Annotated in this window: 93 protein-coding genes and 2 pseudogenes (2 of these 95 cut by a window edge); 20 read left to right on the top strand and 75 right to left on the bottom strand. The window is 38.3% G+C overall.

All coding sequences use genetic code 11. The features are described 5' to 3' along the window. Positions 1 to 34, top strand: the 3' end of a protein-coding gene (locus PGN18_RS12320) for a TIGR01777 family oxidoreductase (protein ID WP_335319796.1). 869 nt of this gene lie to the left of the window's left edge; 34 of the gene's 903 nt are visible here — the last part of the coding sequence; its start codon lies beyond the left edge, outside the window; it ends in the stop codon at positions 32 to 34. Between the two features lie 153 nt (positions 35 to 187). After that, positions 188 to 1,489: a cryptochrome/photolyase family protein gene (locus PGN18_RS12315; RefSeq protein WP_335319795.1), complete on the top strand. Its 1,302-nt coding sequence runs from the start codon at positions 188 to 190 to the stop codon at positions 1,487 to 1,489. On the opposite strand, the gene PGN18_RS12310 is transcribed toward PGN18_RS12315, so the two are convergent. The 8 genes from PGN18_RS12310 to PGN18_RS12275 form a co-directional block, all read right to left on the bottom strand. Then, positions 1,479 to 2,387, bottom strand: coding sequence for an FKBP-type peptidyl-prolyl cis-trans isomerase (locus PGN18_RS12310; RefSeq protein WP_335319794.1), 909 nt, complete (start codon positions 2,385 to 2,387; stop codon positions 1,479 to 1,481). The genes PGN18_RS12315 and PGN18_RS12310 overlap by 11 nt on opposite strands. 3 nt (positions 2,388 to 2,390) lie before the next feature. Further along, positions 2,391 to 2,879: an FKBP-type peptidyl-prolyl cis-trans isomerase gene (locus tag PGN18_RS12305; RefSeq protein WP_335319793.1), complete on the bottom strand. Its 489-nt coding sequence runs from the start codon at positions 2,877 to 2,879 to the stop codon at positions 2,391 to 2,393. A gap of 374 nt (positions 2,880 to 3,253) precedes the next feature. Further along, positions 3,254 to 3,700 (bottom strand): FKBP-type peptidyl-prolyl cis-trans isomerase, encoded by a 447-nt coding sequence (locus tag PGN18_RS12300; RefSeq protein ID WP_335319792.1) that lies wholly within the window; start codon positions 3,698 to 3,700, stop codon positions 3,254 to 3,256. 340 nt (positions 3,701 to 4,040) lie between these two features. After that, positions 4,041 to 5,834, bottom strand: coding sequence for an acyl-CoA dehydrogenase family protein (locus PGN18_RS12295; protein ID WP_335319791.1), 1,794 nt, complete (start codon positions 5,832 to 5,834; stop codon positions 4,041 to 4,043). A 164-nt stretch (positions 5,835 to 5,998) separates the two neighbouring features. Next, the gene (locus PGN18_RS12290) at positions 5,999 to 6,352 is read right to left on the bottom strand and encodes a four helix bundle protein (RefSeq protein WP_335319790.1); all 354 of its coding nucleotides are present in this window, start codon (positions 6,350 to 6,352) and stop codon (positions 5,999 to 6,001) included. A 108-nt stretch (positions 6,353 to 6,460) separates the two neighbouring features. Continuing rightward, complete coding sequence (locus PGN18_RS12285) at positions 6,461 to 7,636, bottom strand: acetyl-CoA C-acyltransferase (protein ID WP_335319789.1); 1,176 nt, start codon at positions 7,634 to 7,636, stop codon at positions 6,461 to 6,463. Positions 7,637 to 7,772: 136 nt separating this feature from the next. Next, positions 7,773 to 10,178, bottom strand: coding sequence for a 3-hydroxyacyl-CoA dehydrogenase/enoyl-CoA hydratase family protein (locus PGN18_RS12280; RefSeq protein ID WP_335319788.1), 2,406 nt, complete (start codon positions 10,176 to 10,178; stop codon positions 7,773 to 7,775). Positions 10,179 to 10,255: 77 nt separating this feature from the next. Further along, a complete protein-coding gene (locus PGN18_RS12275) occupies positions 10,256 to 10,690 on the bottom strand; it encodes a MarR family winged helix-turn-helix transcriptional regulator (protein WP_335319787.1) in 435 nt (144 codons plus the stop codon). Positions 10,691 to 10,800: 110 nt separating this feature from the next. Between PGN18_RS12275 and PGN18_RS12270 the strand changes: the two genes are divergently transcribed. Then, positions 10,801 to 11,778 carry a hypothetical protein gene (locus PGN18_RS12270; RefSeq protein ID WP_335319786.1) on the top strand — a complete coding sequence of 326 codons (978 nt, stop codon included), beginning with the start codon at positions 10,801 to 10,803 and terminating at the stop codon, positions 11,776 to 11,778. A 359-nt stretch (positions 11,779 to 12,137) separates the two neighbouring features. Here PGN18_RS12270 and PGN18_RS12265 read toward each other — a convergent pair whose 3' ends face one another. From PGN18_RS12265 to PGN18_RS12255, 3 genes are all read right to left on the bottom strand, one after another. Next, a complete protein-coding gene (locus PGN18_RS12265; protein WP_335319785.1) occupies positions 12,138 to 13,457 on the bottom strand; it encodes an OmpA family protein in 1,320 nt (439 codons plus the stop codon). 340 nt (positions 13,458 to 13,797) lie between these two features. Beyond that, positions 13,798 to 15,519 (bottom strand): gamma-glutamyltransferase, encoded by a 1,722-nt coding sequence (gene ggt, locus PGN18_RS12260; protein ID WP_335319784.1) that lies wholly within the window; start codon positions 15,517 to 15,519, stop codon positions 13,798 to 13,800. Continuing rightward, complete coding sequence (locus PGN18_RS12255; protein ID WP_335319783.1) at positions 15,491 to 17,266, bottom strand: AMP-dependent synthetase/ligase; 1,776 nt, start codon at positions 17,264 to 17,266, stop codon at positions 15,491 to 15,493. Before PGN18_RS12255 ends, ggt begins: the two co-directional genes overlap by 29 nt. A gap of 257 nt (positions 17,267 to 17,523) precedes the next feature. On the opposite strand from PGN18_RS12255, the gene PGN18_RS12250 reads away from it, so the two are divergent. After that, entirely contained in the window at positions 17,524 to 17,988 is a 465-nt protein-coding gene (locus PGN18_RS12250) for a hypothetical protein (RefSeq protein WP_335319782.1), read from the top strand. Between the two features lie 144 nt (positions 17,989 to 18,132). On the opposite strand, the gene PGN18_RS12245 is transcribed toward PGN18_RS12250, so the two are convergent. Beyond that, entirely contained in the window at positions 18,133 to 19,911 is a 1,779-nt protein-coding gene (locus PGN18_RS12245; protein ID WP_335319781.1) for a M61 family metallopeptidase, read from the bottom strand. Between the two features lie 418 nt (positions 19,912 to 20,329). Here PGN18_RS12245 and PGN18_RS12240 point away from each other — a divergent pair, with 418 nt between their 5' ends. The 7 genes from PGN18_RS12240 (at position 20,330) to htpG (ending at position 30,280) form a co-directional block, all read left to right on the top strand. After that, positions 20,330 to 21,427 carry an efflux RND transporter periplasmic adaptor subunit gene (locus tag PGN18_RS12240; protein WP_335319780.1) on the top strand — a complete coding sequence of 366 codons (1,098 nt, stop codon included), beginning with the start codon at positions 20,330 to 20,332 and terminating at the stop codon, positions 21,425 to 21,427. A gap of 2 nt (positions 21,428 to 21,429) precedes the next feature. Beyond that, positions 21,430 to 24,540, top strand: coding sequence for an efflux RND transporter permease subunit (locus PGN18_RS12235; RefSeq protein ID WP_335319779.1), 3,111 nt, complete (start codon positions 21,430 to 21,432; stop codon positions 24,538 to 24,540). A 1-nt stretch (position 24,541) separates the two neighbouring features. Next, complete coding sequence (locus PGN18_RS12230; RefSeq protein WP_335319778.1) at positions 24,542 to 25,852, top strand: TolC family protein; 1,311 nt, start codon at positions 24,542 to 24,544, stop codon at positions 25,850 to 25,852. Positions 25,853 to 26,012: 160 nt separating this feature from the next. Next, positions 26,013 to 26,876 carry an N-acetylglucosamine kinase gene (locus PGN18_RS12225; RefSeq protein ID WP_335319777.1) on the top strand — a complete coding sequence of 288 codons (864 nt, stop codon included), beginning with the start codon at positions 26,013 to 26,015 and terminating at the stop codon, positions 26,874 to 26,876. Between the two features lie 107 nt (positions 26,877 to 26,983). Next, positions 26,984 to 27,376, top strand: coding sequence for a response regulator (locus tag PGN18_RS12220; RefSeq protein WP_090498477.1), 393 nt, complete (start codon positions 26,984 to 26,986; stop codon positions 27,374 to 27,376). A gap of 106 nt (positions 27,377 to 27,482) precedes the next feature. After that, the gene (locus PGN18_RS12215) at positions 27,483 to 28,217 is read left to right on the top strand and encodes a DUF4241 domain-containing protein (RefSeq protein WP_335319776.1); all 735 of its coding nucleotides are present in this window, start codon (positions 27,483 to 27,485) and stop codon (positions 28,215 to 28,217) included. A gap of 176 nt (positions 28,218 to 28,393) precedes the next feature. Next, entirely contained in the window at positions 28,394 to 30,280 is a 1,887-nt protein-coding gene (htpG, locus tag PGN18_RS12210) for a molecular chaperone HtpG (RefSeq protein WP_442955352.1), read from the top strand. Positions 30,281 to 30,417: 137 nt separating this feature from the next. On the opposite strand, the gene PGN18_RS12205 is transcribed toward htpG, so the two are convergent. Together PGN18_RS12205 and PGN18_RS12200 are read right to left on the bottom strand one after the other, a co-directional pair. Then, positions 30,418 to 30,915, bottom strand: coding sequence for a type I restriction enzyme HsdR N-terminal domain-containing protein (locus PGN18_RS12205; protein WP_335319775.1), 498 nt, complete (start codon positions 30,913 to 30,915; stop codon positions 30,418 to 30,420). Positions 30,916 to 30,936: 21 nt separating this feature from the next. Continuing rightward, entirely contained in the window at positions 30,937 to 31,308 is a 372-nt protein-coding gene (locus PGN18_RS12200; RefSeq protein WP_335319774.1) for a hypothetical protein, read from the bottom strand. 372 nt (positions 31,309 to 31,680) lie between these two features. Between PGN18_RS12200 and PGN18_RS12195 the strand changes: the two genes are divergently transcribed. Beyond that, complete coding sequence (locus tag PGN18_RS12195) at positions 31,681 to 32,427, top strand: LytR/AlgR family response regulator transcription factor (RefSeq protein WP_335319773.1); 747 nt, start codon at positions 31,681 to 31,683, stop codon at positions 32,425 to 32,427. 10 nt (positions 32,428 to 32,437) lie between these two features. Here PGN18_RS12195 and PGN18_RS12190 read toward each other — a convergent pair whose 3' ends face one another. Then, the gene (locus PGN18_RS12190) at positions 32,438 to 32,578 is read right to left on the bottom strand and encodes a hypothetical protein (RefSeq protein ID WP_335319772.1); all 141 of its coding nucleotides are present in this window, start codon (positions 32,576 to 32,578) and stop codon (positions 32,438 to 32,440) included. Positions 32,579 to 32,724: 146 nt separating this feature from the next. Here PGN18_RS12190 and PGN18_RS12185 point away from each other — a divergent pair, with 146 nt between their 5' ends. Next, positions 32,725 to 33,840, top strand: coding sequence for a sensor histidine kinase (locus tag PGN18_RS12185; protein ID WP_335319771.1), 1,116 nt, complete (start codon positions 32,725 to 32,727; stop codon positions 33,838 to 33,840). On the opposite strand, the gene PGN18_RS12180 is transcribed toward PGN18_RS12185, so the two are convergent. From PGN18_RS12180 to PGN18_RS12165, 4 genes are all read right to left on the bottom strand, one after another. Further along, on the bottom strand, positions 33,837 to 36,635 hold the full coding sequence (locus tag PGN18_RS12180; protein ID WP_335319770.1) for a lantibiotic dehydratase: 2,799 nt from the start codon (positions 36,633 to 36,635) through the stop codon (positions 33,837 to 33,839). The genes PGN18_RS12185 and PGN18_RS12180 overlap by 4 nt on opposite strands. 329 nt (positions 36,636 to 36,964) lie before the next feature. Then, positions 36,965 to 38,965: an OmpA family protein gene (locus tag PGN18_RS12175; protein ID WP_335319769.1), complete on the bottom strand. Its 2,001-nt coding sequence runs from the start codon at positions 38,963 to 38,965 to the stop codon at positions 36,965 to 36,967. Between the two features lie 71 nt (positions 38,966 to 39,036). Beyond that, positions 39,037 to 40,038 carry a PorP/SprF family type IX secretion system membrane protein gene (locus PGN18_RS12170; protein ID WP_335319768.1) on the bottom strand — a complete coding sequence of 334 codons (1,002 nt, stop codon included), beginning with the start codon at positions 40,036 to 40,038 and terminating at the stop codon, positions 39,037 to 39,039. A gap of 37 nt (positions 40,039 to 40,075) precedes the next feature. Further along, positions 40,076 to 52,729, bottom strand: a complete 12,654-nt coding sequence (locus tag PGN18_RS12165; protein WP_335319767.1) for an Ig-like domain-containing protein — start codon at positions 52,727 to 52,729, stop codon at positions 40,076 to 40,078. Between the two features lie 243 nt (positions 52,730 to 52,972). On the opposite strand from PGN18_RS12165, the gene PGN18_RS12160 reads away from it, so the two are divergent. Further along, positions 52,973 to 55,564: a hypothetical protein gene (locus PGN18_RS12160; RefSeq protein WP_335319766.1), complete on the top strand. Its 2,592-nt coding sequence runs from the start codon at positions 52,973 to 52,975 to the stop codon at positions 55,562 to 55,564. Between the two features lie 368 nt (positions 55,565 to 55,932). On the opposite strand, the gene PGN18_RS12155 is transcribed toward PGN18_RS12160, so the two are convergent. From PGN18_RS12155 to PGN18_RS12025, 27 genes are all read right to left on the bottom strand, one after another. Beyond that, positions 55,933 to 56,772, bottom strand: a complete 840-nt coding sequence (locus tag PGN18_RS12155; protein ID WP_335319765.1) for an OmpA/MotB family protein — start codon at positions 56,770 to 56,772, stop codon at positions 55,933 to 55,935. Between the two features lie 95 nt (positions 56,773 to 56,867). Further along, positions 56,868 to 57,533: a DUF2461 domain-containing protein gene (locus PGN18_RS12150; RefSeq protein WP_335319764.1), complete on the bottom strand. Its 666-nt coding sequence runs from the start codon at positions 57,531 to 57,533 to the stop codon at positions 56,868 to 56,870. A gap of 115 nt (positions 57,534 to 57,648) precedes the next feature. Then, the gene (locus tag PGN18_RS12145; RefSeq protein WP_335319763.1) at positions 57,649 to 58,047 is read right to left on the bottom strand and encodes a DUF983 domain-containing protein; all 399 of its coding nucleotides are present in this window, start codon (positions 58,045 to 58,047) and stop codon (positions 57,649 to 57,651) included. A 4-nt stretch (positions 58,048 to 58,051) separates the two neighbouring features. Beyond that, the gene (locus PGN18_RS12140; RefSeq protein WP_205058132.1) at positions 58,052 to 58,324 is read right to left on the bottom strand and encodes a hypothetical protein; all 273 of its coding nucleotides are present in this window, start codon (positions 58,322 to 58,324) and stop codon (positions 58,052 to 58,054) included. A 92-nt stretch (positions 58,325 to 58,416) separates the two neighbouring features. Next, positions 58,417 to 58,749: a hypothetical protein gene (locus PGN18_RS12135; protein ID WP_335319762.1), complete on the bottom strand. Its 333-nt coding sequence runs from the start codon at positions 58,747 to 58,749 to the stop codon at positions 58,417 to 58,419. Positions 58,750 to 58,813: 64 nt separating this feature from the next. Continuing rightward, positions 58,814 to 59,623 carry a DUF4302 domain-containing protein gene (locus tag PGN18_RS12130; RefSeq protein WP_335319761.1) on the bottom strand — a complete coding sequence of 270 codons (810 nt, stop codon included), beginning with the start codon at positions 59,621 to 59,623 and terminating at the stop codon, positions 58,814 to 58,816. A gap of 10 nt (positions 59,624 to 59,633) precedes the next feature. Next, positions 59,634 to 60,527 (bottom strand): zinc-binding metallopeptidase, encoded by an 894-nt coding sequence (locus PGN18_RS12125; protein WP_335319760.1) that lies wholly within the window; start codon positions 60,525 to 60,527, stop codon positions 59,634 to 59,636. Between the two features lie 2 nt (positions 60,528 to 60,529). Then, positions 60,530 to 62,113 (bottom strand): RagB/SusD family nutrient uptake outer membrane protein, encoded by a 1,584-nt coding sequence (locus PGN18_RS12120; RefSeq protein ID WP_335319759.1) that lies wholly within the window; start codon positions 62,111 to 62,113, stop codon positions 60,530 to 60,532. A 15-nt stretch (positions 62,114 to 62,128) separates the two neighbouring features. Next, the gene (locus PGN18_RS12115; protein ID WP_335319758.1) at positions 62,129 to 65,695 is read right to left on the bottom strand and encodes a SusC/RagA family TonB-linked outer membrane protein; all 3,567 of its coding nucleotides are present in this window, start codon (positions 65,693 to 65,695) and stop codon (positions 62,129 to 62,131) included. 339 nt (positions 65,696 to 66,034) lie between these two features. Then, positions 66,035 to 67,195 carry a FecR family protein gene (locus PGN18_RS12110; RefSeq protein ID WP_335319757.1) on the bottom strand — a complete coding sequence of 387 codons (1,161 nt, stop codon included), beginning with the start codon at positions 67,193 to 67,195 and terminating at the stop codon, positions 66,035 to 66,037. A gap of 61 nt (positions 67,196 to 67,256) precedes the next feature. Beyond that, complete coding sequence (locus PGN18_RS12105) at positions 67,257 to 67,856, bottom strand: RNA polymerase sigma-70 factor (protein ID WP_335319756.1); 600 nt, start codon at positions 67,854 to 67,856, stop codon at positions 67,257 to 67,259. Positions 67,857 to 68,075: 219 nt separating this feature from the next. Next, positions 68,076 to 68,645, bottom strand: coding sequence for a DUF420 domain-containing protein (locus tag PGN18_RS12100; RefSeq protein WP_335319755.1), 570 nt, complete (start codon positions 68,643 to 68,645; stop codon positions 68,076 to 68,078). Positions 68,646 to 68,705: 60 nt separating this feature from the next. Continuing rightward, complete coding sequence (locus PGN18_RS12095; RefSeq protein WP_335319754.1) at positions 68,706 to 69,401, bottom strand: SCO family protein; 696 nt, start codon at positions 69,399 to 69,401, stop codon at positions 68,706 to 68,708. Further along, positions 69,401 to 69,754, bottom strand: a complete 354-nt coding sequence (locus PGN18_RS12090) for a cytochrome C oxidase subunit IV family protein (RefSeq protein ID WP_335319753.1) — start codon at positions 69,752 to 69,754, stop codon at positions 69,401 to 69,403. Before PGN18_RS12090 ends, PGN18_RS12095 begins: the two co-directional genes overlap by 1 nt. A 24-nt stretch (positions 69,755 to 69,778) precedes the next feature. Continuing rightward, positions 69,779 to 70,492, bottom strand: a complete 714-nt coding sequence (locus PGN18_RS12085; RefSeq protein WP_205058123.1) for a cytochrome c oxidase subunit 3 — start codon at positions 70,490 to 70,492, stop codon at positions 69,779 to 69,781. Between the two features lie 31 nt (positions 70,493 to 70,523). Further along, positions 70,524 to 71,090 carry a cytochrome c oxidase subunit 3 gene (locus tag PGN18_RS12080; RefSeq protein WP_335319752.1) on the bottom strand — a complete coding sequence of 189 codons (567 nt, stop codon included), beginning with the start codon at positions 71,088 to 71,090 and terminating at the stop codon, positions 70,524 to 70,526. Between the two features lie 15 nt (positions 71,091 to 71,105). Further along, entirely contained in the window at positions 71,106 to 72,014 is a 909-nt protein-coding gene (cyoE, locus tag PGN18_RS12075; RefSeq protein ID WP_335319751.1) for a heme o synthase, read from the bottom strand. A gap of 12 nt (positions 72,015 to 72,026) precedes the next feature. Then, positions 72,027 to 73,085 carry a COX15/CtaA family protein gene (locus PGN18_RS12070; RefSeq protein ID WP_335319750.1) on the bottom strand — a complete coding sequence of 353 codons (1,059 nt, stop codon included), beginning with the start codon at positions 73,083 to 73,085 and terminating at the stop codon, positions 72,027 to 72,029. Between the two features lie 81 nt (positions 73,086 to 73,166). Further along, entirely contained in the window at positions 73,167 to 75,047 is a 1,881-nt protein-coding gene (locus tag PGN18_RS12065; protein WP_335319749.1) for a cytochrome c oxidase subunit I, read from the bottom strand. Positions 75,048 to 75,070: 23 nt separating this feature from the next. After that, positions 75,071 to 76,303, bottom strand: a complete 1,233-nt coding sequence (locus tag PGN18_RS12060; RefSeq protein ID WP_335319748.1) for a cytochrome c oxidase subunit II — start codon at positions 76,301 to 76,303, stop codon at positions 75,071 to 75,073. Positions 76,304 to 76,372: 69 nt separating this feature from the next. After that, positions 76,373 to 77,596, bottom strand: a complete 1,224-nt coding sequence (locus PGN18_RS12055; RefSeq protein ID WP_335319747.1) for a quinol:cytochrome C oxidoreductase — start codon at positions 77,594 to 77,596, stop codon at positions 76,373 to 76,375. Positions 77,597 to 77,610: 14 nt separating this feature from the next. Then, positions 77,611 to 78,216, bottom strand: coding sequence for a c-type cytochrome (locus PGN18_RS12050; protein WP_335319746.1), 606 nt, complete (start codon positions 78,214 to 78,216; stop codon positions 77,611 to 77,613). Next, the gene (locus tag PGN18_RS12045; protein ID WP_293790258.1) at positions 78,188 to 78,724 is read right to left on the bottom strand and encodes a DUF3341 domain-containing protein; all 537 of its coding nucleotides are present in this window, start codon (positions 78,722 to 78,724) and stop codon (positions 78,188 to 78,190) included. Before PGN18_RS12045 ends, PGN18_RS12050 begins: the two co-directional genes overlap by 29 nt. Positions 78,725 to 78,726: 2 nt before the next feature. Next, entirely contained in the window at positions 78,727 to 80,199 is a 1,473-nt protein-coding gene (gene nrfD, locus PGN18_RS12040; RefSeq protein WP_205058115.1) for an NrfD/PsrC family molybdoenzyme membrane anchor subunit, read from the bottom strand. Between the two features lie 26 nt (positions 80,200 to 80,225). After that, entirely contained in the window at positions 80,226 to 83,264 is a 3,039-nt protein-coding gene (locus PGN18_RS12035; RefSeq protein ID WP_335319745.1) for a TAT-variant-translocated molybdopterin oxidoreductase, read from the bottom strand. A gap of 49 nt (positions 83,265 to 83,313) precedes the next feature. Continuing rightward, complete coding sequence (locus tag PGN18_RS12030; RefSeq protein WP_335319744.1) at positions 83,314 to 84,615, bottom strand: c-type cytochrome; 1,302 nt, start codon at positions 84,613 to 84,615, stop codon at positions 83,314 to 83,316. A gap of 254 nt (positions 84,616 to 84,869) precedes the next feature. Further along, a complete protein-coding gene (locus PGN18_RS12025; protein WP_335319743.1) occupies positions 84,870 to 85,850 on the bottom strand; it encodes a deoxyhypusine synthase family protein in 981 nt (326 codons plus the stop codon). 633 nt (positions 85,851 to 86,483) lie between these two features. Between PGN18_RS12025 and PGN18_RS12020 the strand changes: the two genes are divergently transcribed. From PGN18_RS12020 to PGN18_RS12010, 3 genes and pseudogenes are all read left to right on the top strand, one after another. Then, positions 86,484 to 86,648, top strand: coding sequence for a hypothetical protein (locus tag PGN18_RS12020; protein WP_335319742.1), 165 nt, complete (start codon positions 86,484 to 86,486; stop codon positions 86,646 to 86,648). A gap of 15 nt (positions 86,649 to 86,663) precedes the next feature. Next, positions 86,664 to 87,785, top strand: a pseudogene (locus PGN18_RS12015) (esterase-like activity of phytase family protein); the annotation flags it as partial. A 129-nt stretch (positions 87,786 to 87,914) separates the two neighbouring features. Continuing rightward, positions 87,915 to 89,045 carry a BamA/TamA family outer membrane protein gene (locus tag PGN18_RS12010; RefSeq protein WP_335319741.1) on the top strand — a complete coding sequence of 377 codons (1,131 nt, stop codon included), beginning with the start codon at positions 87,915 to 87,917 and terminating at the stop codon, positions 89,043 to 89,045. A gap of 226 nt (positions 89,046 to 89,271) precedes the next feature. On the opposite strand, the gene PGN18_RS12005 is transcribed toward PGN18_RS12010, so the two are convergent. From PGN18_RS12005 to PGN18_RS11990, 4 genes are all read right to left on the bottom strand, one after another. Continuing rightward, positions 89,272 to 89,442 carry a hypothetical protein gene (locus PGN18_RS12005; protein ID WP_335319740.1) on the bottom strand — a complete coding sequence of 57 codons (171 nt, stop codon included), beginning with the start codon at positions 89,440 to 89,442 and terminating at the stop codon, positions 89,272 to 89,274. A 453-nt stretch (positions 89,443 to 89,895) separates the two neighbouring features. Then, positions 89,896 to 90,576 (bottom strand): hypothetical protein, encoded by a 681-nt coding sequence (locus PGN18_RS12000; protein ID WP_335319739.1) that lies wholly within the window; start codon positions 90,574 to 90,576, stop codon positions 89,896 to 89,898. Between the two features lie 158 nt (positions 90,577 to 90,734). Next, positions 90,735 to 91,175 carry a hypothetical protein gene (locus PGN18_RS11995; protein ID WP_335319738.1) on the bottom strand — a complete coding sequence of 147 codons (441 nt, stop codon included), beginning with the start codon at positions 91,173 to 91,175 and terminating at the stop codon, positions 90,735 to 90,737. Positions 91,176 to 91,197: 22 nt separating this feature from the next. After that, on the bottom strand, positions 91,198 to 91,362 hold the full coding sequence (locus PGN18_RS11990) for a hypothetical protein (protein ID WP_335319737.1): 165 nt from the start codon (positions 91,360 to 91,362) through the stop codon (positions 91,198 to 91,200). Between the two features lie 40 nt (positions 91,363 to 91,402). Between PGN18_RS11990 and PGN18_RS11985 the strand changes: the two genes are divergently transcribed. Beyond that, entirely contained in the window at positions 91,403 to 91,615 is a 213-nt protein-coding gene (locus PGN18_RS11985; RefSeq protein ID WP_335319736.1) for a hypothetical protein, read from the top strand. A gap of 96 nt (positions 91,616 to 91,711) precedes the next feature. On the opposite strand, the gene PGN18_RS11980 is transcribed toward PGN18_RS11985, so the two are convergent. The 19 genes and pseudogenes from PGN18_RS11980 to PGN18_RS11890 form a co-directional block, all read right to left on the bottom strand. Further along, a complete protein-coding gene (locus PGN18_RS11980; RefSeq protein ID WP_335319735.1) occupies positions 91,712 to 92,173 on the bottom strand; it encodes a hypothetical protein in 462 nt (153 codons plus the stop codon). A 284-nt stretch (positions 92,174 to 92,457) separates the two neighbouring features. Then, positions 92,458 to 92,730: a hypothetical protein gene (locus PGN18_RS11975; protein WP_335319734.1), complete on the bottom strand. Its 273-nt coding sequence runs from the start codon at positions 92,728 to 92,730 to the stop codon at positions 92,458 to 92,460. After that, the gene (locus tag PGN18_RS11970; RefSeq protein WP_335319733.1) at positions 92,730 to 92,864 is read right to left on the bottom strand and encodes a hypothetical protein; all 135 of its coding nucleotides are present in this window, start codon (positions 92,862 to 92,864) and stop codon (positions 92,730 to 92,732) included. Before PGN18_RS11970 ends, PGN18_RS11975 begins: the two co-directional genes overlap by 1 nt. A 57-nt stretch (positions 92,865 to 92,921) precedes the next feature. Further along, complete coding sequence (locus PGN18_RS11965) at positions 92,922 to 93,176, bottom strand: hypothetical protein (RefSeq protein ID WP_335319732.1); 255 nt, start codon at positions 93,174 to 93,176, stop codon at positions 92,922 to 92,924. Then, positions 93,115 to 93,279: a hypothetical protein gene (locus PGN18_RS11960; protein WP_335319731.1), complete on the bottom strand. Its 165-nt coding sequence runs from the start codon at positions 93,277 to 93,279 to the stop codon at positions 93,115 to 93,117. The genes PGN18_RS11965 and PGN18_RS11960 overlap by 62 nt, the downstream gene beginning before the upstream one ends. A 409-nt stretch (positions 93,280 to 93,688) precedes the next feature. Further along, a complete protein-coding gene (locus tag PGN18_RS11955) occupies positions 93,689 to 93,946 on the bottom strand; it encodes a hypothetical protein (protein WP_335319730.1) in 258 nt (85 codons plus the stop codon). 663 nt (positions 93,947 to 94,609) lie between these two features. Then, positions 94,610 to 94,894, bottom strand: a complete 285-nt coding sequence (locus PGN18_RS11950) for a hypothetical protein (RefSeq protein ID WP_335319729.1) — start codon at positions 94,892 to 94,894, stop codon at positions 94,610 to 94,612. Between the two features lie 5 nt (positions 94,895 to 94,899). Further along, on the bottom strand, positions 94,900 to 95,334 hold the full coding sequence (locus tag PGN18_RS11945; protein WP_335319728.1) for a DUF4258 domain-containing protein: 435 nt from the start codon (positions 95,332 to 95,334) through the stop codon (positions 94,900 to 94,902). 216 nt (positions 95,335 to 95,550) lie between these two features. Then, positions 95,551 to 95,691: pseudogene (locus PGN18_RS22415) on the bottom strand (RHS repeat domain-containing protein); the annotation flags it as partial. Between the two features lie 211 nt (positions 95,692 to 95,902). Further along, positions 95,903 to 96,136: an RHS repeat domain-containing protein gene (locus PGN18_RS11935; protein WP_335319833.1), complete on the bottom strand. Its 234-nt coding sequence runs from the start codon at positions 96,134 to 96,136 to the stop codon at positions 95,903 to 95,905. A gap of 172 nt (positions 96,137 to 96,308) precedes the next feature. Continuing rightward, a complete protein-coding gene (locus tag PGN18_RS11930; RefSeq protein ID WP_335319726.1) occupies positions 96,309 to 96,623 on the bottom strand; it encodes a hypothetical protein in 315 nt (104 codons plus the stop codon). A gap of 92 nt (positions 96,624 to 96,715) precedes the next feature. Next, a complete protein-coding gene (locus tag PGN18_RS11925) occupies positions 96,716 to 97,219 on the bottom strand; it encodes a hypothetical protein (RefSeq protein WP_335319725.1) in 504 nt (167 codons plus the stop codon). Then, positions 97,186 to 97,509 (bottom strand): hypothetical protein, encoded by a 324-nt coding sequence (locus tag PGN18_RS11920; protein ID WP_335319724.1) that lies wholly within the window; start codon positions 97,507 to 97,509, stop codon positions 97,186 to 97,188. Before PGN18_RS11920 ends, PGN18_RS11925 begins: the two co-directional genes overlap by 34 nt. A gap of 375 nt (positions 97,510 to 97,884) precedes the next feature. Further along, positions 97,885 to 98,328 (bottom strand): DUF4279 domain-containing protein, encoded by a 444-nt coding sequence (locus tag PGN18_RS11915; protein ID WP_335319723.1) that lies wholly within the window; start codon positions 98,326 to 98,328, stop codon positions 97,885 to 97,887. A gap of 3 nt (positions 98,329 to 98,331) precedes the next feature. Further along, a complete protein-coding gene (locus PGN18_RS11910; protein ID WP_335319722.1) occupies positions 98,332 to 101,766 on the bottom strand; it encodes a DUF6443 domain-containing protein in 3,435 nt (1,144 codons plus the stop codon). Between the two features lie 51 nt (positions 101,767 to 101,817). Then, positions 101,818 to 105,564, bottom strand: coding sequence for a hypothetical protein (locus tag PGN18_RS11905; protein WP_335319721.1), 3,747 nt, complete (start codon positions 105,562 to 105,564; stop codon positions 101,818 to 101,820). Positions 105,565 to 105,588: 24 nt separating this feature from the next. Then, positions 105,589 to 106,407, bottom strand: coding sequence for a hypothetical protein (locus PGN18_RS11900; protein ID WP_335319720.1), 819 nt, complete (start codon positions 106,405 to 106,407; stop codon positions 105,589 to 105,591). Positions 106,408 to 107,328: 921 nt separating this feature from the next. Further along, positions 107,329 to 107,997: a DUF1345 domain-containing protein gene (locus tag PGN18_RS11895; RefSeq protein ID WP_335319719.1), complete on the bottom strand. Its 669-nt coding sequence runs from the start codon at positions 107,995 to 107,997 to the stop codon at positions 107,329 to 107,331. 6 nt (positions 107,998 to 108,003) lie between these two features. Beyond that, positions 108,004 to 108,786 (bottom strand): O-methyltransferase, encoded by a 783-nt coding sequence (locus PGN18_RS11890; RefSeq protein ID WP_335319718.1) that lies wholly within the window; start codon positions 108,784 to 108,786, stop codon positions 108,004 to 108,006. Positions 108,787 to 108,830: 44 nt separating this feature from the next. Between PGN18_RS11890 and PGN18_RS11885 the strand changes: the two genes are divergently transcribed. Both PGN18_RS11885 and PGN18_RS11880 read left to right on the top strand, forming a co-directional pair. Next, the gene (locus PGN18_RS11885) at positions 108,831 to 109,700 is read left to right on the top strand and encodes a transglutaminase-like domain-containing protein (protein WP_335319717.1); all 870 of its coding nucleotides are present in this window, start codon (positions 108,831 to 108,833) and stop codon (positions 109,698 to 109,700) included. Between the two features lie 54 nt (positions 109,701 to 109,754). After that, complete coding sequence (locus PGN18_RS11880; RefSeq protein ID WP_335319716.1) at positions 109,755 to 110,840, top strand: glycoside hydrolase family 18 protein; 1,086 nt, start codon at positions 109,755 to 109,757, stop codon at positions 110,838 to 110,840. 39 nt (positions 110,841 to 110,879) lie between these two features. Here the strand turns inward: PGN18_RS11880 and PGN18_RS11875 are convergent, their stop codons facing one another. The 6 genes from PGN18_RS11875 to PGN18_RS11850 all read right to left on the bottom strand — a co-directional run. After that, the gene (locus PGN18_RS11875) at positions 110,880 to 111,089 is read right to left on the bottom strand and encodes a hypothetical protein (protein ID WP_335319715.1); all 210 of its coding nucleotides are present in this window, start codon (positions 111,087 to 111,089) and stop codon (positions 110,880 to 110,882) included. Continuing rightward, a complete protein-coding gene (locus tag PGN18_RS11870; RefSeq protein WP_335319714.1) occupies positions 111,089 to 111,226 on the bottom strand; it encodes a hypothetical protein in 138 nt (45 codons plus the stop codon). The genes PGN18_RS11875 and PGN18_RS11870 overlap by 1 nt, the downstream gene beginning before the upstream one ends. Before the next feature lie 532 nt (positions 111,227 to 111,758). Continuing rightward, positions 111,759 to 112,670 (bottom strand): alpha/beta hydrolase, encoded by a 912-nt coding sequence (locus tag PGN18_RS11865; RefSeq protein ID WP_335319713.1) that lies wholly within the window; start codon positions 112,668 to 112,670, stop codon positions 111,759 to 111,761. 2 nt (positions 112,671 to 112,672) lie between these two features. Then, positions 112,673 to 113,218, bottom strand: coding sequence for a hypothetical protein (locus PGN18_RS11860; RefSeq protein WP_335319712.1), 546 nt, complete (start codon positions 113,216 to 113,218; stop codon positions 112,673 to 112,675). Between the two features lie 45 nt (positions 113,219 to 113,263). Further along, positions 113,264 to 114,338, bottom strand: a protein-coding gene (gene prfB / locus PGN18_RS11855; protein WP_335319711.1) for a peptide chain release factor 2 whose coding sequence is annotated in 2 segments (ribosomal slippage) — positions 113,264 to 114,277 and positions 114,279 to 114,338 — 1,074 coding nt in all. Because the reading frame shifts where the segments join, the coding sequence is not laid out codon by codon here. 152 nt (positions 114,339 to 114,490) lie between these two features. After that, positions 114,491 to 115,343, bottom strand: partial view of an amidohydrolase gene (locus tag PGN18_RS11850; protein WP_335319710.1) — the 3' portion only. The gene runs 452 nt beyond the window's last position; the window shows 853 of its 1,305 coding nt (coding positions 453–1,305); its start codon lies off the right edge, out of view; its stop codon occupies positions 114,491 to 114,493.

Here is a 115,343-nt window from a genome sequence, read left to right as displayed (position 1 = left end):
TTTGGATGATGCCTTGAACGCATTGTATAATTAGGTTAGTTGACTATGATTGTTCAAATTGATTAATTGTTTTATTGTTAACTGTAAATCGCCAATTGAAAACTATAATATTGGTTAATCCGTTAATATGCCAAGCGCCCATCTCTAAACGCTTAGACATCCAGATTCTAATAATAACCTATAATAAATGACTCCAATATCCATTTTTTGGTTCCGCCGCGATTTACGTTTAGCAGATAATGCCGCTTTATATCATGCCCTAAAAAGCGACTATCCGGTTTTGCCACTTTTTATTTTTGATAAAAATATACTGAAAAAACTACCAAAGGATGATGCACGCGTAACATTCATTTATGAAACCATTGAAGGGTTAAAAGAAGAACTTCAGCAGCAAGGATCGGATTTACTGGTAAAATATGGTACACCAGAGAAAGTATGGCCCGAGATTTTAAATGAATACCCTGTTAAAGAAGTATACACCAATCACGATTATGAACCCTATGCCCGCGAACGTGATGATAATATGGCCGAGTTTTTAACCAGTGAAGAAATTGTGTTTAAAACTTATAAAGACCAGGTTATTTTCGAAAAAAACGAAATTTTAAAGGCAGATAAAACACCCTACACCGTTTTTACCCCCTTTTATAAACAGTGGCATGCCAAACTGAGCGATTTTTATATAAAGGCTTATCCTACTAAAAAGTATTTCAAAAATCTGCTACAAACCAGGCATCTGCCAATTCCAGGTTTAAAAGAAATGGGCTTTGAAAAGAGTAAGCTGGATTTTCCTAAAATAAATTACAAAAACAAGCTGGACAATTATGCAAAAGAACGCGATTTCCCCGCACTTGATGGCACCACACATATTGGTCTGCATTTGCGTTTTGGAACCTTAAGCATAAGGAAAGCTGTTAAAGATGCATTGGAAGCAAAATCGAATGTCTGGCTTTCGGAACTGGCCTGGCGGGAATTTTACATGACTATAATTTGGCATTTCCCTTACTCTGCTTTCGATTCGTTTAAAAAGCAATACGATAAAATTAAATGGCGCAACAACGAAGATGAGTTTAAGGCCTGGCGTGAGGGCAATACCGGCTATCCGATTGTTGATGCAGGGATGCGCCAGCTGAACCAAACCGGATGGATGCACAACCGCGTACGAATGATTGTAGGTAGTTTTCTAAGCAAACATTTATTGATTGACTGGCGCTGGGGAGAAGCCTACTTTGCCGAGAAGTTATTGGATTATGAAATGGCAAGTAATCTTGGCGGCTGGCAATGGGCTGCAGGATCAGGAAACGATGCAGCACCTTATTTTAGAGTATTTAACCCCGAACTGCAGACCAAAAGATTTGACCCTAAACTGGAATATATTAAAAAATGGGTACCAGAATTTGGCACAAAAAAATATGCCCAACCAATAGTTGAGCATAGTTTTGCAAGGGAAAGGGTTTTAAAAGTTTTTAAAGAGGCTTTAGCTAATTCGTAACACCCACTATTTCAATGTCAAAATCTAATACTGCATTAGCAGGAATTGTACCACTGCCTGAAGTTCCATAGGCAAGATCAGAAGGAATAAACATTCTAAATTTGGTTCCAACTTTAAATTTTGGGATCATGATTTGCCAAGCACGGATTAGTCCAGTGAGCGTCGATGAATAACCGGTAGCATTTGAATCGAAAGATGTGCCATCTAAAGTGCGCCCAGTATATTTAATATTTACAGTACTCTCAATCCCATTAACTGGATCGCCAGTACCTACTGTATTAACTATATAATAAATCCTACTTGGGTCCTTGGTTGCAGTTAAAGCCTTAGCGGTTAAATAACTTTGAATCTTCGCATCATCCAATAACGACTGCTTATGGTAAGGATATGTTTTAATTATAAAATCAAGATTTTCATTCGAAGGGATTGGGCCTACACCATTTCTCCCAAAGGCCAAATATGATGGCAACAAAATCCTAGCGGTACCTCCTGGCTTCAATTTAAGTACAGCTGTTCTTAATGCAGGTATGTTATAAGTAGTACTTGTTGATAAAGAGGATTGAAAGAAGCTATTTAAATAGCCAACGTAAGTACCTAAATTACCATTTGAGGGAGATTGTAGATAAGTTGTTCCGCTCGACAAAGATTTAACAGTTACATCATACAATACTGAATCAGAATTCAAGAAAAGCGCACCATCAGTTGGGTTTGTAACTTGATAATAAAATCCTGTTTTAGCAGAATCAGGTATCATTTGTGTTAAATTATTCTTTGATATATATGTCTTTATAGCTGCATCATCTACAGTTTGCGCAGTATCATATTCCTTTTTACACGAGCTAAAAATAATTGTAGCCAGTAAAATTGCGAATAGGCCAAGTTTAGTAAATTTGTTCATTTATTATTGTACGTCTGTAAGTGTTATCGTAAAATCGAGTACTGAATTAGCAGGAACCGAAGATGATGGCGATCGTGTTCCATAAGCATAATATGATGGGATAATTAACCGGATCTTTCCTCCCATTTGTATTTTTTGAATCCCAAACTGCCATCCTAAAATAACATTTCCGAGTTTAAAGGTGGATGGGTTTCCTTTGGTACTATCGAAAATAGTACCATTTAATAGTCTTCCCTCATAGTCAGCAGAAATCACTGTAGCTGTTAAATAACTTACGCTTCCTGATCCTGGAGCAATAATCTGATAAAAAATACCGCTGGCGTCTTTTGTGGCCGGGATGTTATTGGTTTTCACAAACGCAGCAATAGCAGTCGTATCTGCTTTAAATTGTGGCGTGGGATCGTAAGCATCATCAACTGGCACATTTTTCTTACAGGCCGCTAGGCAACCCGCAAAGAAGACTATGATTATAAAATATTTAAACTTTACCATTATCCGCAAAAATAAGCTTTTAATGTGGTTGCAACAATTTTTAACCTATTTTAACAATTTTAGTACTGAAGGTACAAGCAAAAGAGCCAGTCACATTAAATTAATATCATCTATTGGTAGCTTAAACTAGGATCTTAATTTAAAGAATCCGTCACCCTGAATTTATTTCAGGGTCTCTTTACTAAAGATGCTGACCAAGGAGTAGCTACAAGGCCATTAAAAATACTACTCCTTGGTTGTAAAATGAATTCAGCATGACGAATTTATCCGATAAAGGCATTTATTAAACAACTTGTAATTAAATAATTATTAAGTTAAATTAATATGTTAAGATAATGAAATACCAATGAAGATATCTGTTTATCGCATTCCGCTTATTGTACGTTTGATAGCTGGATGTTAAAATCCAGTACAGAATTCCCGGGGATGGGACCTACAGAACTACTGCCATAGCCTAAACCCGGTGGAACAATTAATCTGATTTCACCACCTTTCTGGATTTTAGGAATACCGATACGCCAGCCTTGAATCAGTTCTGCCAGATTAAAGGTTTGTTCTTTGCCACCGCCATTATCAAATACGTTTCCATTTAACAACCTGCCCTCATATTTAATGGTGATTTTGGTGTTGCCCGGATAAGTGAACGAACCCGAACCAGGTTTAATGATCTGATAATATAAACCGGAATCGTCTTTAACGGCATTAATATTATTTTTTTTGATAAAATCTGTAATCTGTTTTTCGGGATCTTCGTCTTTTTTACAAGATGAAATTACAGCTACACTTAAAAATAATAGGGTGAGTAATCTAAATTTAATCATACGCGAAAATATGATTTTAATCCCGTAAAGATATCTTTATGTTTTTTAAATCTCTGTCATGCTGAGGCACGAAGCATCTTTTATATGATTAGCAGATTCTTTGTAAACTCTATTAACGGCGAAGTGATTTCTAAAAATACTAATTCTTATCATAAAAGATTGCTTCGTCGTACCTCCTCGCAATGACGGTTTTTTTTTTAGACTATGTCTAAAATAGTGAGATAGAGTATTTGCAAACTAACAGGATACATATCTCTTGCCATAGGCTGCAAATAAAAAAAGGTTTAAGGTTCAGGTTATGTACCCAAGCCTTAAACCCTACGCCTTTCAGCCTTCTACCTTAGAAGATATATTTATTTGCTTCTATTAGCTGCTGTGCAACTCTTTGACGGGCGTCTTTAACATTAAACGGTTCCACTTTTGTAAAGCGGCGTAAGCCTACCTGCATCATACGAAGTTCATCGCCTTCTGCAAAAGCCCAAAGTGCTTCTTTGCCTGCTTTGGCTATGCCATCTACAGCCTCTACCAAATAAATCCGCAATAAATCCAGTTGGCCTGCACATGCTTCTTCACCGCGTGTATGTACTAGTTTTTCTGTTCTCAGTAAAGCCGATTCAAGTACATAAACGTAACTGGCCATATCGGCAATGTTCATTAAAATTTCCTGTTCTTTGCTCAAGGTCATCATCAATTTTTGAACCGCAGCACCAGCCACCATTAATGTTGCTTTTTTCAAATTAGAAAGCACTTTTTTCTCTGCAGCAAATAAGGTGGTATCTTCTTCACCAAAATCAGGGATGCTCATCAGCTCGGCGGCAACTGCTGTAGCAGGAGTCATTAAGTCAAGCTCACCTTTCATGGCGCGTTTTAGCATCATATCAACCGTCAACAAGCGGTTAATTTCGTTTGTACCTTCAAAAATCCGGTTGATACGGGCATCACGGTAGGCCCTATCCATTGGTGCATCGGCACTAAAACCCATACCACCATAAATCTGCACACCTTCATCTACCGTATAATCTAAGGCTTCAGAACCCCATACTTTTAAAATGGCACATTCCACCGCAAATTGTTCAACAGACTTTAACCTTGCTTTGCCAGATTCCATTCCAGCTGCAACCAATTGATCATAGGTATCATCAATATTTTGCCCTGCGCGATAGTTTGCGGCATCAACAGCATAAAGCTTGGATGCGATTTCGGCAATTTTAAAACGGATGGCACCATATTTCGAAATCGGGCGGCCAAACTGAATCCGCTCGTTCGAATAATTAATGGCTGTATTTAAAGTTGCTTTTGATGCTCCTATAGCCGCAGCAGACAATTTGATACGGCCAATGTTTAGAATATTTACCGCGATTTTAAAACCGTTTTCACGTTCACTTAACATATTCTCAACAGGCACCGGGCAATCGTTGAAGAAAACCTGGCGGGTTGAAGAACCTTTGATACCCATTTTATGTTCTTCCGGATTCATGGTAATACCACCGAAATCTTTCTCTACAATAAATGCAGTTAAGTTTTTATCATCGTCTATTTTAGCAAAAACGATAAAAATATCGGCAAAACCACCATTGGTGATCCACATTTTCTGGCCATTGATGATGTAGTGTTTACCATCATCACTCAATTTAGCCTTTGTTTTACCTGAGTTTGCATCCGAACCGGAATTTGGTTCAGTTAAACAATAAGCCGCCTTCCACTCACCCGAACCCAGTTTAGGAATATATTTTGCTTTTTGCTCCTCGTTACCATAGTACAAAATGGGTAATGTACCAATTCCGGTATGAGCAGAAAGTGCAACGGCAAAAGAGTGGCCTGCACCTACCACATCTGCAACCAACATCGAAGTATTAAAATTTTTGCCAAAACCACCATATTCTTCAGGTACCGAAACACCAAGGATGCCCAGTTCACCAGCTTTGGTTAACAATGTTGGCATCAGTTCAGGATCTTCCTGCTTATCGATTTTATCTAAATTGGGATAAACCTCGGCCGCTAGAAAATCGCGACAGGTTTGTGCAATCATCTGCTGCTCTTCGTCAAATTCCTCAGGGATAAATACTTCCTGATAAGTGGTATCTTTAATTAAGAACTCACCACCTTTAATTGTCTTTTTTTCAGTTGTTTCCATTGCTTTAGTATCTAATAGCGAGTATTAAGTATCAAGTTAATCCTTGAAACTGAATATCACTAAGTTTTACAATTAGATTGCGATTACCAGGTATAATGACAAAGCTCAAACCTGACATCGCTTTAATATTTTATTTTATTAATTTCATTATTCAATCTTAACACCTAAACCTTGAGACTTCTGTCCAGAGAATACAGCATTTTTTGAATTTCAGTCGTTTTTTCTATTAGACTGGCTGATAATTCATCATTTAGCAATTCCAGTCGATTCGAAATAATTAGCTGTGTTTCCAATTCAAATGCTGAGCCCTGGCTTATAGTCAAAAAATATTTGAATTGAGCTCCGCTACCTCTCCCAGAGCCTTCTGCAATATTCGAAGGAATTGAAACTGAACACCTCTTCATTTGTGAGATCAACCCAAATTTTTCGTCACTTGGCAAAAACGAGGTCGCTTTGTAAACTTCAACTGCCAGGTCAATTGATTTTCGCCATACTTTTAGTTCTTTAAAATTATGCATGATGCTTTGGTATTAAGTTATAAATACAAATATGCTTGGGATGATTTTATAATTTAAAAACCTATTATTCAATCTCGATACTTGATACTTATATCTTGATACTATTTCCTACAATAATTCAAAAATTCCTGCCGCACCTTGCCCTGTTCCTACGCACATGGTTACCATTCCGTATTTTTTGTTCTGTCTTTTCAGTTCGTTCATGATCTGCACAGACAGTTTTGCCCCAGTACAACCCAGTGGATGTCCTAATGCAATTGCGCCTCCGTTTACGTTAATCACATCGGGGTTTAAATCTAATGTTCTGATTACCGCCAGCGATTGCGAAGCAAAAGCTTCATTCAGTTCAATCAAATCGATGTCTTCCTTTTTTAAACCGGCTTGTTTCAATGCTTTTGGAATCGCCTCAATAGGACCAATTCCCATAATGCGTGGTGGAACACCAGCAATGCCGTAACTGACCAACCTGGCAATCGGCTCGGCATTTAATTCTTTCATTTTTTTTTCAGACACCACCAACACAAAAGCAGCTCCATCTGATGTTTGTGATGAGTTACCGGCAGTTACACTACCAACCGCATCGAATACAGGTTTCAGTTTAGCCAACTTTTCCAGCGTTGTATCTGCACGTGGTCCCTCGTCGGTATCAACCACATAAGAACGGGTTTTCTTTTTAAGGTTGTCATCCAGATAGTTTTCATTTACCGTTATCGGCAGGATCCCATCTTTTAAATGACCGTTTTTTATAGCGTGAATAGCTTTTTCATGAGATTTTAAAGAAAAGGCATCCTGATCTTCACGGCTCACATTATATTCTTTTGCAACGGCTTCGGCAGTTAAGCCCATGCCCCAATACCAGTCGGGATTGTTTTTTGCCACCTCTGCATTTGGCACCAGTTTCCAGCCGCCAAAAGGCATTCCACTCATGACCTCTACCCCGCCTGCGATGATACAATCGGCCATGCCAGCTTTAATTTTAGCAACTGCAGTAGCAATGGTATCTAAACCCGATGCACAGTAACGGTTTACGGTAACACCCGGCACTTTATCAGTGTCCAGACCCATTAGCGAAATCATACGACCAATGTTTAGGCCTTGCTCTGCTTCTGGCGTAGCATTACCCACAATTACATCATCAATCTGTTCTTTATCTAAATTCGGAACTGATGCTACCAAAGCCCTGATTACTTCTGCGGCTAAATCATCGGCTCTTGTAAAACGGAATACGCCACGGGGCGCTTTACCCACTGCTGTACGATATCCGGCTATAATATATGCTTCCATTATTTAAGTATCTAGTAGCTAGAATCAAGTATTAAGACTTAATTCGTTCATGATTATTTAATTTGTTACTTATGATGAGTAATTTCTTTCGACAGTAGCATCTTGATACTTGATACTCCTATCTAAAAACTCACTTTTAATTCCTCAATGGTTTACCTTTTGTAATGATGCTCTGAATCCGCTCTAACGACTTCCGCTCTCCCGCAAGTGATAAAAACGCCTCTCTTTCCAGATCCAATAAATATTGTTCCGTTACTTCTGTTGGTGCAGATAAATCACCACCACACATGACGTAGCCTAATTTTTCAGAGATTTTTTTATCATGTTCAGAGATGAAATGCCCTGCGTACATACTATTTGCACCGGCATAAACAATTCCCAATCCTTGCTTTCCTAATACTTTAATATCGTTCCGTTGTACGGGTTTCGTATAACCAGCATTGGCAAGTTCAATCGCTTTAGCTTTTGCATCAGCCAATAAACGGTTGCGGTTCATTGAGATCGAGAATTTATCTTTTTGCAGATAACCCAGTTCGTAAGCTTCGTAACCTGAAGTGGAGACTTTGGCCATACCAATGGTTAAGAAACGGTCTTTCAGCGCATTCTGCACAATCTGGTCGTCTTTAAATTCATCAGAAGCACGCAAAGCAAACTCTTTAGTACCACCACCACCAGGAATTACCCCTACCCCAAATTCAACCAGCCCCATATAGGTTTCGGCAGAAAGCTGAACATGATCGGCATGTAAACTGAATTCGCAACCACCACCCAAGGTTAAATTATGTGGGGCTACCACAACCGGAATGGAAGAATAACGGATCCGCATTGAGGTATTTTGAAACATTTTGATCGCCATGTTTAATTCATCCCACTCCTGCTCTACCGCCATCATAAAAATCATCCCTACGTTAGCACCGGCAGAAAAATTTGCACCGTCATTACCAATTACCAAACCACGATAATCTTTCTCCGCCATATCGATAGCTTTATTGATTCCCGAAATTACATCACCGCCAATGGTATTCATTTTGGTATGGAATTCTACATTCAGAATGCCATCGCCCAGATCAATAATAGAGACACCTGAGTTTTTCCAAACGGTTTTATTTTCGCGAAGGTTATCCAGAATGATAAACTCATCTGTTCCAGGTAAAGCTTTATAACTTTTAGAAGGGATATCATAATATTTTTTAACACCGTTCTCAACTTTATAAAATGAAGTATTTCCGGCATCCAGCATTTCCTGCACCCAGGCTGCAGCTTTATGGCCATATTGCTCCATTCCTTCTAAGCCTTCTTTTACGCCAACAGCATCCCATAATTCGAATGGACCAAGTTCCCAGCCAAAACCTGCCCGCATGGCATCGTCAATACGATACAGTTCATCAGAAATTTCGGGAATCCTGTCTGATACATATTCAAATAAACCAAAAGAAGAATGGCGGAACAATTCCCCTGCCTTATCTTTTCCTTTGACAAAAATCTTCATCCGCTCACGAAGGTTTTCTACGGGCTTGGTCATTTCCAAAGTCGTTGACTTTACCTTTTGCTGAGGCTTATATTCCAGGGTTTTTAAATCAAGTGCAAGAATTTCAGTTTTGCCGTCAGCAGTTTTGGTCTTTTTATAGAAGCCCTGTTTGGTTTTATCCCCAAGCCACTTATTTTCTTCCATTTTTTGCACATATGCGGGAAGTTTAAACAAATCGTGTGCTTTATCATCAGGGCAGTTATCATATAGTCCTTTAGCCACTTTGATCATGGTATCCAAACCTACCACGTCAGAAGTACGGAAAGTGGCCGATTTAGGCCTGCCCAATGCCGGCCCTGTAAACTTATCGACCTCTTCTACCGTTAAATCCAGTTTCTCAACCAAATGCAGGAGCGCCATAATCGAATAAACGCCTACCCTATTGGCAATAAATGCTGGGGTATCTTTACACAGAACGGTTGTTTTTCCTAAAAATTTGTCACCATACTGCATTAGAAAATCAACAATTTCTGGCTGCGTATGTGGTGTAGGAATAATTTCCAGTAATTTTAAATAACGCGGTGGATTGAAAAAGTGTGTTCCACAGAAATGTGATTTAAAATCTTCACTTCTTCCTTCAGCCATCAAATGGATAGGAATACCAGAAGTATTTGATGTAATTAAAGTGCCTGGTTTACGGAATTGCTCTACCTGTTCAAAAACCTTTTTCTTGATATCAAGATTTTCAACAACCACTTCAATCACCCAGTCGTAACCGGCAATTTTCGGCATATCATCGTCGAAGTTTCCGGTCTTGATCTTATTTAACGCTTTTTTAGTGTAAATTGGCGATGGATTTGTTTTTACAGCCGTTTGCAAAGCTGTATTTACAATCCGGTTTTTTACAGCCGGGTTATCCAACGCTAATCCTTTTGACTGTTCCTCGGGGCTGAGTTCTTTCGGGGCGATATCCAGTAACAATACCTCAACCCCTATATTGGCGAAGTGACATGCAATACGCGACCCCATAATACCTGACCCTAAAACTGCAACTTTATTAATGCTTCGTTTCATTATTTATTTGCTTTTCATTAGTCTGACAGTAATGCTTTGTGAAAATTACTATCAAACAGGTTTGATTACTATATTGATTAATCTACAGTATAGGCTACTGTAATATCATTTAATTTAATAAGCAGGTTAATAAAAGTCTCTTTTTCTTTTTTTGAGAAATGCTCATCGAGATATTCGTTAAATTTCCGAACCACCCCCTTAGCCAACTGTTTTTTCGCTTTACCAAAATCAGTCAGAAAAACTTTTACTGAACGTTTATCGCCTACTGATGTTTCCCGGAAAATGAGGTTAGCCTCTTCCATGTTATTCAACATACGCGATAAACTGGTTGCTTTAACGCCAAGCAAGCCTGCTAAATTTGAGACTGCAGTTCCCTCAACATCATCTATATTAATAAGCATGTAACCAATGGCCTGGGTAATTCCGAAACTGGACGCCATCTGATTATACTTATTAAACATATTTTGCCAGGCAAACTTTACATGGTAATCTATGGTTTGTTGTTGTTTCATTTTCACAAATTTATTATGCTTGCATAACAAAGCTAATGAATGTATTTTGTTAATGCAATAGAAAAATTCAAAATATTTGTCAAATTTTCCTTATCATAGTCATACACAAAATGAAAACGCGTATTATGTTTAAAGTAAAACAAATAATCTTGTTTAGTTTCTTTATTTTATGGGCTGCCATTTGCCAAAGCCAGGTTTCCTATTTCGGAGAATCCCTGTTAAACAGTCAAAAACTAGAGGTTTTCAAAAAAACAACTACCTTATTTACTTTCCAGTATGCTGACTATGGCGAACTGAAAAAATTTGATCAGGCCATCAAACAAAACTGGACCATTACACCGTATAAAATTATTAAACCCGAAGAGCTGGCCCGTTATGATACGCTTGCCAATTATTCTGTTTTTTATTTTGACACTTATACCGAGAAAACAGATAGCACAACCAACGTAAATATTATTTATGCACTGAAATTGTTAACCCCATCGAAAAAACCCAAGATAAAGCAAGAAAGCATATTGGCAACGATTGCCATTTTTACTGATCCGAATACCAATCTGCTAGTTAAAATGCAGGATCAACTATATGGTACCAAAAGAAGCATAAAAAATAATATTTTATCCCATTTATATAACAAGTCTATTTTCTTTAATTGGTCGCCCGGCTTTTTAACGGGTTATCTGAAACAGATTAATGATGGATTGCTTGCAAATCAAAATTGTAATATAGATTATCAATTTTACAATAAGATACGCTTACCAGAACTGACAAAGGAAATACTTTATGTACCTGAATATATTAAGGAAGTTTTTTCTTCAAGATTAACACTTTTACCTCCTTCAGGTATAATTGCTGAGCCTTATAATTACAAACTCAAATTCGTATCGTATCAAACGCTGGATAGTTTAATCCTGAATAAAGCTGTTCCCGTTAAATATGTAGTTTATACGCAACGGTCTAACGATAAAATAATAAGCGTATATGATAGCAAGGATGATAAACTTATTTATCAACGCTTTTATCCGCAATCGCCGAATTTTGAAATGAATGATTTAAGCGAGATTAAGAAAGTGATTGTATCGCTTAAATAAGTTTAGTTCAATGATCTAAGGTCGATTAACACTTATACGTTTTGATCCATTTAACCTTTTTTCCACCGTAATCGTCATGCTGAACTTCCGCCCGGCCGGTCGGACGGGTGTTTCAGCATCCTTTTTATTAGAAAGACCCTGAAATAAATTCAAGGTGACGACTTTGTTTAGGGATCTTCATTTCGTTCAGAATCCTTTTGCACTAAGTTAGCTTAAGAAAAATCCTTCACTGTATTCAGGACAATAATTCGCATTTATAACCATTAACCAAATCATTTAGCGACCATATATAAAACCCCTATAAAACTAAAAAAGTCCCGATTTTCATCAGGACTTTTTATTAATATAATTAAAACAGACTAATAAAGCGTAAACTCTACACGACGGTTTTGTTGACGACCAGCTGCTGTTTTATTAGAGGCAATTGGTTGACCCATGCCGTAACCTGTAGCTTCAATACGTGAAGCATTTGCACCTTGCGAAACCAAATAGGCCTTAACAGATTCTGCTCTTTCTTTTGATAAACGTAAGTTTAGTTCTTTTGAACCTGTATTATCTGTATGACCAGCTAATTTTAAGCTAAAATTTTTCTGGATCAATAATGCTGCAACTCTATTTAGTGAGGCGTAAGATTTAGAACGGATGGTTGCTTTACCTAAATCGAACTCTAAGTTTTTAATTGCTTCATTAACTACTTTACGGTCTTCTTCTGTTATGATTACTTTTTCTACAACCTTTTCTGGTGTTTTTAATGGACAACCGGCACCATCAACAACAGTACCCGCTGGTGTATCCGGACATTTATCCAATTTATCTGCAACACCGTCACCATCTGTATCTTTCAACACATCATTTAGTTCTGAACGTAGCTTTGCATTATCAGCTTTTTGAGCATTCAATTCAGATCTCAAACCTTCTGCAGTTTGTTTTGCTTTTAGCGCTTCATCATAAGTTAAGGCTACCGGATTGTGGAAAGCCAATTGTTTTCCGCTACCTAAAGCAAATTCTAAACCGGCATAAGCATAGTTATATTTATCGTTTCCGCCCTTATAATAACCATCCAAGTTATCGCCATCAACAAAGTTGATGGTCCAACCTAAATCGAAATTAACCGCATCAGAAATTTTAAACTTAGCACCTAAACCTACTGGAATGATCAATTCATGGATGTTATCGCCGCTACCAAATGTTGATGTTCCCGCTGCTGTTGTGATGGTTGGTTTATAAGCTGCAATACCCGCTCCGGCAGAAGCGTAAAGCTGCAAAGCATTTTCTTTTTTAAACATATCAATATTGAACATGTTTACCACCGCATTTAAACTTCCAGAATAAGATAAGTCTGTCTCAAAAGATCTTACCGGAGAGTTGTTTACCAAACCACTTTCATAGGGCTCGCTATTATCGCCCTTTAATTTACCTCGAACTCCATCTAAACGAAGGGAGAAGTAAGGTGTAAATTGTTTTTTAATGTAAAGGCCATAACCTAAACTTGATTTGTTGTTACTGAAATCATTTTTTCCCCCTAGTGGTGATAGTGGCGTTAGCACACCAGCGTTAACACCAATAGACCATGTTCTTAATGTAGTTGAGGCTGCCGGATTTTCCTGAGCTGAAGCAACTGACCCGATTAATAGACCAGCAAGGGCAATTGGTAGGGTTTTTGATAATTGTAGTTTCATAATTTTCTGTTTAACGTTGAATAGCGTCTCACAATCTTTACAATTGCCATACCAAAAACGCAGGCAGATAAAATAATTTTATCAACTTATTAACAGTGGTTATTTCTACAACAGATGTCTAAACAAAAACCTTTTAGCCCATTACTGGTATAACATCAAACTATTTGCAACTATCAATTTATTGTGAAAACGTTCCAGTTCAAGCGTTAATACGCTCAAGAAAGCAATTATGAAAACGCAATTGATCATTTGGTGTTTAACAACATAATAACTTAATCATGAGATACTTAACGCGGACCCGATTTAACGCAATGATCAATCAAGCATAGTGTAGAAATGGCTACCAGCCAATGGCTTTATCATCACCCCTTGGGTCGGCACCTCCCTGATAATTCCCCCATTTTGTTCTTAAAATCGCATCAACTCGACCGATTGGGCCTCTTTGTAATATTTGATAGCCTTTTGCCTTTAACTTTTCCGTTGATGAGCTATCAATCGCATCTTTTTCTACATACACTTCATCTGGCAACCATTGGTGATGAAACTTTTTAGCGGCTACAGCTGATTGCATAGACATATCAAAATCAATCACATTAATGATGGTTTGGAATACAGAAGTGATAATGGTTGAGCCACCCGGTGTACCTACCACCATAAATAATTTTCCATCTTTTTCTACAATGCTAGGTGTCATAGAACTTAACATTCGTTTATTTGGGGCTATGGCATTGGCTTCGCCACCAACTAAACCGTACATATTTGGTGCACCTGGTTTAACCGAAAAGTCGTCCATTTCATTGTTTAGCAAAAAACCAGCACCTTTTACGGCCACCAACGATCCGTAAGAACCATTTAAAGTAGTGGTAATGGAAACAGCATTTCCATCGCGGTCTACAATAGAGAAATGTGTGGTTTCTTCATGTTCGGTCCCTTTTATTTCACCAGCCAAAACAGCACTGCTTGGAGTTGCGGCGGCCCAGCTGAAGTTTGCCATCCGTTTTTTATTGTAGGCCGCATTTAATAATTGCTGTTGCGGAACAGTGTAAAAATCAGGATCTCCTAAATGTGTTGCACGATCAGCATACACTCTTCTTTCAGCTTCTACCATCACCTGCACAGTTGAATCGGCATTATGCCCCCATTTTTTTAGTGGATAAGGTTCTACTGACTGAAGCAATTGGATCAAGGCAATACCTCCGCTGGAAGTTGGCGGCATGGTAATAACTTTATAACCTCTATAATTACCTGTTATAGGTTTACGCCAAATGGCATGATAATTTTTTAAATCTGCTTTTGTAATCAGCCCATTCCCGCGTTGCATTTCGGCTACAATCGAATCAGCTACAGCTCCTTCGTAAAAACCTGATCTGCCTTTCTCCTGGATCAGTTTTAAGGTGCTTGCCAATTCCTTTTGAACCAACACATCATTTTCCTGCCAGGTGCTTTCCAAATTCACGAAAGCCGTCCCGTTTGGATTAAACTCCATAAATTTTCTATGCAAACCGTTCAATTCACCAGCTTGCCTTTTGGTCATTTTGAAACCAAGTTCTGCCAGATCAATTGCAGGCTGCAGTACCTGTGCCCAGGAAAGCTTACCATATTTTTTATGTGCCTCTACCATACCATCTACTGATCCGGGTACACCTGCAGCTAAATGACCATAAAGGCTTTTATCCACGATTGGATTACCGGCAACATCCAGATACATATCTCTATTGGCCGCAGCTGCCGCTTTTTCTCTGAAATCCAAGGCATTTATTTCGCCTTTTGCACTGCGGTAAACCATAAAACCGCCTCCACCAATATTGCCGGCATTAGGATAAACCACTGCCAGGGCAAACTGAACTGCAACAGCTGCGTCAACCGCATTTCCTCCTTTTTTCAAAATATCTATGCCTACCTGCGATGCTTCTGGGTGGGCGGAAACCACCATGCCGTTTTTATACTCACCACTGTTATTTTTACCCAACTGCCCGGTTACACAACCAACCAATGGTAGCACAACAATTAGGCATATTATTGATTTTTTGATATTATTGATGGGCTTTATAGTTTTCTGCATCCCGATAGATTTTTTCGATTATTTCATTGTTTTTTTCGGTGATCACTTTTCTTTTCAAACTTAATTTTGGCGTAAGCTCGCCACCATCTATGCTCCACTCTTTAGGTAACAGCGCAAATCTCTTTACCTGCTCCCATTTCCCAAAACCTACATTTGCCGTTTCGATAACTTCGTTATATTTAGTAAGTACCTGCTCATTGTCAATCATCTCTTCATTTGAGTTGAAAGTAAGCCCTTTTCTACCTGCCCAGTTTCTTAAGGTTTCGAAATTTGGAACAATCAGTGCAGAAGGGAATTTTCTATTTTCGCCCAAAACCATAATCTGTTCAATAAAAATCGATTCTTTATATTTATTCTCCAGCATTTGTGGAGCAACATATTTACCACCTGCTGTTTTAAACATCTCTTTTTTACGATCAGTGATTTTTAAAAAGCGGCCGTCAACCAATTCACCGATATCTCCGGTATGAAACCATCCTTCCTGATCTACTGCTTCCTGGGTTAAGTCGGGCCGTTTATAGTAACCCTTCATTACCTGATGCCCCCGGGTTAATACCTCGCCATCAGGTGCAATTTTAACTTCAACGCCTTTAATTACTTCACCAACGGTGCCGAACATGGTTCCACCGAAATGATTAACTGTAATTACAGGTGAGGTTTCGGTTAGGCCATATCCCTCAAAGACAGGCATGCCAGCTGCCCAGAAAATTCTCGACAATCGCGGATTTAGCGCAGCTCCGCCTGATACGATCACTACAATTTCACCACCTAATGCTTCCTGCCATTTTTTGAAAACCAGTTTACGGGCAATCCCCAGTTTGAAGTTGTACCAGGCACCGGCGTTGATGGTGTATTTCTCCGCTAAGGCCACCGACCAAAAGAAAATTCCTTTCTTAATCCCCGTTAATGCTTTGCCTTTTTCCATGATCTTATCGTACACTTTTTCAAGAAGCCGTGGAACAGTAGAAAATGCATTAGGTTTTACCTGTTGAATATCGGCAACAATAGTTTCCATACTTTCCGCATAATAAACTCCAGTATAATTAAACAGGTATAAATAAATGATCATCCGCTCGAAAATGTGCGATAAAGGCAGAAAACTTAAGCTTTTGTTAACACCTTCGGGCATAACCACAGCCGAGTTTACAAAATTCGATACTAAGTTATTATGCGTTAACATGACTCCTTTAGGCGTTCCTGTTGTACCAGAGGTATAAATTAAAGTTAACACATCTTCAGGCGCAACATTTGACCGATAGGTTTCCAAATCAATATCAGTACTTGCTTTACCGAGTTCAATTAAGGTATTCCAATTTTCGGTTGCTGTAATTTCGTTAAAACTGTAGATCTTAATAGCCGGATTTATGACATCAGCGCAAGGTTTAATTTTTTTATACAATTCCTCGTCAGCTACAAAAACTATAGTGATTTCCGCATCTTTTAAGATGAATTCGATATCGTGTTCGGCCAAGGTTGGATATAATGGAATCTGATAAGCGCCGATCTGGTTGGCAGCAAAGTCAGCAATATTCCATTCAGGCCGGTTGTGCGACATCACGGCAACTCTACCACCTTTACCAATACCTTGTTTAATTAATCCACGGCTTAAGTGATCTACAATGTTACAAAAGTCTACTGTACTATAATTTATCCATTTTCCGTTGACTTTCCCACTGATGAATTCCTGCTTAGGATTTTCGAGGCTGTATTTTAAAAGATCAAAAACCCGTTTAATTTCTGCCGCCATATGAATCGTATATTATTTGGTTAAATTAAAAAATCAAACATAAAGGATTGGTACCTTATGTGTATTTATTTAATGAAAATAATACTTCGTAATAAGTAAAACGCTGTAGTTACTTTCCATTAAAATATTTTTAATAAACTTAGCGATTACAAAATTACTATGCAAGCATTGTTTTTATTCGGTTAAAATTTTTACCAAAAAAACATAAACGGCATTAAAGTTGTTAGGCTGATTATTATTTACAAAACATTTAAATTATGAAAAAGTTATTTACAATTTTAGGATGCATTGCATTATTTGCCCTTAGTACAACAAACGTTAAAGCCCAAAACTACAAAACCGGATTAGGCTTAGGTATTGACTTCGGAGATGGCGCTACATTAGTTGGTCCTTCAATCAGACACCATTTCAGCCCTAAAGCAGCTCTTCAGGGAGATGTATTATTTGGCGGAAACTCAACAATTATTCAAGGTTTCATCCAATACAATTCATCTATCCGTGGTGCAAAAGGTTTAGACTGGTATTTAGGTGGTGGCCCTTCTGTTCAATTGTATGATGGTGGTTCTAACTTTTATCTTGTTCCAATGGTTGGTTTAGATTACAAATTCTCTGGTGCACCATTGGCATTAGCTTTAGATTGGAGACCAAGACTTTACATTGGCGATAACAATAGCGATTTCAATGCTGGAAGATTTGGCTTAGGATTTAGATATATTTTCTAGCAGATCGTTTAGCGCCGGGCGCATGGCAAAAGGCGTTAATACAGCAGGCATTTAACAAAAAAAAACCCGTAAGAAGAATTTCTTACGGTTTTTTTTTTGCCTGAATTACTGGAAACTCAAGACTGATGAGTTAAGACTAGCGACTTAAACGCCAGTCCATTTTTTCAATACTGCTTTTTGAGCTGGTGTTGCGTTTTCGTTAACAGTTGCATTTAAGCGCACATTTGGATTTTCTTTCAAGGTTAAAGAAATTTCTTTTTCTAATCCATCACGTTTCACTTTAAGTTTCAAAACATCACCAATGTTCTTTTTGGCTACCAACGGGATTGCATCCAATGAAATCATCGGGCTTTTTAACCTTACCGTTGATAATGCTTCACTTAAAGTGGTATCATCTAAAGCAAGTACTACATCGTTTACATTTAATCCGCTAACCCAGGCAGCAGAGTTTCTCACAGTAGAGGTAATCATTAAACCTTCATTGGTCAACTGTCCGGCAGCACCGGTAACCGGCTTACCAGGAGTTGCATTTTCTGTAGCAACATTTACACCGGCATAACCGAAGTATTTTACATATTCTACATCATCTACTCCGTTTACATATTTTGCCCAGAAATTGGTAAAACTGATTCCTGATATTTTCTCTACCATGGCTTTAAACTCGGCATCGGTATAACCGCGCTTTAAGGTTTTGCATTGCAGGTACATGGCTTTCATTACATCATCAAGGCTTTTGGCGCCTTTGGTAGCATTTATAATTTCGAGATCCATTAAAATACCAATCACTTCGCCTTTATTATAATAGGAGATTGAATTATTTTTTGAGTTCTCATTTGGGCGATAGCCAATAATCCATGCGTCGTAACTAGATGAAGCTGCAGACTGGTATTTGGCACCCGGAGTGTTCAAAACCGTACCTACACCACCTACCAAATCTTTCAAAAATTCGTTCAAATCAGTAAAACCCGCACGGTGCAAATATTTGTTCTCGTAATAAGAGGTAAAACCTTCTGCAACCCAAAGATTGGTCGTGTAATTTTCATTATCATAATCAAATGGACCTAAAGCAATAGGGCGCAAACGTTTCACATTCCACAGGTGATGATACTCATGTGCTACTAAACTTAAAAAGCCTTTATACCCTTCGGCTGTATTGTAAGCATTTCTTGTAGCACCCAAAGTAGTGGAGTTTAAGTGCTCTAAACCTCCGCCACCTTTTAAGAAATTATGAACAATAAAAAGGTAATATTTATTTGGGTTTTCGCCATAAACTGCCGTTTCCTTTTCTACAATTTTGGCCATATCTACTTTTAGCTTTTCTTTATCATAATTACCGCCACCGTACATCGCCACTTCATGGCGAACACCCGCCGCAGTAAATTCAAAAGTATCCTGATTACCCACTTCAATAGGGCTATCATAAAGAATATCGAAATCGGAAGCTTTGTAAGTAAACTGCTCGCCGGCAACAGGAGTTAAACCAGTAGAAACCTTACTCCAGGTATTAAAAGGAATAATTTTTACCGTACTTGGCGATTTGATCATACCATCAGGATGCATAAAAATCCCTGTTGGTGATAAAAAAGCATGAGATTCGTCGATAAAAGGTGTACGCACGGAGATTTCAAATGCATAAACGCGGTAGTTGACCTGGATATTAGGCGCCTTGGCCGAGAAAATCCTCCAGGTATTTTTCCTTACTTTTTCAATTTTTACGGCTTTACCCGCTGCTGTAGCCTTAAATTCTTCTACACTTTTTTCAAATTCACGAACCAAATACGAACCTGGTGTCCAAACTGGCATTTTTACATCTATATAATCTTTTGTCAGTCCAGATATATTCATCTGTACTTCTGCATAATGTGCCTGCGGTTCTTTAAAAGACACCTCAAAGCCTATTTTTACCTGCGCTTTCGCTGCCATAATACACGTTAGTAGTAAAACTAAACTAAAAATTGATTTTTTATTAAACATATCCACTGTGTTTTGCTGCAAATTTAGATTTATTGATGAGGTTTCAATATAAAATAGCTAAATGTGGTGTAAAATAGTTGTTTCTGTTCGACTTGCGTCTGGCGTTTGGCGATTTGCGAAAAAATCCGAGCGCTTTAGCAGCAAGTGGCATCCATCATTAATAGGTTGATTTCTGAAGGGATAACAATTTACTATGAACTATTATTTTGCACCCAAACTGCGGACTTCCGACTACAGACCTCGGACTGAGATGGTAACATCCTTAATACAACAAAATTAGGACTAAACTATTTGAATATTTTTACCCTCTAATGCTGAAACATTAATTTCATTTTAATGTTGAAATACGCACTATACAAATCATAAAATGAAGAAAAGGTATATTTTCTATGCTGTTTTAGCTATAGGCCTGGCTTATCTGGTATATTACAGAATCAACGCAAATAAAAAACTTGAAGGAAAGGGTGGTGCATCTGCCGGGGCTGGAAAAGGTAAAGAGGGCGGTAAGGGAGGCACTTCCGCTCCATTGGTAGTTGATGGAATTGTAGTAAAGCCGGTATCGTTCGATAATGACCTGGAGATAACCGGCGCTATTGATGCAAATGAATCTGTTGTATTAAAAAGCGAAGTATCTGGATTGGTTACCGGAATTTATTTCAAGGAAGGCGCCATGGTATCAAAAGGAAGTGTACTGGTTAAAGTAAATGACAGAGATATACAAGCGCAATTACAGGATGCACTGACGAAACAAAAACTTTCGGGAACAAACGAGAACCGTGCAAAACAATTACTGGCAAAAGGGGCAATCAGCCAGGAAGAATATGATACTTCCCTTGCAGATTTAAAATCATTACAGGCACAGGCGCAATTGGTTAGGGCGCAATTGGCCAAAACCACTATCCGCGCACCTTTCACTGGGCGGGTAGGTTTGCGTAACATCTCTATCGGCACTTATTTAACGCCCACCACAGTAATCGCCAATTTGGTGAGTACGAATCCGGTTAAAGTTACATTCTCTGTTCCAGAGAAATATGCAGGACAGATTAAAGTGAATTCTGAAATCATATTTACTACTGATGGCTCTCCAAAAGAAAATAAAGGAAAGGTTTATGCGATAGAACCTGGGATTAATGCCGCTACCAGAACCCTGCAAATCAGGGCTTTAGCTCCTAATGCTGATAATGCTTTGTTACCAGGCTCCTTTGCGAAAATTAAACTGGCTTTAAATACCCTTCAAAATGCTATCCTGATCCCCAACGAGGCCGTTATCCCGGTTTTAAAAGGTAAAATTGTTTACATTCAAAAGGATGGCAAGGCACATGAAGTTAAAGTGGAAGCAGGTACGCGTACCGATGAAAACATTGTGATCACATCTGGATTAAAAGTTGGAGACACGGTATTAACCACCGGATCAATGGCTTTAAAGAAAGATGCACCGGTTAAAGTTCATTTGGTTAAAGAATAATTATGAGTATCTCCACTACGAGTATAAAGAGGCCCGTTCTGGCCATTGTGATGAACCTATTAATTGTTCTTTTTGGGATTATAGGTTATACTTTCTTGGGCGTGCGCGAGTACCCTTCAATCGATCCGACTGTAGTTTCGGTAAGAACCTCTTACCCTGGAGCCAATGCTGATATTATTGAATCACAAATTACCGAACCTTTAGAAAAATCGATCAATTCTATTGATGGGATCAGAAATATCTCCTCATCCAGTAACCAGGGTGCAAGTAATATTACCATAGAGTTTAACCTTGATAAAAATATAGAAGAGGCCGCAAATGATGTCCGTGATAAAGTATCGCAAGCGGCCAGAACTTTACCGAAAGATATTGACGGTTTACCAGTAGTAAGTAAAGCAGATGCGAACTCTGATCCAATTTTATCGATGACGATACAGAGTGATAAACGCAATACACTTGAATTAAGTGATTTTGCCGAAAACGTAATTGCCGACCGGATCCAAACCATTCCGGGGGTAAGTAGTGTTCAAATCCAGGGACAAAGAAAATATGCCATGCGCATCTGGATGGATCCGAACAAGCTAAGTGCTTACGGCTTAACCTCGCAAGATATTGTAACTGCACTGGATAATGAAAACGTAGAACTTCCATCAGGAAAAATTACCGGGGCCACCACCGAACTAACAGTTAAAACCTTAGGCAAACTTACCAACGAAAGTGAGTTCAACAACTTGATTTTAAAAGCGGATAGCAACCAGGTAGTTAAGCTCAAAGATGTAGGTTTTGCAGTTTTAGGGCCGGAAAACGAAGAAACCATTTTACGCGAATCAGGCAAACCGATGGTGGCTATTGCCATTATCCCCCAGCCTGGCGCCAATTACCTTGATATCAGTAAAGAATTTTACAAACGTTTTGATAAGTTAAAAGCCGATATTCCCCAAGACATTAAACTGAAAGTGGCGTTAGATAATACCCTTTTCATTAAACGTTCGGTGACCGAAGTGGCCGAGACTATTGGCCTATCGCTGGTATTGGTAATTCTAATCATCTACCTCTTTTTTAGGGATTGGGCCATCGCCTTTAGGCCATTGATCGATATTCCTGTATCATTGGTTTTCACCTTCTTTATCATGTATGCCTTTGGCTTTTCCATAAACGTGTTGAGTTTATTGGCCATTGTACTGGCTACCGGTTTGGTAGTGGATGATGGTATTGTGGTTACCGAAAATATCTTTAAAAAGGTGGAGGAAGGCATGTCGCCTTTTGAAGCAGCCATTAAAGGATCCAATGAAATCTTTTTCGCCGTAATTTCGATTTCCATTACCCTTGCAGCGGTATTTTTACCCGTAATTTTCTTACAGGGTTTTGTTGGGCGCCTGTTTAGAGAGTTCGGTGTAGTAATCGGTGCTGCTGTACTGGTATCTGCTTTTGTATCACTTACCCTAACACCGATGTTAAACGCCTACCTGATGAAAAAAGGCGGACATAAGCCGTCCAGATTTTACAACTGGACAGAACCCTATTTTGTAAAATTGAATGATGCCTACGGTTCGAACCTGAATAAATTTTTAGCTAAAAGATGGCTTTCGGTACCGATTATCCTGGTTTGTATGGGGCTTATTTTCCTTTTCTGGAAAATATTACCGAAAGAAACTGCCCCATATGATGACAGAAGTGCCATCAACATCAACGTATCTACACCAGAAGGCGCTTCATTTGCTTATACGGATAAGTTTATTATGAAATTGAATCAGTTGGTGATAGATTCTGTATCAGAAAAAAATGTGAACATTACCATCACTTCACCAAGTTTTGGTGGCTCCGGCGCAGTGAACTCTGGTATAGTACGGCTGGGTTTAACCGATCCGGAAACACGTGAGCGTTCGCAAAAGGAGATTGCAGATATGCTTACCCGGGTAACTAAAAAATATACCGAAGGTAAAACCATTGTGAACCAGCAGCCTACCATTTCGGTCGGTCGACGCGGTGGCCTACCCATTAGTTACATCATTCAGGCACAGAATTTTGAAAAGCTACGAGAGAAAATCCCATTGTTTATGGATGCAGTAGCTAAAGACCCAACATTTACTGTTTCGGATGTGAACCTGAAATTCAATAAACCTGAAATTAACCTGACCATTGACAGGGACAAAGCCAAAAACCTGGGTGTTTCTATTTCTGCCATTGCCCAAACCCTGAATTTAGGATTGAGCGGACAAAGGTTCTCGTACTTTTTTATGAACGGGAAACAGTATCAGGTAATTGGTCAGTTTGACCGGGGAGATAGAAAAGATCCCTTAGATTTAAGCTCAGTTTATGTACGTAATGATAAAGGAGAATTGGTACAGCTTGATAATCTGGTGGCCGCTAAAGAAGAAAGTAGTCCACCACAATTATACCGTAACAACCGCTTTATCGCGGCTACAGTTTCGGCTGGTCTAGCACCGGGCAAAAGTATTGGCGAAGGTATAGATGCCATGGATGCGATTTCAAAAAAAGTATTGGACGAAACTTTCTCTACGGATTTAAGTGGCGAATCGCGCGATTTCAAGGAAAGTTCTTCTAATACCTTTTTCGCGTTTGGCTTGGCCCTCCTTTTGGTTTATTTAATTCTTTCAGCACAATTTGAGAGTTTTAAAGATCCCGTTATTATTATTTTAACCGTACCAATGGCAGTTGCAGGGGCATTTTTATCACTTTGGTTATGTGGCCAAAGCTGGAATATCTTTAGCCAGATCGGCACCATCATGTTGATTGGATTAGTAACTAAAAACGGAATCTTAATTGTAGAGTTTGCCAACCAGCTTAAAGAAAAAGGCATTCCTATTCCAGAAGCCATCAGAGAAGCCGCAGTTTCGCGTTTACGCCCAATTTTAATGACCAGTTTGGCCATTGCCATTGGCGCCTTACCTATCGCGCTCGCATTGGGCGCTGCTGCAAAAAGCAGAATGAGTATGGGAACGGTGATTGTAGGCGGAACCTTGTTCTCTTTGGTATTAACCTTATTTGTAATACCGGCTATTTACTCTTATTGGGCCAAACCTTACCAACCAAATCAAGAATTAAAGGATGCACATCGTTTTGAACAGGAAGCTTTAAACACAGAAGAATAAGATGAGCAAGAAATTAAAAATATTTATCCTGCTGATAAGCTTATCGCTTTCGGGTTTTGCCCAAGAAAAATTAAGCCTGAAAGAAGCCATCACTATTGCTTTACAGCACAATTACGACATCAAAATCAGCAAAAACCAGATTGATATCGCAAAGAACAATGCCAATATTGGCAATGCCGGCATGTTACCGAATTTAACCGGAAATTACACCAATGGTGGAAGTATCCAAAATACCCGGCAAAGCCCGGTAACAGGCCCAGATCGGGTAATAACCGGGGCGAAGAGTACCAATAACAGTTATGGTGCTGAATTAAACTGGACTGTTTTTGATGGCTTTCGCATGTTTGCTAATTACGATCGTTTAAAAGAATTGCAAAAACAAGGTGAATTAAATTCGCGCTTAACCATTTTAACTACGGTGGCAGATGTAATTGCCGCCTATTACGATATTGTGAGGCAACAACAATTGGTTAAGGCGGCGGATAGTGCGATGGATGTTTCGGTATTGCGCACCAATATTGCCAAAACAAAATTACAGCTTGGACGTGGTTCCAAATTGGATGTATTGACCGCACAGGTTGATTATAATACGGATACATCAAATTACCTGCAAACCAAAAATGCTTTACAGATCGCCAAGGTTCGTTTAAACCAATTAATGGTTAGGGATATTGGAACCTCTTTTTCCGTTACAGATAGCATTGATGTGGATAAAGGCATCCTATTTAGCAAGATGGCCGAGATGGCCGAAAAGCAGAACCCCGATGTACAGAATGCGTTCATCAATCAACGCATCGCTTCCTTAAATTTAAAATCTATACGTGGCGCGCGTTATCCGGCAATTAGCCTAAACTCCGGTTACAGCAGAGCGAACAGCACGAGCCCAACAGGCTTTAACCAGAAATTTGCAGCCAATGGATTTACTTATGGTGTTACAGCGAGTATAAATTTGTTTAATGGCTTTTTACAGCGCCAGCAAGAACGCAATGCCAAAATAGAAATTGATAATTCGATTCTTAACCTGAACAAAACCAAGTTGGATGTGAATGCACAGTTACTTACTGCTTACGAAAACTACAGCACCTATCTGGATCTGATCAAATTAGAGCAGCGGAACGTAGATATTGCAAAAGAAAACTTAGATATCACCCTGGCAAAATATCGTTTGGGCAGCATAGCTCCATTAGAATTGAGAGAAGCACAGCGTAATGCCATTGATGCACAAAACCGTTTCATCGAAATGCAATATCAAGCCAAAATAGCCGAAAACAACTTAAAAACCATTAGTGGAAGTATTGATTTAGTTAACTAAACGAATTGATACCTGGCGAAAAGTAATTGTACAATAGACATATTAAGTTAAAAGCTTTAATAACAAACATTCATTTTAAAATGGTGCCAATAAGCGTTCAAACAAGTAACGAAATTATTTCAAGTGCAAAATGCTATAATTAATTTTTATATTTAGGGCCATGATACTTGTTGCAGATAGTGGCTCATCAAAAACGGATTGGATGGGTTATCACAATGGCGAAACCATTAAATTTAATACTCCTGGAATAAACCCTTATTTCTTAAATGAACAAGAAATTACCAAGCTGATTTCTAAAAATGAGTCTTTATTACAATATGCTGACGAGGTAAAAGAAATTTATTTTTTTGGCGCGGGCTGTTCTTCTCCAGACAAACATGAGGTGGTTTCAAATGGTTTATCGGCGGTTTTTGGCCATGCTTTTATCTCTGTAGATCATGATCTTTTGGGTTCAGTTTATGCTACCTGTGGAAATGCTGAAGGTTTAAACTGCATTTTAGGTACAGGTTCTAACATCTGTTACTTTGATGGCAAAAAAATCCATGATGGCCATCATGGTCTGGGTTATGTTTTAGGCGATGAAGGTTCTGGTACCTTCTTTGGGAAAAAGGTGCTACTGAGCTATCTGTATGGTAAAATGCCATCATCGTTAGCATCAGAATTTAAAAAGTCCTTCCCAGCGGAAAAAGAACAGATTATTACCAACATTTATCAGAAACCTTTCCCCAACATCTACCTGGCAGGTTTTAGCCGCTTCATGGCCAGCCATAAAGACCACCCTTTTATTCAGGAAATATTGAGAAAAGGCTTTCAGGAATTCGTGGATACGAATGTTAAGGACTATCCCAAATACAAAAACGTACCTTGCCATTTTGTAGGCTCTATTGCCTATTACTATCAGGATGCACTCATTTCGGTATTAAGAGAAAATGGTATCGAGCCCGGTAAAATTTTACAAAAACCTATAGATGAATTGTTTAATTTCATTTTACACAAAGAAGGCATTGTACAGCAGGCAAGCTAAGTCAAAATATACTTTTACTTCATAATTTGTTAAAATATCGTTAAGATTGTAAACATATCCGCGCAAACTTTTGTTATACTTTTAACAGCATATAATTGCACACACATATGAAGAGAATATTGGTAGTTGATGATGATATTGAGGTTTTAGAAACCATACAATTGATCCTGGAAATTGGAGGGTTTAAAGTTTCGGCACTAAATGATGGTGAGGAAATTTTTAACAGAATTGAAAAATTTAGTCCTGATTTAATCTTACTTGATATTTCTCTTGGGCATATAGATGGTCGTGTATTGTGCGAGCAGTTAAAATCTATTGAAAGCACTTCTAAAATTCCAATTCTCCTTATTTCAGGCTTGTACGATCAAAAAGATTTTACAACCTTAAATTACGGTCAGGATGATTTCTTATCAAAACCTTTCCAAATGGATGTATTGCTTAAAAAGATTACTAAAATTCTGTCGCTTGAAGAGGATAAACCAAGCTTTCTTTTAAATTAAATTTAATCCGATATTAAAATACTCAGCCAAGAAGACTCAAATTTTCTTGGCTTCTTTATTTGGGAGAACAAATTCATTTATCAAACGAACCTATCTAGTTATAACGATGCCAAGCAATGAATGGTTAAAAACCTGGAACGAGAAACGTGCATTACTCACTTGCCCGAACAACCTGAACGATTATTTTGAAGAAACAGTTGTTGCCGGTAAAAACATCGATCACCTGGAATTGGGGAGCGTCTCTATCCCAACCGGAGAAATCCTGGTTAGAGACCCATTGGTATATATTCAAAAAGATGCCGAACCTTATCTTATTAAAGTTCCTATAGGTGAATTTCCGGTAACTGCCGCTGTAGTCGTCCCCAATGGTGATGATTGTGCACGTTATGCAGCCATTAAAGTACAGTTTACAGCCTACGATGCCGTACGCTTTGAAGAAGCATTAATTGGAACGGAAGATCTTATTAATTTTAGTGAAGGAGAATTTTTTGGTTTTAATGTAGATGCAGGCTTGGCTTGCGTGCTGGATAAAGAAACTTTAAAACATTTTTGTGCATTTCAAGAAGCATTTCATCAAGAGCATCCCGGAAAAAACTTATATGATGATTATTTCGCTGCACTTTTTGCTGACAATTATGCCAAAAACCCTATTTACCAGCGTAAAGATGGCGACTGGATTAATTGGAAAATACCAGGAACTGATTATCATATACCATTTTTTCAAAGTGGCTTTGGCGATGGTGGATATCCGGTTTATTATGGTTTTGATATAGCAGGCGATGTATGTTCATTGATTATACAGTTTATAGATATTGAATTAGCTTACGCCGAAGAGGAATAGATATTTATATTGTAGTCTGCGGACACACCATGGAATCAGGGATCAAAATATATATCTTCCTTCCCACCTCTTCCATACTACATCCTCTTTATTAACTGCACCTGTCATTTTGGCAAACAATTTCTTTTGGAACAACCCTTGATATGCAGGATGTAGATTAAACAATTTATTTACATATGAGCATACAGGAAAAAGGAAATATTTCTATACACACAGAAAATATTTTCCCGATAATTAAGAAGTTTTTATACTCCGACAACGAAATTTTCCTTCGTGAGTTGGTTTCTAACGCAGTAGACGCTGTTCAGAAAATTAAAAGACTAGCTTCATTAGGTCAATTTAACGGCGAAGTTGGCGCACCATTGGTACAAGTTGCGGTTGATAAAGACGCCAAAACCATTACCATTAGCGATAATGGTTTGGGTATGACGGCTGAAGAGATAAAAAAGTACATTAACCAGGTTGCTTTTTCTGGCGCAAGTGAGTTTGTAGAGAAATTTAAAGATGCGAAAGATGCCAACGAAATCATCGGTAAATTTGGTTTAGGTTTCTATTCGGCATTTATGGTTGCTGATTTAGTGGAAATTCAGACTTTATCTTACCAGGATGGCGCTGAGCCTGCCCGTTGGGTATGCGATGGAAGTACAGAATTTGAAATTACAGCAGGTACTAAAACTACTCGTGGTACTGATATTATTCTCCATGTAAACAAAGATTCAGAAGAGTTTTTAGCAGAAAGCAAACTACAGGAAATCCTTAATAAATATGCCAAATTTTTACCTGTTCCAATTAAATTCGGCACTAAAACCGAATCGGTAGAAGATGGTACAGATGAAGAAGGTAAAACTAAGTATAAGGATTTAGAAGTTGATAACATCATTAACACCACTAACCCGATCTGGACAAAAGCCCCTGCAGATTTGTCAGACGAGGATTACTTAAACTTTTACCGTGAGTTATATCCATTTAGTGAAGAACCATTATTTTGGATTCACCTAAATGTTGATTATCCATTTAACTTAACGGGTGTACTGTATTTCCCTAAATTGAAAAACGATTTTGAAATGCAGCGCAACAAAATCAAATTATACTCTCGCCAGGTATTTATTACTGACGAGGTTAAAGATATTGTTCCTGAATTTTTAATGTTATTGCATGGGGTAATCGACTCTCCTGATATTCCTTTAAATGTTTCCCGTAGTTTCCTGCAGGCCGACAGCAACGTTAAAAAAATCAACAACTACATTACTAAAAAGGTTGCCGATAAATTGAGTGAGTTATTTGCTAAAGACCGCAAAGCCTACGAAGATAAATGGAAAGACATTGGTCTTTTTGTTAAATACGGAATGATTAGCGAAGAGAAGTTTTACGATAAAGCTAAAGATTTTGCTTTGGTTGGCAATACTAAAAATGAACTTTATACACTTCCTGAATATAAAGACAAGGTAACAGCGTTACAAACGGATAAAAATGGCAATGTAGTGTATTTGTATACTAACGATGCTGCAAAGCAAGATGCATTTATCCAATCTGCCAATAAAAAAGATTACGATGTTCTGGTGTTGGATTCACCAATCGACAATCACTTCATTAATCAACTGGAGCAAAAATTAGAAAAAACATCAATTAAACGCGTTGACTCAAGCGTTGTAGATAAACTCATTGAAAAAGATGAGCAGAACGAGCATGTTTTAAGTGAAGATCAGGTAAAAGAAGTAACTGCTATTTTTGAAAAAGCCATTACCAAACCTGGCCTGCATGTAGAAGTTGTAGCTTTGCATCCAGATGAGTTACCTGTTACAATTACTATGGATGAATTTATGCGCCGAATGAAAGATATGGCTGCAATGGGTGGCGGAATGAATTTTTACGGCCAAATGCCCGACAATTATAAAGTTGCCATTAATGGAAACCATAAGTTGGTAGGCAAAATTTTAAATGCCGAAGGTGAAGAGCAGCAAAACCTGGCAAAACAAGCGGTTGACCTTGCGCTTTTGGCGCAAGGCATGTTAACCGGAGCAGATTTGACCGCCTTTGTAAGCCGAAGCGTAGAGTTAATTTAGTTTAATCAGACAACCATTTTTACGGAAGAAATCGGATCGGTTTCTCCCTTTTTTATTTAGGGACATAAAAAAAGTCCTGATCGGATCAGGACTTTTATAAATTTTTTGATGGAATTCTTAAATCAATTACAATTGAGTTAGCTAACTGTTGCTACATTAACTTTTTGATCTACGTTAAAATAATCTTTATGGTCCTCAATCATTTTTGCAATGATAGCCGCTTTGGTATCAGTTATTTTAAACTCGAACAAAGGCTCTTGATTTTTCTTCGATCTTACCATCTTTTCAGTATAAAAACGGTATACTAAACCGTTGGTTAATAAACCATATTTAGCTTTTGTTTTACGGAAATATTTAGATAAGCGCGAATCGTGAATATCCAAATTATCATTGTGGTGTTTACATTCAACGAGAATCGTCGGCTCGCCATCTTTCATAATGGTGTAGTCAACTTTTTTACTTTTTTTAACTCCGAAGTCTAGAACAGCCTCAGATTGAACCTCTGAAGGATCAAATCCCAAGATTTGGATAAAAGGCATAACCAATGCATTTCTTGTTAAATCTTCAGATTGAACTTGCGGAAGCATTTTTTTAATTCTTACTGCAAATTGCCCGATTTCGTCTTTCAATTCCATATTGTTATCTATTATAGGTAGTTAGTTTTTTAAATGATATTGATTAAATACCGAATTTGCAATAGCTATAATCTGATCTAAGCTTTGTTTATCAAAAAAGTTTCTGTTCAGCATATCAACCATATAAGTTAATTTATTGATATCATTTGCCTGCATGGTAAACTGAAAACTTTTCATACCATCTTTTATTGCCTGTTGAACGTAACTACGGACAACCAAAAAAGATTTTCTAAATGAATATTCGCCAACTAACTGGCTATTAACGAGCTGTCCGTTAAGATTACTATATTCATTTTGCATTCTCTGGTACATATCTAAGTTGATTCCTTGATTTGTCAGAATCCCCTTATAATAGACTTTATTAAGTAAATATTCGTATTCGCTGTTTTTCATGTGGACGACTGGTGGATGTAGGGAATATTTCTTTGTTTTTCGGTATTTCTTTTTAAGTTTTCAATAAGCTACCCCAGTAATGTATGGCCTGTTTTTAATATTATTATCTACAGGCTACACAAGATTGGGTAGGCAGATGTTTTGTAATTAGTAATTTATAACTACCAATTATTTTGTTTTTGGCAAACAGTATAAAGATTATAAAAAGAAGGAGTGCCGGTAATTTTTTTACATCAACCACCGAGAATATTACACGAAACCCAGGTTTTTTATAGACAAAACCGGCAGATAAGTTTTTTTGAGGTGCAATTGCTAATTCAATTCATTTTTATTTAACTTGCATTCAAATCAAATAAACCAATAAATTTACTCATGAATCTAAAATGCGTTGTTATAGACGACGAGCAACATGCAATTGAGGTCTTGACTGACCACATTGCAGAAATGCCTGGTTTAACAATTTTTAAAACTTTCACCAGTCCTGTCCAGGCACTTACGGAAATAAGTGTAGAAGACGAAATTGATTTATTATTTATGGATATTGATATGCCAGGGATAAATGGATTAGAACTGGCTAAAAATATCAGGGAAAAAGCTAAATACTTGGTTTTTACCACTGCACATCCTGATTATGCCCTACAAGCATTTGATGTACAATCAGATCAGTACCTGTTAAAACCAATCTCTTTTGCAAAATTTGCTTTAGGTATCGATAGGATCTTAAAAAAAGAATCAATCAATAACAGCAAAAGCATAACGAAAGAGCCTGAACAGGTTGCGGCCCTTTATATTAAAGGAGATCACAAATATGCCTTCTCTAATATTGCTATTGATGAAATACTTTACATTAAAGCATTGCAAAATTATATACAGATTATTACCAAATCTGAGATCCACACTACATACCTTACACTTAAGGAAATTGAAAAGGCTTTAGAAAGCCACCCATTTATCCGTGTTAATAAATCTAACATCGTTGCTAAATCGGCAATTAAAAAAGTAGATGGCAATATAATCCGCCTCGTAAATAATGAGATGATACAAATTGGCGAAGGTTATAAAGAAACTTTCTTCGCCTATGTACAGAGCAGCTTATTAAAATCGAACCGGAATCAGTAGAATATTAAAGTTAGAATATCCAGGTACCGTTTGTTACGATAGTTTGACTTTGATCACCGGTTGGATGGGTTGAAAAATTATTTTGATTTTTAGTGCTTTTATAAACAAAAATAGTTTTTTTAGCAAGTTTAGTTGTATGTTGAGCTTTCATAATATAATTATTTAATATGTGATTATTTATTGTTCTTATTAATTTCTGTAAAGGTGCAACTCAAATCACAACTCAACTATTTTTTTACACAAAACCCCATTTTTAGGAGATCAAAACTCTAATTTAATAGTTTAAAAAGCAATAAAATGATCTTTTTCAACCTAAAGAAATTCCTTATAAATTATAAACTTCATCTTTTTATTTGGGGCATTTATATCATTTATGAGGTATTTATACTCGGCCTGGTAGCGAAATCTTTTAGGCCAACGGGTGCCTACGTAATCATCTATGCAAGCAACATCACTGTATTTTACGCACATGCCTTCTTTCTTAAAAAACTCTTAAGTAATACAAATTCAAAGCTAAAACCGATACAGATTGCGCTACTCATCATCCTTATTATTTTCGGTTATACGCTATTTAATTATTATGCTGGATTAGCATTTATCAAATTAGGTTTTATCAAGATAAACGGGCCAGTTCCGTTCGCCCGCGAATTTATTCTTACTTGTACTTACCGGTCTTTATACTATATCGGTTTTGCTACAGGTTACGTTTATCTTGTTAAATCATTCCAGGATCAGAAAAAAGTAGAAGCACTGGAGCGGCAGAATTTGGTTACCAAAATAGAAAAACAGGCTTTAGAAAACGACCTGGTCCAATCACAGAATAACTATCTTCGTAGTCAGATCAATCCACACTTTCTATTTAATACCTTAAACTTCATTTATAATGATGCGCGCAAAAAAGCGCCAATGGCGGCTGATGCAATTATGAACTTGGCAGAAATGATGCGTTATGCACTAAAACGCCCCACAGCATCGGAGATGGTTCCATTAAGTGAGGAAATTGAACAGATTGAACACCTGATTAATCTCCATAAACTTCGAACAGCCAATACAATCAATCTGGAACTCAAAGTAAGTGGAGATATGTTAGGATTAAGATTTCCACCACTTATCTTACTAACGCTAGTTGAAAATATATTTAAGCACGGAAATGTCACGCATTCTACCCAGCCTGCGATTATCAAAATTGCTTATGAAAATAACAAGCTAAACATCAGCACTATAAACATGATCAATGATAATAATGGCAAACAAACGGAAAGCCATCATGTAGGCATTGACAATGTCAGCAAACGTTTGAGTAGTTTTTATGGTGATGAATATATATTTAAGTATTACCGAGATCCCCTTAACCGCTATATTACTGAAATAGAAGTAAAAGTAGTTAATCCGTTGGCCAAGCTAAACCGTTAAATTTTAGTCGCATTCTGACGCTGGATATCTTTTAATAGAAAATAATACATCACCATTTCATTTGTCCGCTGGTCTTTGCTAAAAAGCCGGTTAACATGCATATGTATCAAATCGGTCAATAGCTTTGGTGCATTTTCCGGAGCACATTGTTTAAGAGTTTTGATAAATGAATCAGAAAATGCACTAAACCGCCGCTCCTGTTCTGAAGTTAATGCTGCCCTTTCTGTTTTTCGAAATTCCTGATAATGCATATTTAATTGTTTAAAATCGCTTGCATCCAACCTATGCTCCTCATTAAAGTTATCAGACATTAGTCTCACAATCTTATTGATGGTCAACTTATCTAAAATATTGGCTTCAATAATTTTGGAAACCAAAAGGCTGCACCACTTGTATTTGTTGAAATCATCGGTCTGCGTTTCTAAAAGCGATAATACAAAGTCACTGTCTGTAGCAAAGTGCTGTTCAACATCTTCGATCATATTGATACCGTAACGTTCCAACTCACGCTTATAGGTTTTGACCTGAACATCAGATACCAAACCGGAGCTTAAAAATATTTCCAGATCATCCATCAACTTTGACATCATTAACTGCCCATCTTTTGGGTTGTTGAGTTGAACCCTTAACCTAATATGGTTTCCATTTTCATTGTAGCGGATAAAAAACCATGTCTTTACCTGATCTGCGTAAGTAATGAGGAAGGGCGATATTACTTCTGTTAAAATCTGATCACTCCGCTGCTGGTGGCAATAAATTTCGAGATACAGCCATTCTTTACCTGGCAGAAAAAAACGAGTGACTTCTTTATCTGGAAATGTTTGAGCTAAATTGTGATAAATTTGCTCATTATGGCCTATGCTTAAAACAAACTGAGCCAAATAGGGTTTACCCACTTCATCAACCACAATACTATTTTGAGGCAATACCATTTCTTCAACATAGGTGTTACCATGCTTCAATACATACTGAAGGAAAGCATTTATATCATCGTCTTTCTTGAGGGCAAAACACAAAGTCTGATCGGACACCCCGGCTTTAAAATACTCACTAACACCTAAATTTTTCAGGTATGATCTGCATTCGGCGATGGAAAGCAATTTTTGACCGGAACCTAACAGTGCGTCTTTTTTAATTTTCCATTTGTTACGGCTTAAAACTATATTCTGATATTGCAACCTTGGATAATAATCCAGATCAGGAATAATGGCATCGAGCGGAAAAGAGAGATTTGATTGCAAAGCATGATGTTGCAGGTCGCACAATAACCTAAATACAGAAAGATCTGAACGGATATAATTATAGGCCGAGGCCATTCTGGGTACTAATCGTTTATTTAACTGCTTAGAGCGAAGGATTATCTCTTTGCCCTTAACTGAAATCTGTATATCATTTAATGCAAGTGGGGCTGCTGAGGTATCAAAATTTAAAATTGACAATTGATGCCCATAAATCAATTTCCGTCGGTTTACATTATCTACATTGGCTTCTACCATATAGGCCACATCAAAAAACAAAACGTCGGGATTAGCATCTTGTTCTGCGGTTGCAATGGCTTTTGCATAATTTGCCACGCCTTCATCAGCCATAGTAAATCTTCCGCTCAATGCATTAGCAGTTACCCCACCAATCTGCTCTACAAAAATCAGATCATCTTGAACTGACATAACCATACTGAATGAGTTAGGCAAAGATGCCAGTTTCTGATTGGTTGCCAAAGCGAGTTTATTCAGATAAATCGTCTTATCTTTTTCGAATCTCTGCTGAATAAGACAACCTTTTAATGCCGTTTTAATATTTTCTGTTTCGTCTCTTTTAGACGGCTTGTTAGTGAAACGTGTAATGAAATCGCTGTTCTGTCCAGATTGTTCCAACTCATCATAGCCTACCCCCATTTCTGGGTCTAATGCTAATAATAACGGCACTTCCTGATCTTCGAATTTCTTCTTAAACCTAACTTGAAACTTCTCCATAGCATCATGGCCTTTTACAGGCATGATGCTTTGGAGCATATTGATCAAACCCGGAATGGCCTGAAGCGAGCGTTCATTAATACATCCAGATAAGACTTTACGCTGCGCAATAAGATACTTTGGCTTGTCAGGCGTAGCGGTTAGACCTAAACGTTCAAAATAATCATCTCCGATGATATTGGGATCATAGTTGGTAAAAATAAGCTGTAACTCGTGCATATCCTCAAGTAACCCAAACAGATTCTGGGTTTCTGCATCATCTAAGCTTAGTTGTTTTACAAGATCGTTAAATCGAATCGGCTTTAAGCAGGCAGCCAATATCTGTTGTACAAATTCGTTTTGATCTAACTCCGCCAGTTCAAAAACACCCTCATTGCATGCAATATAACGGATACTATTGGTTGTTAAATAATAACTACTGTTACTAAATAGAAGACAATTCTCTTGCAATAGCTCTAATAATGGCAATTGAATATCATTCTTGTAAGGCCAATCAATTAGTTCGCGTACTTTTTGAACCTCATCAATCACTATTCTGCTTTCAAATGGCCTAATGGCATCTTTTAACAAACTGAAACCTGCAAATGTGCCATAAGGAGTAGATCGGAATTTTGCACGGTTAAAATATTTCCAAATGGTAAAATAAACCTTGGGAGGAAGATTTTGGATTTCGTTTGCATTTACTTCTTTTATGGTTTCATAAAAAGCTGTTGAAGATATTGAAATAGCCGACTTTAATTCCTCCCAGCAATCAACCAGTTCGGATTGATATGAAAATTTAGGCGTTCGAAAAATAACGGTTGATTGAATATTTAATTTCATTGCGTTCAAAAAGATAAGCCGAAAATTACAAAGATTAATTCAATTATTAGTTTTCAGTTCGCAATTGATGGTTATCAGTTTATGATTAATCTCAAAATACAAAATATGCAGAAATAAAAAGCGCAAAGGGCCACCCGTTAGTTTTTCGGTCCGTGAGGGCACAACACAGTGATAAAAATGGTTAATCAAGAACTTAACTACCTTTTAACTAAGAATTTTTAATCCTTTACTGGTGTATTAAAAAATATGAAAAAGGGTGTATTACAGATACCAACCAAAAAGGCCATCTCCTTTTCAGCAAGATGGCCTAAACGGGATGATAGTATGTCTTATTTTTTGGTTACTTTAAATTCTGTTCTTCTGTTTTTTGCTCTTCCTTCTGGATTATCTTTTTTCTTACCCTTCACAACAATCTCATTTGGCGCGATAGGCATTGATTCTCCGTACCCCTTAGAAGTCATTCTGGCCGCCGCAATTCCTTTGCTTTCCAGGTAATCGGTGCAAGATTTTGCCCTTCTATTTGATAAATCCATGTTGTACTCATCAGTTCCGATATTATCAGTATGAGATCCCAGTTCGATTTCCATTTCAGGATTGTCTTCCATAATCGGGATGAGGAAGTCTAATACTTTTTTAGAGCCTTCGGTGAGTTCAGCACTGTTAAATTCGTAATAAATATTTTCCAATCTAATTGGTATACCCAATTTAAAAGGGCTCAAGCAATAATCTTTATCAATCAGGGTATCTGCTTTTGCGAGTTCTTCGTAAGGATAGTTTTTAGTAATAGCGAAATAATTATCTTTTGCAAAAAGCAGTTTAATTGGTCTTTTCGAATCCACTTTAAATTTATAAATACCATCTGTGCCTGTAGTTATTTTCTGCGTTCCTTCAGCATTGGTTAATGTTACATTGGCGCCTGCCAAAGGCAATTTTGTTTTACAATCGGTTAGGAGTCCAGCTATAGAAAGATATTCCTTTCTCACTTCAAATATTTCCAAACAACAAGATGATTCGCGATCGGAACTGATATAGCCCTTTGTACCTTTATCATCAGTTGCGGTAAAATAAAGATCATCTTTTGATGAATTGAATGGATAACCCAGGTTTTTAGGCTTAGACCAATTTACCAGATCCCCTTCTGACTCAAAAAAATCAAGGCCACCAAAACCAACGCGTCCATCGGTACTGAACAATAGCTTTTTGGTTAATAAATTGTAATAGGGCGCACGTTCGTCGTCTTCAGTATTAATGGTTGGACCAAAATTTACAGCCTGGCCCAATGAGCCATCTTCGCGAATGGCACAATACCAAAGATCGAATTTGCCATAACCACCACTTCTGTCGGATGAAAAAAGCAGGAATTTACCATCGCCGGTAACAAAAGGCTGTGAAGCGTTAAAATCTTTGCTGTTAACCTGTAAACCAACAGGTTGAGGATCTGCCCATTTATCGCCTGTTTTTTTCGAGGAATAAATAGCATATTTTTCTTTATCCTTCCATGCAGTAAAATACATCGTATTTCCATCGGGCATAAAAGTAGCTGTAGCAATTTCCACGTTTTTAGGGAAATTGAAATCAACTTTTTTTACGGCGATATCAGTAGAAGTTAATTCTCCTTTACTCGCATAAATGTTATTAATAAACGGATTGGCTTTAGTTGAGACCTGAACTTCGCCGGTAGCTGTTTTAACCATGTCTTTTTTACTCCCTACGGCAACCGGACGGGATGAGGTAAAATACAACTCATTATTGATTTGAACAGGCGCATAATTAGATCCTAAACCATTCACATTGGCTGGTACTTTTTTGATTTGGACTATGCGTGGAAAACGCATTTCTTCAATCGCAAACTTACACGATTCTATTTCTTTTTGAGCATCTTTAACTAAAACATCACCTGGGTTTTTCTGGATAAACTGTTGAAAAGCATCTATGGCCTGATTAAATTTTTTATTTGCCCTTAAGCTTTCAGCATAATAAAATAAGGCCTTTCTGAAACGTGTATTGGTAAAGGTTACGGCAATAGCATAATACTTTTCAGCCTCATTAAATTCGCGGTAAAGCCTGCTGGATTCTGCAAGCTTGTATATCGATCCTTCGTAATCTTCTATCACCTTCTCATCAGTTGCCGTTTTTCTTTCTTTGCCATACGGCAAAACAAGTTGACTGCTATCTCCAGTAATTTTCAAGGCTTTTTTATAAAAGGTAGCCGCAGCATAATAATCCTTATTCTCGAAATAAGTATCTGCAACCTTCTTATAATTTACGACATACTGTGCGTTTGCAAAACCACCAAATGCCACTAAGAAAAGGAGTAATATTTTTTTCATCTTTCTAAACTTATTTTCGATAGCGATAAAACGATTGCGGTTTAAAAATCATAATCATTTTATCTGAACAATTATAAACGTGGACAAAAGAAGTTTGGACCAATTATACCATTCCGGCCGATAAGCGATATGGAGAGCTCTAAACCTCCGTTACTGTTTGACGCCCGATTGAAGGCGGAAGTATTCACATCGTAACTTAATCCAAAAACCATATTCTTTAACTGTAAACCCACAAAAGCGATTGCTGCATCTTTAATACGGTAGTTACCCCCAAAAAGAATGTTGGCAGATGGATTAACATTAAGTTGTGCATAAGCACCTAACGAAACTTCATTTGTATTACCCTGGTACATGAACAAGGCATTAGGTACAATATCCAATAGTTCTGAAGCCCTGATCCGCGCACCACCATGTCCGGTAAAACGCACTGGAACGCGTGCATTTGTACCAGAGAACCGATCCATAGGCCGTGTTAAATGCGCCGCACTAGCACCTAAGAAAACGTTGATGTTCTTGTTTGGATCGCCATCAAAAAACATAATGCCTGCATTTACATCAGGAACTAAGGATGATTGAGATGAAAGTGTTTCTCCACTCATCATGCCCCCGTCATAACCCGAAATCGGATTAAACTGATTACCAAACCTGGCCTGCGAGAAATCGAAACTACGGTTAATGATACCTGCCTGTAAACCAAAGCTAAACATCTGTAATCCTTCTGCACCAAACCTTAAGCGATATGAGCCTGATACCAAAGCAGATAGATAGTTAAAATCCAGCTCTCCTGCTCTTTGGTTTAAAATAGTTGCACCAAAGGCGAAGTTCTTTTTTGGAGCCATATCAAACGATGCACCGCCGGTTAAAAAAGAACTGTTTAGTGCACTCCATTGTTGTTTAAAATTTACAGTTGCGCGGTAGTCGCCATCTATTACTCCGGTTAATGCCGGGTTAAGGTATAATGGGTTTGCATAATATTGTGAAAAATGTGGATCAGTCTGTGCAAATGACTTCGCTGTAAACAGCAGCGATATCAGCACTGCAACATATATTTTTAAAGCCGATAGTATTTTCATGGTCTTTGATTTTATCTGTTTATTATTAATCCTCTTTTTATCTGATCAGCGTTACAGTACCTTTTCTCATCGATGTTGTTCCATTGCTGAAGGTAATATCAACCATGTAGACATAAACTCCGTTCTGTTGATTTACGCCTTTGAAAGTTCCATCCCATCCGTTTGCAACGTTATCTGACTGGAATATCAACTGACCCCATTGTGTGTAAATACTCATTTTCGCACTTGATATGGTATTACCGTAGACTAAGAATACATCGTTTTTACCATCGTTATTTGGTGTAAATGCATTTGGAATATAAACCTGATCTCCAAAAGGATTAGCTGCTTTACCGGTTGCTGAGCCATTTTGACTGGTTTGACATTCAGTTTGACCTTTAGCCCTCACCAGGATGCTTACGCTTTGATCTGGTTTCAATCCTGCTATGAGGTAAGTTGTTCCAGTTGATCCGCCGGTTGGGTTAACCCAGGTTAAACCATTATCTAATGAAACCTCGTATGCCGTTGCACCTGCTACTGCGGCCCATGCAAACGTTACACTATTAGGTGTAGTAGTTTGTACAACTACTGTTGGTTTCCCTAATACAGGTAGTACAGTTACCGTAACAGCTGTTCTTGTTGCACTTGCGCAACCACCTGCTGCAATCGCTTCTACATAATAAATGGTGGTCGCATTTAAGTTTGGTGTGGTGAAGTTGATACCTTCTGCCAGCACTGTTCCGCCTGAACTTGCAGCATACCATCTGTATACTAATCCTGCTACCGGATTATTTACCGTTAATATGGTGGAGCTACCTGCGCAAAGTGTTCCATTGGCTGCGGTTACCGATGCTGGTGCAACTGGTACCGGCAGCGCAATTACATTCACCGACGTTCTGGATGATGACACACAAGTTCCGTTTGCACCTTCAACATAGTAGGTGGTGTTTGCATTGACCACTGGTGTTGTAAAGTTTACACCTGTTCCAACCAGCGTTCCACCTGCTGATGCTGAATACCAATTGTACGTAACACCACTTTGAGGATTTGCAACGGTTAATATTGCTGAACTTCCCGTACAAACGTTTACCGATGTAGCAGCCACCGTTGGTACTGTTGGTTTTGTATTAACAGTAACTGTTACTTTAACGCGGCCCCCATTGTTGTTACAACCTCCAGTTCCAATTGCCAAAACATAGTAATCTGTTGTTGCGGTTAAACTTGTTACATTGAATGTTGTACCAGTGAATAATAAATTACCACCTACCGCTGCGTTATACCACTCGTAAGTAACACCTGTTTGAGCATTGGTTACTAAAAGTGTGGCGCCATCACCAGCACATATACCTCCATTTGGAGCCGATACTACCGGGTTATTTGGCGATGCATTCACAGTAATGGCTAAAGCTCTTGCTGTTGCAGCAGTATTTTCACATTTGTTATCGCCTTTAACAGTTACGTAGTATGTAGCGCCTGCTGTTAATACCGGCGTTGTAAATACCGACCCGGTAAATACTACCGTATTTAAAGCAGCATCACTATACCAGGTAAATATCGGGTTAGTAATGGTTGTACTTGTTGCAGTTAACGTTGCTGCTGTATTGGCGCAAATTGATGTTGATCCATTTACGGTAATATCTGCGGCTACAGCGCTTGGGTTAACCGTAACCGTTACTGGTTTTGCATTGGCTGCTGTATTTTCACACTTATTGGTTCCTTTAACCGTTACATAATAAGTGGTAGTAGCGGTTAATACTGGGGTAGTAAATGTTGGTCCGGTAAAGGCTACACTGGTTAATGAGGCATCATTATACCAGGTAAATACTGGATTGGTTACTGTAGTATAACTTGCATTGATTACCGTAGTACCAGAACCACACACCTTAGCAGGTGTAGATAAAGTAATATCTGCAGCTGTTGCACCCTGGTTAACATTTACGGTTACCACTTTAGCTGTGATTGCTGAGTTTTCACATCTGTTATCACCTTTAACCGTTACATAGTATTTAGTTGTTGCAGTTAATACTGGTGTAACGAATGATACACCTACATAAGCTACTGAAGTTAAAGCCGCATCATTATACCAGGTAAATGTAGGGTTGGTTACTGTTGCTGTACTTGCTACCAAAGTAGTACCTGATCCAGCGCATATTGACGCATCGGCAGCAGTAATATCAGCAGCAGTAGCCATTGGGCTAACGGTAATGGTAACTACTCTGGCTGTACCAGGCGCATTCTCACATTTATTATCGCCTTTAACCGTTACATAATAAGTAGTGGTCGTATTTAATGGTGGTGTAGTAAATGTTGCGCCAATGAAACTTACGTTGGTTAAGGCCGCATCACTATACCAGGTAAATACTGGATTGGTTACTGTTGGTGATGTTGCGCTCAACACCGCTGATGATCCTGTGCAAGCAACAGTACTTCCGTTGAGGATAATATCGGTAGTGGTGGCCAATGGATTAACTGTTACAGTTACCGCTTTAGCATCGGCAGCACTATTTTCACATTTATTAGTCCCCTTAACACTTACATAATAAGTAGTCGTGGCAGTTAAACCCGTTACTGTAAAAGTTGGTCCGGTAAATACTGCATTTGTTAATGAGGCATCGCTATACCAGGTAAATACCGGTTGAGTAACCGTAGTACTCGAAGCCATTAACATTACGGTAGCGCCTGAACAGATTTGTGAATTACTTACTGCAATATCAGCAGTGGTAGCAAATTCTTTAACGGTTACCGTAACAACTTTGGTGCTTGCAGCTAAATTCTCACATTTATTATCCCCTTTTACGGTTACATAATAAGTGGTAATGGCATTAAGTGCAGGTGTTGTAAAGCTAGCACCTACATAAGCTACCGTTGTTAAATTAGCGTCACTATACCAAGTAAATACCGGGTTGATAACCGATGTTGTTGAAGCAGATAGTGCAGCTGTGGATCCTTTACAGATCGAGGTGATTCCGCTAATGGCAATATCTGAATCAGTGGCTGCAGGGTTAACCGTAATGGTGATTGATTTTGCATTAGCTGCTGTATTTTCGCATTTATTATCCCCTTTAACCGTTACATAATAAGTTGTTGTTGCAGTAAGTACCGGAGTAATGAAATTAGCTCCAGTAAATGCCACTGTGGTTAAAGCTGCATCACTATACCAGGTAAATACCGGATTGGTCACCGTTGTACTGGTTGCATTTAAGGTAACTGAAGCACCACCACAAACAGTACCTGTTCCAGCCAAATTAATATCAGCCTGGGTAGCGGCGGGGTTTACTGTTACCGTCACCTCTTTTGTATTACCTGCTGTATTTGCACATTTGTTTGTCCCGCTAACCGCAACATAATATTTGGTAGTTGTGGTAATGGCTGGAGTATTAAACACTGCTCCTACATAAGCAACCTGTGTTAATGCCGCATCAGTATACCAGGTGAATACCGGATTGGTTACAGTTGTACTGCTAGCCGTAAGCACTGTTGTACCAGCAGCACAAAGTGAGGTAGTTCCGGTTACCGTTACATCAGTAGGTAATGCTGATGGATTAACAGTTACAGAAACTTTTGTACGTGTTACATTTGAACAACCTGTTCCACTCACCGCTTCAACATAATAATCATATGTTCCTGCTGCTAGTGATGCAGATGTATTAAAGCTACTGCTATTGGTTACCAACATATTTCCAGCTACCGCAGCATCATACCAGTTATAAGTTACTCCTGCAACAGCCTGTACGCTTAAAGTAGCAGATGAGCCGACACAAATTGTGGTAGGATTGCTAGTTGATGGAACTGGCTGTGCCGGTGGCGTTAAAATGGTTAGGGTTACTTTGGTTCCAGGAGTCTCACAGCCATTAGCCGTTGCAGTTACCGAATAAGTATAATTTCCAGCGGCCAAAGCAGGGTCTGTTGTGAAAGTTTGCCCATCTTTTCCCGCCTGATAAGTGCTGCCCAGGTACCATTTGTAAACCACACCTGCCTGTGGATTTTGCACACTTAAGGTTGCTGATGAGCCTTGACAAGCACTCGCGGTAGATGCTGTAACCGTTGGCGTAGTGATTACCCTTTGAGCATAATCTAAATTAACAGATGTTAAAGCCCCAAGTAAACCTGAGTTTAATCTTAATTCTGCTCCATCAAATTTACTTGTTGGCACAAAAGTTAATATGGCTGATGTTCCGCCTGTTAATAACTTGAGACTGATTAGGGGGCTAGATACAGAAACCGCATCGTTATTGCTGGTTGTACCTTGGAAAGTGGTCACCGTTAAATTAGATAATACACCTGCTGAAAGCAATGTACCAGGAGTGGTAATTTTCACCCTTAACGTATCGCCAACATTCGATAATCCTGTAAAACCAACCTGTTGATAAACTGATGAACCAAGCAATCCCACTGGGATAACCAAACTAGATCCGGTATTGACATCGTTATCAACCGCAAAAGTTGGGTTGAAAACTCCTGCCGATAAGGCTACACCGGTTACACCTGTTGCCACTGTTGTTGTAGCTGCTCCACAAGGAGTAGTTACCGGGTTACCATTTGGAATTACTGTAACCGTTACGGTTGCCCTACTGGTTGCAGTACAGCCGCCCGGAATAGTTGCTTCTACATAATAAGTAGTGGTTGCGCTTAACTGCGGTGTTACAAAAGTTTCGCCAGTAAATACCGGAACCACACCATTTGCAGTAGTGTACCAGTTAATGGTTGCACCTGCCGTACTAGAAGTTGCCTTTAATACCGCTACAGCACCTTCAGTAATTGTGATGGATGGTGGTGTAATTACCGGAACATCAATAGTTCCCAGTATTATTTTGGCTTCAGTTCTTGTTGATGAACTACCACAGCTGTTTACTGCCGCTACAAAATAACTTTTATCAGCTGTAATTAATGGCGTGGTAAAATTGTCGCCAGTAAATAAGACCGTTGTAGCGTTTGCGGTATCGTACCAGTTATAGGTTGTACCTGCAATTGGGTTTTTAACCTGGAGCGTAACCGATGTATTCGGACAAGTATTAACAGATGCCGAAAGTAGTTCTGGCGCTACTGGTGCCGGATTCGTAGTTACATTAACAACTGTCTTGTAACTCACGCAGCCAGTTGCAGAAACTGCAGCCACATAAAATTTAGTATCGCCTGTTAACACTGGTGTAGTGAAGATGATTCCATCTTTACCAGTTAAATAGGTACCTGTAGCATCGTACCATCTGTAAGTTAAATTTGCCGATGGGTTGCTTACTTCAAGCTGTGCAGTTTGGCCGACGCAAGCTATAACATTAGCTGATGATACAGTAGGCGCAACTAAAATTCGCTGCGCGTAATTTAAGTTAATAGATGTTAAGGCACCCAATACACCTGAGTTTAACCTCACTTCTACTCCATCGAAAACATTCGTTGGAACAAAGGTGATTAAGGCCTGAGTATTACCACTTAACAATTGAATGTTGAGTAGGTTATCATTTAACAATCTCGAATCACCGTTGCTGTTGGCTCCAACATAAGATGTAATTGAAGCGTTGCCTAATAATGAAAGTGATAATAGTTTTCCTGGTGATGATACTAAAACATGTACGGTATCTCCAACTTTAGATAATGATCCAAAACCAACTCTTTGATAAACTGATGCACCTAGTGCTCCAACCGGCATAACCAATGAAGATGCGGTTTGTGTATCATTATCAATAGCTAATGTTGGGTTAAACACACCTGATAGTAAAGCTACGCCTGTAACACCACCAACCTGTGTGGTTGCGGCCTCACAAGGTACAGGGTTAGGAGACCCATTTCCATCAACGGTAATGGTAATCTGAACACGGCTTGCCGAAGTACATCCGTTAGTAGAAACCGACTCTATATAATAAGTTGTAGTGGACAACAAAGGCGGTGTAACATAGGTAGCACCTACATAAACAGGTGTAGTTGAAGTATTTGAAGAATACCAGTTAAAAGTATGGGTAGGATCTGCAGAACTGGCTGTTAAAATTGCAGTTTGTCCTGCGCTCACTGTTGATGAACTCGCCGTTACAATTGGTAAAGCCGGACGAGGGTTTACCGATACAGCGGCGGCTGCACGTGTAGCGCTTGTACAGTTTCCTTGAGTGGCCTCTATATAGTAGGTAGTAGCCGCTGTTAATGCTGGTGTTGAAAATACTGCACCAGTGAAAACCAGGTTTCCACCTACCGCGGCGTCATACCACCTGTAGGTTACCGCCGCATCTGGATTAGCAACAGACAAAGTTGCTGAAGATCCCTCACAAACATTAGCAATAGTTGCCAATACCGGTGTTGGTAAAGCTGGTGTAACAGTTACCGCTACCGGAATTCTGGTTGCATTCGGACAACCGGCTTTGCTTACCTGGATATAATAAGTTGTAGTAGCTGTTAAAGCTGGCGTGGTAAATGTTTCGCCAGTGCCCAATTGTGTACCACCAGTTGCTGCGTCGTACCAGGCCAATGTTGTGCCACCGTTTGCTGTTGCGGTTAATGTAGCCGTGCTTCCCGAGCAAATAGTTCGGGCACCGGCAGTTATGGTTGGACCAGGATATATTACGGTCGCACCGTAAACATCCAAACTGGTTAAAACGGTAGCTAATGCGCCGAAACTCACCTGTACGCGATCATAGGTACCTCCAGCTAATATCGTTGCCGCAAAACGGTTACCTGATAAAAGTCTGAGACTTAACAATCCACCATTTAATTGTGCTGTTTTTACAACCGTGTTACCATTTAATACGGTAACGGTTACGTTGTTTAATAAGCCCACATCTGCCAAACCAGTAGGTAAGGCTAAATCTAAACGGATACTATCTGTGGCTGTTCCAGCATTCTGGAAAATCAATTGCTGATAACCCGATCCGCCTACACCTACTGCTAGAGATATCCTGGTAAAATTACCAGGATCTGCATCAGTAGAATTTCCTGCGCCTGTTATACCGCATAATACACAAATTCCGTTAATTCCGGAGTTTTGCGCATTGGCCGCATTACATGCAGTACCCCCGCCATTATTTAACACGGTAACCGTTACCGGTACCCGGCTTGCACTTTTACAACCGCTTGCATTTGTAGTTTCTACATAATAAGTAGTAGTGGCAGACAGTGTTGGCGTGGTAAATGAAGTACCTGCACCCACTTGTGTTCCTCCCGTGGCAGCATCGTACCATTGAATGGTATTCCCAGCATCAGCTGTTGCCAATAAAGTGGTAGACTGCCCGGCATTAATTACCTGGCTATTGGTGGTTACCGTAGCTGCGGTTGCTGGTGGGTTAACAGAAACATTAACGGCAGTTCTTGAACTTACCGCAGTTCCGGATACGGCCTCAACATAAAATACCGTTGGAGCGTTCACCGCAGGAGTTACGAAAACACCTGTATTATTGGTAACCAATGCTGTGCTTCCTGTAGAAGCATACCAGTTGTAAGTTACGCCAGCCTGTAAATTACTAACGCTTAAAGTAGCCGAATTTCCGGCACATACCGTTGCTGAGGCAACAACAGGCGCATCAACCGTTACGGTTAAGCTATAAGCAGTTGTTGCTTTGTTTCCATTGGCATCTGTTGCAGTTAAAGAGATGGTAAAAGTTCCACCTAAACTTGGCGTTCCTGTAATTTCTCTTGTTGCAGTATTAAAACTTAATCCCGGAGGAAGGTTTGTGGCCAGATAAGTATATGGCGCTGTTCCACCTGTTACTGCAGGCAATGTTTGTATTGCGTAAGGAGTACCTACAATACCGTTTGGTAAAGTTGCACCTGGTAATGATAATACACCTATTACTTTAATTGAATAATTATTACTTGCAGTTCTGCCTTCACTATCTGTTGCAGTTACACCGATCGAATAATTTCCGGCCTGTGTAGGTGTTCCGGAAACTTCTCTTGTCGTTGCATTAAAAGATAATCCAGCAGGGAGATTAGTACCAACATAAGTATAAGGACCAACGCCACCAATTGCAGATGGTAAGGTTTGCGTAGCATAAACTGTTCCCTCTGTTCCATCAGGCAAAGTTGCTGCTGGTAACAATAGCGGATCAACTACTACAATTGTATAGTTATTAGTTACCGTTTTTCCATCGGCATCGGTTACTGTTACCGGTACGGTAAAAGTTCCGGATTGTGTAGGTGTCCCGGTAATTTCCCTTGTAGTAGGGTTAAAAGCCAATCCTGGAGGAAGGCCGGTCGCCGCGTAAGTATAAGGACCTGTTCCACCAGTGGCAGATGGAATCGTTTGAGTAGGATAAGCCGTGCCCGTAGTTCCATTGGCTAAAGTTGCCGATGGTAACACCAAAGGGTCAGTTATTTTAAGAGCATAACTGGCCGTAATTGTATTGCCATTCGCATCAGTTACGGTAACCGGAATGGTAAAGGCTCCAATCTGATTAGGCGTGCCTGTAATCTCTCTTGTTGAAGGATTAAAGGTTAACCCTGGAGGAATACCTGTAGCGGAATAAGTATAAGGACCCGTTCCACCAGTTGCAGATGGAATTCCATTGGTTGTGTAAGCTGTACCTGTTACGCCATTAGGCAATGTGCCCGGAGCCAAGGCCAATGCCGGCGTTACAGTTAAAGTGAATGTTGCTGTTGTGTTACAACCTTTCGTATCGGTTACTATAACATCGAATGTTGGGTTACCGGTTGCTGTTGGTGTGCCACTTAACAGGCCACTTGCGGATAGCGTTAAACCTGATGGTAAGGAACTTCCTGTAGCTAAGGCATAGGTATAACCTGGCGTTCCACCGGTAGCTACCGGAAGTTGCTTACTATACGGCGAGGCAATTGTTGCATTGGTTAAAGCGATGCCTGTAAATACAATTGCTGGGTTAACGGTAATAACTACTGGAACCCTTGTGGCATTCGAACAATTTCCTTTACTTACCTGAACATAATAAGTTGTTGTAGTGGTTAACGCAGGTGTAGTAAAGTTTGCACCTGTTCCCACTTGGTTGCCACCTGTAGGGGCATCAAACCAGGCTAAAGTAGTACCACCATTTGCAGTTGCACTAAGTGTTGCTGTGCCACCTGCACAGATAGATTGCGCACCGGCTATAAATGTTGGATTAGGATAAACTACCCTTGCACCGTAAATATCTAAGCTGGTTAAAACAGAAGCTAGTGCACCAAAGCTCACCTGAACCCTATCGTAAGCCCCACCTGCTAACACAGTTGCCGCAAAACGGTTGCCTGATAAAAGTTGAAGACTCAACAATGCACCGTTTAATTGAACTGTTTTTACAACTGTAGTTCCATTTAATATGGTAACGGTTACGTTGTTTAAAACACCAACATCAGCTAAACCTGTTGGTAAAGCCAGGTCTAAACGGATACTATCTGTGGCAAGCCCGGTAGATGGGAAAATTAATTGTTGATAACCTGTTGCTGCAACACCAACGGCAAGAGAAATCCTGGTAAAGTTACTTGCATCAGCATCAGTAGAGTTACCTGCACCATTTACAGAACATAATAAACAGATACCATTAATACCTGTATTTTGACTATTTGCTGCATTACAAGCTGTAGCGCCACCACCATTAATTACCGTTACAGTAACTGGAACACGACTAGCACTTTTACAGCCATTGCTACTTGTAGTTTCTATGTAATAGGTTTTTGTTGCCGTTAACGCTGGAGTTGTAAACGAAGTTCCTGTTCCAACCTGCGTACCTGCAGATGGAGCATCGAACCAAGCAATGGTATTTCCAGCATCTGCGGTTGCGGTTAACGTGGTAGTTTGTCCGGAGTTGATTACCTGATTGTTAGTGGTAACAGTTGCTAACGTTGCAGGTGGATTAACGGAAACTGTAACCGATGTCCTGGAGCTGGTTGCTGTTCCAGAAACGGCTTCTACATAAAATACAGTGGCTGAATTGACGGCCTGTGTTACATAAGTACCGTTATTTCCGGTTACTAATGGTGTACTTCCTGTTGATGCATACCAGTTATAAGTTACACCTGCCTGTAGGTTACTTACTGTTAAAGTAGCCGAGCTTCCTGTACACACTGTAGCCGAGGCCACAACCGGTTCATTTACGGTTATGGTTAGCGGATAAGTAGTGGTAGCCTTATTGTTGTTTGCATCCGTAGCCGTTAACGAAATATTATAGGTACCACCTTGTGTTGGTGTTCCGGTAATCTCTCTTGTAGTTGGATTAAACGATAATCCTGGTGGAAGGTTTATTGCCGCATAGGTATATGGAGACGTTCCTCCGGTTACGGCAGGCAAAGTTTGTGGTAAATAAGAAGTACCCACAATACCGTTAGGTAAAGTTCTTGTTGGTAAAGTTAAAGTACCATTTACTCTAATCGGATAAGTGTTACTGGCTGTTTTACCTTGGCTATCGGTTACGGTAACAGCAATTACATAGTTACCTGCCTGTGTTGGTGTACCGGTAACTTCTCTTGTAGTGGCATTAAAAGATAATCCAGCAGGAAGATTAGTACCACCATAAGTATAAGGACCAACACCGCCAGTGGCCGCAGGCAAAGTTTGCGTAGCATAAACTGCTCCTTCTGTTCCATCTGGCAGGGTTGCAGATGGCAATAATAAAGGATTGTTAATATTTATGCTATAATTGGTGGTCACTGTTTTTCCATCAGCATCAGTCACCGTAACAGGTACACTATAAGAACCAGTAGTTGTTGGCGTACCGGTAATGGCCCTGGTTGATGGATTAAAAGTCAAACCCGGGGGGAGACCAGTTGCCGAATAAGTGTAAGGCGTAGTTCCACCTGTTGCACTGGGTATAATCTGTGTCGTATAAACTGTTCCCGTAGTTCCATCAGCTAAACTTGCTGCGGGTAACAATAGAGGATCAGTAATCTTTACGGTATAATTTGAAATTAGCGTATTACCGTTTGCATCAACAACCGTAACAGGTATCGTATAGGTTCCAGGCTGGGTTGGTGTTCCTGTGATTTCCCTTGTGGTTGGATTAAAAGCTAAACCCGGCGGAACACCTGTTGCGGTATAGGTATACGGTCCCGTTCCACCAATTGCTGCCGGAATGATCTGTGTTGGATAGACAGTTCCTGTTACACCTTCAGGCAACGCACCTGGTGCAAGAACCAATGCGGCCGTAACCGTTAAACTATAAGTTGCAGTTGCTTTACAGCCTTTGGCATCAGTTGCAATTACAGAAAAATTATAGGTATTGGCTGCCGTTGGTGTTCCCGTAATTGCACCGCCCGATGATAAACTTAAACCTGACGGCAATGTACTGCCTGCAGCCAAAGCGTAAGTATAACCTGCCGTTCCACCTGTGGCTGCATCCAATTGTTTTGCATAGGCAAAACCCGGTGTGGCATTGGTCAACGTGGCGCCATTGAAAATAATTTGTGGATTCACGGTAACGGCTACAGGTATCCTTGCCGATTCGGCCGTACAACCCACCCGTCTGGCAGCAACATAGTAGGTTTTATTAGCAGTTAGCGCTGGTGTAGTAAAAGTACCATTAAAAGCAACCGTTTGTAATGCGGTTCCACCTTCTATTGCTTCGTACCACCTTAATTCGTTGGTAGTGGCCGTAGTAGCGTTTAGTGCCACATTACTATTATAACACGCAGCAATTGCTGTGCTTGCTGGAGTTGGCCGGCCTGCAGAGCGAATTACACCGTATACATTGATGGTTTGCGTAAGGTTTAAGGCAACTACAGAGCCGAGCGTAACCTTCACCCTATCGTACACAACATTGGCACCTGGAGAAAAAGGTATTGATACCGGTTGCCCACTATTAAGTAAGCCTAATAAATCCAGATTTAACAAACTTGCGGCTGAAGCCGTATATACCTGAGTACCGCCATTGTAAGCCGTTATAGAAATGTTCTGTAAGAGCCCCGCTGTTAGTAATGCAGGCGTAGCGCTGAGCCTAAGGTTAATATCGTCACCAGGATTTGACGGTGTCGCGAAATAAAAATTTTGGCTGATGGATGAACCTACGCCAAGTATCCCTAAGCTCAATTGAGAAAAATTAGTAGGATCTGAATCTATAGCCCTTTCGCTATTGGTTACACCAGAACTGCCCAGCTGTAAGGCATCGAGTGTAATTCCTGTACCTTCGAATCCTGTAGCAAATGCCTGCGCACAAGGATCAGTGCCTGAAGTATAAAAAGCATAGTAAACCTTTGTATTATTGGCTACAGAAACCAGGAGTGCATTGGTTACATCTTTAATAAAAACCCTATCATACGCCTGGGTAGGGGTTATTGCCAGGTAAAAGAAACCATTTGCATCTTTTACCAACCGCAGATTATCTGAAGAAAATCCATCAACACTGTTACCACCTATTGGGGGCACTGCCGAAGCACCGTTTCTGGCCCCTACCTGAAATGAATGGTTTCCTAGCACTACGGTTCCACCTACATTAGCCAGTAAAGTACCTAAACTACCACCTAACAACCTGTTCAGTACATCTCCATCAAAATCTATCCTGATATAAGATGTTATTCCCGCAGCAACAGCAGCCGGATATTTTAATTCCAGCTCACCACTATAGGCCCCTAATCCAACAGCAATTCCGCCGTAAGAATTAACCGTAGCGAAAGTGTTATTGTCTAAAGTTGCATTGTTTGCATTATCTACCCTGCTTTGAGCAGATACTGTATTTGCAAAAATTTTTGTTTGCGCATACGATTTGTTAGAGAAGAGCGTTAATAAAATGATGACTGCAATACAGGTATTGCGGATTATCCCGAAACGGGATGAGAAAGTAAAGGTTTTCATCATATCATGCGTTATTTAGGAGACTACTATATGCTAATGCTCACGTAAATGGCGAAAGCCATTTTAGGTGTATTAGATAATCATGACAAATCTAAATTTAGAATAGCTACCTATTTTATCCATTGCTATTCATTTTAATCATAACCCTTTTATTCATTTTATTCATACAAGGCTTTCTTAGTGAATAGATTTCTTCAATTGTTAAATTTTGATGACATTAGTGATAGTCATCCTATAAGTTTATTCATGAATGCTAGCGATCTCCTTACTGAACTCCGGAAGTTTGTACTTATAAAATCAGGTCTGAGAAATATAGACCCGGCTCATTGCAAGATTATTTCCGAATATGTATATCAGGAAACTAAAAACTATGTAAGCGAAACTACAATCAAGCGTTTTTTTGGCTTTGCAAACACCTTACATAAATTTTCTTTATTCACTTTAAATAGCCTGTCACAATATGTTGGCTATAACGATTGGGACTCGTTTTGTAAGGACAAGGAAAACCAGACAAGCTCTGCTCAAAGTATCTGGCAGGATTTAAAGTTAAAGGCACATGCCATTACAGAAGTATCGTTAATTGCAAAAAAAAACAACTCCGGTGTTCCATTTAATACTACTGCGAACAGAAGTTTTTTCTATCCGGACTTTGACTATTTCTTAAAAAACAATTACCAGTTTACAACGGTAAGTGCCCAGCCTGGACAAGGAAAATCGATACTAATTGCACATATGGTAGAGTATTTTTTCTTTTCAGAAAATGCCCTTTATAAAAACGATATTGTTTTACTGATTAATTCTACCAGTCTCAATACGATTATCCAAAATAGCGATACTTTAAAAGAATGGTTTTTGAAAGAATTTAAATTTGGAAGCCTTAGCGAGCTGATCAGTTTTTTTAAGAAGAATCCTGAAAAACGAGAAGGCCGTTTCATTATTATTGTAGATGGTATTGATGAGCATTTGGCTAAAAGCAATTACTTTAAAATATTTATTGACTTTTTATACAGTATAGAGGAAAACAGTTTTGTTAAACTCATATTTGGCCTGCGAACAGATACCTGGATTAACCTTCAGCCCGCTATTTATAGTTCTGCCGCTCTAACTAAAACTTGGTATATGGGCCTGTTTTATGACGAAGAAACCCTAAGTAATGTGCCATCCTTAAACGTAGAGGAGATACTCTATACCTTAAGCCATATAGAAAATAAAATTATCAATCGGGCAGATGTTAGTTTGCCCCTTTTAACCCAATTTAAAACACCATTTTGGCTACAGGTTTATTTCAAGCTCAAAGATGAAAATCAACAACTTGAACTGAATGATCCCCTATTATGTTATGAGTTGATTAGTTATTTTTTGGAAAAGCGTGTATTCCTGGCAAAAAAAAGCACCGAAAAAATATTTCTCCTCAAGCAAATAAGCGATTGTATTTCAGAAGGGAATAAAAAACTAAGGGTTGCCAAAGAAAAAATCCTCAGCTACATTAATTGCTATCCAGATGCCTACGAAGAACTTTTGAATGCCGGTATTATCATTGAAGAAAAAAGATTAAGTACAAGTATTCCAACAGAGATTGTCCGCTTTTTAAACGACGATATTTATACCTATTTCGTATTTATACAGATTACAGACAAATTTCAATATAAACCTGATAAACCATTTTTTGAGCATATATTAAAAAGTTTTCCATGTCAAAATTCGCAAAGAGACCATATCCTTAACTGGTCTATCAGATTTTGTATTAACCGCAACGAAATAGCTGCTTTAAAAAATATTTTCAGGCTGCCATTTTCTAATCGTGAAAAAAATAATGCTTTCGATTTTATTTGTTATGTATCGAAATATGAGCTTAGCAAACCTAATGGAAACTTCAATAAGCTAAGCATAGGTATAGATTTTATTGACATTATGGCCACAGGGCGAACCATGGGCAACCTTTACAGGGAAACCATCAGAACCATATCAAAAAATGTGTTTAATGAAGACATTCAGATCATGTTCCATGTAATTGAATGCAACGTTAATATTATTGATGTGGACAAAGTGGCTTTAGCGAATTCTATGCAGCTGTTAAAGAGAAATTATAAAAGATTAAACGAACTATTCCCAATTAACCCTTACGATTTAATACTTTATTTTTATAATAATCTAATTAATAAACCCAACGAAAGCAAAAGTCTCGAAGATAAAATTATAAGGCTTTGCCAGGAAATAGATCAGAGTACACCAAAGAAAAATGAGGAAATCACTACCGCCGAAATACTCTCTTACCGATTGGTATTAGTGGTCTTGTTTTTTCAAAAAAGTTATGCAGAGAGCCATCGGTTTATTATGGCCATACTACATAAGTACCCGAATATTTTTTACGTCAGGCATTCGGTGTTTTCTCCGTTTTTATTGCTTCATTTAGGGCAAACTTATATTAAACTCAACTATTTTAAGAAAGCGCAGCGTATTATGCAGTTTGTAGATAAAATCATCAGCAGCGATTACACCTATTATACCAATTTTATACTGGCCAACTTTAATGTTTTTAAAGCAAATTTTTACAATGCTACACATCATTACGAAAAAGCACTTACCGCAGTTAATTTTGGTTTGGATATTACTAAAAAGAATAACTTTAAGATGTTCGAAATAACCTTATTATTAAATAAAATCGATACCCTAAAACATATTGAAGAATCGGAAGAAGTATCAAATGTAATTAAGGAATTGCTTAACTTTTTAACGGCTCATAAAATCTCTATGCCCGATTATGCTAACCTTAGCAGCCCCGAATTTGAGCACACCTTTAAGATTTTAAAATCTTACCGCCGGCATCAAAGTCTATGATAGCGGCTCTATTTTAAATCAGGTTCGTATATTTTCATGAAGCGCAAAGCCTGTGCAAAACACAAAGTTCCCTCCCGTTTTTCGCTTTTACGCTTCGCTGCCTCGTACCTCGTTGCTGCAGGGTAACCGCTGCAACCAGGGCTAAGTAGCTGCTGCAATATTCCAATTTTAGGACTCCTGGAGTACACAAACCCTGGTTTTTAAACCCGATTGAAGCGAACATGGAGTGCAACGGAGTAAAGCGCAAAGCGGGACCAAAGGCCGCCAAGAACCACAGCCCTTCATTTCCTAATCCTAAAAATAGTTCTGTAAACCTAGTTTGCAACCTATACAAAAAATTGATCCATATCCCCATTGCTCAAGTATGGCTATTTTATTAGATTATAAAGTTCATCCAGTTTAGGCGAAAGTACAATCTCTATCCGTCTGTTTTTGCTTCTTCCATCTGCACCTGCGTTAGAACCCAAAGGCTGAAACTCGCCTTTACCTGTAGCCGTCATCCGTACACTTTCTACCTTCTCGTTTTCTGTTAAATAGCGCACTACAGAAGTAGCCCTTAATACACTTAAATCCCAGTTATCTTTAATCTGCCCCAGGTTATTTATTTTCTGGTTATCGGTATGACCTTCAACAGCTATGTTAATTTCTGGCTGCTGTTTTAATACATTTGCCAATTGTGTTAAAGCCTGTTTACCTTTTTCATCAATAATGATACTTCCGGATGGGAATAAGAGTTTATCGGTTAGCGAAACATATACCTTACCATTTTTAATTTCTACAGTTAAACCGCTTTTGGTAAAGCCTAACAGGGCCTGCTGAAGTTTTTCTTTGAGCGAGTTGGTGGCTTCATCACGTTTGCGCAATACCTCTTCCACTTCTTTCAAACGTTTTTCGCGTGCAGCCAAATCGCCCGATAACTTGGTAATTTCACTGGAGGAATTACTTTTAAGCTTTTTGTAATTGGCATCAACAGCATTATAGTTATTTTGCAGGTCGCGAAGCTCTTCAGCCATTAATGTGGTATCCTTTTTCAGTTTTGCCACTTCTTTTTCAAGATTTTCGATTTTAATCAAACCTTCATTAAATGCGGTATAAAGTGAATCTTTGGTTCCCAATAAAGCTTTATATTTTTTTGGAGACAGTACTACGCAAGAAGTTAGCGAAGAAAAAAATAGGAAAAGGGCAAAGGAAAAAAAGGTATTTTTCATGTTTGAAGTTTCAGGGGTTAGTATTTAATAGCAAGTAGCGAGTATCAAGTTTTGATAATTTGTTTGGTTATTGAAAACTGACAACTATTAATTGGTTACTGATCAATAGCATTCCGTAAAAATGCAACTAATGGCTGTACCGTTTTAAAAGAACTTATCAACTTATTAACGAGGTTCGGTTTTAAAAATTCTTCATCATCGATTTTTTGGATGGCTTCGAAGCTTTTCAGCTTTAAAAATTCAATGTTTGGATCTGCAGGATCATAACCTTTCGGCGCATTTTTCAGGGCATTATCAAATCCGAGTTTAAAGTTTTTCTTAAAATCCTTTTCGTTTATAATTTCTTTAAAATCGCCTATATTATAATCAATTTCTTGTCTGATCAATTTTAAATGCGGTGCTTCGGGCATCCAGTAACCTCCGGCAATAAAGCTTTTTCCTGGCTGTATATGCAGATAATAACCAGGCTCGTTGCCCCCTTTACTTTTTGCCGAAAACCAGATACCGAAGTTATTTTTATAGGGATCTTTATTTTTACTGAAACGCACATCACGGTAAATGCGCAGGAGGTTTTTTTTAGGATCTGCTTCTGCAGAAAGCAGCGGGTCTACCTTGGCCAGTTCTGGAATAAGCGCACCTACCAATGCCAAAACATCAGCTTTAGCCGCTTCGTAGACATCCTTGTTAGCAGCAAACCATTCACGGTTGTTATTTTCCGCAACATCCTTTATAAAGTTCAGTGTTTCTTTTTTAAGCATCATTTAGGTTTAATTGGTCATCAGCTATGTAGCCATTTGTATTGTATATTTTCAACTTGTTTAACCGTCGCCAAACGCTGACCGCTAACCGCTAAACGATTTAGACAATTAACCCATACTATTTATCGTAATACGGCTTATATTTAATATTTGGCGATAAAACATGAAGTAATATTATTCTCGAATAACGATAATTGAAAGGGTACAGTACAAAACAACCTGTAAAAATCACAATCAGGTAAGGCCAGAAAGTTTCGTCAGTAAGGGCACCAAAAATTAAATAGGTTAGAAAACTGGCTACCAGCATTTCAATCACATTCATGGCATAGCTTACATACATGGCTGCATAAAAGTAACCCGGCTCAATTTCTATCCGCTGTGCACAATGTCCGCAGATCTCTTTGGTGTGCTGAATGTTCCAGCCGTACATACTACCTGTAAAAATATCTCCTCTACGGCAATGCGGACATTTACAATGCACAATGGCATAAAGTTTTGAGGTCGTTTGTTCAGACATGCTTTTAATTTAAATTAAAAGGTTCTTTTTTCATGTTGAGCTGGATATTCTTTTTACGGTATTTTTTGTACCACACCACACCCACAATAACAGCCATTAAATAAGGAAGAGATAAAAGATACAATACACCTGTATTTAAGCCGGCAGTTTGTGTATTGCCATTTTTTACACCCTGCTCGGCATTAATAGTACACATGGAACATTGCGCATTAACATTTGGACTTACAGCAAAGGTAAATACCAATACAAACAGGATAAAAATTGCTTTCTTCTTCATGGTTTACAAATATAGGAATAAACGCATGGAGGGGTTTAAAAATTATGTCATAAAAAACCCCGCACCAATGGTGCGGGGTTTAAATGTAGTTTTTAATTAATCGATTGCTTTGGTTCTTTACATAATTGTTTTTCCCACCAGATAAAAGCAATTAATAAAATAATATTAATCATCATAAAAATATATGAACCTGCAGAAATCCACATCAATATATTTAAGGAGATTAATAAGCTTGGTGAAATATTAAACTTCCTTGCTTTTTTATAATTAAACTGATAATCGACCGCTCCTATAATCAAAACAATAACGCCTAAAATAATGCTGATAAGCTTAGCCTGTGGAGAATATACTTTTTGATCAAACAACATAAAAAGAAGGTGGTTTAAAATAAAAACCAGATAGCCTAACATTTGTCTGTAAAGCATAGGAAATATTATTAAAGTATATGCCCCCGAAATGTTCGGGGGCATATTTAAAGATACTACTTTACTATAAAATAACCAATTTCAAACTTTCATCAGCATTGGCATAATAACCATTTGGGTAAGTCGTTGTTGCCGCTTTAAAGGTTAATTGCTTAAATGTGATGCCATCGACAGTATATTCCTTGAAACCGTCGATTCCAGTATCTGTTGGCCTGAACGAATAGTTATTGCTTCCTGCCAGTAAACCGTTAAATACCCCCCAAGTTACCGCAGTTGTTTTACTTGCCGTTACAAAACTGAAAGAATTTGCATTGTAAAAGCGATTAAATGAAGCTCTGTAACTAGCCATTAAAGCAGGTACGCTTGCTGCATTTCCAGTTACTGGTACCATAACCAGGGTGGTGTTTCTTTTTCTGCCTTTTAAGATAACTGAATCGGCATTGGCTTTTACTACCAAAAACTCTATATCACCACCTAATCCAATATCAGAAGCACCCCAGTTACTAAGTACGCCTGGCAATGCAAAGTAATCCAAAACAGAATTGTAGGTATCAAAGGTTAATATTGGCCCGGCACCAGGATATACTTTATAAGAACTGGTCACGTTCCCCGTTGTATAATCAGCCTGAATGTTTACATCTGTAGCAGAGGTAAAATTCACAAATAAATTAACCCCTCCGTATGGCGCATTAGCCCCAGGAAAATATTGAAAAATCCATCCGTTGGGTTTACTTCTTAAAATATTCTGCGCATTAGCCACCGACTGATTTAATCGTACGGTTGGGCTTTCGTCAAAAACTCTGTCTTTTTTCTTATCGCATGCCGCTAAAAACACAAAACAGATGATAGTTAACAGATAATAATTTCTTTTCATAATATATAGATTATAATGAAGTTTGATTAAAATTAGGCAGATTGGCTATACGAGCCTGGATATTTGCCCTTAATACATCCATGTCAATTTTCCATACCGTTAACATGTAATTTTTCACCAATATTAACTTATTGTTAATGATTGTTCTGCCGGCAGCAGTACTACCTGTGGCATTTAACCTGGCATCCCATTGAGCAGCCGACAAGGTTACATAAAACGAATACAGCTCTGCAAAATCTTCTTTATCAGAACTACTTGCATACGGTGAAATGAATCCGGCCGCAATTGCTGCACCATCATTAGCCCAGGCACTAACCCAAAGATCATCTACATAAGAAGTTCCGGAAATTGTTCTGAAACTACTTGGAAAATCGGTAGTTTGATTTAAGATATGCTGAAACTCATGGTGAATGGTATGGAAATAACTATCGGTTAAAAAATTTGCATTAACTCCGGTAGTAGCATTTAATCTGTTCACCTCGTAAAGTGTAATCTTTCTGGCACCTTCGGCCGTACCTAATATTCTGGTACCATTATTTCTATAGGCAGCTTCACCGATATAGTTGATCAGTTTAGGGAAATAACCTTTGATAAAAGATTTTCCACCTGTTATATCGTCATATGGTTCAAAACCCAGATATTTTAATAACTTGGTCATTCTGATCGAGCTTGCATAACTTGCCGGAACCAGGTTATAATCCAGGTCAGATTCTTTATCTACATATTTATATAAAACATCAATATTGTAGTCTAATACTAAATTACCGTAAATATAATTGTCCAATGCATTTTTTTCGATCGTCGAATCAACAAAAACACTATTTGGATCCAACTTTTCCTTTTTGCAACCATTAGTTACTAAGGTTCCTGCTAAAAGAAATAAATAAATTTTATTAAATTTCATGTCTATCTTGGATTAGAGGTTAAACCAGAGGTGATTACATCTTGTGGCAATTGTATTGCTCTTCTATTATCTCTTACTACTAATTTATTGTTGCTTATTGGGCCTGGTTTACCAGCTACAATTGTGCGTCTTGTAACTTCGATGCCGTAACGTTTAACATCAAACCAGCGCAAGCCAGTAAGTAAGGTTTCTATTCTCCTATAATACAATACCGCCTGAAGCATATTTTCTTGAGTACCTGCTTCTATAGTAAATTCAGCATTGAACTTTTTTCTTGGTGTTGAAGTTTCGGGCGTTGAATAAGCAAATGATGTTGCCCATGAATCAATACTTGCCTGTGTTACAGTCAAAGACGAAGTAAAAGTATTGCCTACGAATAGGTTAATATCAGCTAAGGCGGCAGTATAATTTTTCAATTGAATATTTGCTTCAGCTCGGGTAAGTAAAGCTTCTTCTAAGGTAAATGGCGTAAAAACACTGTGGATATAGCCAATACCTGCAACCGGATCGGTATATTCAAATTGATAAGAAACATGTGGCAATAACACTTTATCCAAATTTGCACCTGAATAAGTATAGCTTCTAACACGGTAACCTGGAGTACCAGCATAATTACCGTGAGGTGTATTTTTTATCAAAATTGATTCGTTACCCGCAATATAAGCACCATGAGAGTATCTGCTACCTGTATAATAGTTACCAAAATTTAATGCGGCAGATGAAGCAGGTGTACTGATCAGAAAATTTGCCTTTATACTACTCGAGTTGTATTCTCTTGTTGTATTGGCAAAGTTGGCACTAAAAGTTGAAATGTAAGTATAATCCCTTAAGTAAGTAGAAGGAGAATTGTTGAATGAAGCTGTGGCATAACTTACAGCTTTAGCCCAATCGCCTTTGTAAAGAAATAACCTTGCTGCAAAAGCATTTGCTGCTGATTTGTTAAAGTGATACTTGGCAACGTTTGAGTTTGAATAAGAAGCGTCATTGATCAACGGAATACCCTCTTCCAAATCTTTAACCATGAAGTCATAAACTTCTGCAACAGTATTGCGTTCATATTTAGGATCAAGGGTAGATTCTGGCTTAGTCATGTAAGTTATACCTAAATCTGTTGCTGATTTTGACGGCGAATAATGTTGTGCAAACATATTTACCAATATAAAATGTCCATATGCCCTGGCAACTAATGCTTCTCCCCTTTGCGGAGCTAAATTTGCAGGGTTACCTTGCTCGTTAATGGCATCAAGGGCAGCATTGGCGCTGGCTATTGCACCGTAGCACCCACTCCATAACCTGTCAATACCGTCATTATTTGTTTCAGTGATATCTTGCCAATTAAATGCCTGAGTAGAAAACCGATCATAGTTTGGATTTGATTCACCGTAATCATCAACATTATCTGAAGATAACTCAGAAACCAATACATATGAATTTGCCGGGTAGGCTGACACCAACATTTTGGCTATTTTTTCGGTATTATTAAGCTCAGCCCTGTTATCTGGCAATTCATCCAGATATTTCTTACAAGAAGAAAAACCGGAGATAATAATTGCACTAAATGCGAGAAATAAATATTTATTTTTCATTATAAGTTTCATTTATTAAAATCCAACCCTTAAAGTTAAAGTATATTGTTTTGCTAAAGGCAATGCCACGCCACCTGCATTTACGAATTCAGGATCTTGGCCATTCAGGTTCTTATCTGCATAGATCAACCATAAATTGGTAGCATTTAAACGTAAAGAAGCAGCATTAAGACCAATCCTAGATAACATTTTCTTGTTGAAATCGTAAGAAAGTGAAATATCTTTTAAGCGAACGAAATCTCCCTTTGCAATATTAGCTGATGAATAATTATAGGAGTTGTAAGCAATGCTATAATTACTGTTGTTTCTAAGATATCTCTTATCTAAGATCACAGGAATATTTGTTCTTAACTCATCGCCAGGAACAGTCCATGCATCGTAAAATTCTCTTGTACTGGCATCAAGATCGGTATAACCCGTTTTGAAAGCCGGATTTAAACGCACTACGTTACCGAAAGAGTATGTTACAAAAACATTTAACTTAAAGGCTTTATAGCCAAAGATGTTGCCTAAACTTCCTAAGTGAGTAGGTTCAGTAGTTCCTTCGTATTTTAGAAAACCTACATTATCTCTATTTTGAAGGTATACTCCTGTAACAGTTTCGCTACCATCACTATTGGTAAAAATTGGTAATCCATCATTTTGTAACCTCACAAAAGGTATAGAGAATAAAGAGCGGGCCGGATAGCCTTGTAAACCATAACCCGTACCCGTAATCAAATCAATTACACGCGCATTGTTTTCAGAGTTAGTTACTTTATTCTGGTTGTGTGTATAGATAAAATTCGCGGTCCAAGAGAAATCGTTCTTTTTAAGTATTGTACCGGCTACACTTACCTCAACACCACTTGATTTCATATCAGCTACGTTACCATATTTTGTAATCTCACCACCCAATCCTTGAGTATTAATGATACCTATCAAGTCAAAATTGTTCCTTTTGTACCAGTCTACATCAACTGCTAATCTATTTCTAAACAGGCTAAAGCTGGTACCAAGGTTTAACTCATGTTTTTTCTCAAAGGTGAGTTCAGAGTTTTCTAGAGTATTAATTTCTAAACCTGTTTCCCTATCGGCGTTCGTTGGCCTCCAAGGATTGTAACTACTGTATATTGCTTTTGAATTCGTTACATAACTCGGACCTCTATCGGCTGATAAGCCGTATGAACCTTTAAATGATAAGCTCGAAAACGGCGTGTTTAACCCCTGAAAGAATTTTTCTTCCATAACGTTCCAGAGTCCAGATACACTCCAGGTTGGCAACCATCTGGCTGATGTAGATCTACCTAACCGATTACTTCCTTCGTATCTTCCGGTTGCCTTAACTGTATACTTTCTATCGTAAGTATACGCTGCCTCACCGAAGAAAGCAACTTCCTTACTCCTGGTATTACCAACCGTATAATAATTTGTATTTTCTTCTGAAGCACGTTTAAATACACGATAATCTGTAAAAGGAATTTCACCTAAATCATATTGTAATCCCCAACCTCTAAAGAAATTATTATTTCTATAAATTTCACTTAAAGTAGATCCACCAACAATATCGATATTATGTCTATCGGCGAAAGTTTCATTATATTGAGTAATAAAACGGAAATCATTACTGGTCAGTTTATTATCTACTCGGTTATAAATACCTCCTGACGGAAGGATTGAAACGGGCACAGCATACAAGATACTAGGATCAGTGTACAGATATGGGTTGTTATCTCTGATGATCGTAGTACCCATTGCCCGGTATGCCGATGCCTGGTTTGAACTATCTTTAATATAATGTTGTTGTGAGGTTTGATTGTATCTTGTTGAGGCCAGAAAACTGAAGTTTAAAGTTTTTAGTGCTTTCCAGCTCAATTCTCCCTGAAACTTAACATCAGCCACATTAACATCCATATAATTGTTTTCTAATTCATGTAAGATGTTAAATGGCGCATAGTTTCTGGTATAAAAAGTATTTGGATCTAACGTTCTTGACGTATTTAAAGCATAAGAATATGGGTTAATATCGAACTGACGACCTACTGTTCCAAAAACCACATCGGTAGATTGTCCTAAGGTTCCGGGAGCTCTCTGATCGCGATATGATCCATTTGATAAGAGTGTTAATTTCAAATTATTACGTAGATTATAGGTAGCATTAAAATTTGCGGTATATCTTTTCACTCTGCTTTGCTTAGTCCAGCCAGGGTCATAAACTGCACTTAAAGATGAATAGTACTGTGCCTTTTCTGTTCCTGATGACATACTAATAGAGTGATTTTGCATAATGCTATTGTTAAATAGCAAATCAAACCAATCCGTATTTCTATATTCTGCCTCTCGTAAATAAGCGTTTTTAGCGGCTTCGGTATTTTGCAGCTGACCAGAGTTGATCAGTTGATACATTTTACCATACACACCACTGTTTGAAGCATTGGATACACTTGAATTATTTAACCAACCTCTTTGCTCCAGCATTTGATAAACCCCCATTTGCTCCTGAGAGTTCATGATGTTAAAATTGTCATAAGAGAATTTAGAGCGGGTGGTAAGTTCAGATACATAATTAAAGCTATTTACGCCTGCCCTACCTCTTTTAGTAGTAATTACAATTACACCACCTTTTCCTTTAGCACCATAAATTGATGTTGCCGCACCATCTTTTAAGATCTGAAAACTTTCAATATCATTTGAGTTTAAGCCTCCAACAGCCGAACTGATCAGTGTTAGCGCATCTCCAGATGATAAATCATCAGAACTGATATCAGCAACATCTTCCAGAATTACGCCATCTACAACCCAAAGTGGTTTTGAGCTTCCGTAAATAGAACTTGCACCACGAATTCTAATTTTTGGAGCCGTACCAAATGTACCTGTTGTATTTTGAACGGTTACACCGGCAACACGACCATCAAGCATCCTGCTCGGATCAGGCAAACCACCTATTTCAGCATCCGATACTTTAACATTCGAAGTAGCACCTGTAAACGTTCTTTTATCAACAGTAGTTCCCATACCGGTTACTACAACTTCGTTTAACTGAGCTGCATCTTCCTCCAAAGTAACATTAATATTGGTTCTGCCATTTAGTGCTACCTCAATGGTTTGGTAGCCAATGTAGCTAAAAACCAAAGTTGCACGGTCGGCCACATTGATGCTATATTCGCCTGCCGAATTTGTTGAAACACCATTAGTTGCACCTTTCTCTTTTACACTTACACCAGGTAGTTCATTACCATTTTTATCCTTCACTTTACCCGTTACCCTTACCTGCGTGAAATAATCAACAACCTTACTAAATAACGTTTTTTGAACAGGTGTAATCAGGATGGTCTTGTCTTCTATTGTATAAGTAAGATCCATTCCTGAAATAATTTTACCCATTACTTCTTCAATGGTTGCATTACTGAAGTTGGCATTAATTGTTGTAGTACTTTTTATCTTATTTGTAGATAATAATACATCGTAACCAGATTGCTGTCTGATTTCCCTGAACATTTTTTCTAATGTTACATTTTTTTCTTTCAATGTAACCAGCTGGCCAAATGAAGCTGCACTTACCTGCATTAAAGAGGCAAGCAATATGACTGTAACTAACTTCATAATTAATAGGAATTTAGGTATGTAGCGTTGATGCGTACATAAAATTCTGGTATAAATTTTGTACATTTAATAGTCTGTTTTGGGCGAAGCGCAATGAAGTTTGGACGCTAAAGCGCGTTTCGCGGTTATCCAAGAAATAATTTAATTTTTAATCAGTTCCGATTTACGGAATAGCTAAACAGATATAAAAGGGGTGTTGGAAGCACTCCTTTTTTTATTTAGCCCAGCATGTCAGGAGTTTTGTCGAAGTTTATTCATTAGTTGTTGGGTTAGGTTGATAATTTATTAGTTAATTTATTTTTTGAGATTAAGGTTAGTTATGCCTTAATCTTCTTACCATCATTCTTTATATACAATTAATTTATTGCCTTTAATATCAAATCGTACTTCTCCTGTTTGTTCGAACTTGGTCAACATCTTTGATATTTTTTCGAAACGGTTTACTGTCCCGTAATACATTACATCTTTAGCTTCCGGATCAACATATTCTACCTCTACATTATACCAACGGGCAACTTTACGTAAAATGCTCGCCTGCTTCTCGTTATTAAATTTGAAATAACCTTCTTTCCAAGCAACAGCTTCATCTACATCAGCCTCTTTGATATTAATTCCAGAAGCTGTTACAAGCGATTGTTCACCTGGCTTAAGCACTTCGCTTTCATTCGTATTTTTATGAGACACCCGCACACTGCCTTCCAATAGAGTAGTTCTGGTTACGTTTTCATCTTTATAGCTATTGATGTTAAAGTGAGTGCCCAATACCTCAACTGTCTGTTTATCGGTTTCTACAGTAAAAGGATGTGCTGCATTTTTAGTCACTTCGAAATAGGCTTCACCATCCAACTTTACCATACGATGTTTTGCAGTGCCAATGTTTAATGCATATTGAATTGAAGAAGCAGCATTTAACCAAACCGTAGATCCATCTGGCAACTTGATTTGCCACTCGCCACCATTTGGGGTCGAAATGGTATTTAACCTGTCATCGTTTACATTTTCTGATCCGGCAATATTGTACACTAACTGGCCGTCGTCAGTTTTGGTGATGGAGAAACCAGCTTCTTTTGCAACATCGCCTTTCATGGCATCCGAAAGGGAAATTTTTCTCCCATCAGCCAAGGTCAGAATAGCTTTGTTTTTTCCAGGGGCTATATCGGTAGCAAAAACATGTTCTTTCTTCTTCTGCAGAGAAAGGTAGGCCGTTAAAGAAAACACAACAAACACCACAGCAGCGGCAGCCCATTTTAAGCTATTCATTAAAATCCGTCTTGGCGACCGGGTCGGTTTATCAACTGTTAGAATTTTATTAAGAACCGGATTCCATTTTTCCTCATTAACATTAGCGGCATGTTCTTCTTCTGAAATAATCATTTTCACGATTTCATCAGAAAGTAACGATGTGCTGTTTTCTACCAAAACTAAAAGTTCCTCCTTTTCAGGCTGACTTAAGGTTTTAGCGGTAAACTGTTTTAATAGATAATGTATACGTTCTTCCATAAAGATTCTGACACTAAGAAGCCGCAAAAGAAAATTAGGACTATTAGAATATCATTTTTTTCTATTTTATTTTTAAAAAGAAAAAAACAATTGGAAAAAGGAATACAATACCGTGCTGATCGAGATGTATACGAATCGATTTTAAGGCAATTACCAGAGCATTTTTAACGGTATTAGGAGAAATATTAAGTATTTCTGCAATTTCGGGGATAGTTTTACCATCGCGTCTGCTTAATTGATATATATTTCTCCTTTGTTCGGGTAATTTATCTATAGCAACTGCAACAATTCTTGTAACTTCATTTAAGTTAATAGTCTCTACAGTATTGTTATGACTATCGCGCTGTTTGGCTGTAAACGCATCAACAATCCGATCTTCTTTTAATTTTTTACGCAGGTAGCTTAAACATTCGTTAGAAACATATTTGTACAGATAGGCCTTCACATTCTCTACTTCTGTAAGTTTATCGCGATTTAGCCAGACCCTTAAAAAGGCATCTTGAATAATTTCTTCAGCCGCGTCATCAGATTTTGTAAATTTTGAAGCAAAAATGTGAAGCACAGGAAGGTATTTGAAGAACAAAACAGAAAATGCTTGTTCGTCTCCTTCCACGATTTTATCAATCAGGGCGCGCTCTTTATCCACATTACTTACCGACATAAAATAGTTCGTTAACTGCCTTGTAATTATTCTCCAAGACTTAACAGATAGATTAATAGATATGGTGAACTAAATAGATTTAGTTGAACCATAATACAACTTTATAACCAAATATACAGATTAGTAAATTTTGTACACCAAAAAAATGTATTAAAATAGATAAAGCCTTACTTTTTAAGGTAAGGCTTTATCTATTTCTTCAAAAGGTATTTTATTTAGTTAGTATTGATAATATGGCGAAATCATCAAATAAACCACCACACCAGTTATAGCAACATAAAGCCATAAGGGAAATGTGATCCGTGCAATTTTTCTGTGGCGATCGAAACGTTCGGCTAAAGCCCTTACATACGTAACCAAAACCAAAGGAATAATGGCAATTGATAATAAGATATGTGTTAATAAAATAAAAAAGTAAACATATTTTATCGTTCCATCTCCTCCAAACTTAGTAGAGGGTGTAGTCATATGGTAGGCAATATACATCACCAAAAATAATAATGAGCAACCTATAGCTGTTTTCATTAAATTTTGGTGCAACTGTATCTTTCCGTTTTTTATTGCCCAGACCGCAACAACCAACAATAAGGCCGTAATGCCATTGATGGTAGCATATATAGGCGGTAAAAAAGGTAGTGCAGGCACATCAATACCCAGGTCTTTGAGCTTTACCACAAACAAAAAAGCTACGGCGACTGGAATGAAAATGGAAAGAATAATGATCCACTTACTATATTTTTTCTCGATCGGACTATTTTCCATGAGTATTAAATCTTTTATAATTATCATTTTGCTTTGGGTAAAGCGTACTCCAAACGCTAACCGCTGAACACTTAACTGCTAACCTTACTATCTACCATCTTTAACGTTCCTTAAATATTCGGCAATAAGCACTTTTATTTCATCCTCCAACTTGGCATTTGCTCCTGCATCGTCGGCATCATAAATACCCCGTATACGATGAAAATTATCGATTAGCACTATTTTATTACTAAATATGAAGTTGCGCTTTCCGCTGGTATCATTTGCGACTACGTCAAGCAGTAAACCCTGCCTGATCAACGGATAAGTTTGTGCAGTATCTCCTGCTAAAAAATTCCATTTACCCTCCTTGGCCTTAAAATCAGCGGCAAATTCTCTGAGCTTACTTAAGTCGGCCGGATCAACAGATAGGCTTACAAATTTAACCAGGGGCTTTTGTTCATAGCCATCAGATAGTTGTTTGATGTATTTATTTGCCTGTTGGTTTCTGGCCCCGATATAGAATAAATTGAGTACTACAATCTTATTTTCATATGATTTCCAACTTAGCGTATCATTGTGCTGATTAATGAGTTTAAAATCAGGAACCAAATGATAAATAGTATCCGGAATCTTCTTTCCCTTTACACTATGAAAGGTAGTGGCCACCGTCTTTTTGCCGAAGATGGGTAAACTCTTATACCTGTTTTTGGCAAATTGTGGCAATAAGTAAAAAAACAAAAATCCCGGTATAGCTAAAATGCTTACCAGGATTAATACCTTTTTTATCGGATTTCTTTTCATTAATGATTCATCATGTGGATGTTTAAAAACCCACCTTCAATCAGCATTAAAACAATAAAGTAAATAATGAAAATGAATGACACTGTTAAGGCTAACTGCAGGCCTAGTTTCTCATACTTTAAGTGCATAAAGTAAGCCACAATATAAAATGCTTTTAATAATGTTAAAACAATATAAACATAATTACCGATGTGCTGGGTCATATATCCTTTCGGGATTAGAACCAATGCAATGATAAACTCAATTACAGTAATTAATAAAAGGACTCCAAAAACCTTCCAGATTTTACCTTTCGATAAACCTGCATGATCATCGTGTCCGTGTTCGTCTGTTGTATGTGTGTGCTCTGACATAAAAATATTTTTATATATGATAAATTAAACCAAATAGAAGAATGTAAATACAAACACCCAAACTAAATCTACGAAGTGCCAGTATAAACCAACTTTTTCCACCATTAAATAATGTCCTCTTCTTTCAAAAGTTCCATTGATTGTCATAATCAAGATAATGATGTTGATTACAACCCCACTAAATACGTGGAAACCGTGGAAACCGGTAATGGTGAAAAACAAGTTTGCAAACTGTTGTGCAGCAACTAAAGAAACGTCTTCAGGCTTAAGGAAAAAGTTTTTTAATTCTTCAGCAGAAGGAATATGTCCCCACCAGAAACCATCGTGGTGTAAGTGAGTCCATTCAATAGCCTGACAGCCCAAGAACATAAAACCACCAACAATGGTTGCGATCATCCAGCCGATAACTTCTTTCTTAGCACGTCTGTGACCTGCCTCTACAGCTAAAACCATGGTTACCGAACTCATGATTAAGATAAAAGTCATGATACCTACAAAAACCAATGGTGCACCGTGCTCTGCAATACCTGGAATAGATTGGAAAACTTTATCTGGAGCTGGCCATGTTAATTTAGAAAAACGCTGAGCGCCGTAGTAGATCAATAATGACGAAAAGGTAAAAGCATCTGATAATAGGAAAAACCACATCATGATTTTGCCATATTCTACCGACCACGGAGAACGACCACCATTCCATGGTCCGGTTTTAACTTGATCTAATTGTGATACTGCATTCATTTGGAAATAGTATAATAGTTTGTTAACAAATTTAACGGTTCAAAAGTAAAAAAACATACAGATATATCCATAATATATCTATAAAATGCCAAAAAATAGAAGCGATTTCCATTCTGTATTGAACTTTGGCAATAGGTAAGCTTTTATAGCTACCGGCTAAAGCACTAATAATTAGGCCAACGCCCGCAATAATATGCAAAAGGTGCATGCCAGATACCACGTATATAAATGATATTGCGGCATTGTTTCCCACTAAAGTAGCTCCGGTTCTTACCATACTTCCCCAGGCATTGAACTGCATTATACCAAAGGCGACAGCCAATATAACCGTAATCCAAAGCATGTTGCGCTGTAAGCTAAAATTCAGTTTTTTTAAAGCCTTCGATGCTAACACCAAAGTGATGCTGCTGGCCAAAATAACCAAACTAGAGTAAATAAAAGCATCAGGTAACACCAAACCGTGTCCTTTTCCTTTTGAGGCGGCAAATACCAGGTAATAACTGGTAAAACCTCCAAACATAATTGTTGATGATACGACAAATAACCAAACGATAAATTTTCGTGGTTTTGGGTCAAACGTATCCTGCATCTTTTCCATTGTTAGCACCATAAATTATTTTGCTATAAAATTTAATAATAAACCCAACTGTACAGCCGGGATGTAAAAAAATGAACAGAACATCACTTTCCTGGCATCTGCCAGTTCTCTGCTCATTAAAAGTTTAAAAGCCAGCCAGCTAAAAATAACTCCGGCGATTAAAGATAAACCTGCAATATAATAACCGCCAAAACCATAAATGGTTGGCAATAAACTCACCGGGATCAAAATCAGCGTACTTAAAAAAGTCAAGAGTGCCGATGTTTTATCTCTTTTTTTCGTAGGCAATAATCTAAAACCTGCTTTCTTGTAATCATCATCCAAAACCCAGGCAATTGCCCAGAAGTGAGGAAACTGCCATACAAACTGGATTAAAAATAAGATAACAGCAATGTAATAATCAATTTCATGAAACATTTCGGCTTTTAAGCTACCGAAAGCGGCCAGATAACCAATAAGTGGTGGCAAAGCCCCCGGAATTGCGCCAACAAAAACTGCAATCGGCGATTTTCTTTTTAAAGGTGTATAGGCGAAAGCATATAACAAAATTGAAAATACCGATAATAAACCCGTTTCAAGATTTAAGTGTCCTAATAACCACGTACCTAAAAATGCCATAAAAACACCCAAAATCAACCCCTGCCCTGTAGTCATTCTACCAGCAGGCATTGGACGATCTTTGGTTCTCGACATTAATTTATCCAGGTCTTTCTCTATAATTTCGTTAAAGCAGTTTGCAGCTGCAGTAACTAAAAAACCACCAGCAATTAATATCAACCAGTTATTCCAATTAATAGTCGGAATAAGATTTCTACCAACCTGCATTTTCTGTCCGATCAAAAAGGAGATCGATGCCGAAAACACTACCGTAAACGATAGCCTGAATTTGATAAGTTTAGAAAAATCTGAAAGATATTGTTTCAATTTTCTTAAATATTATTGTTTATATGTACTTGTTCTGTAAACCAGTAAGTACAGGTAAAACTGTAAACTAAACAACAGCGTAGAGAACAAAATGTGCAGTGCCTGCGCTGCTGGTGGAAATGCAATATATGCTAAAGCTAAACCACTTAACAACTGAACAAAGAGCGTAACTAAAATAAACTTGGCCGTTAGTAATGGAGCAGCCTTACCGCTAAAACGGTCGATAACCATTTTATAAACTACACCGTTGGTAATAATTACCAAAATTGCTAAATCACGGTGATAAGAAAAAACACTGCCTACCCTCGAAATCCATGTTGCTTTTCCACTATAAGCCAAAGATTTTGCAATCACATCTATAGCTTCCCTTACTTCGGTACCCAAAATAATCTGAGCAATACTCACCACTAGTGTAAAGAACAAAAAGCCTTTTAGCCACAATATTTTGTACATGATTACCGATGGTACTTTATTAAGCTGTTTTGCATAATTGTACGTATATATAGAGATAGCCAAAATAACCAGTGCTAAAAGCATGTGTACGGTTACCACCCACTGTGCCAGATTAGTTGATACGACTATGGATCCCAACCAGGCTTGATAGCCCACAACGAAGATATTAAGTATGCTTAATACAATAATTCGTTTAGCCGTTTTCCGATAGGTGAAAGAATAAATGGCAGTTAGCAATAAAAAGATACCGGCAGCTACTCCGGCCAAGCGGTTCAGGTATTCGGTCCAGGTTTTGCCCGGATTGAATTCTTCTGGTATAGTAATGCTTTTATCATGCCTGATACTATCGGCAAGGGCTACTTTACCCATACTTTCCAGATACCTGGCAAACTTTTCATTCTTTTTTAACCTTCCAGCTACATACTTTTCTTTATAATTGGCTGGAAGTTGAGATACATCAGTTGGCGGAATATAACGGTCGAAACATTTTGGCCAATCCGGACAGCCCATGCCAGATCCGGTACTGCGAACAATACCTCCTGCAAGTACAACCAATAGCGTAACTATAATGGTTATAAGATTAATTCTAATGAAACGTTGTTCTGATCTGCTGACCATATATCTATTAAGATGAAAAGGGTATCCGGATAAGCAGAAACTTAATCAGATACCCCTTTAAAATTTTATGCTAAGCTTAAACTAGCCCTTGTTTTCTGTAACAGGATTAGCCAATTCCCAATCTTGCTGAATTTTCTCTGCTTCCTCATTTCCTTCAAAATCGTGAGGTAAGTTAGAACTCATGGTTTGAGAGAAAGGAACAGTTTGAGGAATAAAATCCGCATCATGTCCTGGCTTGCTGTAATCATACGGCCATCTGTAAACTGTTGGGATTTCACCAGGCCAGTTACCGTGTAAATGTTCAACAGGCGCAGTCCATTCTAAAGTATTAGATTCCCATGGATTTTGGGGAGCTACTTTCCCTTTAAAGATGGAATAAAAGAAGTTGAACAAGAACGCTACCTGAGCAAGAGCTGCCATAATAGCTGCCCATGTTACAAATACGTTAACGGTTAACCATTTCTTCATAAATTCGAACTCGGTAAATGCATAGTAACGACGAGGTACACCATCCAAACCTAAGAAGTGAAGTGGGAAGAATACCAGGTAAGCTGCAATAAAAGTTAACCAGAAGTGTAAATATCCCAATTTAGCATTCATCATTCTACCGAACATTCTAGGAAACCAGTGATACACCCCTGCAAGCATACCAAAAATTGCTGCAGATCCCATTACCAGGTGGAAGTGGGCAACAACAAAGTAAGTATCGTGTAAGTTAATATCCAAAGAAGCATTTCCTAAGAAGATACCGGTTAAACCACCAGAAATAAAGAATGAAACTAAACCGATAGCAAATAACATCGCTGGAGTGAAACGGATATTTCCTCTCCATAGTGTAGCCAAATAGTTAAATGTTTTTACTGCAGATGGTACCGCGATAATCAACGTGGTAATCATAAATACACCACCCAATAACGGATTCATACCTGTTACAAACATGTGGTGTCCCCAAACGATGAATGATAATACAGTAATACCAATTAAAGAGTAAACCATCGCATGGTAACCAAAGATTGGCTTACGTGCGTTTACCGAAATAACTTCAGAAGAGATACCTAATGCAGGCATAATTACGATATAAACCTCAGGGTGACCTAAGAACCAGAATAAGTGTTGCCATAAGATTGGCGAACCACCTTCATTTGGTAAAATATCAGTGCCCATTACAATATCAGATAAATAGAAACTGGTACCAAAACTACGGTCAAATACCATTAACACCACACCAGCTACAAGAACCGGAAAAGATAAGATACCTAAAATTGCAGTTAAGAAGAAAGCCCAAATGGTTAATGGCATTTTCCAAAGATCCATCCCTTTGGTACGCATATTTAATATTGTGCTGACATAGTTAATACCACCCATTAAAGATGACGCTACGAAAAGTACCATACTAATTAACCATAAAGTCATACCTAAACCAGAACCTGGCATAGCCTTAGCTACCACAGATAGTGGTGGATAAACCGTCCAACCTCCTGATGCCGGTCCTGTTTGAATAAAGAATGACGACATCATGATCACACAAGCCATAAAGAAGAACCAGTATGAAAGCATGTTTAAAAATGGCGAAGCCATATCCCTTGCACCTACCTGGAGTGGAATTAATAAATTACTAAAAGTACCACTCAATCCAGCGGTTAGTACAAAAAATACCATGATGGTACCGTGAATGGTTACCAAAGCCAGGTAAAAGTCAGGCTTAATACGACCGCCTTCAGCCCATTTACCTAAAAATGTTTCTAAGAAAGGGAAGTTCTGATCTGGCCATGCCAATTGAATACGGAATAAGATGGATAAGCCCATTGCAATTACCGCCATAATAATACCGGTAATCAAAAATTGCTTGGCAATCATTTTATGATCCATACTAAAGATGTACTTTGAAATCAAAGTCTCTTTATGATGCCCATGATCAGCGTGATCGTGATTGTGTTCGTCGTGTAATGCTATTGTTGACATAATTCGTTCGCTCCTGCTTAATATTATTTATTTAAAGCCATTTGGTTAGTTTTTACAGCTGATGAATCTTTAGCTGCTGAATCTGCTTCTGATTTTTCAGGCGCAGGTGCCACTGGCAAATTAAATTGTTTTCTTAAATCGTCATTTAAGTATGTTTTTTGTTCTGCAATCCAGGTTTTGTATTCAGCCTCTGATACTACACGAACAACTTTTTGCATGTTATAATGACCTGACCCGCAGATTTTAGCACATAAGAAAAGGTAATTAAAATTAGGATCGTTAGTTTCTTGCTGCATTTCTGCAGTAGTTTTTGTAGGCGTAAATTCAAATATAGTTCTCATACCTGGTACGGTGTTTAACTGCACCCTAAAGTGTGGCATATAAAAACTGTGAATTACATCTTTACTGGTGAGAATAAGTTTAACTGGTTTGCCTACAGGAAGCACCATCTCATCAGCCATTTCATCATCACGAGAATTAACATCTTTAAAATCAATACCTAATGTATTGGTTGCTGTAGTTAATTTGTAATTCTTGTTACCTACAATTCCATCAGCCCCCGGATAACGGATAGACCATTTAAATTGCTCAGAAGTAACCTCAATTTGTAATGGCTTGTTATTTGGATCTTCAACTTTGAAGAAGATAGATCTCCAGGTTAAGAAACCCATTAAAACCAACACGGTCAATACTAAGGCCGGAACAATTGTCCAGATTTTTTCGATGGTATTATTGTGTGGATAGTAGTAAGCCTTTCTCTTTGCAGAATATTTATAGATATAAGAAAATCCGAATAACAGGATGTGAGTCACTACAAATACGATAGTGGTAATGATTAATGTTAAATTAAACATTCTATCAATTTTCTTTCCGTGCTCAGATGCAGCATCAGGAAGTAACATTGATCCATGTACTGTATATTCCCAATATACTCCATACAAACCGATTACTAGAAACAATGCAAACAAACTTGCATGTACCCTGTTCCAGTTGATACCAACAGGTTTACCCTGTGCTTCGCGGCTTAACTCATATACTTTTATTGCTTTACCAATAATGGCAATGAATAAGCATACCGCAAGGAAAACCAGAATATAAAATATTACAGATTTATAAACCTCGCCCATATCAACTTTCGGTGCCGCGGCAGCACCTGCTGCTGCATCTTGCGCAAATACGCTAGTGTTTGCAAAAGCAGTAATCAATACTGCTAAAGCTGCGGTCGTTTTATTCGTTATAAACTTTCTTAAACTCATTTTCTTAAAAGTAGTACGCTGTACTGCTAATTATAATAATAATTAAATATTTGCTCTATCTTATCACCACTATAGTTGATGATGCAAACTTTCTTGTAATAATGGGTGATTCTTTGCAATTAAAGGCTTTTTGCTTAGTGATGATAAAACTGTAAAGGTAAACAATCCTACGAAACCTAATGCAATACCGATTTCTACAATTCCAAAACCATTATGACCATCTTCTACTGCACCTGGCATAATCATTTGATAATAATCTACCCAATGACCTAATAATACAACGATAGAAACGAATAATAATTTGGCATCGGTTCTTTTGTTATCTCTGTCCATTAATAATAATACTGGCGCTAAGAAATTCATGGCTAGGTTTAAGAAAAACCAGAACTTATAATATTCAAAACGTTTGTAGAAATATACGGTCTCCTCAGGCATATTTGCGTAGTAGATCAATAAGAATTGAGCAAACCACACATAAGTCCAAAAGATAGAGAAACCGAAAATAAACTGGCCCAAATTATGTAAGTGGCTATTGTTAACCCATTGCATATAACCTGCTCTTCTTAATAAGATCAGGATAACAGCGATAGTTGCTAAACTGCTTACCCACATTGCGGCGAAGTTATACCAACCGAACATAGTAGAGAACCAGTGTGCCTCTAAAGACATGATGGTATCAAAAGCAAATACCGGTGTAGTGAAACCATAAATCACCAGGAAGATACAAGCATTTTTAAAGCTCTTTCTATATGAATTTAAACCACCTGCCAAATCTTCATTATAAGAAAACTTAACAAACATGATTGAAAATATACTGTAAACACCTAAGAATACTACTTGGCGACCTAAGAAAAAAGGTACATTTAAGAATACCGATTTACCTGCGATAATAGCATCATAATTAGGACTGTTTTGATCTGTTAACCCTTCAGCATGCCAGTGATGATATAAGTTGTGTGAATATAATCCTGCCGAAATAACCACTATAAGAATTACAGCTGCTATAGGCAAAGTTTTCGCCATAGCTTGTGGTACACGTAAAATTGATGCAGACCATCCTGCCTGCGCTACATATTGAACAGCCAGAAAAAATGTACCAGACATACAAACGCATGCAAAGTAATATGCCATAAGCAACAGGTTAGCAAAAGTACGCTCATGCATTACTTTATCGCCAGCCAAAAAACCGAACAATACAGCTGCAATACCGATAACGATACCAACAATGCTTAACGTTTTTACTTTACCTGTAAACTCAAACTGTTCACTAAAATTAATATTGTGAGTTCCCATTTATATTTGCTTTACTATTGTCCTTTTTGTAATTGTTGAACATACATCACCACTTTCCAACGATCTGTTGGTGAGATTTGCGAAGCATGCGAGCCCATGTTATTTACACCGTATGTAATGGTATGATAGATTTTACCTGCGGTAAGGTCAACCATGTTACCACCTCTGGATGATGCACCGGTTTGATAAGCAGGCACACCACTAAACTTCTCGATTTTAACCAGGTGTCCCTGTCCATCGCCTTTATCTCCGTGACAAGGGCTACAGAAAACGGTAAATAAGTGTTTACCCTGGGCCAAATTAACAGTATCAACCGGTAAAGGATTTACCATACTCACTCCTGCTGCCTCATATCCTTCCTTAGTATTAGGATACTCGTCATACTCGGTGAAACCTACCGGCTTGGTATGTGCAGGTGGTAACTGAGCTGTTTTACCATCTTTAAAATTTTTGTTTGGTTGATCCGGATTGTAAGCAATCGGATCATACATGTTTCTGGCATATTCCAAGCCAGTACTGCGTTTATCTTTACAAGCAGAAAAGGTAGCTGCAAAAGCGATAGCTAAAAACGCCGTGTAAACAAATTTATTCTTATTCATAGCTAATGTACTTCCTTTCATTATACTTTATTTCTAAAGCACCTGCTTCTTTTAATAATCCATCAATTACAGTATGTGCTGCATTGTCTTTCGCATCTACTGCAATCACAAAGCGATCATCAGTAGCACGTAGATCCATCACTCTTGGTGCTCTTCCTGGAAATAAGTGAGTAGATGCATAATAAGTTAACACCATACCGAAAGCACAGAATAATACGGTAAGCTCGAACATTATTGGAATAAAATCCGGCAATGCGAATGATGGTTTACCACCTATGTTTACCCTCCAATCAATTACTGCGCAGAAATAAATCAAAGCGAATGCACAGCAAGTACCAGTAATACCAAAGCAAAATGCTGCGATATCGATTCTAGATCTTTTAATTCCTAATTTGGCTTCTATTCCGTGTATAGGCATCGGTGTATATACATCATAAATACTGATGTTATTTTCCTGAAGCTTTTCGATGCCATGCATCATTTCGTCAGGATCGCCAAAGCTGCCTAAAATATATTTGATATCACTCATTGTTATATTTTTGCGTAATCTTCTTGTTTAACACTATCAAATTTTTCTAAAGACTCTATGTATTCAGCAACATATTCTTTATTCTCATGCCCTTCTTTAATCTGTTTCATTTTAGCTTGCTCACTTGCAGTTTTTAATAATAATTTAACCTCTGCGATAGCGATTGATGGCAATACCCTTAAGAACAATAAGAATAAGGTGAAGAATAATCCAATCGAACCTACGAATACACTGATATCAACCCAGGTTGGATAGAACATGGCCCAACTTGATGGAATATAATCGCGGTGTAATGAAGTAACAATAATTACGAAACGCTCGAACCACATACCTACGTTTACCACGATTGATAAAATCCAGGTAGCTTTAATACTTAAACGGATCTTTTTGAACCATAATAACTGTGGAGAGATTACGTTACAAGTCATCATCATCCAGTAAGACCACCAGTAAGGACCTGTAGACCTATTGATAAATGCATACTGCTCGTATTCTGAACCTGAATACCATGCGATAAAGAACTCAGTTAAATAAGCTACACCTACTATCGATCCGGTTAAGATGATGATTTTATTCATCGACTCGATGTGGAACATGGTGATGTAGTTTTCTAAGCCTAATACTTTACGTGCAACCAATAATAAGGTTAATACCATCGCAAATCCTGAGAAAATCGCCCCTGCCACGAAATATGGCGGGAAGATAGTGGTGTGCCATCCTGGGATTACCGACGTTGCAAAGTCCATTGATACAATGGTGTGTACCGAAAGTACAAGTGGCGTAGAAATACCGGCTAAGATTAACGACACCGCTTCGAAACGTTGCCAGGTTTTAACACTTCCACTCCATCCAAAAGAAAAGATAGAATAAATTTTTCTGCGGGTACCTACTGCACGGTCGCGGATGGTAGCAATATCTGGTAATAAACCTGTGTACCAAAATAATAATGATACAGAGAAATAAGTAGAAATTGCAAACATATCCCATACCAATGGTGAGTTAAAGTTTACCCAAAGTGATCCGAACTGATTTGGTAAAGGTAAAACCCAATAAGCTAACCAAGGACGGCCCATGTGAGATACCACATAAGTTGCAGCACAGATAACGGCGAAAATGGTCATCGCCTCTGCCGAACGGTTGATGGAGTTACGCCAGTTCTGACGGAAGAGTAATAGTACTGCTGAAATTAGTGTTCCAGCGTGACCGATACCTACCCACCATACGAAACCGGTGATATCCCAAGCCCAACCAACTGTTTTATTTAAACCCCAAGCACCGATACCATTCCAGAAAGTGTAGCTTACTGCCACTACCCAAAGTAAAGCACCTAATGAGGCAACGATGAAACCAATCCACCAAGCCTTGTTTGGCTTATTTTCTACCGGCATCAAAATATCATCCGTAATTTTTGCGTACGTGATATTATCGCCGGTAATTAATGGTTCTCTAAGTATTGATTCGTTATGTCCTGACATAATTTGTATTTTCTTTATACTAAAGCTTACGCTTGTACTGTTGTATCTGTATTTCTAATTTTTGTCATGTAGCCGATACCCGGTTTCACATTGATCTCTTCTAATACGTAGTAGATACGCTCAGAACGTAACGCTTTTGAAACCTCTGAATTTGGATCGTTTGCATCACCAAATACAATCGCATTTGCTGAACAAGCTTCCTGACAAGCCATTTTAATATCGCCATCTTTTAATGGACGTTTTTCCAGTTTAGCTTGTAATTTGCCACCTTGTATACGTTGAATACACATTGAGCATTTTTCCATTACCCCTCTTGAACGTGTAGTTACATCAGGGTTTAAAACCAATTGGGTAAACTCGTTATTTAAATAGTTATCGAAACGTGAATCGTTCCAGTAGTTAAACCAGTTGAAACGACGTACTTTGTACGGACAGTTATTTGCACAGTAACGGGTACCTACGCAACGGTTGTAAGCCATGTGGTTTAAACCATCACTTGAGTGTACCGTTGCCAATACCGGACAAACGGTTTCGCATGGTGCATGGTCACAGTGTTGGCACAACATTGGCTGGTGAACCACAGAAACGTGATCTAAGTCTTCCAACTTAGCAATTTCTTTTTCTTTCGTTACATCACCATCCTTAGTTTCGTAGCTGTAATAGCGATCGATACGGATCCAGTGCATTTCACGACGACGGCGAACCTCATCACGGCCTACAACAGGAATGTTGTTTTCTACGTTACAGGCAACAATACAAGAACCACAACCTGTACAAGCATTCAAATCGATTGCCATTACCCAGTTGTTACCTGGTTTTTCATATTGATCCCACAGATCGTAATTTTTATGCTCGCCTTTTTCGTTACCGGCACCGGCATTTTTTAAGTATGCTGCAAATGTAGCTTCTTTAATTACCGCACGGCCTTCGAAAGAGTGGTGAGTTTGTGTTTGTGCAAGCTCATAGTAACCGCCTGTTGGAGTAATGGTTACATTCGTAGCATATTGCATGGTTCCATTTGCAAAAGAAACAAATGGGAAAGCATTTTTACCTACATCATTACCAGCCTTACCCGCTTTGGTACGGCCGTAACCTAATGCAATAGATGCAGTTCCCTGAGCTTGTCCTGGCTGGATTAATACCGGAAGGTCTACTGAATATCCATTGCTTCCTTTAACAGAAACCACATCAAACTCTTTAACCTTTAATTTTTCTGCTGTTTTAGGAGCAAGCGCAACAAAGTTATCCCAGGTTACTTTCGATACCGGATCAGGCAACTCTTGCAAGAATGCGTTGTTGGCATTTTTACCGTCACGCATTGGTACGTTTTCGTAAACCTGTAACTCAATCTGATCACCACCTTTAAAAGCTTTGCTGCTATTTGCAATTGAGGTAGCAACCTGAGCCAAAGATTGTGTGAATGAATAAGCTCCAGCAGGTTTAGCAGTCGAAGTAACCACACCTTTTTCTAAAACCTCTTCCCATTTCAAACCAACAGCTGGTAACATTTTAGCTTCCCAGTTGCTACGAACAAACTGATAATAGTCTTTAACAGGTGCATCAGCCCATGTCAATAAACTCTCTTCAGCCTGACGACTGTTGAAAACAGGATTAATGGTTGGCTGAACGATAGAATAATAACCTTCATAAGCGTTTGCATCACCCCATGACTCTAAATAGTTATGGTTAATGGCAATAGCATCACAAGCGGTAGCGGTTTCATCTGCACGATCTGCGAATGAAATTTTAGCAGGAACCTTCGCTAAAGCATCAGTAAATGCTTTTGTATTCGGAGCATCATAAACCGGGTTAGTGTTTAAGAATAAAACAACACCAACTTCGCCACGGTTCATTTCAGCAACTAAACCGTTAAATTCGGCATCATTACCAGCATATAAATAACAAGGATTATCTAAATCTATAGTAGTACCATAACTTCCAATAGCGGCATTAATGGCATTTACTAAAATTTGAGTAGAAACATCATTCGAACCACAAACTACAAGGCCTTTACCTTTAGCTTGTACCAGTTCTTTAGCCACTAATTTAATTACTTTATCAGCAGTGGCATTGCTACCCAATGTTCCACCAGGTAAGGCATTACCAGTAATGGCATTATACAAAGCAATTAAAGCAGGTCCCTCCTCCGATAATTTAACCGGTACACGGGTATCTGCATTGGTGCCTGTTAAGCTCATTCCACTTTCAAACTGAATGTGGCGGCTCATTTTTTTATTCTCTAACGATTTATAGTTACGATTAGCCGTATATTGAGCAGTAAACTCTTCTCCACTAATCCAGGTACCTAAGAAATCGGCACCGAAACTTACAATTAGATCAGCCTTATCAAAGTTGTATTTTGGTAAAACTGCCTTACCGAAACTGTTTTGATTGGCCTGGATCATACCAGTATAAGATACGGCATCATACTGTACCAATTTAGCTGCAGGGTATTTCGCAATAAATTGTGCAATAACAGCATTGGTTGACGGACTGTTTACCGTTGATGATACCAACCGGATTTTCTTGCCACCTGCCTGCGCTCTTGCCAACTCGCCTTTAACAAAGGTGTCTATTTTTGCCCAGGTAGTTTCCTCCACTTTTCCGTCTTTTACTAAAGCCGGTGCTTTTAGTTTGGATACATCATACAAATCTAAAACCGAAGCCTGCGCTCTCGCATCCGTACCACGGAAAAATTGACCCGCATTTGGATTTGGTTCAATTTTAATGGGGCGGCCTTCTCTCGTTTTAACTAAAATACTCTGGCCATTAAAGCTCGAAGTATAATAGTTAGGAATACCTGGAGTAACCTCTTCAGGTTTTACCAGGTAAGGAATAGATTTATGAACAGGAGCAGTTTGACAGGCTGCTAAAGTTACTGCACCTAAACCAAAACCTAACGCCTTTAAAAAGTCGCGGCGTGGGGTAACGGTACTTAACCCTGCTTCATTTAAAACATCTTCTATTGGAAGTGGCTCGGCGAATTCGTTTTTGTTATTTTTAACAAAATCGGGTGTATTATTATACTCCTCTAAGCCTTTCCAGTATTTTTTGTTGCTTTCCATTTAAGCTATATTACTGTTTATTCGAACGTTCTTACTAAACTCTAATCTATTAATAGTGGCATTTACCACACTCTAAACCACCCAATAACGCTGGTGTAATCTTCTCGCCTTTTTTAATTTTTTCGTGCGCTTCAATTACCTTAGCGTAGAAAGCATTATTTTTCTGACCAGAAATATCTGTTTCTTTATGGCAGTTAATACACCATTTCATGGTTAACGGAGAATATTGGTAAATTTCTTCCATGGTATTAACCGGACCGTGACAGGCGAAACACACAGGTTCTGTTGGCTGTAATCCTTTTGCTTTGCGGATGGCATCTTCTGCAACAACTACGTGTTGAGAGTGGTTGAAGTAAGCAAAATCAGGAAGATTGTGTACACGTACCCACTCCATTGGTTTAGCTTTACTCTCGTCATATTTCTGTGTTTCTGGATCGTAACCTAAAGCATTGTAGATTTTTTTGATCTCAGGAGAAACCTCGCCATCATATTTATCTCTTGCCTGTACTGCTTTATGACAGTTCATACAAACATTTAATGATGGGATAGATGCATTTTTAGATTTAAACGCACCAGAGTGGCAATACTGGCAATCGATCTGATTGATACCTGCATGCAGCTCGTGAGAGAATTTAATTGGCTGAACTGGTTGGTAACCGGTATGAACACCTGTATTCCACATGCCCATCCAACCGAATGAACCTAAACAGATGATTAAACACAAGATAAAGAACATTACAAATTTCTTGTTTTTGAACATCTTGCGCACACCAACTTTTAATGGCACATCTTCCTCGATCTCAATACCTTGTTTCTGAAGAATCAAACGCTCCAATAATTTAGAGGCACGTCCTAAGATTACTAAAATAACAATGGCTAAAACTACGATAGCTACGATACCTGCGATTGATAAACCTGAAGTACCTTGATCTTTAGCTAAGGTAGAAGAAGCGACACTTGGATCACCTGCTGGCTTAGGCTCGCCTTCTTTAATATAAGCTAAGATATCTTTTACCTTGGTTTCATCCAACTCAGGGAAAGAGGTCATTGGTACTTTTCCATTTTCGTTAAAAAGTTTAACAGCTTCAGGATTACCAGAAGCTACCAGGCCTTGCGAATTTGGAATCCATTTTAACAGGAACTCTTCCGAGTGGCGATCGCTTACACCTTTTAAGGCCGGACCAACTAATTTAGCATCTAATGCATGGCACGAAGAACATTTTGCTTTGAAAAGCGTTCTTCCTTCTTTAGCATCCTGCGCATTTACGGTAGAAACCGCTATTACGGAAATTGCTGAAAATACGAATAACGACTTCCAAACGCTTTTTAAAATCATCGAGATATCTCTCATAATGAACACTTTATACTTATTTAATTTACTTTTTGTTGTGAAATTGATGCTGAACTAGGGGTAGCCCCACCAAAACTTGAACAAAAGTATAACTTATTAATAAATCCCATGACATAATAGTGACTTGAAATACAATTTATAATCATTCTAAACAAATGCCATTTCAAGCCATTCTAGCCATAAAAATGCCCATTTTTGAGATGTTATCTCAAATGGGCATACTAGAAACTAATTTGGTATATTTATTTTTCTGATTATTGTTTTAATATCCAGGCAAACATTAATGGTGCTACAATTGTCGCATCACTTTCTACGATAAATTTAGGCGTGTGGATATCCAGTTTGCCCCAGGTAATCTTTTCGTTTGGTACAGCTCCGGAATAAGAACCATATGACGTGGTTGAATCAGAAATCTGGCAGAAATAACTCCAGAAAGGAATATTTTCCATTTCCATATCCTGGTAAAGCATTGGTACCACACAGATCGGAAAATCGCCGGCGATACCGCCACCAATCTGAAAGAAGCCAATTCCTTTGCCCCCACTATTTGCAATATACCAATCGGCCAACCAACCCATGTATTCAATACCGCTTTTCATGGTACTGGCTTTCAGTTCACTTTTCATCACATAGGAGGCAAAAATATTACCCATAGTGGAATCTTCCCATCCTGGTACTACAATTGGTAAATTCTTTTCTGCCGCAGCCAGCATCCATGAATTTTTTGGGTCGATCTCATAATATTGCTCCAAATCGCCACTTAAAAGCATTTTATACATAAACTCATGTGGGAAATATCTTTCGCCCGCATCATCTGCATCTTTCCAGATTTTGTGGATGTGTTTTTGTAAACGGCGAAAAGCTTCTTCCTCCGGAATACAGGTATCAGTAACACGGTTGTAATGGTTCTCTAAAAGATCCCATTCATCCTGGGGACTTAAATCGCGATAGTTTGGAACACGTTTATAATGAGAATGTGCTACCAGGTTCATAATATCTTCTTCAAGGTTCGCACCTGTACAAGAAATAATGGCCACTTTATCCTGGCGGATCATTTCTGCAAGTGAAATTCCCAATTCTGCAGTACTCATTGCACCAGCAAGTGTGATCATCATTTTACCACCTTCATCTAAATGCGTTTCGTATCCTTTAGCAGCATCCATCATTGCTGCAGCATTAAAATGGAGGTAATTACGCTCCATAAACTGAGATATCGGTCCTCTTGTATTGCTCATTTCGTTTTGTATTGTTTGTCGCAAAAATAGGTATTTAGGCCGAAAGCTGAAAACTTAAAAGCGTATAGTGTCTGGGGTGTGGCGTTTGGCGCTTAAGAGATGGCGCCAATTAACCAATGTAGATTAACATATCATGCCTTCACGATTCGTCATCCTGAACTTCCGCCAGGCCAGTCGGACGGGTGTTTCAGGATCTTTCACGCAGATAAGCGATCTCATCTATTTTGTTATTAGAAAAGCAATGACAGTAGCTATTTTTAAAGTCAGCCCGGCTTTCTGGTCAAGTCCGCGGCTCGTGCCTCGCCTGTGGGCTTTCCCCTCCAATCCGGTTTAGGTGGCGGCCGCCATTGCTTTAAAACCTCGCGATCGTCATCCTGAACAGAGTCGAAAGATTTTTTTTATTAAAAAAGCAATGGCAGCATACAAATGCAACAATCCTCTCGCAATCGTCATCCTGAACTTCCGCCCGGCCGGTCGGACGGGTGTTTCAGGATCTTTCATGCAGACAAGTGATCACATCTTTTTTTGGAAGCAATAACAGTAGCTATTCACTTAATACCTACGTATTTCTTTATCCTCATTTAATACTGGATTAACATGCTCCATCTAATTTCGCGCATCCAATCCAATAAAATGAATAAAAAATTACTTTTTATAACCGCATTATATGCGGTTGCTGCCATTTCCTGTAAAAAAAACAAAGGAGAGGAAATTTCCGCTACAGTTAATTATCCTAACATGGCAGAAGTCAATTCGCCGGCTATACTTTTTACTACAGCCAGTGGCGTAAATGTATAGAACGGAGGATTTGGTTCGGCCTTAGCTGCTGATCCCACAGATCCAAATGTATTTTATATGCTTACTGATCGCGGTGCCAACGTAGCTGGACAGGCATCAAACTCCATTATTATCGGCAAACCAGATTTTGCGCCGCAGATTGGCAGGTTCAGACTCAAGGACGGCAAACTATATCTCGAACAAACCATAGAACTGAAAAATGCATCAGGAACCAAATTAAATGGAATACCCAATCCTACTGGCATGGGTGCTACCGGAGAAACCCCTTTTGATTTAAATGGCAATGCCATTAGTCCGAGTGCCGATGGAATTGATTCGGAAGGATTAGTTAGAGCGGCAGACGGTTCTTACTGGGTAAGTGATGAATATGGCCCTCACCTGGTACACTTTGATGCCAACGGAAAAACCCTCGAAAGAATCAATCCCTTCGGAAGCGGTACTGGCGGCCGTAAAATCCCAACCGTTTTTGCTAAAAGACGAGCCAACCGGGGCATGGAAGGCTTAACCATTACGCCCGATGGCAAAACCCTAGTAGGCATTATGCAATCGCCAATGTATAATCCTTCAAAATCTGCGGTTTCCGGTTCAACGGTGATCAGAATCCTAACTTTTGATATTGCTACCGGGGATACCAAACAATTTGCCTACCTCATGGAAAGTGCTTCCTTAACCGGCGTAAGCGAAATTGTAGCCATAAACAGCACTACCTTTTTAACCCTTGAGCGCGATGGCAACTATGGTATAGATCCCGGTAACACCACTACCCCCTTTAAAAAAGTATTCAAAATTGACATTAGCAAAGCCACAGATATTTCAGATGTGGCAAATGGCGAAAACGGAAAACTTTACGGAGGAAAAACCGTTGAGCAATTATTAAACGCACAAGGTTTGAGTGATGCCGGAATTGTGCCGGTAAGCAAATCGCAGGCATTGGATCTGATTAAAGATTTACCAGGCTCCTATCCTCACGATAAAGCAGAAGGGCTGGCATTACTGACAGGAAACATCCTGGTAATTTCCAATGATGATGATTTTGGCGTAGTAGATAATGGCACCAGTGGATTTGCGCAGAAGATTTTACCTGCTACAAAATCTGTAGACCGGAACAGGCTTTATTTTATTAAAGTAAACCTGTAAATACAATAAATTAAGAAGTAAAGGAGCGGAACGGAAAACCGCTCCTTTTTTTTATAGCCAGGGTATTGGTTTTCTACATTCAGGAACAAAATCAGCCTATCAAGTGAATAAAATGAGTAATTTGCGCCGATGAAAAAATATTATCTGGTTATCTTACTTGCGCTTGTTTCAGGCAATTCCTTTGCACAAATGAAACTGATCAGGAAGATGCTCTCCAACGAAAAAGATACTACACGCAAAGCCAGCTTTTTACCTTTACCGGCTTTTGGATATAGTCAGGAAACCGGGTTCGAATTTGGCGTTGGCGCTATTTATTCCTTTTATATTGACCGTAAGGATACATTGAACCGCAGTTCCAATTTCGCACTGAACACCACCTACTCTACTAAAAAAACAGCAAACTTTATGCTAAAGGGCGATATGTGGACAAAAGGGAACAAATACCATTTTATTGGAGATATCCGCTTCAAAAACCAGCCTTTCAATTTTTATGGTATCGGCAACTACACTACAAAATCAGATGAAAACAAATTAGATCAAAGGATTTTTAAAACCCTTTTCGATGCTGAAATGAATACTTTGCCAAAGACTTATACAGGTGTTTCCTTAGGTTTTGAGAGTTATCATTTTATAGACAGGCAGCCGGGCGGTATTTATTCCACTAACCCGCAAATTTTAGATAGAGATGGCGGTTCTGTGGCCTGGATCGGGGCATCGCAAAGTTATGATACCCGCAACAGCAATAACTATCCTACCAAAGGTTTTTTCGGAAGGGCGACCTATCAATATGCACCAGATCTTTTTGGTGGGGATAATTTCAACGGCTCACAAGTCAAAATCGATCTTCGCGGTTTCTTTAGCATAGCCCCAAAATTGGTTTTGGGTGTTCAGGGCATTTATTATACCGTACAAAGTAAAAGCACGCCATTTTATTTGTTGCAACAATTAGGAAACGACCAAATGATGCGGGGTTATTATAGCGGCCGCTACCGCGATGAGAATTTAATGGCAGCCCAGGCTGAAATCCGCTACCGTTTTATGAATCGTTTTGGTATAGTAGCTTTTGCAGGCACGGGTAAGGTATTTAGCAATGGTCAGTTTAATGCCGATGGACTAAAGCCTAATTACGGTCTTGGTGGTCGTTACTTTTTCGATCCTGCAAAAGGTTTAAGTGTACGCCTTGATTATGGTATTGGCGAAAAATTACCAATCGAGAAACGCCAGGCGGGATTTTACATCAGTTTAGCGGAAGCGTTTTAGCGGATAGATGATGTAAATGGAAAAGGGATGTTGGATTGCATGCGATCATTCACTCGTTTTATCAACCTGAACGGAGTCGAAGGATCTTTTAAACAAAATTTAATGCTGATAATCTGTTGCCGCGGAAACACCCGACAGTAAGGAAAAACTTATAATTAACACGACTTAAAGTTTCATCCCAAACTTACGAAACTGAAGCCTCCAAAAGAGTTGAACTGATCATTTTCTAACGTTCAATTTGTTTTTTATTTGAAAATGAACGGCTTCTGGTCCTTGGCGCTTTCTTTTCAAATGCGTTATCTATTTGATCAATATGTAAATCATTATATTTTTCCCAAGAACCGTCGTCAATTACTTCGAGTAACCAGGATTTTATCATTATATTTTTTTCATTCATATTTGAGGCAATATGTATCAATAATAAAAACCAGGATTATTTAATCCCGCAGTTATGGGGCGAAGCATTATCGTAAGCTCCGTCAATAGATCCACATTATCCTCACTAGCTAATTACCGGATCGTAAAACCTTGCAGGGTAACCGAAGCATAGCTGAGTTCATGAGCACAGCTTCCAAATTAACATACTGGCGAATAATCATACTGTTCCAGACCATCCTGAACTTCCTATCATTATACAGGTGTTATTATATAAAAAACAGTTCCGATATTATTCGGAATCGATTTCCGTAACCCGACCGCATATATTAATAATCCGTAGTCACATTACGCCCAATCCTCAGGCTCAAGACTACGGACAGATGGGTTACGGACAGATCAAACAAATGCGGTTAAAATAGAAGTTCAAGATTTGCTTAAGCTAAGATATAGAACAATAATTTATAAAATCAGTTCAGAATAAGGAAGCTTCACAATTTTTTTTCTTCTTATTTTGTTCTATGATTTCTAAAAACAGATCTCTTTCTTTAATCACATCCTGTAGGCTTTGAAGCCATTTATTAAAGTCGACGCCACAAGCTTCAAAGTGATTTATATCCCAATTTATCCCTTTTATTTTTTTTAATATACTTTCTGCTTCTTGAGTGCTAACATATAGTGCTATTTTTAATCTCATCTCATAGAGGCTTGCCTGAAGATAAGATTTTGGCGCCGCAATCAGTGGAGGCTGTTTGGAATACTTATCGAAAACCAGTAACAAACTGTTCAATGAATTATTATTACTGAATGATAAAGGTGTCTGGTTATAGGCACTTTCGATCATATCTTTAAACAATACGGTATGTTTTTCGAACGAGACATCATACTGACCACCTTTTTTATTTAAATAAGGCTCTAATAAAATCGGCCCAGATAAACAAGCTCTTATATCTTTACCCATGCTATTTCCGAATAAAGCGTAGATAACAAAATATGGTCTGTAATCCGCCATTCTTGGTAACTTTATTAGTTCTATACCTATGACTAAGGGACCTAACACTTTATAAAATTTATCTTTTGCAAATAAGGCTAATTGAGGGAAGGCCTTCTTCCAATCTTCGGTCACTTTATTTTTTAAATTATTATCTATTATCATTTTATTTTTTTGGCCTTACTATTTCTATTGAATATCCTGGAAAGTTATTTGAATATTTTTGATATTGACTGTTACTCATATTCGCATTACCAAATTTAAAGTCGTACATAGTCCTTTGTCTTTTGATTAATTATGTCTAAGAAACCTCTATTTCCATTTCATAACGTGAAATTATTATTGAAGTATTGATTAAAATTAAGACCCCTATCTCCATAAATTCTTTGATAACGATTCAGTAGGTTGTTAGCATAAGTATGTTTCGCCGTCCCTGCAAATCTGCCAGTACCTCCAATGGCAGCTTCAGCTTTATCTGCAGCCTTACCCACAAGTTCTAAATCACTTGTCCCTCTCTTCGTAAATTTAAATAAGTTAGCAAGAGACATCCTAGTATTTTCCCAGGGGTTTATATATTGCCCATTCGAAAATTTCATTCCGATTTCACGATGGGTATTACCAATGCTTACGTTTATGTATCCGTTTATTCCTTCCTCGTCATAAGCATCAAGTGCTCTACCAGCTCCCATGACAGCTTGGCCTGCAAATAGTCTAAAAAAACAAATACGATCTAATACTTGCTTAGTGGCATCTACGCCACTCATCGGCTTTTTCTTCTTTGGCGGATCATCCTGCTCTTCCTGCGTCTATTGGCAGATAATAAACGGTTGAGTTTATCGTAACTATAATATAAGTAAATACATTAGCCCAGTTATTCGCTGCACCCCATTGTTGATTCACAATATTTCCATTCCATTGCGGAATCGTACCGTCCTGATATTTCAGCTGCATGTTGAACTTATCCCTATAGATTAAGCAATTCGAAATCATCATGGCATTATTATTCGCCATTAACCAACTCGAAGCCCTAGCCGAAAAAGGTAACCAGGTTTTGGCCTGGAGTGAAGAAGAAGATAACCTGCTGACAGAACGCTTTGGCAATGGCTCAAGATTACAGAACTTGCCAGACTCCACTCCAGGACTTATGACGCTATTAAAGCCAGGCTCATTAAACTCGAACTCCTGCAGAAATAACAAAGCCTAACATTTTTTAAAGTGTTGGGCTTGTTATGCAACTACATTTTGGTCTTAGCGAGACTTTAAGAATAAAGATGAGCACTACGATCATTATGGATTTTGATCATATTAAGTACAATACTCTCCTAATCTCTCTATCCCTTTCATCAAAAAGTTGGTAATAATACCAATTTCCCAAAATTTTATTACAATTCATAAAGTCTTCTAGCTTTGTGCCTTTCTTTTTGATTTCTTCCAAATTTGCCCATTCGTCATGAAAAACATATAAAGATGGAGGGCTACTATCAAATTCTCTCTTTAAAGATTCAATATCTTTTATAATGTAGTTTTTTACTATCTTCTTTGATTTCAAAGAAAAAGCCAATTCTATCGTGTAAGGAAGCTCAAGTTCTTTAATTATGAAGACAGCATATTCATAACATTTTAATCCACCTTCAAACCAATGAGCTTTCTTTTCAAATGCATTATCTATTTGATCAATATGTAAATCATTATATTTTTCCCAAGAACCGTCGTCAATTACTTTGAGTAACCAGGATTTTATCATTATATTTTTTTCATTCATATTTAAGGCAATATGTATCAATATTAAAAACTAGGATTATTTAATCCTGTAGTTATGGGGCGAAGCATTATCGTAAGCTCCGTCAATGGATCCACATTATTCTCACTAGCTAATCACCGGATCATAAAACCTTGCACGGTAACCGAAGCGTAGCTGAGTTCATGAACACCACTTAAAAATTAACAGACAGGTGAATAATCATACTGTTCCATACCATCCTGCAACTCTTTTCCATTATAAATGGTATATATTTAAAGCAGTGACATACTGGCATTTCCATTAATTTAAACGCTACTTTCAACAATATTGATTAAACAACGATCTCTCCCAATTTTGAAAAACATACACCATACGTTATCCATCCCATCAATTAACGTTGGGCTATCATTATCCAGCTGTTTTCTAAATATATTTCTTAAATCGTCAGTCATTCCAAAAACTTCATCAGCTTTAAGAGAATTAAACCATTCAATTTTTGCATTTTGTATATCAGAAGAAACTACTTGTTTGACATAAGTGCCTTTTTTATATTCAAAAATAAATGTATATTTTTTCATTATCGATTTCCTTTTGCATTTCTACTATGATTTTCTCCCGCAAATTCTGCCTTCTGTCGCTCCCTTTCCTTGTTTTTCTTCAACTTTTCAAGATCTTTTTTATCTTCTGGAGTTTTATTTGGCTTTGATTTCATCGCTTCATATTCTGCTTTCGCTTTTTCATATTTTGCTTTTGCTGCTTCTTTAGCCTTTTAATTTGCATGCTGGCTATTTTTTGAACCTTTTGCAAACTGATTAACTGATTCTATCGCGAATCCAATAATATTAGCGGCCATTATTACATTTCTAGTGCCTGGAATTAATTTTTCTGGCAAAACAAGACCAAGACCTGGCCCTAATGTTGGTGCTACTATTGGAATCGAGGCGCTATTAGGATCATAAGGACTAGGTCTCTGGAATTTTTTGCCGTTTATGGTCATTGAAGAAGCCCATTGTTCCTCTGCCATCTGGATCGATATTAAAAATAGGATTATTCAATCCGTAGTTGTACGGAGAAACATCATCGTAGCCCTCCGCCAACGGATCAACAACATTCCATCTCCCTATCACCGGATCGTAAAACCTTGCATCGTAACCGAAGTGTAGCCGAGTTCATGAGCACCACTTAAAAATTAACAGACGGGCGAATAATCATACTGTTCTAAACCATCCTGCAATCCCTTTCCATTATAAAGATATTTATTCTGTAAAGAAACAGCTCCGCTATTATTAAGAGCCGATTCGTATAACCCGAAAGCAGATAATAGTCCGTAGTATCGTTACGCTCAATTCTCAAGGCTCAATACTATTGAAAGATTGGGATCGTATTTTTCTACTAGCAGGTCTGCCACATTCATCCTCTCAAAGACCTAGTTTTTGAAAAAGATTTTACATCATATCACTTTCATCGACTATCGCATCATAATCTAAATCATTTGAATAAACAGTCTTTGAATACCCTATTTCTGAAAAAATCAATTCAAAAAAAACCGTCAGCTATAATTTTTTCTACAGATCTTTTAATAGTTATTTTTTTTAAATCCTTAACAATAAACATATCAGTCAACCAAAAGTAAACATCTTGCTCTTTTTCAATAAGGTACTGAACATTTATAATCGTAAAAGCTGTTGCAAAAAAAATTCTATTATCTGGTAAAATTACATGTAGATCAATATTGTCATTGAAAAAATCTGCGATCTCATAACCACTAGGAAATTTTATTTTAAATTGCTTCATCTAAATCAGTAAATCTTAAGAATTTGATTAATTACTTGTTGCTGATTGCCTTTATGTAAATAAGCATTCAATTATGCTTCGCGTAGAGCTAGTTCTCTTTTTTTCTTTTTGCTCAGGAATTTTTCTTTTTGGAGGGCCATCCTACTATTTCTGTGTTTCCTTTCCAGCCATTCTTTTCAACCGGTCGTCACCATCTTGCATCGCTACCCGCATCCGAGCCCAGGCAATCAGTTCTGTTGCACCTGCAATCGGTTACATTCCATCTGGATCGACAAATCTAATTGGATTATTAAAGCCATAATTATAAGGTGAATGCTTCCGCATTTTTTCTGATAGTAGGACGATCGAGTTCCCTCTTCACAGATTAATCCGTAGTCTTCTTCCGCTCAATTCTCAGGCTCAAGACTACGGACAGACGGGGATATTAGATTTGCATTAAAATGAGCAAGGCACTATTCCTAAGGAATCAATGCATTGACACAGTTTATTTTACATACTCAAAGCCATCACTAAATATCCAATTTGATAACTCAAGCCAGCTAACACTAGCTGCTTAATCCGAATTCACGTTAGATTAATTAATCCGTAGTCTCTTTACGCCTAATCCTCATTCTCAAGACTACGGATATATGGTCAAAATATTTAAAAAAAACCTAAGCCCAATTAAATTGGGCTTAGGTTTTGTAATTTTTGTATAGCAGTTTTTATTACTTCTTCCAATCTATCATCGCCATAATAACTTAGGCTTTCTTTTCGCCATTCTTCATTAGACTCATAAAAATCTAAATCATAAGCAAGTTCTGATAATATTTCATTTAAAGTTTCATCCTGAATACTTTCATCATTCCAAACTTCTTCTTGAAACTTCTTAATAAGCATCTGCTTAACTCGGTGTTCTCCTTCTAAAACGGTTTGAAGCAACTGTATCAATTCAATATTCGATTTCATGACAATTATTTTATTGGTATAAACCTTTTGTTGATTAAATTCTTACTACTTCTTATTACAGTAGTAACTTCTCCTGTAAATGGATTCGTTCCAACCAATAGACTTTTACCACTTGCATAACCTTTAGGTAAAACATAATTGATAGACTTATTGAGTGGGTCATAAAATTTCTGTCCCTTTCTTATAGCCATTTCAGCCATATCCTTAGTAACACCTCTTTCAGCTAATCTCTGCAAAGAATGTTTACTCCACTGTGTACCTGTCTTTACTAACGAAGTGCTCGTCTTAGCGGCATTCAACTTTCCACTAGCAACATAACTTTGCATCATCAATGAGGCCGTTACTGCATCTTCTGTATTTTCTGACGTTACATCCCTCAAAAAGGAAGTAAACTTCCCTATAGGAGTATAATCAAGAAAGCCCAACCAATAATTCAACATTTGAACTGTCTCAATACTTCCTGGTTGTAATGGAGTTACAGAATCTTTCCGAATTATAACTCCAGGATTATTAACAATAGTACGACCTTTTTTTATTGTTGGATCATCCTGCTCTTCCTGTGTCTCCTACCCTGACATTCTTTTCAACCGATCTTCACCATCCTGCATCGCTACCCGCATCCTCGCCCATGCAATCAGCTCTGTTGCACCTGCAATAGGCTCCATTCCATCCGGATCAACAAATCTGATCGGGTTATTAAAGCCATAATTATAGGGAGAATGCCTCCGCATTTTTTCTGAAAGTGGATCGATTGAATTCCATCTCCCTATCACCGGATCATAGAACCTTAACACGTAACCGAAGCGTAGCTGAGTTCATGAACACAGCTTCCAAATTAACATACTGGCGAATAATCATACTATTCCAGACATCCTGAACTTCCTTATCATTATACAGGTGTTATTATATAAAAGAACAGTTCCGATATTATTCGGAACCGATTTCATTAGCCTGAAAGCATATATCCATAATCCGTAGTCTCGCTATACCCAATCCTCAGGCTCAAGCCTAAAGACAGATGGGATCGTTAACTATATAACAATAAGGTATTATTTCAGGATAGTATTCAGCTGCTGGATCCACACTGCTCCACCTACCAATAACCGGATCGTAGAACCTGGCTCCGTAATCATACTGTTCTAAACCATCCTGTAATTCCTTACCATTATACAGGTATTTATTGTTTAAAGAAATTGCTCCGCTATTATTCGGAATCGATTTCCTTAACCCGAAAGCATATATTAATAATCCGTAGTCTCTTTATGCCCTCTGACTCAAGACTACGGAGATATGGGCCAGTTTAAACAACGCAACAAAAAAATAAACAAATGATGAATAATTATCGATCATTACCAGTCAATAGCCTAATTATAGGACTCAAGACCACAGATAAATGGATTTCGCAATATCTACATCATTCATCTTTAGAGAAAGTAGAGATTAATCTATTCCATGGTATAATTGAAAGCAAAAGAAAAGCAGATGAAAATAAAACTCTATATTTGTTACGCTTAAGTCCATCAGGCTTGTAAAGATAATCAAATGTATTATCATAAATTAGTGAGATTGTTGTTCCAATTGGATATTTTAAACATTCTTCGTTTGCTAATCTAATATAATAAACTTTCTTATTAAACATAACATGAACAGAGGAACTACCTTGAGAACTTCTACACCCTTGTTTAATTATTTTTAATGTAATAAGATTCTTAGTTTCTTCCAATTTCATATCTTGAATATAGAAAAAACAGTTGTACAAACATATTAGAATTGATATTAAAATCAATATTTTCTGATTCTTACTCCAAATTTTCATATAGCTTATTTAATTATTTCCCCAGCATCAACTTGTCCAACTTCAATAGTAGCCCTTTTCCTAGAGGGAGTGATTTTGTAAAGGTCTATAGATTGTAGGACTTCTGCCCCTAAGGACTTATAGGCATCATTTACAGTCTTAACTCCTATAAAGGCTTTAGTATAATTCTCATTATTAGCTTTATTTTTATCAAATAGCCTTCTATTCCTTGATTGGGTACTTCGACTTCTATTTCCATCTGTAATCATACGGCTCTTATATCTATTCATTCTAGTCGCACTTATTTTCATTTTTTTAGCTAATTTCTTCTCAAGCTTATCTACATATTTAAGAGGCAAAACACCAGAAATAGTTGCTTCTAATAAGCCGCCGGTAAATGATTTCCAAATGTCAAATTCACCTGTTTCGGCCTTATTTGTAACAGCGCTTTCTAGTGTACTCACTAAGACATCGACGCCAATATCAATTGTTTTAGTTAAAGCCTTTTTCCCAATGCTACTTGAGACCATTTTGTTAATGAGCTTATACCACCTGAAACGAAGCCTGATGCACCAGCAACTCCTAAAGACCAATAGCTGATGTCTGTTAGAGAAGTCTTAAAATCTTTATTATCAATAAAATAATTTGCTCCAACTTGTGTTATGTAATCTGAAAATATTCCAATTATCGCTCCCACTGGCCCAGGCATTTCACCATCATTATCATTAAATCCTATCGGATCATTTAAAGCATATGAATAAGGTGTTATTTCGGGATAATAATCTGACGCGGGATCTACACTATTCCACCTACCTATCACCGGATCATAAAATCTCGCACCATAACCGAAGCGTAGCGGAGTTCATGAGCAACACTTAAAAATTAACAGACGGGCGAATAATCATACTGTTCCAATCCATACTGCAGTTCCTTTCCATTATACAGGTATTTATTCTATGGAGAAATCGCTACGCTTTTATGTAGAATTGATTTCCGTATCCCGAACGCACATATTAATAACCCGTAGTCTCCTTCGCCAATTCCACATTCTCAAGACTACGGACAGATAGATGTAACTTAAAAATAATAAGCTTTGAATAATCATCCCCCCCTGCACATGATCTTTAAATTAATCAATCCGTAGTCTCCGCGTGACCAATAATTCGGCTCAAGACTATGGAAAGATGATACTTTTTTATCGGGCTAAGCAATATATGTCAAACTCAATATCTATTTTATAGATATTGAGCCTTCTAATTAATTCCTTATCTAACTTAAAATAAGGATTAGGATCATAAAAATATGCATAGCAAAGAATGTGATGTTTAGGGTATTTAGATAGTAAACCAACTAAAAGGTCTTTTTGGCTATCCATAATGTCTAGCATTTTCTCAAGAGCATTATTTAGATAAATACCTGTACCTGAATACTCTTTTTCTATTTTATATATCCAAAGGTTAGCCTCATTGTATTTTCCCTCAACTACTCTTTTTGTTATTGGACTCAACCAATTACTTCCTTTAAGGATGATTTCCGTAGCTTTCAGTCCTAATTTATCTGTAATTATTTGAGGATTATCCTCAAGTGTATCTACAAAAAATGTACACCCGTACTCATCTTTTTTATTTATTGAACTCATATTTTATTTTAATATCTGATGAATATTTTCATACAACGGTTCATAATTTGATCCTTTTTCTGCCCTGAAGAACAAATTACCTATACTATCTTTCCAAAGATCAATTTTTTCTCCTGGCCCCCCTTGTTTCGGTTTCTCTGAATGAGGATCAAAACCTTTATCTTTTAACTTTTTTATTTCCCCTGCAGACACTCTACTAACTTTCCCGATAGGTGTTTCGAACTTTAAGGGTTTATTAGTTATTTCAAGTAAACTATTCACAAGTGCGATAGCTCTTCCTAATGGTGTAAATCTACTTAGGACGCCTTCAAAATCACTCCTAAAAGCTTGCCGTACTTCTGGAGTCATAGTTTGTAGCGTCATTGGTGGCAAGACTGACATGTTATTGTTAGATTTAGTGGAAATCGTAACGGTCCCCAAATTCGTGCCCAGCTCAGCACTCTTAATTCCATACTGAATTTTCATATTAGTAGTTAGCTGATTATATTGCAACTCGTCAAGTCCACCACTACCATTCATTTGATAGAATCTATCTGGCAAATCATTAATTATAACCATTTGTAATTTACCGTTACGGTCAAATTGGTAATCATTGAAGAAGCCCGTTGTTCCCCTGCCATCTGGATCAATATTAAAAATAGGATTATTCAATCCGTAGTTATACGGAGAAACATCAGCGTAGTCCTCCGCCAACGGATCAACAACATTCCATCTCCCTATCACAGGATCATAAAACCTGGCTCCGTAATCATACTGCTCCAAACCATCCTGCAACTCCTTACCATTATACAGGTATTTATTGTTTAAAGAAATTGCTCCGCTATTATTCGGAATTGATTTCCTTAACCCGAAAGCATAATAGTCATCACGCTGCAGCATCCGCAAAACGCCGTTATAAATATCAAAAGTATAACGCACATTTCCTAAATGATCTGATAAATTATAATGATAGCTATAGGTACCACCATTGTTCTGCGCCACGCCCTCTTCGGTATGGATCAAATCTATAGTGGCATCCGGATTATATTCAATGCCATCAATATAATTTCTGATGGTTCCGTTGTCGTTTTTAGACAACTTGTTGCCTTCTGCATCATAAGTATAAGCCAGATTAACGGTCGTACCTTTGATAGCTGTTTTGGGCAAATTGAGGTAATTATAAGTGAGCTGAATACCTTTATTGCCGTCTATAGTCGCATTGCCATTAGCATCATACTCATAGTTTTGTACCGTAAGGCCACTCACACTTTGTAGCCGGTTGCTGGCATTAACGTTAAGATAAGTATAATTTTTTTGCCCACTATTATCACGGTTTAAACTCTTGATATTGCCCATTACGTCATAAGTCAGGCTTTCGCTCATGGAGGTTCCTGCAGTTTTCACTGCGCTAACCAGACGGTTCAAGGGATCATAACCGTAATTGAAGGTATTGGCTATGGGATTTAAATTATTCGACCAGTCCCAATATTGCTTGGTGATATTTCCGTTAAAGCCCTGGTCTGTACCATTCTCATAATCCAGTTTTATACTAAACTGATCGGAATAGCTATTTTTTAACCAGCCCCGCTCGTTATAGGCAAAACTGGTGGTTTGCAGCTCATTATGTAGTTTTTTACTACTCAATTGCCCCAACTCGTTATATTCCAGGTGACTAAGGATGATCTCTCCTCTATCATTGATGTTTTCGAAAGTAGCGAGTTTACGTCCTACATGGTCATATTCATGCCGGGTGGCAATGGTGGTATTTAAAGGATTGGCCGTTGGTGTCGCCTTCACGATGTTGGTCCGGGTACTGGCTTGCAGGCTGCCATCAAAATTCCACACATTATCAATCACATCTTTACCATTCAGGTGGTTCTCACTTTTGCTTTGTACTATGCGACCTTCTGCATCGTAATAATTAACGGTGAGCAACATTTGTGATGTACCCAACACCTTGACTTTAGATCCTGTAGCAAAACCTCGGGTTCGTGTTTTGGGCATCTGGCCATTACCCGGCTGCCCAAAGGTATTGCCCGGGAAGTCATAATCATCATAATAATTTAAGGTATAAAACTCCCCGATGCTACCCTGTGGGATGGCATCATTGGTATAACCGGTTGTGGCATTGTCATTGTCTCTTCTTTCATAAGGGGTAATGGCATCTGCAAGCCCCTGAAAGTATTGCTGGTAATTGGTATTGGCTTCACCATTGTGCTGATCATCCACATAACGCCCGGTGATGACTACCCTCCCGAAGCGATCGTATTTGGTAAATGTCCATTCCTGCGGGCTTTTTCCCCTTTGCACCGCATCCTGCACCATCACAGGTTGATCCAGCTTATTATACACGGTTAGTTCCCATCCCTTACCTGGTACCTTTTTCTCTTTCAGCCGGTTAAGGGCATCATAATGATAGGCGTAAATAAACTCCTTAAAAACATCCTGGCTTTCATCAAAATAATTGATGGCAGCCGGTAATTTATCAGTGTGTTCATTCACCGCAGGTGGCAGTACGTAACGGGTATTGCCCAGATCATCATATACATAATAAGTAGATAGGCTTTTGGTATTGCTTTCCCAAATGCGCTTCAAAACGATATGCCCGTCAAAATCCTTGAACTCTTCCACCGTACCTGTTTTATCGCTGAGATTGGTGTTGTTCTCATCACGAATGATGGTCTTTTGCAATTTACCAGCTGGGTAGTAGCTGGCCTGTGCTCCGTAGGTGATGACCCTCCAAAGCAACACCTCATTGGCAACGTTGGCGGCATAATCGGTACGGACGGTATGCCCTGCCCCCTGCAAATTGGCGGCGGCAGGCTGCCAGGGTACTCCCGGGAAACCCTGTTCAATGGTTCGGTTAAGCGGACTGGCTTCGAAAATGGTTTTGCTGAAAGGTGCTTCGTTGCTTTTTACACCTGCGACATTACCATTATAAAAATTCAGCTGTTCTGTCAGCGGATCTGTACGAAAGCTACCCTGACCGCCTTCAACAGTATAAGGATCATACTTGGTAGATTCACGTCCGAAAGCATCATATTCTGTAGGTTGGACAATATCCTTTAATGCCGGACTCCCTTGCACCTGGATGTTTTGTACCATCCGGCCTAATCCGTCAAAATACTGGATATTTTGGTTTTCGATGCAAACATCGCGGGTATTCCCTAAATTCTGGTCATTCACACCCGGTTTTCTAAAAATAGAGGTACGGATAAAATTCTGACCGATACTGGGATTAACACTAAGCGGCTGGCAATTGACAAAGCTGGCTCCCGTGGTAAAAACGCGCAAAGTACAACCTGTGGCATGGAAGCCATCTTTTAAGATTACACTCAAAGGCGCACTGATTTCACTTTCGCAGTTATAAACGGATACTTCTTTATGCACCTGTGCAAAGGCGTTATGAATAAAGAAGACCAGGGCGAAAACCAGGTAATATTGATATATTGATTTCATATTACGTTAATTCTTATTGGCGTTAATAGTTATCTGATTTATCGGATGCAATTAGTCGTTAAATAAAATAACGGTATGTTCACTGCCTGGTTGTAGTGTAATTACATCACCACTTTTAATCACCTGGCTATCCAGCATCAGCCTTGATAAACTGCCATTATAGTTCTGAGCAAAACGGATACCCACCTTATATTGCCCGGGAGCTATATACAGATCTTCCAGATTAGAAGTTGGGGTATTATACGGAATGCGTTTACTCACGACAATCGAATTATCCTGAATCAGATCCAGGTAAACCGTTCCAGGTACCTGGGCATTGGAGGGCCAGGTATTCATACGGATTTTCACACTAGCTTCCGGACCGGGATTATCGGCGACTAATAGGTTATTACTCCAATTGGAATTAAGATTTGATTCCGCAAAATTATTGGCACCTAGTGAAGACGAAGGGTTAAAGTAAATTCCTGCAGTCAAATAAGCATTCGCCATTCTGCGAAGATTATCTCCATTGTGCACATAATTGTAGGTCAGCATCATCGGATTATTCACCGTGAAAAGAGAGCCGGCGATGCTGGATGTGGGTGCCAGTGCATAATCATGCTTTTTCAGAATATTACCCTGATCATCCTTTACTGTAAATAAACGTCCATAATCATCATAACGGAAAAATTTTGAATTACCGTCGGCACTGGTCATGCGGGTTACACCAATCATGGGCGAATAGGCAAAAGTGCTCACCATACTGTTCGGTAAAGCATTACTGATCGTATTTCCTGTGGATTTGATTTGCGCATCATTATTATAATCAACGGAGTTGTAAGCGAATGCTGCTGTAACATCATAATAGTTGGCACCCTTTACCTCAATTACTGGATATAAATCGTTGTATCCCCATAAATAGGTTTTAAATAACCAGCCTTTCTCTGTTAATTGCCATACATTTTCATGGTCCCCATACAGATCAAAAGTGATTTCTGTTTTCAGGGCTGTGCCGTTAACCGATTTTAATACTGCAGCGGGCAGGATATGAAAATTAGCATGCCATAGGGCATATTCAGTTCTGGACCGGCTGCTTTCACTCTCCTCGTCGTTATCGGAAACTGTGGCATTAATCTCTTCAATTACCTGGCTGGTCATGTTCCGGTTTTTCATGGCATCATATACGGCCACTCCCGGATAATCATAAGCATATTTAAAAGTTTTACTGGTTCTCTTCCCGTTTACACCAGCGGTAATAATTTTACTTACTTGCGGATAGAGATCATTCTGATAGGCATAACTGGTATATTTTTCAGAGATGTCGTTATCTTTGAACCATTTTTCTGTCTCTGAAGTCAATAATAACTTGCCTACCTGTATGCCATATTCACCGGCATAAAACGGGCTACCCAACTCTCCGGAAGAAAATGTGGAGTTCTGGTCATATAAGGCATCATCTGAAAGGCTCGTCGGACGATCTAAGAAAGCGTACTCTATAGCAGGATAAACAAAAATGACGCGAATCTGGTCTTGCTTACTATATTTACTATAAGTAAATTCTTTACTATGCACCAGTTTAAAGTTTCCGTTTACACGGTTAAAAGCATAGTCTTCTATTGAACGTTCTACCCCCATTAAGCCATCACTGTGTAATATGGAAACATTTGTACCTTCTATGTACCCCTGATTACTGGAGAAACTATAAGGTTGAAAGGCATCAGGAGCATAATAATTATAAACTTTTTTGCCGGTAAGTTGCCCCAGGTCACTATTGTATTCTGTAACCTTCGTGTAATAAATAGGCGCACCATTAGGATAACTGTAATCTACACTGGATGCAGGTACATAACTGGTTCTGGTTTCTACAAAGGGAATACTCAGGCACTGTTTACTACTGCAATTACTAGGTATAGGATTTCCGGCAATTCCCATATTTGTGGTACCGGGCCCCCTGATGTAAGCGATTTTCTGACTATATTTATAAGGTTTGAAGGTTCTGTTAATTACATCATATTCCCGGTAAGGGGTATTCATGAGCAAGCCGGTTCCATCTTCGGTTTCTCCATAACGATAATACTTATAACTTTTGGGTTCCCAGCTTTTACCATCCCCGTAACTAATGGTTTTGATCCGTAATCCACCCGTCATCGCATATAAATCTGTTTGTCCACCAACAGATTGACGCGCTGCATTGGATTCAAATTCAAAATCCACATAACCTCCTGTGGGATAGATCAATCTTCGGAGCATCCCTGCATTAAGGGGTACTTCATCAACCATTTCACTATTCATGTGAAGACTATTAGCTGTGCCAAAGGTAAATGTGGCGTTGGTACCATAACCATGGCAGGCATCATCTGCTGTACGAAAGTACATTTGGCTGATTTTAGTTTCGGGTATTGCTGTAAATCCGTTGCTGTTAGAGATCGCCTGCGTCAGTATATTAGGATAACCCCAGGCATACTTACCTTGTAACTGCGTGCCAAAAGCATATTTGTTTCCGTATACAAATTTATAGGTTTCTACAGCAGCGTTAGTTATCCCTGAACATTTTACAGAATCGAGGTAATTTGTAGAAAAAAGGTTGATGTTATTGCTATTGTAATCTGCAGAATTCCCATTGGTTACCACCGACTGGAAAAAATCGAACCCTTTAATTTGCTGGTTATTATGATCTTTTATCTTAATAGAATTTAATTGCTCAGCGCCATTAAATTCGACCGCACCTGTACGAAAATCAATTCTGGAAAGTGCTACCCCATAAACCACTGTGGTTTTAAAATTGGGCATTTGCAGGGGATAGGTTTTTTCCAACACCTGGTTAGAGGAGTTGAGGTATGGAAAATGAAAAACAGACTGCCCGTTAGACATATTTTCGATGTACTTGGGTGAAGACAGCCTAAACATGGGATAGGCTGATGTCAGGCTTTCAAAGGAGCTATATGTTGATGTAATTTGATCGGCTCTATAAAAAGGATTAAGATTGCACAAATTATCTGTGGTAAGGTATTGTATAGACTGGTTACTAATGTTGAATACTAATGGACTTTTGGTCTCGTAAGTAAAATTGATCGTTTCTGTTTTATTGGCATTTTCTATTTTAACGCATTTAAATGTTGTTTTAACATTGTTCGTAAATTCTATTCCTTTAGCAGCCCTGTCATCTACATGCATTGCACCTTTACTGCCGAAATAATAACTTGTACCATCATTATCCACAATGGTAAATTCTCCGTCCGAAAAAATAACTCTAATATTATCAAACGGAACGGGAACGATCGTATAACCTTCGCCAGATCCATCTTTACGAAAATAAAAAGAACCAGATTTGTTCAGTAACTTATAGTTAAACTTATCTGGCATGCCATCCAGTTCACCTATAGCAATTTTATGACAGTCCAGGCCATTCCCTATATTAATGGGATAACGGTAATATTCCTCACCCACCCTATATACTTTTATTTTGCTGTTATGGATATAGCCAAACTGATCCAGATCATCCATACCATTTACACTTCTTGTAATTTGTATATCAGAACTGAGCGACCAGCCCATGCCAGAGCGGGTGGCGCGTTCGTGGATTTTGAAACCACCTGCATGGTAGCTTAGCTTAATGGGCAAACTGAGATTACCTGCCTGAACATTGTATAAGGGGACAGAAATATCTGGTATCCCCGTATTAAAATTAACCGGGTAGTTGACCATCTTCGTGAGGGCGGCCGCCTCTGGCGATACCGGTACTTTAGCTTGTGACTGTGCATTTGCAAAATGGTGCACCAATAAAAGTACAACTAAAAGAAATAGTTGTTTGATTTTCATGAGCATTCAGATTTTTAGTTTAACTTATTTTTTCTTCTGTTTAATACTATTTTTTGTAGATTTCAGGTGATCCATTTCCTGTCTTAAATCCTGGATGGTACGATTTTGACTCTGGAGCTGGTCCTGTTGTTGCTTAATGGATTTATGCTGGTCAATCAGATGTAAAGTCAACTCCTCAATCTTCTTCAGTAACACCTTATTCATTTCACCTAAAGAAATACCTTCTTTTTCAACAATTGCAGCTGCAGGTACACCTGGCAGATGTTTATGTGTATTGATATAATTTTCAGTTTCATCCAAATTGGGAAAATGATAACCTGCTTTAAAAACGTAATCTGGCCAGTTGGTGGTTTCTACTTTAATTTCCTTTGCCCTGATGTTGCCATTTACCGAAAATTTATAGCCATTGGAATTTGTTGTTCCGATCATTACATCGCCATTTGAAGCAATCCGCATTTGTTCATTGGGGATAGCATTAAATGGGTTCCACTCATTACTGGTGTAAAATGCCAGGTGGGCCTGTCCATATTCGGTCGGGCCTCCCGCGTGTAAAAGTTTGATGGCTGCGGCATAAGCTATCCCATAATGCTTATAAAAATTTATACTGCCAATCACTTCATTATCGGCCATGATTTCGGTGTATTTACCAGATGAAATACTCAGTGCCGGAATCCATTCTTTCACTTCCAGGCGGGAGCGGGGTGATACCGTTCCAATCCCTACCTTTCCGGTATCCGGAAAAACATTTTGAGCATAGGAGATATAGCTTCCAAACAGCAGTAAAGAGATTAATACAAGGTGTTTCTGTTTACGCTTTAAAAAGTTGTAGAGCGATTTCATCATTTTATTTTTTGTTTTAGTTTTCTGGCTTTTTTATTAGCGTCTTGCAATTGTTTAAGCTGCTTATATTGCTGTGCAACTATTTGCGCTTAATTATATAGCGGGTAAGTTCTTCGATTTTATAGTATTACATTTACTATTTCGCGGAAGGTAACTTCTTATAATGGATGTAAAGGATTTTGATATATGGCCTGCAAACACCGAAGACTACTCATGTATACCCAGCAAATGCAGATACCATAAAGTGCTGATCATATTTTAGCATCCAAAAAGGTTTCACCCTACCTTCTTATAAGTTCAAAAGAATAGAGATTGATTTTTTTAATGCTACGCTAATAAATTCTGGTCATTACCTGGTAAAGAGTAGGGTAATTACTTACCCCCCAACTTATATGAATTGCTTTGAATATTCATATAGTCAGAGTTTTTAGAGAAATTCTTGGGTAAGAATAATGCTGAAAAGCCACTTAAGGGCTTATAATTGTCATTTAGCATGAGATCGTTTATTAAGTTTCGACTAATATATTATATCGAAGTGAAAAAGTAAAATCTTTTTGACGAACGTGCAATTTCGAGTGATATTCTGGCCTTTTGAGTGACGAAATTTTCGTAGTATATAAAAACAGATCATTTAAAATGGATGATGAACCTAAAATCCTAGCGATTGCCCGGATGAAAATCGATCGAAGATTACCATTTTAAATATAGCCTGCTTCCGGCATGTACCCAGAGGCCATTAACCGCTCTAACTAAGCCGATGCCTGCTGCAGGCGGGCGATCGAAATGGTTCCATTTTTCACCGGAAGTAACGAAGAGCGTGACTAAAGACCGCCAAAGGAACCGAACCCTTCATTTCCAAAAAACTGCTATCTACTAAAGAATCTGCCAAGACCAAATCAAACTCCGTAAGTCCTTCAAAAAGAATTATTTGCTTAAACCCGCCAGCGCATTAATCGTCAGTGCTACAATTACGGTATTGAATATAAAAGCAATCAGACTATGTAAAAGGGAAAGTCGCCTGATTTCTCTATCTGAGATTTCGACATCAGAAACCTGAAAAGTCATGCCCAACACAAAAGAAAAGTAGGCAAAATCGATAAAATCAGGTTCATCATTTCCTGGGAACTCCAATCCCGAACCGCCCTTTTCAGATGCTCCTTTATTGTTATCGCCATAATACAAATGGGCATAACGCATCGTAAAAGTAGTATGCACCAAAAACCAGGATAAAAACATACCCAGTATAGCGATAACGAGATCAAGCGGCTCGATATCTTTATTAATAAGCAGTAAAACTACAGCAAGTAAACCGGCAAAGGTAGAAACCACAACAATGGCAAAAATTTCGCCACGGGTTTCATCCTGCATTTTGGCTTTTAAATGCGTTTCGGCAGCAGAGGTATGAAAAAACATGTACCAATGCAGAGAATTGAGCACGAGGCAAAAAATATCCCACCCGAACATGATATGGGTAAGGGTATCCATTTTACAGAGCAACGAAAGCAGGTAGGCTGCAATGCCAGAGAAAAGGCTGATCAGCAAAACAAATAACGCTGATCGTTTTTGAATACCTGCCAGTTTTGGTTCTCGCATGGATGATTAAAACTTAAGTTTAAAATGCTCTTTGGCCTGCCCCTTTTTAAAGTAAACCAAACCTATCCAAAACAAATCGATGGTCACGGTAACATCAGGGTGGTTTTTAATTTCGGTCCAGGCCTCTTTCATGCCTTCGCTCCAATAAATATCGTCAAAAATCAGCAGTGAATTTTCGGTTACTTTTGGTAGGCACCATTTAAAATAATTCAGGGTAGCGTCTTTACGGTGGTTTCCGTCAATGTAAACAAAATCAAGGCTTGGCTGTCGGGCAATAATATCAGGTAAAATTAAATCAAAATTACCCACATGTAGTTCGATATTTTCCAAATCCAGGTCCTGGAAGTTTTTCTTGGCCACCGCTGCCGTTTGTGGACAGCCTTCTATCGTAATCACCTTGGTTTTGGCATCTGTTTTTGCTAAATAAGCAGTTGTGATGCCTAAACAAGTACCTAATTCGATCGCACTTTTAGCTCTGGTATTTCTAGCAAGCCGATAGATAAGCTTGGCTAATCTTGGGCTTTTTAAAGCGTTCTTGGCAATTTGACTGACTTTCTTGGTTCTGTTTTTATTCAGATGTGAGCCCGCACCCAGGTCGGTAACAGTGATGATAGAATCGTCATTAAAAAGTTTTTTTCGCTGCTCCTCTATATTTTTATATTCAGATTTCTCGTTAAAATCGTAAATTACCTCATCAGCGAGCTTATACACAAATGGCGAATGCGTTCCGTGCCGGCTCTTAGCTGTTAAACGGTGTTTAAGATAATCTGTAATAAATTGAAATAGCATAATATTGCAAAAGTAATTAAACACCGCAAACGTATGTATGTTTTATGGAAAATATCGCAGAGATAAGTGCTTTAGTTAAATTATTGGACGATCCTGACCAGGAAGTGTACCAGCATGTGGAGAAAAAACTGCTTGAATATGGTGGTGAGGTTATCCATTACCTGGAAAATGCCTGGGAACAATCTTTCGATGGACTCCTGCAGGAACGCATTGAAAACATTGTCCATCAAATCCAGTTCAAAACTGTTAAAGAAGATCTAAATCTTTGGTATTTAAGCGGCGCTTTTGATTTACTGCAGGGCGCTTTGATCATCAACCGCTATCAATATCCTGATTTAGACGAACAAAAGGTAATTAACCAAATTGAAGAGATCAAAAGAGATATCTGGCTTGGCCTGCAGTACGAAATGAGTTCGGTTGAGAAAGTAAAACTGATTAACCACGTTTTATATCAGCAATATGGCTTTAGTGGCAATACTAAAAACCACCACGACCCGCAAAACTCCTACTTAAATCAGGTATTAGAAAGCAAAAAAGGCAATCAGATTTCTTTAGCCATCATTTATTCTACCTTGGCTCAAAAGTTAGATCTGCCGGTATATGGGATCAATTTACCGCAGCACTTTATTTTAGGTTATATTGACGATAGTAGGCAGGAGGGTACCGAGTATGGGGTGCTATTTTATATCAATGCTTTTAACAGGGGTAACATTTTTGGCAAACACGATGTAGATCAATTTTTGCGTCAGCTTAACTTAGAGGCTTTGCCGGAGTATTATAAACCTTGCAGCAATACCGATATTATCCGCCGGGTAATCAGAAACCTCATTTCGGCTTATGAAAATGCCGGAGCAACCGAAAAAGTAGCCGAATTAAACGAACTGCAAAATATTTTAGCAGAAAATAGCCAATAAATACCTCACCCTGTGTTTAGAAATATCGGTAATCTACCTAGAATTAGTCTTTTAATGGTCTTAGTATTTTTCGCGGGCAGTTTGCAGGCACAAAAAAAAGTTAAACCAAATGTTATTGCCTACTACACAGGTCAAGGTTCGGTTATTGATAGTTTTCCGATTGACAAGATCAGTCATCTGATCTATAGTTTCGGGCACTTAAAGGGCGACAGTTTAAATATCACATCAGCCAAAGATTCGGCACTGATTTCGAAAATGGTAGAGTTGAAGAAACGAAACCCCGATTTAAAAGTAATGATTGCTATGGGGGGCTGGAGCGCCTGTGCAACTTGTTCGGAAGTATTTAGCAGAAATGAAGGACGAAAAACATTTGCCAAAACAACAAAAGCACTTTTAGATTTCTTTAAGGCCGATGGGATAGATATCGATTGGGAATACCCGGCTGTTATGGGTTATCCCGGACACCGGTATACACCAGCTGACAAACATAACTTTACTTTATTGATTAAAGAACTGAGAAATAAACTCGGTAAAAAAGCCGAGATCAGTTTTGCGGCAGGCGGCACAAAAAACTGTATTGACTCTTGCTTTGAATGGGATAAGGTAATGCCACTGGTAAACCGCGTAAACGTAATGAGTTACGACCTGGTAAGTGGATATGCAACACAAAGTGGCCACCATGCTCCCTTGTATTCTACCCCACAACAAACCTTATCAGCAGATTATGCGGCAAAAGCTTTAATCGGTTTAGGCGTACCTGCCCAGAAAATTGCTTTAGGTGCAGCATTTTATGCCCGTATTTTTGAAAACACTACCGAAACAAATCAAGGATTATACCAGCCAACAAAATTTTTAAGAGGCGTTTCTTATAAAGATTTCGACAAACAATTTTCGCTCGAAAATGGCTATACCTACTATTGGGATAAAACTGCCGAAGCGCCCTATTATTACAATCCACAAACAAGGTATTTTGTTACTTTTGATGATCCCAAATCAATTTCCTTAAAAACCAAATATGTAATTAATCAAAAATTAAATGGCATCATGTTTTGGGAATTAACTGATGATAAATATAGCGATGGCCTTTTAGATATAATTGATCGGACGATAAAAGGTTATAAAGCATTACCGAATAATTGATCAAGTTCGTTTAAATTACAATCAGGCTTTTATTAATTTTTAAATCTGTTTGCAGTTATAGGTTAAAAGGAATTTTCCTGTGTAATTTTCCGTTTCATCAGGCCTACCCGATGGATAAAATGTAGAGGTATTGACATAGTTTAAAGAAGTAGCATTTCCTTTAGCATCATATTGATAAGTATAAGTCATGGTCTCATCGCTAAAAGGGTCGCCATCCTGGTCTACAGTTTTCGACACACTTTTCATCATTACATTTTTAGATTGCCTGCCAAAATATCTTCCGGGAAAATAATCAACAGATCCGAAAGTGGATCAGAGATTTCATATACATTCATTCCAATTTCGCTCGAGTAGCTGTAAGTTGTTGTTTTTTTTGTAACATCCATGCGTTGCAAATGAAATTGCGCTTATCAAATAACCGTTTGCATAGGTCAAGTTATCGGTTGTGCTTAATTCGTTATTCAAATAATTCTTCACCAGAATTAAATATCCTTCAGCACTATAAGTATATTTTCGTGTATAAGCATAACTAACACTTCCAACTGTAGTGTTGCCGTTAGCACCGCTAGAAATTGCCTTGCCGTTCTGCAGTATGATTTCCGCTACGTGACCAGTTTCATCAGTAGCAATAATTTTATTTGCTGCATAAACATAAGTATTGGTCTCTGCTCCACTATTTAGCTTTGAAACACGACCTTGAGCGTCGTACTTAAATTGGATAACTTCCCCGATAAACCTATATCACTATTCAAACTCATCAACTGGCAGCCATTTCCCTTAGAATTAAGCCCTGTATTCCAATTAACCTCATTTTTGCAGCCCTAATTGCAATGATTGCAACCAGGGCTACCATTACATACCTAATTGTTTTTTGCATTAAAATTTCCGGTTAAGAGGTTAAAATATCTGACGAAGACATTAAAATTTCTCCTTTTTTAACCAGTTAGCCAACAAGTTAAACCAATCCACATCAGAAGTTCTGTTGATCAGGCCAAATCCATGTCCGCCGTTTTCGTATAAATAAATATCGGTATCAATATGATGTTGCTTTAATGCCTCATTCATTAATATACTATTTTCGTAAGGAACAGTTTTATCGTCTTTAGCATGGACAAAAAAAGCAGGAGGTGTTTTTTTATTTACATTTTCATTGGCAGAGAAATAATGTTTAAAACTATCGGCAGGATTTGGTCCCAGTAAATTCTTCATAGTACCTGTATGTACCGATTCTTCGAAACTGATTACAGGATAAATTAATGCAGCAAAAGCTGGTCTCAAATTTATTTTTTCAGGGTTAGAAATTTTAAGATCATTATAATGGGCCACTAAAGTTGAAGCAAAATGTCCACCAGCAGAAAAACCCATAATCCCAATCTTCCTGGTATTAATTCCATATTTTTTGGCATTTTTTTTAACCAGGTAAATGGCCTGCTGTGCATCTTGCAGTGGTCCATAGGTTTTATCTACCATAATTTCATCGCTCGGCAAACGGTATTTCAACACGAAAGCGGTCACACCAATGGCATTAAAGCGCTTAGCCACATCAGTTCCTTCATGGCTAAAGGCTAAACCACTATAACCACCGCCAGGGCAAATAATTACCGCTGTTCCGGTGGCTATTTCCTTTGGCGCAGCAAAAACCATCATAGTGGGTACCGATACCTTGGTGATGTTCAAAGTACCGTTGCTGCGCACTTCTGTACGCTCAACATAAGTAGCCGGGGTAGGTTTTGCACCTGGAATATTACCGTCGTACAATGGGATTATTTTTTGTGCTTTCAGATCAATCACTAATATAGCGAGGATAACCAGGGTTAAACCGAATTTCATATCTATTTAATTTCTTTTTTTGTCGACTTAAGATAAAACAATAGTGACTTATAGACTTCATCACTCATTAAATGTGTCGGAATAAAAAATGGTGCAGAACTTAATAAATTATTGATACTAAGGTGTCTATCATAAACTTTAAAATGGGTAACGATTTCCCATTTAACGAACGAACTGTAATATTCTGTTATACTCTCCACTCCCTCATCTGTAATCAGAATTTTTCTAACACTTGAGTCATTAAAAACTAGATTTACACCACGCTTTAACCTGGTAAAGAAAGTATGTTTAGCTCTAAAAAACCTAATTAAAAAGAAAAGGCATAACAGAAAGCAGATAAATAGTACTTCCCGGTCTATTTCCCTATCCATTGATTGATTAGTTGGCGTATTTTTAATCAAATTATTTAAATAACAATAAAAAATAACACCCATAACAAAAAACGTTAACGAAATAATTAAAAGCTTTCTTCCGTGCTCACGCCAAATTAATTGACTCGCTTCAAGCATGTTTTGCTTAACATTATTGTCTTCAACGATGATGTTCATGATAAATAAATTAGCTTAGAAAACAACCTTTTTATATTTATCAGCTTAAAACTCCATTAAATATGCCTTTAAAAAATCATTGATATCGCCGTTTAACACTGCATCAGGGTTAGAGGTCTGGAAATTGGTTCGATGGTCTTTCACCCGTCGGTCGTCCAAAACATAACTTCTGATCTGCGAGCCCCACTCTATCTTTTTCTTCGATCCTTCTACCGCAGCAATGGCTTCGTTGCGCTTTCTTTCTTCTATTTCGAATAACTGAGATTTAAGCAAACGGATGGCGTTTTCTTTATTCTGCAACTGCGACCGTGATTCCTGATTTTTGATGATAATGCCAGATGGTTTGTGGTATAAACGCACTGCAGTTTCAACTTTGTTTACATTTTGCCCGCCGGCACCACCAGCCCTGAATGTTTCAAATTCAATATCGGCTGGATTAATATCAATCTGAATGGTATCGTCAACCAAAGGGTAAACATATACGGAGGCAAAAGAAGTATGTCTGCGGGCATTCGAATCAAAAGGCGATATCCTAACCAAACGATGGACCCCGTTTTCGCCTTTGAGATAGCCGTAAGAGAAATCACCATCAAACTGAAGTGTTACCGATTTAATCCCTGCAATCTCCCCTTCCTGACTGTCCTGTTCGGTAATTTTATAGCCATTCTTTTCGCCCCACATCAGGTACATACGCATCAGCATATAAGCCCAATCGCAACTTTCGGTGCCACCGGCTCCAGCAGTAATCTGCATAACAGCAGAAAGCTGATCTTCTTTGCTACGGAGCATATTTTTAAGCTCTAGATCTTCTACAGCTTGTTTACCAGTTTCGAACTGCTCTTTCATTTCAGCTTCCGAAGCATCTCCGGATTGAAAAAAATCAAACATCACGGCAGCATCCTCAACCGCATTATGGGTTTGGTTAAAGCCTTCAGTCCATTTTTTCTTTGAACTAATTTCTGCCAGAATTTTTTCTGCTTTTTTTGGATCGTCCCAGAAATCGGGCGCCATGGTCAATTTTTCTTCTTCGCGAATGGCGTAAAGTAGCTCATCAACGTCAAAGATACCTCCTTAGAGACGTTACCCTGTCTCTTAAATCCTGAATCTGTTCTTTCGTCATGGAAACAAATATAGGAAATCGCTTTGAGCATCGCGCATGGCGAGAAGCGATTTCAATTTAAACTAGACCTATACTGCTCATTAATCAAATATATTCCTCTTAATCAATTAACATGATACGAACCAATGGCTATTGAAATGATAAATCAGCTCCTATTTCTTCATTGCCATATAATCCAGCGTAAGGTTAGAAAGTAATTTAACACCCAATACGAAACCACTTTCATCAAGGTAAAAATCAGGGGTATGGTGCGAGGGTGCCTTTAAAGGATCTTTACCTTTTTGCATACCGCCTAAAAAAACAAACAAACCTGGCACTTTTTCCTGAAAGAAAGAGAAATCTTCGGCACCGGTAACAGGTGGTTTTAATTTTACATGATCAGCTCCAGCAGTTGCCTGCATGCTTGGTAGCATTTTTTCGGTGAGTGCAATATTATTAAAGGTAACGGGATAATGGTTACTGTAAGGGATTTTTACTTCGGCTATTGCACCACCTGCCTCGGCTGTTTTGGTAGCAATGGTTTTAATCCGTTCGATAAACATGGCCTCATCTTCTTTGCTGAAATTGCGAACGGTACCCAGCATTTCTACTTTTTCGGGTATAATATTCGATCGCACACCACCATTTATGGCACCAATGGTAACCACACCCGGATTTTCGGTTATGTTTAAATTACGGCTAACAATGGTTTGCAGGTTATTGATAATCTGAGCTGAAACCACCACAGGATCAATACTGCTCCAGGGATAAGCACCGTGTGCCTGCCGACCGGTTACCGTAATCTTCATATCGTTTACAGCGGCCATGGTACCACCGGGACGGTAGGTTACATCGCCAACTTCAGTTTGTGAATTGATATGCAGCCCAAAAATGACATCGACTTTAGGATTTTCAAGTGCGCCTTCTTTGATCATTAATGCTGCTCCACCTTCATCTCCTTCAGGCACCCCTTCTTCAGCGGGTTGAAAAATAAATTTAACTGTGCCTGGTATTTCTTTTTGTATA

Source organism: Pedobacter terrae (assembly GCF_036946585.1).
GTDB classification, from domain to species: Bacteria; Bacteroidota; Bacteroidia; order Sphingobacteriales; family Sphingobacteriaceae; genus Pedobacter; species Pedobacter terrae_C.
The sequence above is the reverse complement of the archived record's forward strand: the minus strand, read 5'-3'. Positions and strand labels throughout refer to the sequence as shown.

Coding starts and splice junctions, on each gene's coding strand:
- PGN18_RS12315 (WP_335319795.1), top strand. CDS start 188: ATGACTCCAATATCCATTTTTTGGTTCCGCCGCGATTTACGTTTAGCA.
- PGN18_RS12310 (WP_335319794.1), bottom strand. CDS start 2,387: ATGAACAAATTTACTAAACTTGGCCTATTCGCAATTTTACTGGCTACA.
- PGN18_RS12305 (WP_335319793.1), bottom strand. CDS start 2,879: ATGGTAAAGTTTAAATATTTTATAATCATAGTCTTCTTTGCGGGTTGC.
- PGN18_RS12300 (WP_335319792.1), bottom strand. CDS start 3,700: ATGATTAAATTTAGATTACTCACCCTATTATTTTTAAGTGTAGCTGTA.
- PGN18_RS12295 (WP_335319791.1), bottom strand. CDS start 5,834: ATGGAAACAACTGAAAAAAAGACAATTAAAGGTGGTGAGTTCTTAATT.
- PGN18_RS12290 (WP_335319790.1), bottom strand. CDS start 6,352: ATGCATAATTTTAAAGAACTAAAAGTATGGCGAAAATCAATTGACCTG.
- PGN18_RS12285 (WP_335319789.1), bottom strand. CDS start 7,636: ATGGAAGCATATATTATAGCCGGATATCGTACAGCAGTGGGTAAAGCG.
- PGN18_RS12280 (WP_335319788.1), bottom strand. CDS start 10,178: ATGAAACGAAGCATTAATAAAGTTGCAGTTTTAGGGTCAGGTATTATG.
- PGN18_RS12275 (WP_335319787.1), bottom strand. CDS start 10,690: ATGAAACAACAACAAACCATAGATTACCATGTAAAGTTTGCCTGGCAA.
- PGN18_RS12270 (WP_335319786.1), top strand. CDS start 10,801: ATGAAAACGCGTATTATGTTTAAAGTAAAACAAATAATCTTGTTTAGT.
- PGN18_RS12265 (WP_335319785.1), bottom strand. CDS start 13,457: ATGAAACTACAATTATCAAAAACCCTACCAATTGCCCTTGCTGGTCTA.
- ggt (WP_335319784.1), bottom strand. CDS start 15,519: ATGCAGAAAACTATAAAGCCCATCAATAATATCAAAAAATCAATAATA.
- PGN18_RS12255 (WP_335319783.1), bottom strand. CDS start 17,266: ATGGCGGCAGAAATTAAACGGGTTTTTGATCTTTTAAAATACAGCCTC.
- PGN18_RS12250 (WP_335319782.1), top strand. CDS start 17,524: ATGAAAAAGTTATTTACAATTTTAGGATGCATTGCATTATTTGCCCTT.
- PGN18_RS12245 (WP_335319781.1), bottom strand. CDS start 19,911: ATGGCAGCGAAAGCGCAGGTAAAAATAGGCTTTGAGGTGTCTTTTAAA.
- PGN18_RS12240 (WP_335319780.1), top strand. CDS start 20,330: ATGAAGAAAAGGTATATTTTCTATGCTGTTTTAGCTATAGGCCTGGCT.
- PGN18_RS12235 (WP_335319779.1), top strand. CDS start 21,430: ATGAGTATCTCCACTACGAGTATAAAGAGGCCCGTTCTGGCCATTGTG.
- PGN18_RS12230 (WP_335319778.1), top strand. CDS start 24,542: ATGAGCAAGAAATTAAAAATATTTATCCTGCTGATAAGCTTATCGCTT.
- PGN18_RS12225 (WP_335319777.1), top strand. CDS start 26,013: ATGATACTTGTTGCAGATAGTGGCTCATCAAAAACGGATTGGATGGGT.
- PGN18_RS12220 (WP_090498477.1), top strand. CDS start 26,984: ATGAAGAGAATATTGGTAGTTGATGATGATATTGAGGTTTTAGAAACC.
- PGN18_RS12215 (WP_335319776.1), top strand. CDS start 27,483: ATGCCAAGCAATGAATGGTTAAAAACCTGGAACGAGAAACGTGCATTA.
- htpG (WP_442955352.1), top strand. CDS start 28,394: ATGAGCATACAGGAAAAAGGAAATATTTCTATACACACAGAAAATATT.
- PGN18_RS12205 (WP_335319775.1), bottom strand. CDS start 30,915: ATGGAATTGAAAGACGAAATCGGGCAATTTGCAGTAAGAATTAAAAAA.
- PGN18_RS12200 (WP_335319774.1), bottom strand. CDS start 31,308: ATGAAAAACAGCGAATACGAATATTTACTTAATAAAGTCTATTATAAG.
- PGN18_RS12195 (WP_335319773.1), top strand. CDS start 31,681: ATGAATCTAAAATGCGTTGTTATAGACGACGAGCAACATGCAATTGAG.
- PGN18_RS12190 (WP_335319772.1), bottom strand. CDS start 32,578: ATGAAAGCTCAACATACAACTAAACTTGCTAAAAAAACTATTTTTGTT.
- PGN18_RS12185 (WP_335319771.1), top strand. CDS start 32,725: ATGATCTTTTTCAACCTAAAGAAATTCCTTATAAATTATAAACTTCAT.
- PGN18_RS12180 (WP_335319770.1), bottom strand. CDS start 36,635: ATGAAATTAAATATTCAATCAACCGTTATTTTTCGAACGCCTAAATTT.
- PGN18_RS12175 (WP_335319769.1), bottom strand. CDS start 38,965: ATGAAAAAAATATTACTCCTTTTCTTAGTGGCATTTGGTGGTTTTGCA.
- PGN18_RS12170 (WP_335319768.1), bottom strand. CDS start 40,038: ATGAAAATACTATCGGCTTTAAAAATATATGTTGCAGTGCTGATATCG.
- PGN18_RS12165 (WP_335319767.1), bottom strand. CDS start 52,729: ATGATGAAAACCTTTACTTTCTCATCCCGTTTCGGGATAATCCGCAAT.
- PGN18_RS12160 (WP_335319766.1), top strand. CDS start 52,973: ATGAATGCTAGCGATCTCCTTACTGAACTCCGGAAGTTTGTACTTATA.
- PGN18_RS12155 (WP_335319765.1), bottom strand. CDS start 56,772: ATGAAAAATACCTTTTTTTCCTTTGCCCTTTTCCTATTTTTTTCTTCG.
- PGN18_RS12150 (WP_335319764.1), bottom strand. CDS start 57,533: ATGATGCTTAAAAAAGAAACACTGAACTTTATAAAGGATGTTGCGGAA.
- PGN18_RS12145 (WP_335319763.1), bottom strand. CDS start 58,047: ATGTCTGAACAAACGACCTCAAAACTTTATGCCATTGTGCATTGTAAA.
- PGN18_RS12140 (WP_205058132.1), bottom strand. CDS start 58,324: ATGAAGAAGAAAGCAATTTTTATCCTGTTTGTATTGGTATTTACCTTT.
- PGN18_RS12135 (WP_335319762.1), bottom strand. CDS start 58,749: ATGCTTTACAGACAAATGTTAGGCTATCTGGTTTTTATTTTAAACCAC.
- PGN18_RS12130 (WP_335319761.1), bottom strand. CDS start 59,623: ATGAAAAGAAATTATTATCTGTTAACTATCATCTGTTTTGTGTTTTTA.
- PGN18_RS12125 (WP_335319760.1), bottom strand. CDS start 60,527: ATGAAATTTAATAAAATTTATTTATTTCTTTTAGCAGGAACCTTAGTA.
- PGN18_RS12120 (WP_335319759.1), bottom strand. CDS start 62,113: ATGAAAAATAAATATTTATTTCTCGCATTTAGTGCAATTATTATCTCC.
- PGN18_RS12115 (WP_335319758.1), bottom strand. CDS start 65,695: ATGAAGTTAGTTACAGTCATATTGCTTGCCTCTTTAATGCAGGTAAGT.
- PGN18_RS12110 (WP_335319757.1), bottom strand. CDS start 67,195: ATGGAAGAACGTATACATTATCTATTAAAACAGTTTACCGCTAAAACC.
- PGN18_RS12105 (WP_335319756.1), bottom strand. CDS start 67,856: ATGTCGGTAAGTAATGTGGATAAAGAGCGCGCCCTGATTGATAAAATC.
- PGN18_RS12100 (WP_335319755.1), bottom strand. CDS start 68,645: ATGATAATTATAAAAGATTTAATACTCATGGAAAATAGTCCGATCGAG.
- PGN18_RS12095 (WP_335319754.1), bottom strand. CDS start 69,401: ATGAAAAGAAATCCGATAAAAAAGGTATTAATCCTGGTAAGCATTTTA.
- PGN18_RS12090 (WP_335319753.1), bottom strand. CDS start 69,754: ATGTCAGAGCACACACATACAACAGACGAACACGGACACGATGATCAT.
- PGN18_RS12085 (WP_205058123.1), bottom strand. CDS start 70,492: ATGAATGCAGTATCACAATTAGATCAAGTTAAAACCGGACCATGGAAT.
- PGN18_RS12080 (WP_335319752.1), bottom strand. CDS start 71,090: ATGGAAAAGATGCAGGATACGTTTGACCCAAAACCACGAAAATTTATC.
- PGN18_RS12070 (WP_335319750.1), bottom strand. CDS start 73,085: ATGGTCAGCAGATCAGAACAACGTTTCATTAGAATTAATCTTATAACC.
- PGN18_RS12065 (WP_335319749.1), bottom strand. CDS start 75,047: ATGTCAACAATAGCATTACACGACGAACACAATCACGATCACGCTGAT.
- PGN18_RS12060 (WP_335319748.1), bottom strand. CDS start 76,303: ATGAGTTTAAGAAAGTTTATAACGAATAAAACGACCGCAGCTTTAGCA.
- PGN18_RS12055 (WP_335319747.1), bottom strand. CDS start 77,596: ATGGGAACTCACAATATTAATTTTAGTGAACAGTTTGAGTTTACAGGT.
- PGN18_RS12050 (WP_335319746.1), bottom strand. CDS start 78,216: ATGAAAGGAAGTACATTAGCTATGAATAAGAATAAATTTGTTTACACG.
- PGN18_RS12045 (WP_293790258.1), bottom strand. CDS start 78,724: ATGAGTGATATCAAATATATTTTAGGCAGCTTTGGCGATCCTGACGAA.
- nrfD (WP_205058115.1), bottom strand. CDS start 80,199: ATGTCAGGACATAACGAATCAATACTTAGAGAACCATTAATTACCGGC.
- PGN18_RS12035 (WP_335319745.1), bottom strand. CDS start 83,264: ATGGAAAGCAACAAAAAATACTGGAAAGGCTTAGAGGAGTATAATAAT.
- PGN18_RS12030 (WP_335319744.1), bottom strand. CDS start 84,615: ATGAGAGATATCTCGATGATTTTAAAAAGCGTTTGGAAGTCGTTATTC.
- PGN18_RS12025 (WP_335319743.1), bottom strand. CDS start 85,850: ATGAGCAATACAAGAGGACCGATATCTCAGTTTATGGAGCGTAATTAC.
- PGN18_RS12020 (WP_335319742.1), top strand. CDS start 86,484: ATGAATAAAAAATTACTTTTTATAACCGCATTATATGCGGTTGCTGCC.
- PGN18_RS12010 (WP_335319741.1), top strand. CDS start 87,915: ATGAAAAAATATTATCTGGTTATCTTACTTGCGCTTGTTTCAGGCAAT.
- PGN18_RS12005 (WP_335319740.1), bottom strand. CDS start 89,442: ATGAATGAAAAAAATATAATGATAAAATCCTGGTTACTCGAAGTAATT.
- PGN18_RS12000 (WP_335319739.1), bottom strand. CDS start 90,576: ATGATAATAGATAATAATTTAAAAAATAAAGTGACCGAAGATTGGAAG.
- PGN18_RS11995 (WP_335319738.1), bottom strand. CDS start 91,175: ATGAGTGGCGTAGATGCCACTAAGCAAGTATTAGATCGTATTTGTTTT.
- PGN18_RS11990 (WP_335319737.1), bottom strand. CDS start 91,362: ATGCAGCTGAAATATCAGGACGGTACGATTCCGCAATGGAATGGAAAT.
- PGN18_RS11985 (WP_335319736.1), top strand. CDS start 91,403: ATGGCATTATTATTCGCCATTAACCAACTCGAAGCCCTAGCCGAAAAA.
- PGN18_RS11980 (WP_335319735.1), bottom strand. CDS start 92,173: ATGAATGAAAAAAATATAATGATAAAATCCTGGTTACTCAAAGTAATT.
- PGN18_RS11975 (WP_335319734.1), bottom strand. CDS start 92,730: ATGAAAAAATATACATTTATTTTTGAATATAAAAAAGGCACTTATGTC.
- PGN18_RS11970 (WP_335319733.1), bottom strand. CDS start 92,864: ATGAAATCAAAGCCAAATAAAACTCCAGAAGATAAAAAAGATCTTGAA.
- PGN18_RS11965 (WP_335319732.1), bottom strand. CDS start 93,176: ATGGCAGAGGAACAATGGGCTTCTTCAATGACCATAAACGGCAAAAAA.
- PGN18_RS11955 (WP_335319730.1), bottom strand. CDS start 93,946: ATGAAGCAATTTAAAATAAAATTTCCTAGTGGTTATGAGATCGCAGAT.
- PGN18_RS11950 (WP_335319729.1), bottom strand. CDS start 94,894: ATGAAATCGAATATTGAATTGATACAGTTGCTTCAAACCGTTTTAGAA.
- PGN18_RS11945 (WP_335319728.1), bottom strand. CDS start 95,334: ATGTTGAATTATTGGTTGGGCTTTCTTGATTATACTCCTATAGGGAAG.
- PGN18_RS11930 (WP_335319726.1), bottom strand. CDS start 96,623: ATGAAATTGGAAGAAACTAAGAATCTTATTACATTAAAAATAATTAAA.
- PGN18_RS11925 (WP_335319725.1), bottom strand. CDS start 97,219: ATGGTCTCAAGTAGCATTGGGAAAAAGGCTTTAACTAAAACAATTGAT.
- PGN18_RS11915 (WP_335319723.1), bottom strand. CDS start 98,328: ATGAGTTCAATAAATAAAAAAGATGAGTACGGGTGTACATTTTTTGTA.
- PGN18_RS11910 (WP_335319722.1), bottom strand. CDS start 101,766: ATGAAATCAATATATCAATATTACCTGGTTTTCGCCCTGGTCTTCTTT.
- PGN18_RS11905 (WP_335319721.1), bottom strand. CDS start 105,564: ATGAAAATCAAACAACTATTTCTTTTAGTTGTACTTTTATTGGTGCAC.
- PGN18_RS11900 (WP_335319720.1), bottom strand. CDS start 106,407: ATGATGAAATCGCTCTACAACTTTTTAAAGCGTAAACAGAAACACCTT.
- PGN18_RS11895 (WP_335319719.1), bottom strand. CDS start 107,997: ATGCGAGAACCAAAACTGGCAGGTATTCAAAAACGATCAGCGTTATTT.
- PGN18_RS11890 (WP_335319718.1), bottom strand. CDS start 108,786: ATGCTATTTCAATTTATTACAGATTATCTTAAACACCGTTTAACAGCT.
- PGN18_RS11885 (WP_335319717.1), top strand. CDS start 108,831: ATGGAAAATATCGCAGAGATAAGTGCTTTAGTTAAATTATTGGACGAT.
- PGN18_RS11880 (WP_335319716.1), top strand. CDS start 109,755: ATGGTCTTAGTATTTTTCGCGGGCAGTTTGCAGGCACAAAAAAAAGTT.
- PGN18_RS11875 (WP_335319715.1), bottom strand. CDS start 111,089: ATGATGAAAAGTGTGTCGAAAACTGTAGACCAGGATGGCGACCCTTTT.
- PGN18_RS11870 (WP_335319714.1), bottom strand. CDS start 111,226: ATGGATGTTACAAAAAAAACAACAACTTACAGCTACTCGAGCGAAATT.
- PGN18_RS11865 (WP_335319713.1), bottom strand. CDS start 112,670: ATGAAATTCGGTTTAACCCTGGTTATCCTCGCTATATTAGTGATTGAT.
- PGN18_RS11860 (WP_335319712.1), bottom strand. CDS start 113,218: ATGAACATCATCGTTGAAGACAATAATGTTAAGCAAAACATGCTTGAA.